The sequence below is a fragment of the Shewanella sp. Isolate13 genome (assembly GCF_022398325.1).
Classification (GTDB): Bacteria; Pseudomonadota; Gammaproteobacteria; order Enterobacterales; family Shewanellaceae; genus Shewanella.
The window spans coordinates 1-115,343 of sequence record NZ_JAKEVD010000006.1; the positions used below are offsets into that span (position 1 = coordinate 1).

A 115,343-nucleotide genomic window follows, 5' to 3' on the forward strand; every position below is an offset into this window, starting at 1 on the left:
CTTTAAGCGCGTTTTTTTATTTACCCAATTTTACTTTTTTTGGTTTTTAGCTAACTTTTCGATATCAACCAAATCTAAAGTGATATACGCCGTTTCATCTAAGAAGGCATCGGCGACTTCAACATCATCAGGGATATCATCCAGAGACTTAACTTTTTCCTGCCCTTCTCTAACGAGTCTATCGTTAGCTCGGGCAAGCTGCTTCGCGTCATTCTCTTCACGTTCTGCTAGGCGCTCGCTCTTCACTAAAGAAACCGTTTTGTCATCATGGTTTTCTTTAAATTCAGCAATATCTTGGAAGATATAGCCAAATTCAACATCAGACTTAATTCGAGCTTTATGCTTACCATCTAAGTTAGCGATCAGCTGCGGATAAATTTCACCGAGCGTACCGTATTGGGCTACAGGAACTTTATCCCAAGGTAGTGCATTTTCCTCTTCCGCTTCGCCATACTCGCCTGGCTCTAACGCACTCGGGAATGGAATATCGGGTGTCACACCTTTAAGCTGGGTACTTCCGCCGTTGATGCGGTAAAATTTTGCAATTGTGTACTGTACGTGGCCAATTGGCTTCTCGTACATATCATAAATACGGCCTAAGCTCTTATGTTGCTGCACCGTACCTTTACCAAAGGTCGACTCACCAACAATCAACGCACGATCATAATCTTGTAATGCCGCGGCAAAAATTTCTGATGCCGATGCACTGTATCTATCAACCATCACTGTCAAAGGACCATCATAGGTCACACGACCATCGTTATCGCGATTTTGTGAAACTCTGCCATTGGCATCGCGAATTTGAACGACTGGGCCTTGCTCGATAAATAAACCAGTCAACAGAGTCGCTTCGGTTAAGGCGCCGCCGCCATTACCACGAAGATCAATGATGACCCCTTCAACTTTGGCTTCTTTTAGCTCAGCTAACTCTTTAGAGACATCTTTCGACAGATCCATATAAAATCCAGGGATCTGAATAACACCGACTTTACGATTCGCATATGGACCGTCTGTCGGTTCAATCACCTTAGACGTTGCAGCGCGATCTTCTAGTCGAATTTTATCGCGAACGATAGTGAGTTCGAAGGTCTTAGCGCTCGTTCCGCCTTTCTTTGGCAAGATCTCTAGTACGACCTTACTGCCCTTCGGTCCTTTAATGAGCTCGACCACATCGTCCAATCGCCAACCGATAACATCGACAATCTCTTCGCCTTCCTGACCAACACCGACAATTCTATCTTCGGGTGATAACTTCTCGCTCGTAGCAGCGGGACCACCAGCAACAAGGCTCTTAATAACGGTATAATCGTCATCCACTTGAAGCACCGCACCAATGCCTTCTAGACTTAAATTCATCTCCATTTGGAAACGTTCGGCATTGCGTGGAGATAGATAACTCGTGTGCGGTTCGACCGTACGAGCAAATGCGTTCATCACACCTTGAAACACATCTTCACTGTGTGTCTGACTCAGGCGTTTGATGGCATTGTTATAGCGCTTTTCAAGCACTTTAACGATCTCGTCCCAGTTTTTTCCGGTAAGAGAAAGGTTTAACGCATCGTATTTAACGCGTTGACGCCAGAGTTCATTTAACTCGGCTTCGTTTTTTGGCCAACTGGCATCTTCTCTGTCGTACTCATATTTATCGCCAGGTACGTCGAATGCCATCTCGTCATCAAGCAGAGACAAAGCGTAGGCAAAGCGTTCGTAACGACGTTTTTGCACCAGTTCATACATCGCATAAGCTTGATTCAAGTCGCCACTTTTCAACATGTCGTCGAATTGAGTCGAGTAAGGCTTAAAGCTATCTATGTCTGACTGCAGTAATACATTCTTACGGTAATCTAACTGTTTTAGATAACGCTCGAATACTTGCTGTGAGAATGCATCATCCATATCAAAGCGATGATAATGAGAACGAGTGAATAGCCCGGTAACACGCTTACTGGCTACCTTATGCTGCGGCTCCTGCTTAAGAGCGGGTAACTCGCTGAATTGAATAGTGGGACTCACCGCCCACGCCGAGAATCCGACAAAAATACCGGCAATGGATACAGCCAGAGAAAGTTTTCGCATCAACAAGTCACTCCTTTATGTGCTTTTAAGCCATTACAGCAGTATGTGTTCAGCTCTAACTTTAATGGTTAAACCAGAGTCTAACTGAACTTGAACATCTTCTTTTTTGATGTCCAAAATCACACCAGCGACTGGTGCCTTACCTAGTTTGACATTCACGCGCTGATTTGGTTTCAATTCAGTTAAAACAGCAGGCGTTAAATTTTCTGCCGCAACGACTTCTTTTACAGGTTTGCTGCTTTGAGCGGCTTTTGGACGCTTAGCAACTGGCTTCTTAACCGGCTTTTTAGCCGCTTTAGGCGCTGGGTTAGCACTCTTTGCCTGAGCCATTCTCTTAGCCTTAGCTTTGTCTTGGCTCTCTTTAAGTGTAGCTGCCGCGTGGTCAATATGCTCTTGCTCAAGCTCACCACAAGCATTGCCATCTAAATCGATACGCTGTGCACCAGGTTTTACGCACTTAAGATAACGCCAGCTGCTGGTGTACCTTCTTAACGCGATTCTAAGCTGAGTTTTACTGACTTTAGAATCATCAGCTAACCTTTCCGCTAAATCTTGAAACAATCCAATTTTTAATGGCTTCGTTTCGCCTTCAGCTATAAAGCATAAAGGAAATGTTTCGTACAAATACGCAAGAATAGCGTTGGTATCGGTCAACTTTTCTGTTGATTCCATCTTTACTTCCACAGTTTAAAAAAGGGACACCGCCGACAAGCTCAAGGGCATGTATCAACTTATGTGTCGTTTATATTCGTTTGATCAAGGCACAAATAACAAATGAAAAATTGTTAACATCTGTTTTCGCCCTTAAAACCAAACCTACCTTAGCAACAACAAATCACAAACTCCATGTATTCAATTCTAGAATACAAATGTGTTCGCTTAATTTCATTACTCAAAGCGCTTATTATAGAGAGGCTTCAAATGATTGCGACCTACAATTAGCGATAATTGGTCGTAGATTAATCAATTAGGCAAATTTCGAGACTTTTAACCAAAGTTTCGATGCCAAGTTGATCAATTTCACTGAATCTTGATAACGAAGGGCTATCAATATCCAGCACCCCAATAACCTTTCCATTTCGACGCAACGGCACGACTAACTCAGAATTGCTGGCGCTATCGCAGGCGATATGCCCAACAAACTGATGAACATCATCGACTCGTTGTGTGCTGTTGGTCACAACCGCCGTACCGCAGACTCCCTTGCCAAGGGGGATGCGCGAACAAGCAACCTTACCTTGAAATGGCCCCAGCACTAACTCATTGTGCTTGAGTAAATAGAAGCCGACCCAATTAAGATCCGTAAGGTTATCATTTAATAGCGCAGAAAAATTAGCTAACGCTGCAATCGTATCGTCTTCGCCAGTCAGTAATGCCTGAACTTGACGATTCAGAGTGTCATAAAAGTCATTCACAATAAATACTTCCTAACAGTTTTATCTACAGCTAAAAATACAATTGCAGCATTCTAACAACAAACCCTAGCCCTTTAACAAGCAGTTTTATTTAGGCTCCTTGTTTTCAGGCTTTTTGACAGCTTTTTTAGGCGCCGCCTTCTTCGTCAGTGAGCCGCCCTTGAGTAATATTTGCAGATCATCCTTGTTCTGAGCGAGGAAAAAGCTCAGCTTCTCCACATCACGTTCATCGAGTTCTAATTCACTCTTACTTAAGAAGGGAATAAGGTTGTCAGCGATATCTAGCATCTTATCGTAGGCATCAGCCTCCTTCTTCGATGTAAAAGTCATCTTTTCAACCCCTTCTCTAACGACAACAAATTGAGTTATAACGGCCATATCCAACCTCACACTGTTTTTATATACAGTGGAGAGTCTCACATATTGAACTTCTTATGCAAGTTTTCTTGATTATCTGATAAACTTATCGGGTTAATGGCTCTGTAATTTCAATCGCATAGGCGCAAAGTACAGCGCGTGCGTATGATTGACGCATGTACTGTACACTTGGATATTAAAACAAATGGGAAAGGAAACTGTAGATAGCAGTATTACTTTGTGCCGTTCCTGTGACTTAGTCATTCGGAAACGAGCACTACCAACTGGCGTACGTGCTGTATGCCCACGATGTCACACCTCGTTATACGATACGCCATACTGCTCAATAAACGGTATGTTAGCCTTATGCTTAACGGCCATTTTCTTTTTTGCCCCAGCCAATTTATTCCCCGTACTAGAGTTAGAGTTCTTAGGAAGTATGAGAACCACGACAGTTATAGAGGGGGCGCTGTCGGTCTACCATCAGGGCTATTGGTTGGTTGGGATTGCCGTTTTAACCTCTGCTGTCATCGCTCCAGGCCTATTACTGCTCTCGATACTGATGCAGATTTTAATCGTCAAATATGGATTAAGCTCCCCTTCTCTGAGGACGGCTTTCAAGCACGCCTTAAAGATACAAGGAGTGCTCACTCAGCTTACCATGTTGGAAATTTTCGTGATTAGCTTCTTAGTGGCGGCTTTTAACTTAGCCGACTTTGCCACAGTTTCTTTTGGGTTCGGCACGTTCTGCTTTACTATGTTATTTGTAATGACACTATTTTTAATGCGGGAGTATGATTTAGAACATATGTGGAGCTATCTCGATGAGTGATAATCACTCGACCATGCTAGGTAAAGATATCGGTCTTACCTCATGCCCAACATGCCATAAAGTGACCTGCGCTAAATCGACCCACTGCAGTCGCTGTGGTGCCGCTCTGACTGTCAGAGACTATTCCAGTGTTCAAAAAAGCTGGGCCCTGCTCATAACGGCGATGATTTTGTTGATCCCTGCCAACGTTTACCCTATCTCTACCTTAACCAATCAGGGGCGGGTGACCCAAGATACTATCTTTTCTGGTATTGCCCACTTAGTCAAAACCGATATGATCCCAATCGCGATCATACTGTTTGTTGCCAGTATCTTAGTGCCCATCCTCAAGATTGTCGGCTTAACAATTTATCTGTGTGCGATCAGTTTTAAATTGCCTATCTCTAAAAAGAAGCTGATGACAGGATTTCACGTCATTGAATGGATAGGCCGCTGGTCGATGTTGGATCTGTTCGTTATCTCTCTTACCGTCGCTGTCGTCAATATGGGGCAGCTATTAGACGCTAAGCCGGCCCCCGCCGCCACAGCGTTCGCCTTAGTAATTTTACTCACGCAGTTAGCTGCAAAAGTCATAGATACCCGTTTACTCTGGGATAGATTGGAAGCAAAAGATGACTCAAGTACAAACGCCTAAAATCGTAAAGAAAAAACTATTTTCACCGATTTGGTTATTACCTATTATCGCCCTCGCATTAGGGGCGTGGCTCGGTGTGAAGAGCATACGCGAATCGGGCGTAGAGGTGACAATTCACTTTCCTAGTGCGACAGGCATGGACATAGGTAAGACTCTGGTCAAATATCAGGGGCTGACTGTCGGTAAAGTCGTCGACATGAGTATCGATGATGACCTGCAAGGGGTAAATGTTGACGTACTCATGGATTATCGCGCCGCCCCATTTGTTAACGAAGGAACAAAGTTCTGGTTGGTAAAACCTAAGGCATCGATTACTGGTGTAGAGGGATTAGATACCCTATTTTCCGGTAATTACATTAGCATTTTACCCGGTGAAGGTGACTCTCGCTCCTTCTTCGAAGCCGAAACCACTGCCCCAGTTATAACCCCAGGTGTTGAAGGCCTAATCGTACACATCACCACTAAAAAATTGGGCTCGCTAGATGTGGGATCACCTGTTTTTTATAGACAGATCCCTGTGGGACAAGTTGTGGGCTATCATCTAGAAAGCGCAGATGAAATTTTAGTTACCGCCTTTATCCAGCATCAATATGCTCAGCTTGTAAAAGTCGACTCCCAGTTTTGGAACGTATCGGGGATCAGCGTCGACGCCTCCCTCTCTGGCGTGAAAGTCAGTAGTGAAAGCCTAGCGTCAATACTTGCCGGGGGAATTAGCTTTAGCTCAAATGATACCGCTAAGTCCGCAGAGAATAAGCATGAATTTACCCTTTATGATAATCAAGAAGACGCATTGGGCGGCGTGCAATTTACTCTTAAGGCAAGCGGTGAAGAATCGGTCGCTCAAAATGCACCTATCGTCTATCGAGGCATAAAAATTGGTCAAATCACCCAAAAGGATCTGAGTGATGACGGCATTACCTTAACTGCAAAAATTGATAACACCTATCAGGAACTCCTGACCGAAACCGCAGATTTTTGGCTAGAGGGTGCTGACATTTCGCTATCTGGGATCAAACATCCTGAGCGTCTAATCACTGGCAGTGTGATCAATTTCGTGCCTGGAACTGGTGCTGCAAAACAAGAATATAACCTATTAACACAGGCGCCTGAGCCTAACAACGTCAGCAAGCTGACGCTAACACTCTATTCAGAGTCAAACCCAGGGGTCGGTGCCGGGGCCGAGATCCGCTATAAACAGATAAAAATAGGCCAAGTGCTTTCTAGTCAACTTAATAACGCGTTAACCCAAGTTGAATACCAAATAGAAATAGCGCCCGACTTCACCGACTTAGTCAGCGCAAATAGCCACTTTATCGCAGAGTCTGCCTTAGCTATTGACGCCAGCCTAGAGGGGATTCAAGTCAAAACCCGCGATTTAAATACCTTAGCCAACGGCGCATTAAACCTAGTGAGAGGCTCAAGCAAAGCTTTAGCGACCAACAAGAGTTCATTACGCGTGTTTGCTAGTAACGATGAGGCCAAGGACTTTTATGCCAGTCAAAACCTCATCAAGAAACGTCTTCTAAGCCAAGACGCAGCAGACTTATCCGCGGGCTCCCCCATCTATTATAAGAAGATGCAAATCGGCCAAGTAACTCGTGTACAATGGCAAGCCTCCGATAACAACTTTGTCATCGATATGACGATTGAGCGGGCCTTTGAAAGCTTACTCAACAGTCAAACCGTATTTTGGCGAAACAACGCTGTATCTATTAATGCAAGCTTATCTGGGGTCGAGGTTGACGTTGCTCCGTTAAAAGGGGCATTAAAAGGTGGCATTAGCCTTGGACTAATCGAAGGCGAACGAGTCGCCGATGGTCGCTACCTATATGACAGCCGATTTTTAGCTCTAAGTCAGGCGCAAGCAATTAGCCTTACCTTCCCCGCTAGTGTAAAACTCGCAGCCAAGGCACCTATTCGTTATCTTGGCCACAAGGTAGGTGAAGTAGACCAAGTCACCTTAAGCCAAGATCTGAAACAGCTAAATGTTACAGCCTACCTGTATGGTCAATATGCTGCCAACTTTAACCAACAGGATGCTTCCTACTCGATCATCGATGCCGATATCTCATTAGCGGGTATTAAGGCACCTGAAACCCTTATCACAGGCCCCTATATCGAAGTGTTCCCGGGACAAAGTGCAGTAAAGTCATCTAGTTTTACTGGCCAGATTGAAAAGCCTTTCCATAATATCGACGACGCCCTAACCTTTAGCCTAAGTAAGGCTAATCTCGGCTCGGTAAAAGCAGGAACCGCTATCTTCTTTAGAGGGGTTAAAATCGGTCAAGTCGATGGTTACCAACTATCTGAGCAAGGAACAGGCGTAATTATGCACGCCCATGTTAAAAATGAGTATCGACACTTAGTCAATCAATCTAGCGTATTTTGGGACCTTTCAGGAGTAAAAGTCGATGTGGGCCTTTTCTCAGGTGCACAGATTGAAACCGGTTCTTTGGAAACCATCTTGGCCGGTGGCATAGGGATGGCCACGAAAGAGAGCACCACTGCAGCTAACGCACTTGCTAAACAACAGACGTTTAAGCTTAACGCCAAAGTTGATCCGAACTGGCTCAGTTGGTCTCCAGTACAGACGGCTAAACCTGAGTAAGTAGAATGAACTAAGCAAGTTCGCACTAAGGGGTCACTTAAAGCGAGTCCGTACGAGTGCTTTGAGTACTCACAAATAAAAACGAGGCTATTGGCCTCGTTTTTATTTGTGCTATCTAAGCCTTTGCTCTAAATGATGCTTAGACATAGAGAAGCTTAGCCATAGAACTGATAGCAAACCATAATTGCCGCGATGATCCCAGCGAGATCGGCAAATAAGCCACAAGCCAGCGCATGCCTTCCATTACGGATCCCGACAGCGCCGAAATATACCGCTAACACATAGAAAGTCGTTTCGGTACTTCCCTGTAGTATCGCCGCCAAACGCCCAGCGAATGAGTCGACGCCATAGTGCTGCATGGTTTCAAGCATCATAGCCCTAGCGCCGGAACCACTGAAAGGTTTCATGATCGCTGTTGGCATGGCATCGACAAAACGCACATCTCCACCTGCAAACGCGACTAAACCGGCTATCAGTTGCAGCAAATAATCTAACGCGCCAGAGGCCCTTAAAAGTGCAATGGCGAGTAACATCGCGAGTAAATAGGGGATAAGCTTAATCGATTGTCCAAAGCCCTCTTTCGCCCCCTCAATAAACTCATCATAGACAGCGACTTTTCGCATCCCCGCAACGAGGACGAAACTAAAGATAAGTAGCAATAAAATGCCATTACCAAGGCCGGTGCTCACCTCACCGATGGCCGCTACTGTCAAGGTACTTAAATAAAATACTAAGCCTATGATAGAAGATAGAATAATGCCCGCATAACCAAGCACAACCATATTGATTAAAGAGAGTCTTTGAACCAAAGCCACAGCAGTTAAGCCAGCAAGGGTTGATGCTGTAGTAGCGAGTAAAATCGGCAAAAAAACATCAGCAGGTGCTGCCGCTCCTTGCTGGGCACGATATAAAAATACGGTCACAGGCACTAAGGTGATCGAAGAAGTATTTAAGACCAAAAACAAGATCTGAGCATTGGTGGCCACACTCTTATTAGGATTTAAGGTTTGCAAGTCCTGCATCGCCTTGAGCCCTAGTGGCGTGGCAGCATTATCTAAACCTAGCATATTCGCTGTAAGATTCATGGTGACGCTACCGAAAGCGGGATGCCCTCTTGGCACCTCTGGCATCAATTTTGACAATAATGGCTCAAACATTTTCGAAAAAACGGCAACGACACCGGCTTTCTCACCCACCCGCATTAAGCCCATCCAAAGCGATAACACGCCGATTAAGCCTAGCGCGATTTCAGCCGCTAATTTAGAGCTCGAGAAAATGGCACTCACGCTTTCAGACAGTATCTGCGTGTGTCCCGTTAGCACTTCAACCAGAATTGCAATGAGTGCGGTAGCGAAAAAGCCAAACCAGATCTTATTTAGCACCCAAGTTCCCTCTTATCATTTAGTTAATCTGTTATAATCCCGCTACTTTACCGCATTATCTTCGACATATGGCTCATTTTAATCAGAATTTTCTCGATAGCATCGAACGTGATCTTCCATCTCACTTATCAATGGAAGACTTTATCGCCTTTAGCAATAAGCCGTTGCGGCTTTCTATCCGAGTCAATACGCTCAAAATCAGTAGCGCTAACTTTATCGACTTGATGACACAAAAAGGCTGGCACTTTGACCCTATTCCTTGGTGCAAAGACGGCTTTTGGGTAACCTTGAGCCAAGACATTCAATTAGGCAATACCATCGAGCACCTGCAAGGTCTATTTTACATTCAAGAAGCCAGCTCCATGTTGCCGCCAACGGCGCTGTTTGATGCCAGCCAAAACCTAGAGCAGCAAGGTGTTTCTTGCGATAGCTTAGTGCTCGACATGGCCTCAGCGCCTGGCTCTAAGACCACTCAGATCGCAGCCCTCATGCAGAATCAAGGCCTACTCGTCGCCAACGAATACTCGGCAAGTCGGGTCAAAGTGTTACATGCTAACGTGGCTCGTATGGGCGTAGCTAATTGTGCCTTAACCCATTTCGACGCACGGGTGTTTGGCGAGTATATGTTCGAGACCTTTGACTCGATTCTACTCGATGCCCCTTGCAGCGGCGAAGGCACCATTCGAAAAGATCCTGACGCACTTAAAAACTGGGATAACAATGACGCAAAAGGGATTGTCGACACCCAAAAAGCACTCATAGAGTCAGCTTTTCTTGCCTTAAAGGTAGGGGGAAGTCTGGTTTACTCCACCTGCGCACTTAGCCGCCAAGAAAACCAAGATGTTTGCCATCACTTAAAAGCCTTATATGGTGAAGCCGTTGAGTTTCTCCCTTTAACGGAGCTATTCCCGCAAGCGGAGAAAGCCTGCACCGAAGAGGGCTTTTTACATGTCTGGCCGCAGATCTATGACAGTGAAGGTTTCTTTGTAGCCAAGATCCGCAAACATGCAGCCGTAGAACGCCAAGTTCCGGAGCCAAAAAAACAGAAGAACTTTCCGTTTACCCCTGCAAAGCCAAAACAAGTTGAAGAGTTAACACAGTACTTTAAAGACAGTTTCTCTATCGATTTACCCGATAGTGCCCAAGTGATGGTGCGAGATCTGGAGTTTTGGCTGTTTCCAAACCCTGTTATGCCATTAATAGGTAAGATGCGTTTTCAGCGAATAGGCATAAAACTCGCCGATGCATTAAAAAAAGGCTACAAAGTCCGCCACGAAGCGATATTAGCGCTATCATCTCCCACCCGTTTTGAGCTCAGTGATGAACAGGCAAAGGACTTCTTGATGGGCCGCGACATCGGCTTGCAAGAAAGAGTTAAACCTCAAGGGGAAGTGATTGTCAGTTACGCTAACAATCCGCTTGGCGTTGCCAAGCATCTAGGCAACAAGTTAAAGAACAACCTTCCTAGGGACTTAGTAAAAGATAAGATTGCGTTGTATCAATAATACACAATTCGTTACATTTGGGTGGGGCTTGTCAAAAAATAACCACCCACAATGCTAAAAGCTGGTCTACACTCTATATCATTAGTCTTTAGCGAAGATGTGATTTAACCTTTTTTTACCAGCAATGGTAAACAACAGTAGCGCACGGCTCCTTGTGAGCCATTCCCCTAGACCCAGAACAATCGGAATAGTTTTGGGTCTTTTTTTGTCTGGAATTTGTGCAACAACTAGAGTTAGCGTCCCGCCAGCCTTGCTGCATCTTTAAATAATCTGAAGAAATTATCTGTTGTGTACTGGGCTAGATCAGGGTACTTCTCCCCTCTTAGCTCTGCCACAAACTCGGCGACATCTCGCACAAATGCGGGTTGATTCTCTTTTCCACGGTGAGGAACTGGGGCTAAATAGGGAGAATCAGTTTCCACCAACAACCTGTCTTTTGGTACCTTTCTGATCACGTTGCGAAGCTCAGCGGCATTTTTAAAGGTCACAATCCCTGAAACTGAAATGTAGAAGCCTAAGTCGATTGCCGCCTTAGCCATCTCCCAATCTTCGGTAAAGCAATGCAGCACGCCGCCGACGGTATCAGCCTTGCCACGCTTTAGAAAGTTAATGGTATCTTCTCGGGCATCGCGAGTATGAATAATGAGTGGTTTATTGACTTTGACAGCGAGATCAATCTGCTGTTCAAAGCAGGTCTGCTGTAGACTTTTAGTTTCATTGGCATAGAAATAATCTAGGCCTGTTTCACCGATGGCGATAACTTTTTCATCACGAGCAAACTGCTCGACCTCTTGAATGTTTAAGCCATCTTGTACATCTAAAGGGTGAACACCGGCTGATAGAAATACTTCATCGAATGCAGCCATTTTCTGCTTCATCTCCACAAAGCCTTGCTGTCTTACGTTGACACAAAGAAAGTAGCCGATATCCCGCGCTTTAGCCGCAGTGATAATCTCTTGAAGTGATGCCTGATCGGGGGCGATTTTTAAACGATCTAAGTGACAATGTGAATCGATAAGCACAATGAAAATCCAACAAACAACAAAAAGGACCGCAAGTCTACCCAGCTACATAGTGCAGGTCAAATCACCCGAGGCAAGTTGTCGTGACAGCAGTTGCTCTATTTGATGCTTATGAAAATCAGGCTCAGTTAGAATTTTCACCCCAATTCCAGCTGGACGCCCGCCGGAGGCGCCTAACGGATTAATCCAAATCACCGAACCTGTAAAGTTATGAGCTTGAATATCACCTGGGAGCTGATAGGAAACCTGTATCTCTTGGCCAAGCGTGAAACTTTCGCTGCAACTGACAAATATACCGATAGGTTTAATAAACGGCATATAGGCGCGGTAGAGTTGCTGTAAAGAATCAAATTTGACAACAAGATTAGTCATAGGTGTTTATTGGCTCATTAGCTGATTATACTCAATGGTTAACCCCTCAAATAACGCTAACGAATTCACGTTTGGCATTACCGATAAGCGGGTTTCTAGCTGCATCACTTTCGCCGCAAAATTAGCGAGATTAGCTCTAATCAGTGGATCACTATCTTGCTTCTTAACTAAAGCCCTGTGTATCACTAGATATAAAACTTTAAGAGCATCAGAAACTTGCTTTTCATTTACATTTATTAAACTAGCACACAGATGCCCTGACGACAAACTTTGTGTCCAGCCCTTTCGGTAGCTAAGCAAGCTTTGATATCGCTCGGTTTCAACCGCAGACAATACCGCCATCGGTCCCCCCACAACAGGTAAACACCAAGATGGATCATCTTCGAAGCGGTACTGCTCTTTTAACCACTGTTTTACCTGCAACTTATTTGGAAGTTCAACACGCAATCTCTGACAACGGCTACTGATGGTGGCTATTAATCGACTCGGGGAATTGGCCTGTAACAGCAAAATAGTGTCCTTGCCCGGCTCCTCGAGTGTCTTAAGTAAGGCGTTAGCCGAAGCCTGATTTAAGCGTTCGCTATTTAAAATAACGGCAACTCGTCTGCCCCCCTGCTGGGCGGTGGTCGTCAGCTTTTGACAAAGCTCTCGAACCTGATCGACTTTAATCTGCGCCCCGTCGGCTTCAAGCCGATAAAGATCGGGATGGTTATTGGCTTCAATCAGTTGGCAAGCCTTGCAAAAGCCACACGCACCGCCGTGACCAAGCTGATTGCAGAGTGACATTTTGGCTAATTCGAGCGCTAATAACTCTCCGCCATAGCCAGCATCCATGCCAATCAGGTAGGCATGACCGACTCTAGCCGTGTTGATCTGCTCAGCAAAATTATCCAGCGAGGGTTGCAGCCAAGGAAGCGTGGTCATATTACCAACTCTGCTCTTGAAGGATTGCGATGATATCTTTATGCACCTGCGCCATCGTTTGGCTCGCATCGACAATCTTTATTGACTCATCGGCATCGGCAAATGACAAGAAGGTTGCTCGTGCACGATTAAAGAAGTCTATTTCCTGCTGCTCAATTCGGTCCAGCTCTCCACGACGAGCGGCACGTTCGAGACCAAGCTTAGGGTCGATATCCAGATATAGGGTTAAATCCGGCTTAAAGCCTTTTAGGGTCGCATCGCTAATTGCCGATACTAGCGGCATCAAGCCTCGCCCACCACCTTGATAGGCAAGCGAAGACAAGTTATGTCTATCACCGAGTACCCACTCACCATTGGCTAAGGCAGGCTTAATCACGTTCGCGACCAGCTGCGCTCTAGCGGCGTAAAACAGCAGGCATTCTGCTTCGTCACACAGTGGGTCTGTGTCGTTGGCTACCTTTACCAGATCTCGCATCTGTTCGGCGAGTGGTGTACCGCCAGGCTCACGGGTGCAGATTGGCGCTTTGCCTGTATGCTTCTCTATAAAGTCTCTAACAAGCGCGATGGCGCTAGATTTCCCAGCTCCCTCTAGCCCTTCGATGACGATAAACTTGGCTGAGTGAGCTGCTTGTGATTGTGTATTCATCGATTTCTCTGATATTTGTTCACTGCACGATTATGCTCGTTCAGCGTTCTTGAAAAAACATGGCTGCCATCATTTCGTGAAACGAAATAAATGTAATCAACATCCGCAGGATGTGCGGCGGCCTGAATAGCCGCTAAACTCGGTGCGGCAATCGGCGTTGGTGGCAAACCATTAATTCTGTAAGTATTAAAGGCCGTGGTTTCGCGCAGATCTTTGCGGGTAATATTGCCTTCATACCTATCCCCCATACCATAGATCACAGTAGGGTCTGTTTGCAGACGCATCCCTTTACGCAAGCGGTTAACAAAGACCGCCGCTATCCATGGGCGCTCGCTGGCTTTGCCCGTCTCTTTCTCGATAATGGACGCTAAGATAAGTAGTTCATAGGCCGACTTTAGTGGCAGATCTTTTTGACGACTCTGCCAAGCCTTATCTAGCTCGGCTTGCATCTTAAGGTAACTCTCGTTGAGCAAGGCTTTTTCGCTGCTGCCTGCACGGTAGTGGTAGGTGTCTGGAAAGAACTTGCCTTCGGGCAGCCCTGAGTCATCGCCATTTTCCCGTAACACTTGGATAAAGACCTGCTCTTGTTGAGTCAGTCTTGGCTGCAAGTCCAGAACCTGACGCCACTCTTTAACCGTTTGTCCCTCTAATAAGGTCACACCGAAAGATTTCTCTCTCCCGCTAATGACTTTATCAAGCAGACTGTTGACGGTGTCCTTTGGTGTGACATCGTATAGTCCTGAGCGAATATTGGCCAACTCAGGTTTTAAACGAACCAACCATTTTAACTTCCAGCCCTCATCGATCAGTTTCTCTGATTCTAAAACAGCAATAAACTGGCTAAAAGTGGTACCACGTTTAATATCGAGCTCCTGTGAAGCCGTTATCTTAATCGGTTGTTCACCATATGCCTGTAGCGTGCTATATCCCCAATATGCGCCAACGGCAGCTAAAGTTAATAGCGTAAAAAGCGTTGCGAAAAGACCTATTATTGCTTTTTTCATAATGTCAGACTGAGATGTTCTCTTATTCTAGAAGTCCAAGATGCTCGGCTAAAGCGCCTATCGGCGATAGCCACAACATCGACGAGCCCAAATAGGCTATTGGTTATAAATACATGCTTAGCGTCAGCTAGCATGCTGTAATGAAAATCGGTGATTTGAACGCTATATCCCATCGCTAGGAGTTGATGGATAACTTGTTCTCGCATCATGCCAGCCACCCCGGCAAAACTGATACGAGGAGTGATTATCGCCTTTTCCACCACAAAAAATATATTGGCCATCGATGACTCAATAACATTGTCATCGGAATCTAGCACCAGCCAATCTTGAACACTCTCAGCTAAGTCCACTGACTTGATCAGTACCTGCTCTAAGCGATTGCAGTGCTTTATGCCAGCAAGCTTAGGCTGCCGGCCTAACCTAACATCAGAAAGCGCTATGCGAATCCCCTGTTGCTGCCACTGTTGATAGTGAGTCGGTATGGCATGAACAGAGACAATCTCAGTAACATTGAGTGGCATAGAGGCTAGAGAACTGGATTCAGCTAGGCCATGGTTACGCTGCGCGCTATCGAGAATGACTGCCGAGTTGTGCCTGACAACGGCGGCACCATAGCCTCGACCGCCTACGCCTCGCGTCAGCAGCAATTTGATACAAGCGTTGGGGTTAGCCTTAGCTAGGGTCTTGAGTTGCAGCGTCAAAGCGCTCGATGGTTGCCATTTGAAACCGAGTCGATAAGCGCCTTGAGTAAGACGCTCAAAATGGGCGTTTATGAATTGAATCTCACCCTGATGTACTCGCATCGTTGCGAATAAGCCATCGCCATAAGCTAATCCCCTATCGAGGGGATTAATATTCTTATCGGGCTGTCCATCGACCCAAACTTGTGTCATTAGCTATCCTGGCTAATTCGGCTAGCAACAGCTTCTTGTTGATCCTTATATTTAGCGCTTTCACGCTTGTTATAAGGTCTGGCAACAGCATGTGCTAAACGCTCGAAGTTAAGTGCGCCAATCGTCATATTAGGTTTCAGTGCCAAGGGTAACTTACCATTGTTATAAAACTCTAATACGATCTTACCCTGCCATCCCGGATCGATGCGGTGAGCAGTCACGTGTACCATCAAGCCCAAACGAGCAAGTGATGAACGACCGTCAAGCCATCCGACGATGTCTGCAGGTAGCGTCACGGTTTCGTGAGTGATAGATAGCGCCAACTCTCCTGGGTGAAGAAAAAATGACTCTCCCTCTTCGATGACGATGGTCTCACTCATCACGCGATCTAAGGCCTCTTGCACTTCGGTGCTCGGGCCGCTCAAATCGATATAAGGGGCGGTGTGATCTTTAAAGACTCGAAATTGATTGCCTAGCTTAACATCGACACTCACACCACTGATCGCCTCAGGTGCGGGACGTGGGTCCATAATGATAGTGCCATTGTCTAAACACGCTTCAATTTCGATATCTGTTAAACGCATGATCGCTAGCGTCCCTTATATTGATAAGTGATCTTATTTTGCTAATAAGTGCTGAATACGCGCCTTTAAGATATCGGTAGCGATACGGTTCTTACCACCACGCGGCACGATAATATCGGCATACTGCTTAGATGGCTCGATGAACTGCAAGAACATCGGACGGACTGTCTCTGTGTACTGTGACATGACCGACTCCATTGTTCTACCTCGTTCAGCAACGTCACGAGAAAGACGACGCATAAAGCAGATATCCAGAGGTGTATCCATAAATACAGACGCATCCATCTCTTTACGCAGAGCCGGATCGGTTAGTAACAAAATACCTTCAAGAATAATGACTTTCTTTGGTGTTAGGGTCACTTTCTCATCGGTACGAGTGTGCTCGTTATAACTATAAACAGGAATATCGACCGCGTTACCCGCTTTAAGCTCACGCAGATGACTGCATAACAACTCATGATCCAAGGCTTTTGGATGGTCGTAATTTGTCAAAATACGCTGGTCCATCGACAGATGACCTTGATCGCGATAATAGGAGTCTTCTGCAATCACGCCAATTTGATCTGTGCCTAGATCGCGGCAAAGTTCTTCATAAATCGTCTTAGCAATAAGACTCTTACCCGATGCTGACGCACCTGCAATACCAATAACAACACAATCTTTAGAGTTCATTAAACTAACCTTTATTCGTCATCAGACATGCTGATTGATACTTTTGGCTGCGCTTGACATAGTGCAAGCTGAGCCCCAACTTTTCTCGCGATTTCTCGATAAATCCCTGCAACTTGGCTAGACTCATCGGCAACGACTGTAGGCGTGCCTTTATCCACATCTTCGCGAATGTTTAACTGCAGAGGCAATTGACCTAAGAGAGGTACATTGTAGCGAGTCGCCATTTTCTGGCCACCCTCTGCACCGAATGGGTGATCTTTATGACCACACTCAGGACATAGGTGGAAACTCATGTTCTCCACGATGCCTAATACTGGAATGTTCACTTTTTGGAACATGCTGACGCCTTTTTTAGCGTCTGCCAGCGCGATATCTTGTGGGGTGGTAACAATTACCGCGCCGCTAACAGGTACTTTTTGTGAAAGCGTCAACTGGATATCACCAGTTCCTGGTGGCATATCGATCACGAGATAATCAAGCTCTGGCCACTCGGTTTCGGTGAGTAGCTGAACTAATGCGCCGGCGGCCATTGGGCCACGCCACACTGCAGCTTGATCGCCATCAAGCATAAAGCCGATAGACTGCGCCGCAATACCATGTGCAGGAGCAAAGGTCATGATCTTGCCGTCTGGTGAGACTGGCTTGAAATCTTCCACACCCAACATCATCGGAATCGATGGACCGTAGATGTCAGCATCCAAAATACCGACACTTGCGCCCTCTGCAGCTAATGCCAACGCGAGGTTAACGGCAGTCGTCGACTTACCCACACCACCCTTGCCAGAGGCAACGGCAATCACTTGTTTGATATTAGGTAGCGGCTCAACGGCACTGATAGCTGAAACGGTATCTGGTTGGAAGTCAATTTCGCATTCAACTTCATCAATTGCATCCAATACAGCTAACGCTTTCGTCACGGCCATCACGATGTCGCGATACTGAGTTTGACATGGGTATGAATAACATAGTCCCAACTGCAGTCGCTTACCTTCAATCGCAAGTTTAGTGACCATACCTGCGCTTAACAGACTCTTATTCAGATACGTGTCTTGAAAGGTATCGAGAATCGCTAATACAGGGCTGAGAAGATCATCATCAAGATGATAATTTGGATGTGTTGAAGACAAAATACGGACCCCCTAAATATAATTTGCGCAATTGTACCAGATATTCTGGCAAACATTAGTCTAGATTTAATCCACTTGTGCGAGCTTTTGATGAAACTATGCATTGGATCGGTTAGTATCTATGCCATTCCAATTAGGTTCCCAGCGATTTTGAGAAAAGATGGCAAATTCACAACGTAAAATCCTAGTCACAAGTGCACTTCCGTATGCTAATGGTCCAATCCATTTGGGTCATATGCTTGAGTATATTCAAACCGATATTTGGTCACGTTTTCAAAAGCTACGTGGACACGAATGTCACTATATCTGCGCTGACGATGCTCATGGCACGCCAATCATGCTTAAAGCACAGCAGTTGGGGATAACTCCTGAAGAGATGATCGCTCAAGTTCAAAAAGAACATGAGAAGGATTTTGCTGACTTCAATATTCAGTTTGATAACTTCCACAGCACTCACAGCGATGAAAACCGTGAGCTAGCGAGCCAGATCTATATCAAGCTGCGCGACGCTGGCTACATCAAAACCAAAACGATTTCTCAGCTATTCGATCCTGAAAAATCGATGTTCCTACCTGACCGTTTTGTTAAAGGTACTTGCCCACGCTGTAAGTCTGAAGACCAATATGGTGATAACTGCGATAACTGCGGTGCAACCTATAGCACGACTGATTTAATCAACCCTAAATCAGCAGTATCTGGTGCGACACCTGTAATGAAAGACACTGAGCATTTCTTCTTCGATCTGCCTGCATTCGAAGGCATGTTAAAAGACTGGATTAACTCAGGATCTTTGCAGCAAGAGATGGCTAACAAGCTAGGGGAATGGTTCGAGCAAGGTTTGCAGCAGTGGGATATTTCTCGTGATGCGCCCTACTTCGGCTTCGAAATTCCTGATGCACCGGGTAAGTTTTTCTACGTTTGGCTAGACGCACCAATCGGTTACATGGGCTCATTTAAGAACCTATGTGACAAGCGTGACGATCTAAACTTCGATGATTACTGGAGCAAAGACTCAACTGCTGAGGTGTACCACTTCATCGGTAAAGATATCGTCTACTTCCACAGCCTATTCTGGCCAGCCATGCTAGACGGTGCAGGCCTGCGTAAACCAACCAGTGTTTATGCGCACGGCTATGTGACAGTAAACGGCGCTAAGATGTCAAAGTCTAAAGGCACCTTCATCAAGGCGCGTACTTACCTAGACAATCTAGATCCTGAGTACCTACGTTACTATTATGCCGCGAAGTTGAGCAACAGAATTGACGATCTAGACTTGAACCTTGAAGATTTCGCCCAGCGCGTAAACTCTGACTTAGTCGGTAAACTGGTTAACCTAGCGTCACGTACCGCAGGCTTTATCTCTAAGCGTTTCGATGGAAAACTTGCAAAAATTGCAGACACTAGCCTGACAGAGAGTTTCTTGGCTAAGCAAGAAAGCATCGCTAACTTCTACGAGACTCGTGAATTCGGCAAAGCAATGCGTGAAGTGATGACACTTGCAGATATCGCTAACGCCTATGTGGCAGACTCTGCTCCTTGGCAGTTAATTAAAGACGATGCGAAGCAAGAAGAAGCGCACCAGGTTTGTAGTAATGCACTTAACCTGTTCCGTATCTTGGTGACTTACCTTAAGCCTGTACTACCTAAGCTTGCGCAAGATGTTGAAGCCTTCCTACAGATGGAACTGAAGTGGGATAACCTAGACATCGATCTTGCTGGTCATGAAATCGCTAAGTTTAAGGCGCTAATGCAACGTGTTGAGATGAAGAGTATCGAAGCGATTATCGAAGCTTCTAAAGAAAACCTTCAAGTTGCTGCAGAGCCAGAGGTGAAGAAGGAAGTGAAATCACCGCTTGAGCAAGATCCAATTAGCGATGAGATCAACTTCGATGATTTCGCCAAGATCGATCTTCGTATCGCACGTATCGCTAAAGCTGAGCACGTCAAAGAAGCCAACAAGCTTTTACGACTTGAGCTAGATTTAGGCGGCGAGACTAAGCAGGTATTTGCAGGTATAAAGTCTGCTTATGCACCTGAAGATCTAGAGGGTAAGCTCACGGTTATGGTAGCAAACCTTGCCCCACGTCAGATGCGCTTTGGTGTGTCTGAAGGCATGGTACTCGCAGCTGGGCCTGGCGGAAAAGATCTGTGGATCATGGAGCCACACGAAGGTGCTCAACCAGGTATGAAAGTTAAATAAACTTCTCACCTTGACTCCTCGTTAAGATACTAAAAAGCCGCTTATTTGATAAGCGGCTTTTTTATTGACTGCTCCGTTATTCCCATTGACTCAAATTAACTTCGGAACATGGGCCCTCCAGCGAGCAATAATCGATGCTAACCAGTTTAATTTGGCTAAACAGGATTTACGATATCGACGAAATGATGCTTAATGCCAAACTTGTCGGCTAAGTGCTCACCTAACGCCTGAATACCATATAGCTCTGTTGCGTGATGGCCCGCTGCATAGTACTGGATCCCCTGCTCTACGGCGCAATGATAAGTACGCTCCGAGACCTCTCCACTGATAAACGCATCGAGTCCCATATTGGCCGCGATATCGATATAATCTTGCGCGCCGCCTGTACACCAAGCAACCGTGCTCACTACGGCATCGCTATCGCCTAAGTGCTGGCATGGACGATTGAGCTTCTCTGAAATCTGCTCGTTAAAGGCTTTAGCCGATAGCGGCGTTGCGAGCCTACCTTGCCACATCAAACCTTGAGCAACATTCTCAATGGGCTCTGGCTCTACAATGCCTAACACCTTTGCCAACTGCGCATTATTACCCAATTCTGGGTGAGCATCTAACGGCAGGTGATAGCCAAACAAGCTAATATCGTTTACCAGCAGGGCTTTAATACGCTTTTGTTTCATACCAATGATAATTTCAGGCTCACTTTTCCAAAAGAAACCATGGTGAACCAAAATCGCATCGGCATTGAGCTCCACAGCCGCATCAATTAATGCCTGACATGCTGTGACCCCAGTAACAATAGTATTAATCTCTGCCTTACCTTCGATCTGCAAACCGTTTGGAGCATAGTCTTTAAAATTAGATACTTGTAAAAAATCGGCCAAGTATTGGCCTAATTCGGTCCGAGTCATAAATCCGCCGAGAGTAGCAAAAAGTCTATTTTAACCTATTGTTAGTATAAATAGACAGTTAACTCATAGATAAGACGCCGAGTGTGTCTGCTTAAAAAGCAAACCGATTTAACTCACTATTTACGCTAAAGTGCTCAAAACGTCATATAAATACAGCCAGTTCCGGCTAAAATTGGACTTTACAGTGCATTAAACGATAAAATCAGTACAAACCTTCAAGTACACACAAAAATAAACAGGTTATTATTATGTCAAAACTGACCAAAGAAGAAGTTATCAGCTCACTTGAGACTGCGCTAACTCAGCGTGATGGCCAAGCTGTTAAAATTGAACAGAAAGGTAGCTGGTACAAAATCGATGGCGGTAAATCTTTACGCTTTAGTGATTTAGAAGCGATGTTAGCTGAAGTCGGTGGCGATAGTGCACCTGTTGAGGCTAAAGCCGAGAAAAAGGCTGTTGCAGCTAAACCTGCGGCTAAGAAAGCCCCAGCGAAAAAAGCAGCTAAGCCTGCAGCCAAGAGTGGTGGTAAAACACCAAAAGAACTCTGGCGTGAAAAGCTAGCTGGTAAGGGTCAACTCCCTCGCGGTTTTTAATCCTGTTCGATTAAAACTGTCACAGCGAAGGCACTTAGTCTAAAACTTGTAGGCTTCGATTTAGCTTAGCTGGAATTAAAAATAAAAAACTCCATCGCTTTTTTAAAGCGATGGAGTTTTTTATTTTGAGCCCTTCTCTTTTTAGGCCTCATTTATCTGCTGCTAAAACACCGAGACAATACTCACGGGTTATACAGTTGTTCTCATTGTCCAGTAAAATGGTCCCCCTTGTGACGCCAAGCCATGAATCTACACGCCGCTACTATAAGATGCTTTTGCTTACAAATTGCTTTTCCAACAGTGCAAGATAACCGAGTATTAGGATTGATTCTTGAGTTTAAAACGCTACTATGATTGCATCTGCCTCTTTAAATATTCAGTACATTTAAAGGGGTCCTTTCATTCGCCAAATGGGGTGTTTAACCTTTTGGTCGGCAATGTAAGCACCACTAAAAGATGACACATTTTTTAACCCAAGTTTTGGTTTTCACAAAGCTGTTGCCTATAAAACTAAGTATTTCAACAGCAGCGTACGCTAAAAGGTTAGATTTTATTCGTAGGATAAGCAGTATTGTATTGAGGTACTTTTGAACGACTCTCCCAATAGTTCGGCCGCTAACAAGCAAGCATTTGGTGTTCACTTGGCTTTATTGATCCCTATGTTATCTGCCATTGTCGCCATTACACCGCTTGCTATTGATATGTACCTGCCAGCAATGGCAACACTTGCCTCAAGCTTTGACACCGATATCACCTTAGTGCAGCAATCACTCAGCCTGTACTTAGGTGGCTATGCATTGGGCATGCTCTGTTTCGGCCCCTTAGCGGATAGATTTGGGCGTAAACGACTAGTAGTGCTCGGTTTAAGCGGGTTTATGCTCAGCAGCCTCGCGCTGGCATTTGTGACCTCTATTGAATCATTTTTAATTATCCGCTTTATACAGGCCTTTATCGGAGCGGCAGCTACGGTGGTGGTCCCAGGTTATATTAAAGAGTTATATGGTAAAAATACCGCTAAAGGCATGTCTTACGTCAGCCTTATTATGATGCTGGCGCCACTGATAGCGCCGAGTATCGGCAGTCTTATTTTAGAACTTGGCGAGTGGCAGCTAATCTTTTTTATGTTGGCATTCTATGCCTTTATTTTGTTAATGCTGGTTAGCCTTAAACTTAAAATGCCTAGCGATACAGACAACAGCAACCGAAGCACTCAATCATTTTTTGGCGCCTACGCGACAGTGTTTACTAAAAAAGGCGTCAAGCTCAATATTGCTAGCGGCGTACTGACCTCATTTGCATTTTTCTGCTACCTTACAGCTTCGCCTTTCGTGTATATGGAAGTATTTGGCCTAGACAAATCACTGTTTGCGGTTCTGTTCAGCACCAATGTCGGCGCGTTAATGTTGGCCAATGTGGTTAACAGTAAGATTGTCGGACGCTACGGTTCTAAACGTATGCTTAAAGTCTCGACGTTTTTCGGCGCTATCGCAGGCATTGCCCTGCTAAGCGTCAACCTGCTTGGCTTAAGCTATCACTTTACCGTTATGATGCTTCTCCCCCTCATGGCTTGTCTCGGTATTATGTCGGTTAATGCCGATGCTATCGTATTGATGAAATTTCAAAAAGAAACAGGTACGGCAACGGCTGTCATCGGCACATTACGCTTTGGCTTTGGTGCATTAGCAGGCCCTTTGCTCGCACTGTTTTATAGCGGAACCGCTGTGCCCTTCTCCGCACTAATGCTAACGGCGGTGCTGTTAGTGGCACTGTGCCAGTTTTTAAGCCGTCATGAGCCAGCGACCTTAACAGAATGAATCAAGCCCTTTAAGACCCAGCGCTTTAACACCCTAGCCTTTAAGACTCAGGCAAGCATAGCGGGAAGTGGCGGTTACTTATCTCCATATGAGCGTAATTGAAAAGAGAGGCTGGCGAAGCTTTAAGTTGCGATTAACAAGAAGGCAATGCTTAACTCTGTAAGCCAGCAATCTCTTATCACCTTCTAAGTGAGAAAATTATTACTCGCCCGTTAATTCTTCACTGTTTTTGCTCACTATTTTGTTATCAATAATGAATTTTCTTCATTCAGAACAGTTTTTCTCTTAAAGCACTTGTAATAACACAAGGGTTTTATATGATGAAAACGCACTCATTTTTGAGTGTTTGTCAAGCAATTCGATTGCGCATTAATCTCTACCTTAGATTATTTGGCATTTCGCGAGCAAAGATTACCGTCTGAGCTTAATTATTAGAGCGATTACCGTCGCTGTATCAAGATACTGCATACCGTAGCGGTAACTTAAGAGGAAATACTATGGAGAAGTTATCAGGCGCCAGCATGGTCGTCCGTTCTCTTATTGACGAAGGTGTTAAACATATTTTTGGTTATCCAGGCGGATCCGTACTGGATATCTATGATGCCCTACACGAAAAATCTAATATCGAGCATATTTTAGTCCGTCACGAGCAAGCCGCCGTTCATATGGCTGATGGCTATGCCCGCGCCACTGGGGAAGTTGGCGTTGTCTTGGTGACCTCAGGTCCCGGTGCTACCAATACGATAACCGGTATTGCTACGGCCTATATGGATTCGATCCCTATGGTGGTGATCTCTGGACAGGTTCCAAGCCACCTAATCGGTAATGATGCGTTTCAAGAGTGTGACATGATCGGTATTTCACGCCCTGTCGTTAAGCACAGCTTCTTAGTGACCGATCCTCGTGACATTCCAGCCATTATCAAAAAAGCCTTCTATATCGCTTCTAGCGGGCGTCCAGGCCCTGTCGTTGTCGACGTGCCTAAAGACTGTATGAACCCACAAGTTTTGCACGATTATCAGTATCCTGAAGATATCAATATGCGTTCATACAACCCAACGACATCTGGCCATAAAGGGCAGATCCGTCGTGGCCTACAAGCACTGTTAAACGCTAAGAAACCGGTACTCTATGTCGGTGGCGGCGCAGTGATATCCGGGTGTGATGCGCAAATTCTTGCCCTGTCTGAAAAACTTGGGATCCCCGTTGTCAGCACCTTGATGGGCTTAGGTGCATTTCCCGGCACCCACAAGAACAGTGTCGGTATGCTAGGCATGCACGGTTGCTACGAAGCCAACATGACGATGCACAATAGCGACCTTATTTTTGGTATCGGTGTGAGATTTGATGATCGTACTACCAATAATGTCGAGAAGTATTGCCCCAATGCCAAGATCTTACATATCGATATCGATCCCTCCTCTATCTCAAAGACGATTAGAGTCGATATACCTATTGTGGGTTCGGCTGAAAAAATCTTAGATGATATGCTTAAGCAGATCGAGGCGAACGATTATGGCATCACAGATCCCGCCGCCAATGATGAGTGGTGGAGCGATATCACCACATGGCGAGCTGTCGATAGCCTAAAGTACTCCACCAATGACAAGAAAATTAAGCCACAACAGGTTATCGAGGCCTTACATAAGCTTACCAATGGTGATGCCTATGTGGCATCCGATGTGGGTCAGCATCAGATGTTTGCGGCGCTCTACTATCCATTCAATAAACCACGTCGCTGGATCAACTCTGGCGGCCTAGGCACCATGGGCTTTGGATTGCCAGCCGCCTTAGGTGTAAAGTTGGCGATGCCTGAAGAAACCGTTATCTGCGTGACGGGTGATGGCTCGATTCAGATGAATATTCAGGAGCTTTCTACTGCACTGCAATACGATATCCCTGTAATTATTATCAACTTGAACAATCACTTCTTGGGCATGGTGAAGCAGTGGCAAGATATGATCTATGCCGGTCGCCACTCACAGTCCTATATGGACTCGGTGCCAGATTTTGCAAAAATTTCTGAGGCTTATGGCCATATAGGCATGACTATTAGTAACCCTGCTGAACTTGAAGCGGGTCTTGAGAAAGCGCTTAGCATCAAAGACAGACTGGTATTTATGGATATCCATGTCGATGAGACAGAGCACGTTCACCCAATGCAGATCCGCGGCGGGGCAATGAATGAAATGTGGCTAAGCAAAACGGAGAAAAGCTAATGCGTCGTATTATATGTGTATTACTTGAAAACCAGCCTGGCGCCCTATCACGAGTTGTTGGATTGTTTTCTCAGCGTGGTTATAACATCGAAACCTTAACCGTTGCGCCAACCGAAGATAGCACCCTGTCGCGCCTTACGGTTACCGTTAATGCCGATGAATATATTTTGGAACAGATTGAGAAGCAATTACATAAGCTTATCGATGTCCTTAAGGTCTCTAATATCACCGAGTCCGCTCACGTAGAGCGAGAACTTGCTCTCATTAAAGTTAAAGCACACGGCGATAACCGTGAAGAGGTGAAGCGGCTAGCGGATATTTTCCGTGGCCAAATTGTCGATGTCACCCAAAGCCTTTATACCGTGCAGCTAATCGGTACCAGCGAAAAACTCGATGCTTGTATAGCAGCACTGGCAGATTTTACCAAGGTGGTCGAGATCTCTCGCTCTGGTGTTGTTGGGTTAGCCCGTGGCGAAAAGGCGATGAAAGCCTAGAGCTCTAACAGCGACATAGCAAAAGGGAGCCAATTGGCTCCCTTTTTAAATTAACTTATTAGCAATAACCTATAGGGTTAGCTGCCTATTACTCGCTATCGAGTAATCTTGAGCTACCAATCTCAATTTTACGCGGTTTCATCGCCTCTGGGATTTCACGCTTAAGATCGATATTCAATAAACCATTCTCTAGGTTTGCACCAATCACTGTAACGTAATCGGCAAGCTGGAATGTACGCTCAAATCCGCGCTCAGCGATACCTTGATACAGGTATTTGCGCTCATCGGTTGCCTCGGCTTTCGTGCCCTTGACTAACAGCTTGTCACCTTCGCTTGTGATCTCAAGTTCCTGCATCGAAAAACCTGCTACAGCCATAGTGATACGGTAGCGGTGTTCATTAATCAGTTCGATATTATAAGGAGGGTAACCAGAATTGCCTTTATTCGACGCGGCATGCTCGGCTAGCTGTGCTAAACGGTCGAATCCAATAGCGCTGCGGTATAGTGGTGTTAGATCATAATTTCTCATGGGTATATCCTTGTCTTAAGCAATATTTTTAAAAGTTAGGTGGCCGACAACTGTCGCACCACAACGAAGCGGTTATTCGCTTCTCACCTATCCTTTGCCCCGAAGGCTCAATATTTAGGTGGATTAATTAGGTCCTCATCGAGCGACCTTACAACTAATATGTGGACGCAAAAAACGTTTTCAAGAGAATTGATAAAAAAATTTATTTTTCTCTCTTTATAAAAACCAAATAACAGATAGAAAAGCGTAACTTTAACACTGAGTGTGGCGTGGTCACGTTTAAATGAGCTTTTAAGCCATTAAACACAGCCTACCCTCACTTTCATTCGTTTTGCATCGTCACCTCAAATGATGATAACCCTCTACTGAAACCAGCTGTTTAGGGCTGAAAACAAAAAATCCAGTACTCGCCTAGGCAAGCACCGGATTTTTAAACGAATTACGTCAGTAAGCTTTGGCTCCTACCTTAAACAAATATCACTGCTTAACTCTGGTGCTAAAGCTTGACTATCAAGCAATGTACTGCTTATTTGGCACAGCTCTTAACTTCAGAACCACCACGGAAGAACTTAGGATGTCCACCGTTAGCAGGCGCGTATTCAGCAACCTTGATATTTGGATTCTTCTCGAAGTATTCACGAAGTACCGATGCATCACTACGTTGCGTATCAATGTAGTTCGCGTGAGCGGTAACAACCGGATAATCATCGCCACCTTTAGCGCTGAAGTTAATCAGTGAGAAGGTGTAATTATCAGCAAGATTGAAATCACGGCCACCTAGAGATGCGATCTGTACGATATCTGCAGAAGTCGCGTCAGGGTTGATCTCTATCGCATCACAGGTAACATTCATTTCCATAGGGTAAAGCTGTGGCATTCCGCCGCCCGTCTTCAACGCTACGTTTGCTAGGTAATCTTGAACTTCCGTACCCGTCATGGTCACAAATGCAACATCATTCGCGAATGGCTGTACTGTGAGTACATCGCGGTATGAAATCGTACCTTCCGCAATCGAATCGCGGATACCACCTGAGTTCATCACACCAAAATCAACCGTTGGTTCAAAATTAGCTGTAACCCAATCGGCATAGGCGCGTGTCAGCAACTGGCCTAAGTTTGTTTGCTCGGCGCGAACAACACCACGATCACCTTCTAGCTTACCGTCAGTGCTTGAAATCGCCACATCGAGTAATTCTTGGCCAAGATCTTGGTAGTGCTGCAATGCATCAAGTACAAGCTGGTCTTGTTCAATTTCTTCTGTAATGAAAACAAGCTCTTCGTTTTCATTCTCTTCTTTCAAGTTAATTGGGATCAGCTTATAACTTGAAAGTGATAGTTGTCCGTCAATGTATTCGAAGTCAGCACGGCCAACATACTTACCCCACTCATGGGCTTGCATGATGAAAGTACCATTCTTTTCATCAGGCTTACATTCATCACCAGGGTTAAAGTCAGCGTAACCATCACCTTCCATACAAACTGGGTTTTGTGAGTGACCACCGATAATGGCTTGTAACTTACCTTTTGCGACAGACTCAGCTAACTTAACATCGCCAGGTGCTTCTGTACCATGTTCGCCATTAGCATAGTGACCCATATGAGTAAGTGCGAACACCATATCAACTGTTTCATTAGTTTCGATTTCAGTTAATACTTTTTGAATTTCTTCTTGAGGATCGGTGAAGTGTAGGCTTGCCACGTTATCTGGGCTAACAACTTTTGGCGTATCAACAGTGGTAAAGCCGATGATAGCAACCTTAAGACCGTTGATTTCAAATACGCGGTAAGGCTCAAAGTAGCGCTCTTGCGTTGGATCGCCATTTAAGTCTTTCTTGTAGATGTTTGCCGCTAACATTGGGAACTGAGCAATATTAGCTTGCATGTCTAGCACTGTTAACGGGTTATCAAACTCGTGGTTACCAACAGCCATCGCGTCATAACCCAGCATACTCATACCGATAAAGTCCGGTACAGCATCCTGCATATCCGACTCTGGTACACCAGTATTGATATCACCACCAGATAGCAGGATAGTGTCACCACCAGCGCGTTCTACTTCATCACGAATATTGTCAATAGCTGTTTTACGTGCAGCCATGCCATATTCACCGTCTTTGTTAGCCCAAAAACGGCCATGGTTATCATTGGTATGAATAACAGTGAAAATGGTACAAGCATCGCCCGCATCGGCACAAGCTTGTGAGATATACTTATTGTCATCATTGTTATCGCTACCACAAGCTGTTAACGCAGATACAACAGCCGTTGCAACTAGTCCTTTTAGTAAAATCTTATTCATTACAATCAACCCCTTGATTATTTTTATATTTTATCGATTTAAAATTATCTCGCACAAAATACGACGATTTTTAATCGCGCACCATCTTAGCAAATCTTGACCATAATTTGTGTCACATTTATTACACATCGTGATCTAAGCGACTCTTTTATAAACAAATTATTAGCGCAACCATTCGCTATATAGAACAAGGAGGGTTAAATAAAAAGGCAAGCCAAAGGATTAATAGGCTTAGAAAAAGCTAAGCGAAGAATAAAACACGAAAATACATAAAGTTAAAGTTATACCTAGAATAAATTAATTATCCCGATTACAGAACAGGCAGCAGCAAAAACACCGCCACCAGTTCTGAGCAAAAAACAAGCAAGCAGGATTTTATTTACCGTATGGCAGCACTGACTGCAGCCAAAGGGAGATATCTTGTAGCTGTTCAGGTAAAACATTGTGCGCCATATTGTAGGTTTTCCATTGTGTATTGAAGCCCGCGTCTTGAAGCAATTCAAAGGCCATCTGACCAGCATCCACAGGAACCACATCATCTTCAACACCGTGGTGTTGCAAGATTGAGGTGTCACGATTCACACTTGAAAGCCCCTTAGGCAAGGAATCACCACTTGGCAGATAACAGGATAACGCCATGATCCCCGCCAGTTTGTGTGGCAATCGAAGGCCTGTGTATAGGCTCATCACTCCACCTTGACTAAAACCTGCTAATACAATGTTTTCTGACGGGATCCCAAGTGCTATTTGTTCTTCAATCAAAGCGATGATCTGTTGCTCACTCTGCTCAACACCTTGCTTATCTGCTCGTTCATGCAGATCCATGCTCTTGATATCGTACCAAGCCCGCATGATATAACCGCCGTTAATGGTCACCGCTTGCTCTGGTGCATGGGGAAAGATAAAACGGATGCTATGCTCACTACCTAGCCCTAATGCCGGTACAACTGGAGCAAAGCCAGCACCGGAGTCTCCTAGGCCATGAAGCCAGATAACGCAGGCCTTAGCGGCGACTGTGGGTTCAATGGTAATACGTTCTAATTGATTGGCAGACATATGGTTCCTTTCTTCTTAGTATGGTCGCAAAAGCAAAATAATAGCTAAGCGATAATGCGTACTGGGTATCGAAGCTGTAAAAGATATATTAGCGAAGGTTACACTCGCTAGTTACGCAATGCCGAGCTCGTCTTTGATCTCTTGTAGTTGCTCATTTGAGTCGAGCTTAATGTTCCAGCGCACCGCGCCAGCATCGGCTACGAGCATCAGCGCATCTTGATGCAATTTTATATCGTCAACCATGGCATAGAGCTGGCAGCCATTGTCCAGTCGCACCTGAACTTCAAATGGCGAGAGAATGAGTTTTCCCGCGGAAAATTGAATAATCATAATGAACCATCTTCTTTAACAATCACAAAAAAGCCCAACACTGTTGGGCCTCAATCCACCGACTTAATCCACTTAGTGTTGGTGTCCGCCTTTACCATGGGCATGACCATGTGCAATCTCTTCGCTGGTCGCATCACGCACGTCCATGACTTCCAAATCGAAAGTTAACTCACGGCCCGCAAGCGGATGATTGATATCAACAGTCGCCATGAACTTACCGACTTTTAAAATAGTCACTTGGCGCTGACCTTGATCTGTGTTGATCAATGCACGCATGCCTGGCTTCCAGACACTTGCACCTTGCAGATGCTTTACAGAAACACGCTGCTCGCAATCTTCGTTACGCTCGCCATAAGTTTCGCTCGCAGGCAGAGTCACCGAAAACTTAGCCCCGACCTCTTTGCCTGTTAGCGCATCTTCAACGCCTGGCATCATGTTGTCATGGCCGTGAAGGTAAGCAATCGGGTCTAAACCTTCGTTGGTTTCTAATACTTCACCCTGCTCATCGCGTAGTGTGTAGTTAAACTGCACAACTGAATCGTCTTTAATACTCATGGTATTCCTTAACACTGTTAGCTCAAATTTAATGGCCGCAGCTTAGCAAAACTGACTAGAAGCCTCTAGTTTTATCTGCTGTTATGCCTTTACCCTAAAGGGCTTTGGAGTCGTTATAGGTTCAATGCCTCGCACCTGGCACAATAGCGATATGTTCAATCTGTTGCAGTACCTCTGTGTTCGCCAACGCAAGCTGGCAAACGCCTGAGGTGATCTGGTGTTTAGTTGAACAGTCAACACTCCACTGGCGCAACAGGTACCCCGCTAAAGCCGCTCTTGAGGTTAATGTTAGCTGCTTATCTTGCATTTGATAGTCCAGCTCAATCGCCTCGGGATGAGTCAATGATGGGTGAGGAACGAGTACTAGCTGTACCTCTTTATGCCACATTAAATCATTCTCGCTATGCTCGTTGTCGTTGATCTCAGCGCAGATAAGCTCAATGGACTTAATACGTGTTGCAACGAAGTCACTAAAGACCCCATTAACCCTGTCATAGGCTCTTACATGCCAGCGTTGGCCATTATTCACCAACGCATGGGGAACGATTTCGCGGATTTTCTCCCCAGAGGAGACCGACACATAGGCCACCTTGACCGCCTCCTTATCTTGGATGGCTCGCATCAGTGCTGCAACGACTGAGGTGTGGGGATGAATGAGTTGCACCGCATCTATGCATACCCTGCTGGGCTGTACGGGATGAGAAAGACCGTCACCGAATCCTTTCGCTAATCCGTGCAGAATGGCTTGCGGCTCATGGTCAAATAGCGGGGTGAACTCACCGAGACGGTGGTAGCTCTTAGTTTGATGCACCAGGCGCATGTTATCTGGCGCTAAAGCGTTGTAGCTTTGAAGATCTCGGGTTGCAGCCGCGAGTCCTGTGGCAAACTTCTTAATCAAGTCTTGACGGGAGACTTGGCCAAAATACTGCAAACTAAAGTCGATAAAAGCTAAACGTTGCCGCTGTGCGTGCGTTAAATCATCCATAATATTCCCCAACAAAATTTTATGGATGCTAATCTAAGCGACAATGAATAAGGGTGCAATCGTTTTGATTACACCCCTAGCATTTTGCAACTCTATTTAACTTTCAATGCGTTAAACGTAGCCTCGTCGGGATAGCCATCGGCAACTAATCCTTGGCTCTTTTGGTAGGCTCTCAGCCCTTTCAATGATTTCGCCCCTAAAATACCATCGGGCTTGCCGACATCATAACCTAGGGTATTTAATTGGCTTTGTAACTCTTTCACACGAGCGCGGCTAAGATTTGGCATCTTAGGCGGCGTCACGTTAAGTGCTACGCCGCCATTAATCCTGTCGGCAAGATGGCCGACAGCAATGGCGTAAAAGGTTGAGCGGTTCCAGCGCATGATCACATCAAAATTGTCATAGCCTAAGAATGCGGGCCCGGTATGCCCCGATGGTAGATACAGTGCAGCCTGCATATCTGGCGTACTTAATGGAGAACCATTAGCCTGAGTGATCCCAAGTTCCGCCCAACGAGCCAGTGGCTGCGCTTCGGCCTTACCTAGGTGAGCATAAGAGAAGTTTGCCGGTAGTGTCACTTCTCGTCCCCAACGCTCGTTGCGCTTCCAGCCAAGGTTTTGTAAAAAGTTCGCCGCAGAGGTTAACGCATCTTCAGTACTGTTCCACAGGTCGGCTTTACCATCTCCATCGCCGTCAATGGCGTATTTTGCATAGGCCGATGGCATAAATTGAGTGTGCCCCATTGCACCAGCCCAAGAGCCGACCATATCGGTTTCGGTAAAGTTATAACGCTCTTTAAGCTTTAATGCCTGCATTAACTCAGTTGTGAAATAGCGACTTCGTCTTGGATCGCAAGCAAGGGTCGCCAAGGAGTCTAACACCGACATCTTGCCCTTGTAGGATCCAAAGTTAGTTTCTAGTCCCCAGAACGCTAACAGGTACTGAGGCGGAACCCCATACTCCTTTGCCAATTTTTGTAATAGCACTTTATGCTCGCGGTAGAGCTTACGCCCCTGCTCCACTCGCCAGTCGGTGACACGTTTGCTGAAGTAATTCTCAAAAGAGCTACTAAATTCCGGTTGCTTTTGATCTAGCTCTATCACTCTTGGCACATATTTCACGTTTGCCAAGGTTTGCTCGATAGTTTGCTGAGATAAACCCTCAGATTTAGCCGTCTGTTGTAGACTGGCCACACAACTAGCCCAATTAGGCTGCTCCACCGCGTAAGCAGCAGAGGTCGAAAGAAGAAGCGCTGTAGCCAGGGGGATTGATTTTAACAATTGAAGACTCCCAAAATGAATGACTGTAACGTATAAAATGACTCTGTTTGATTAAACTTTCCTTAAACACACTTAATCTCACCTAAACCTTGAGTATTGTTTAATCAAACCTTTGTAAAATATCATACTATGTTCGCTGCATAATATAGACTAAATTCACTTAAATTTTACGACCAAATGATGTTTGTGTTGCAAGTGCTCAGTTTGCAAACGAATGTCGCTGGATTATCCTGCTTTTATCCACTATCAACTTAGATATATACCTTAAATAACTTGCTAAAATCCGACGCCAACTGCAGACTATTACTCATTAAAGCTCGTCTTTCGATAGCTAATCGATATCTAACCAAACAAGAGATTAATCATGACTGAAGTGACTCCTGCATTAGAAAGTTTCATCAACAACGTAAAACTATCCCAAGTTGTTTGGGGTCTTCAAGATGAGACAGGTGAAGGCTGGGTTGTCTGCGACTCTTCTGAATATGAAGCCACAGACGTGATGCCTTTATGGTCAGAAGAAGCGCAAGCTAAAAGCCACTGTACCGACGAATGGAAAGACTACAAAGCTGTCGCGATCACTCTTGAAGAGTTTCTAGAGTTCTGGGTTAGCGACCTTAACGATGACGGCGTACTGATTGGCGTAGATTGGATTGCCGATCAAGATTGCCAAGAAGTCGACCCTATCGTTCTAGCCACATCGCTTGTGGACATTGAAAAAGAGTAAACCCTAGTCTTAAAATGATGAAACTGCCAAAGCGCACAATCTAATCCGTTGTGCGCTTTGTTTTTATAAAAAGGAAACGTTTCAGTGCAGGATTTAGCCCCCTTAATCGATATCCCCTTTGACCGCAGGCATAGTTGCTGGTTTTGCGGCGAGCCTAGCAATCAGCAGTGGAGTTATCTAAAAGAAACCTACACTCCTCACCCCTCTTTAACGGTCCCCTGCTGCGGTGAATGCTTAAGACTCGCCAAACAGCATAAGCTGACCTCGATTTGGGACTGTAAAATGGCGGTCAAAGATGAGCTAATGCGGATCTACGAGAAACACCTTGCCATCGGTGTGAATTGGACCAAGCAGGAGCTAGAGGAATCTGAGTTCGAGGACAAGGTCTTCGGTGGCTTTAAGAAAAGCGGCTGGATGATGTATGAGATCGCACGAGATAGAGTTAACTATAGCGGCTGGCCTCTGAGTCTTAACGGTGTTGTCATCGACGATTATGGCTATGACGCCTCATTTAGCTTCGATGGCGTGAGTTATCGTTCGGTCAGCCAGGCTATAGCGTTTTATGGCAAGCAATTTACCCTCGACAAACGCTTTCTAGAAGATGTTATCGCTATTGTGGGTAAAGACAGGTTTGGCTTTGCGGTGCGTATCGCCCAGATCAATATTGCTGCAGTGCCTGAATTAAAAAAGCAGGTATTACGAGAGTTAAGAGAAGAGCACGCAGAATAACTTAGCTCTAAATGAGTTTGCGACTCTTCCTTTGCAGAGCTTAGCTAAACAGCTAAGCTCTCTCTTAATCTGTCCTGCACCACCTCTACCAACAGATCCGGCTGAAACTTAGAGATAAAGCGATCGCAGCCGACTTTTTCGACCATGGCATTATTGAAACTACCACTGAGGGAGGTATTTAAGGTAATAAACAAGTCTGCCATGCGTTTGTCACTGCGTACCTCATGGGTAAGCTTGTAACCGTCCATCTCAGGCATCTCGGCATCGGTGATCAGCATTAAAATATGATCGGTTATCACTTTACCCTCATCGCACCAGCGCTTTAAAAGGTTCAGTGCGACTAAGCCATCTGTCGCCTCAATCACCTCTAAACCTAATTGCTCGAGCGTTTCGCGCACTTGTCGCCGCGCGGTTGCCGAGTCATCGACAATTAATACTCGACGACCATGCATCTGAGGTAAAAGACGCTCATCGAGGACCCCCTCTGACAGCTTAATGTCGTAATGAATGATCTCAGCAAGTACCTTCTCCACATCGATAATAGAAACCAGTTCTTGCTTATCTTGATATTCGATACGTGTTATTGCGGTTAAGTAGTTATCTCGGCCTACCGTTTTCGGTGGCGGCATGATATCGCCCCAGGTCAGGTTAACGATATGCTCAACCTTATCAACCAAGAACCCCTGAACTGAACGGTTATACTCGGTAATGATAAGATTACTTTCAGGCTGAATAACGGACTGTCTAAAACCTATCGCCTTTCTCAGATCGATAACGGGTATAGACATTCCACGCAGGTTTGCGACTCCGATGATACTGTTATGGCTGCCCGGCATAGCACTTAATTTAGGAACTTTAACCACCTCTTTCACTTTAAAAACGTTAATCGCGAAGAGCTGAGTGACACTGATCCGAAACAGCAATAGCTCAAGTCGGTTTTCACCAACGAGCTTAGTACGTTGATCGACACTTGCCAGCATTTGAGTCATTACAGTCCCTTAGTTTTTATCATTTTTATCCGATTATAAAGAATTTCCCTTAGAAATCATTTATCCACGCCACAATTCGGCTATTTTATTAAACCTTGATAACTTGCCAACAATACAAAAATCGGTAGCTGAATCATAAACTGATCATTACTTGTACTACAGACGTATAGCAAAACAGGCCACAACTGCAGTGATTATTATGTTATTACCACTTTTCCCACTTTCAGTATGTATTTTACCTGGCGGATTTACGCAACTGAGGATATTTGAAATTAGATATCAACGCTTAGTAAAAGAGTCATTACACAATGAGCTTGGTTTTGGTGTGTGCATGTTAGATGAAGATAAACAAACGCTGCTGCCAATTGGTACCCGCTGTAAGATTATCGATTTTGAAACCTTAGAAGATGGATTACTGGGGATCACTATTTCTGGAATAGAAAGGTTCAAACTTGAGCACTTTACTAATGAGAAGGATGGCTTAAAAAGGGGGAAAGTCACTATTTTGCCAGGTTGGGATCCTATTCCAATAGCAAACAACCAACAAAAGCTTACGCAGGTATTAAGGGAGTTAATGACTCATTACCCCACTCACTTGACTCGCTATAATATAGAAAACTTCAACGACTTAGCATGGATTTGCCAAAGGTGGTTAGAGATCTTGCCTTTACCCGCTATCGACAAACAACACTGCATCGCAGCCAAAGACCATCGTCTTGCGTTAAGCATGTTAGATGATCTGCTGCAAGAAAGTGATCTAAATTAAATTTGCTTTCGTATCACTCACTATATCTTTAGGGCAGACAACGACAGCCTTTTATCAAAGAGTGGTAAGAATGCAAAATATTCAATCACAATGTCGCCAAAGTGGTTATGATAAAGCTTATATCATAACTAATAAGCACTCTATGGACGACACGAACACAGAAGCGATTATCGACACGCTCACTAAAAGTTTGTCGGAAGTGGCCGACAATCGTGACAGGCAGGCATATGCGCTGCTTTTTAGCTACTTCGCGCCAAAAATCCTTAATTTTGGTAATCAAAAACTCGCCAATCAAGGCTTAGCAACCGATTTAGTGCAAGATACCATGACAACCGTGTGGACCAAAGCCCACCTTTTCAATAGAGATAAAGGTTCAATCACCACTTGGGTGTTTACGATTATGAGAAACCGCTGCTTTGATATGCTTAGAAAGGTGCAGCACAACAAAGAAGACACATTTGCAGATGATATTTGGCCAGTGTTTGAAAACTCAACTGAAGAAGAACACCCAGACCATGTCTTCACCGCAAAGTTACTCAAACATGTTGATGCCCTACCACTTGGCCAAAGACAAGTAGTAAAAGGGATTTATCTTCAGGAATTAAGCCAACAAGAACTCGCCAGCAAATTGGATGTGCCTTTAGGCACAATAAAATCGAGACTTAGACTAGGCCTTGTGAAACTGAGAAGTATTTTGGAGAAAGATTATGATTAAGTATCATCCAAAACAAGAGATGCTATTACTGCACGCTCAGGGGCAATTGCATCTAGGTCTTGCCAATGCAGTATCTGCCCATTGTGAACTTTGTGCGGAATGTAGACACAAGCTAAATGTACTTACCGAACAGGTGGCGCAGGCAAGTCTCGTTGACAATAGGCCATCAGTTGAGGCAACAAACACTGAAATGGACTTTAGCGATATGATGGATCAAATCATGGGGCTACCAGCAACGCCCCAAACTAGCCACTCAACATCTAGAAAAATAGTGCAAGTTAATGGCTATCAATATCAACTGCCTCGCGCTTTAAGCCAACAAGCGAATAAGTCATGGAGCGGGTTTGGAAAAATAAGTCGTATGCGACTAGATGCAGATGATGATACTGCACGTGCAAGCTTGTTACATATCGATGCGAATGGGGAAATCCCCGAACACACCCACACAGGACGTGAAATAACCCTTCTACTATCAGGATCTTTTGAAGATGAGTTTAGCCAATATGTGCCAGGTGATTTTATAGAGCTTGATGCTCAACATAAACACACTCCTAAGACGACTAATGGGTGTCTATGCTATACCGTAGTAGATGCACCACTGCACTTTACTAAGGGCATTAGTAAACTGCTTAACCCTATTGGTGAACTCATTTATTAGCTTAGGATGCAGTGCAAACAAAAAAGGTCGCAATCGCGACCTTTTTTCAATGTGGTAAAACATTAAGCCTGTGTTGCTGCAACAGGCACAACAGGCACAATGCGTGAACCATGCTTACTCACTACATTCATGATCCCGAAATGTAGCTCTTCTGACACCAACTGAAACTCAGCAAAATCAGTGGTTCCAATATAAGCGAACACATTGAGTTGTAATCCATATAGACCAAAGCCTTTAAAAGTCACTCTCAGTGGAGCCTCCTCCACTTTCTCATGTTCTTCTAACAGGCTGCGTATATCATCGATGATATTGTGGATCTGCTCTGTCGTTGTCCGATAATCTAAGCGAATATCCGTTTTCAGACGGATTTTTTCCCTTTCGGAAATGTTTTCAATATCCATCTCCGATAATCGTGCATTGGGTACATTGATCACCGAACGGTCTATGGTTCTAATGCGGGTACAACGAAGTCCAATCTCTTCTACCGTGCCGGTAATATTGCCAAAACGGCCAATATTTCCTACTTTAATTGGTGCCGAAGAATAGAGGGTTATCGTACCAATAAAGTTTTCAATTGACTGCTTTGATGCCAAAGCGATAGCAATACCACCAATACCTAAACCTGCCAATATCGTTGATGCATCAAAGCCCAAATGTTCTAGCCAGATAAGTACCGATAATGCCACCAGCATGACTCGAGTAAAATTAGCTAGAGGCCTCAACAAAGACGCACTCTGACTATTGCCTCGATTTATCCAACGTAAACGCAAACTGTTTTGAATGACGTCAGTCAAAGACCAGATAAACCAGATCACTGCAATTAAGAGTAAGACGCCTGTATTCACCACTTCAATCACGTTAGCAGACAGCGTAGTGTGCGCCATCCAGGCTCTTACCAGCAATAATGCAACCAGTAAACGAAATGGACCTACAACCAGATGAGCGACATCCTCTTTATACTGGTAATCACTGCGCAAAATGACCTTTTTAGCGATCCAAGTGATCGGTATGACCACCAATAAAGCCAGTACTAGATAGCAAACGAGTAGTGCCCACTCCCAAAGGTTTAACTTAAACAGATGCCCCTGGGGAATATGCTGTACAAACCATTCGACCACGGGGCCATAGCCCAACTCGCTATATAGCAGCGGTACTTTTGCAATCGTCGCGTTAGAGACCTTCCAGATTGAGCCTAGCTCTTTGTCAGGAACCTTTTGTAGTAATAGCGTAATTTCACTGCCTTTCACCTCGACTCGGCCGAAGGCGTCCCGGTAATTGGGCAGTTGATCATTACTGCTTCCGCTGGGTGTATCATCGACCTCTTGCAAATTAACCCAGATATTACGCTCGATAATGGCGATTAATTGCTTAGCATATTCAGGGCCTAGATCGGCATCCATGCTTTCGGGCAGGTAACGTAAGTCTAAATATTTGGCAGCCTTGTCATAATTTTGCTCAAATGCGGCTTCAAAAAGGCCAGCTAGCGTGCCTCTTGGCGTGTCTCGAAATAGACTGTCTTTATAGTCATAGGACTCCTGTTTGGCTAACAGAGGTTCAGACGCTTCGGTAGGTTGTTTGGCTTTATTGGCTACCGATACAATTCCAGTTGCATGAGTAAAAAACGAGGTCGAAAATACCATAAACAGGAGTACGGTATAGATAATTCGCAGCGGCATATAGACTCCATTCAAAAATAGGTTCCCTTGCTGTCACGGCAGCACTACCGCTACCTTAACAAACTCCAACTCCTTGTTAACACTTTATTATGGCAATTATTTAGACAAAAATTCCATTTAGCTTATTGACAAGGCATTTTTACTGAATATAATTCGCCCAGTTTTTAAGAAAGTCCCTTTTAGATAGTCAGTTGTAAAATCCACGATTCGTCGTTCGATCCCCACATAAGCGTTATCTCAACAGGTTAAATCATCTTTATTGACAGTCATATCACTGTCATAACTTTATGCTTAACTTCAGCTGCTTGTTTTATGTTTATTTTGAGATCTAGTAAGCATATTTACAGATATTATTGAACATAAGCTGCTTGTATAAGCATAAAAAGATGAGTACTCTCACATAGAACTTAAAATTCATCTTTCGCAAAAATGCTAAGGATATCTTATTGTTAAAAAACACTACCGATAATAGGTAGCAATAAATATAAGGAGTGTGGCCATATGTCATACCTAGTAAATGGACATGAAATTACCGTTAACTTTCCAGTAGACTCAATTTCAGTCAACAAAACATCAATCGCCTTTACCGACAGTCGAGGCAAAAATAGACAGACCTTTTCTAAGCGTACCGAAGCGCTATCATTTATGAAATGGTTATTGTCTGGTAATAAATAAGCTAGCAACAGCTAAAAACTGACTCTTCGATACACCTCCTCTCACCGTATCGAATGTTTGTCTTCATAGGCAAACGAATAGGACTGAAACATCTACTCAGCTATTTAGTCAAATTCATTTGGGTTAGGCCATACCTTAAAAGGTATTAAGCCTAACCAAATGGAAACTTTCATCCTGTTCCTATTTCCCTTGCTAATAGCCATATTTACGTTGGTACCTAGGCAGCATAGTCGCATTACCCAATAAGCCACCTTGATGAATGTAAAGCATTGGCGGTTTCGAATCGCTCTCGAGCAATTTCTCAACACACATCCAACCTAGGGGATCGTACAGCAGTTCGAACTCAATACCTGATGCACAAACCTTATTATACATCTCGTAAAATGGCTTATACAGTTTACCGAAATGGTACTTCTTATCTAACTCGACAATCTGTGGGTGCAAACTCTCATCCGCAACAAGGTAGGTAAACTGCTGCTTTAAATATTCGCGGTCTCCGACACAAGCACAGGTAAATACTTGGATATGAGGCGCATTCATCGCCAGGAACTCACTGAGAAATACCGCAGTCGTTCCCGTACCAGAGGGTAAGAAGACCCGTAACTGGCTTAATTGCTGCGCATTAGCCCACTCTATAACCTCTTGAGCCAGTTTGTGGACACCATACCTTGCATACTCACAGCGCCCCCCCTCGGGTACAAACAACAATTCATCGTTTGCTGGTAGCACTTTTTGCTCGATATATTCGATGCAACTCAACTCTTCTCGGTCGGCAACTTTAGATAGGTCAATCACATTGGCGCCATTAGCGATAGCCTGAGCATAATTGCCAACTGTCGAAGCGAGTACCTGCTTGGCAATATGATCGACATAGAAATCTAACTGTAATCCCTTAAGTTTGGCGAGTGCCGACATGGAATATAGGGAGTTGGCAACGGGTGAGCCATGACCTACCAAAACCTTTTTCCCTACGACATCATTATCGAGAAAGTAAGCAAATTTGCGGGCTTTATTGCCAGAAAAGGCTTCACTGAGCAGATCGTCACGTTTTACATAGATCTGAATACCATTAAAACTCATTGACTCTACAGGGGTATTAACTAACAAAGGCGATTCACTCACATTCCATTATTAATGCTTTAACGAGGGTCACTTCAAACGACAATGCCTGATGATGAACTCGTTAGCCGTTAATTTATCGTTTGATTCTGACTAATGTCGCCATTGTAAACCTTATCTCTTACTGTGCGTAATCATTTAACGCCGTGATAAATGGCGCGATTGAATTGAAAACATCAATTAGTCAATCGCCATTATTCACGGTGTTTAAATCGCTAACTATTAGTCAAACCCGCTATTCCCACCCGACAGCAATCTAAATAACCCTTTAAAATACAATAAAATACATATTTGGCACGAAAATCGCTAAAGTATGATTTGCCCACAAGGGCGAGTGTAAATATAAGGAGCCGTTAATGGCAGTACTTCGTTTAGTGTTTAATATTGCATGGTTTGTTTTAGGTGGATTTGTGATGGGACTCGCATGGTGGCTCGCTGGCCTGCTCTGCTTTATCAGTATTATTGGCATCCCATTCGGTAGAGCCTGTTTTGTGATCGGCGAAATGACATTCTGGCCTTTTGGACAAGACTCCATCAACAGACGCACACTGACAGGTAACGAAGATATTGGTACCGGTGCATTTGGCATGGTGGGGAACATTATCTGGTTCCTATTTTTCGGGATCTGGTTAGCCATAGGTCATATCGTCCATGCGCTGGCTTGTGCCGTCACCATCATAGGGATCCCATTTGCCTTTCAGCACCTAAAGTTAGCCATTTTGAGCTTAACGCCTATCGGTCAAACTGTGGTTGCAAAAGCTTAAGGTTTTGCAAAGAAACTCTCGATTAGCTGCTGACAAAGCTTTTCGGGACAATCTAAGCTCAAGTCATGTCCTGCGCAGTCAAACTCTACAAGCTTGCTCCGATAGTACCGAGCAAGCTTTTGACTGCAGTCCGGATTAACCAACTTATCCTCCAAACCGCTCACTAGCGTTATCGGTACACCAATCACAGTCGGACAATTGAACTGCCAACAGGCCCAAACTTGCCGTAGTGCATTGGTAAAACGCGTATGGATTTTCACTCGGTATTGAGTCCACTTAAGCGCTAGATGGAAGTTATTTCCTTGAGTCACACTCGTTAAGGCAATAATCGTGGCTTCCAGTAGACTGCTCTTCGGGGCTTTAACTCTGCGACGAAATGCGCTAAATACCGCCCCAATTTGAAAACGCTGATACCAAGGTGACAAATTTGCCGCGCTAGTGTTAAGCACAGCCAGACCTTTTATTTTACCGTCACAGGCAGTGCTCTCCGGCTGCGGCTGAAGACTTGCCATCTGCAGCGCTATCATGCCGCCCATTGATAGCCCAACGAGATAACAGTCATCACTGGTCATCCGGCGAAGGCGTAAAAGGAGTTCCTTGGCATATTCATCAATATTCAATGGGCTCTTGCTATGAACAAAGTCACCATTACCTAAAATATCTAGCGAGATAACCTGCCCGCCATTAGGCATTCTCTTTTGCAGCAAATTAGCAAACTCGCTCCAATGTCGTTTATCCCGCATCAAACCGCGAATTAACACCACAGTTGCCACCCATGCTCCTTTCTCTTTGGTCAAAACCGCACTAAGCCCCCCTATTGGGCCATGTTTTGCTTCAAAATCTTCTGTGTATCTATCTTGGTTATTCCCAGATTAAAGCGATCCCGCCATTTGCGTCCATCCGCATTATTTTTAAATGCAATGAACAGCTCTTTGTGGGTCAATAATTTCTTATTAAATTGAAGTTTGTCTCTAATATGTGCCATGTTCGGTTGGGCAAGCAGATACTGCAGCACATGCTCATCGATAATCGCTGCGTCTATCCGACCGGTAGCCACCTTATTCAAATTATGCTGATCCGATGCGACCGCTTCAAAAGGCTGGCTACCTTGAGCAATCATCTTGTCAAGCTCACTGGTATTCACATAATCTTTAACGACCCCTATCGTATAGTGATTAAGATCGCTTTGTTGCATCCAACTAATAGGGTGTGACTTTTGCTCCACTATACCTAGAGCACTTCTCCCCATAGACACTGAGAAAATAAACTTATCGGTCGGATAAGCATATTCGGGGAGGTAACCTGAATATTTAGAGTCATTACGCGATGCCATTCTAACGGCTCGACTCCAAGGGTAGAAATCTACAACGAGTGTATGTCCTACCGCCTCCAAAGCCGCTCTCGCAACTGCAATGCTGGCGCCTTGGTTCTTTAACTGTGCGCCTGAAAAAGGCGGCCAGTGTAGTGACGTCAAATATAAAGTGTCTGCATAAATGGTATTTGAAAAGCCGATAAACCATAGGCACAAACAGATTCTAGCGAGCCTTCTCCAAAAAGCTCGCCAAACGGTTGAAAACTGAATAGACACGTTAAGAGCGGATCTCACGTTCCCCCCTTAAACTCACAGCAACTGCCGATATACTCTCCCTTGCTACGCTGTCAGCGCTTTGCTTTAACTACTCCAATATTTTAGTCAAAACCTTGGATAACACCAGTCGCAGCCCTGCTCTGTTCAGGAGTTCTGGCCGAAACCCACCTAGGTTTCATCTAAGGAGTCTTTGTTACAATTAAGCCAAATCATCACTTTAACTTTGGTTTACACTGATAGTTAGCAATGAAAAACAGATTACTGAAGAAAGGTGACTATATGATGAAAAAAGCAATTATTACGCTAGTTGGCGCAACGCTGACGCTCGCTGGCACGCTATTAATCATTCTGCCAGGGCCGGCTTGGTTGCTGCTGCCCATAGGCCTTGCAGTATTGAGTCTCGAATATCCTTGGGCACGCCACTGGCTGAAGAAAAGCCAAGATCACCTCAGTCAAACAGCACGTTGGATAGATAGAAAAATACTACTTCGAAAGCTGAACAAATAATAATGAGACCGTTTTGGCTTTTCTTAAACGGTTTTTTACCTCAATAAAGCTCTAATGACGATTAGGACTGCCACTCTCGCTTAATACTTGCTCAACCTACCTAACATTAGGTAGCCTGTCTGCGACCTATATCGCAAAATATCAATCCAAATCCACGATAGTCCTAATCGAAACAAAGCGTTATATTCTTTTTCCAAAGCTCACTATTATTGCCTCATAAATTAACCCTACAAACTGCAATGTTTACTTGAGGCCATTATGAATAAGCTTAGTTTACTTTCCATCGCACTACTTTCTACCCTATCTGTCAGCGCAAATGCCGCGAAAGAACCCATTGAAATTATCCCTGCGGCTGTGATCACCAACCCAGAGAAAGTAGAACTTGGTAAAATGCTATTTTTCGAACCAAGATTATCAAAGTCAGGCTTCATTTCATGTAACTCTTGCCACAACTTATCTATCGGTGGCGTCGATGCACTACCGACATCAATCGGTCATAACTGGCAAGAAGGCCCAATAAACTCTCCTACCGTACTTAATGCAGAGTATGGTCTAGCACAGTTTTGGGATGGTCGCGCCAAAGATCTTAAAGAGCAAGCGGGTGGACCGATCGCCAACCCTAAAGAGATGGGCTTTAGCCATGAGCTAGCCGTAGACACTGTACGATCTATGCCTGCTTATCAGGCACGCTTTGAAAAAGTTTATGACTCTAAAGACGTTAGCATCGATATGATCACCGACGCGATTGCAGAGTTTGAAAAAACCTTAGTCACACCAAACGCTCCGTTCGATCTATACCTTCAGGGTGATAAAGATGCAATTTCGGAGCAAGCCAAGGCGGGTTACCAACTATTCAAAGATAAAGGCTGCGTAAGCTGTCACAATGGCCCAGCTGTTGGTGGCACCATGTACATGAAGATGGGCCTTATTAAGCCATTCCACACCAATAACCCAGCAGTGGGTAGAAAAGGCGTTACAGGTAAAGAAGCCGATAAGTTTGTATTCAAGGTTCCAACATTACGTAATATTGAGCTTACCTACCCGTACTTCCATGACGGCAGCGTTTGGGAGCTTGAAGAAGCGGTTAACACCATGGCCGATATTCAGCTTGGGCAGAAACTATCAGATAAAGAGGTGAAAGAGATGGTTGCATTCCTTAATACTTTAACTGGTGAGCAGCCACAAATCGTGTTACCAATCTTGCCACCGTCTAACAAGAACACGCCTCGCCCTGTGCCATTTGAAGGCTAAGCGCGCTTAATCATAAGCAAACCAAAAGAGCCGCATATTGCGGCTCTTTCTATTTTATAGCTATAAGGGCTTGTGCGGAAAATATCTTATTAAACAGCCTTTTGATAATAGAGGCTTTGAAAACGATCCAAGATGGCAATTAACACCCCTTGGCAACGCATATTGCTTAAGATCCCGGGGCTAAACCTATCGATACGTGCCATGGCGGTTAACAGGATTTGGCACTCGTAAAATGACGCATCGGCTATGTATTCGGGTCTATCCACCATATGGCTATTCTGATACCACTCGCTCCAATTAAATGACTCCAGTAAGATACCAGCCTTCTTGAGATCGGCGACAAACTCTTGCAGCCTTTTATCGGAGACATGATGCTCTCCTAGCTTAAGATCGCTTACATACTTACTGTACAGGCTAGTAACGTAACCTTGCAAAATTGAGTTGTTCATCATAAACCTCCACCTAACCTAGGTAGCTATACATCTTTAATTGACGCCGGCGATAATCGGCTACTAACTTAAGTCTGCATATGCTGTACCAAGCTTCATTAAGGCTATTCTAATAAATATAAACTGAACTCAAGCTTAACGTTTAGAGTTGAGTTAAAAATCTTAAATTCAATTGGTTAATTAATTCCTTAGCCAATTAACATTCGACTCCTAGAGAAAAAAGAACCGCTATGCCAGCTCACCTCGAATCTTGTTACACAGCGGCAATACCAAAGGTCTAGTCGCATTTGTATATGCATTCTGCAATTCTAGCGTGGGTAAAATTGGCAGACGTTCGGCGATAAGCGTTGGTTCTAGCCTCGCTCTAAGCATTTTCCGAAGCAAACTCCTCCATAATTAAGCTGGTAAACAAGCGTCCTGCTCGGCCGAGTGGACGCTCCATGGTTGAAACCAGCTGGGGGGTAAAGCTGTAGCGGCTGCCACCGCTAAAATCCACTTCGACAAGCTCGCCACGGCTAAGCTCCTCTTCAATGAGAAAATCCGGCATCCAACCAAAACCTAGCCCCATCATGAGTGCGTCTTTCTTCATCATAAAGCCTGAGAGGTAAAACACCTTATCTCCCCCAAACTGCAACTCATCTCGGTAATGTTTATCGGCCGAAGAATCTTCGATGGTCAACTCCACATGGTGCTGAAGTTCGAATAAGCTCAGGCTTTGCTCTTTCGCTAAAGGGTGCTCAGCACTGACCACCAATACACTGGTGATCTGCGGCAGTGGTTGAGGTCGATAATTAGGGCCAGTGCGGTAATCTTTAACTAACATCAGATCGGCACTGTCTCGCTCGAACCTATCTTGAACGCCCCCCAAGAACTCCATATTAAGTTGAACCTTTGTCGGCAGCTGTAGTTGCGAGAGCCGTTTCAGCGCCCGCATTATCGGATTCATCGGCAGAGCACCATCGATAATGATCTCAAGCTTAGGCTCCCAGCCTTCACTAAATCGACTGGCGAGATGTTCGATATTGGCCAGATACTGCAGCAACTTTTGCCCCTCAGCCAAGATAACTTCTCCCTCGGGAGTCAACTCGGCCCGATATTGGTCGCGACAAAAAAGGTTTACACCAAGATGTTGCTCGAGCTTCTTCACTTGATAACTCACCGCAGATTGGGCCTTATGCAGGCGCTCTGCGGCCTTAGCGAAGCTGCCTTCTTCGACTAATACCTGTAACACTTTAAAAGCGTCGACATCGATGCGCATAAACTTCTCTCCCGTAAACCAAAGCTGACCATCAAAAAATTCGATTGAGTTAGGTTAATTATTATTCTTTTTTTTGCTCATCCAAGCAACTAAATTGAATCTAGATCACATTATTATCTTAATAAGTGCGCTTGAGCGCCGAAGGAAAGCGAATATGCCATCTTATGTGAAGCAGGGAATGGTGCCGCCTAAGCGCCATATCACATTTAAAAAAGACGATGGAGAACTCTATCGTGAAGAGCTGTTCTCTACCCACGGCTTTTCTAATATCTACTCCAATAAGTACCATCACAACATGCCAACTAAGGCATTGGCGGTGAGTCCCTATAGCCTATCCCATGGTGAAGACTGGCAAGACTCTTTAGTACAGAACTATAAGCTTGACACTAAAAAAGCTGACAGCGGTGGTAACTTCTTCAGTGCTCGTAACAAGATATTCTTTAATAATGATGTGGCTATGTATACCGCCAAAGTCAGCGAAGATTGTGACGAGTTTTACCGCAACGCCTATGCCGATGAAGTTATCTTTGTTCACGAAGGTCAAGGTACGCTGTTAAGCGAATATGGCGCACTAACCGTCAACAAATGGGATTATCTCGTGATCCCACGGGGCACCACTTACCAATTAAAGTTTGATAACTACAGCAATGTACGCCTATTTGTCATCGAATCATCGAGCATGGTTGAAGTCCCTAAGCATTTTCGAAATGAATATGGCCAGATGCTCGAATCCGCCCCCTATTGTGAGCGCGACTTGCGCACACCTGAGCTACAAGAGGCCATTGTCGAAAAAGGCGATTTTCCACTGGTGTGTAAATTTGGCGACAAGTACCAATTGACCTCACTTGAGTGGCACCCGTTTGATCTCGTGGGTTGGGACGGTTGCGTTTACCCTTGGGCGTTCAATATCCAAGAATATGCACCTAAGGTTGGCAAGATCCACCTGCCGCCATCTGACCACTTGGTTTTTACCGCTCACAATTTTGTGATCTGTAACTTTGTGCCACGCCCATATGACTTCCATCCAGAATCGATTCCAGCGCCTTATTACCATAGCAATATCGACAGTGATGAAGTGCTTTATTACGTCGATGGCGACTTTATGAGCCGCACAGGCATTGAAGCGGGCTATATGACATTACATCAAAAAGGGGTTCCCCACGGACCACAGCCGGGTAAAACAGAAGCCTCCATCGGTAAAACCGAAACTTACGAATACGCGGTGATGGTCGATACTTTCGCCCCACTGAAGCTAACAGAACATGTAAAGCACTGCATGAGCAACGACTACAACCGCTCTTGGATTGAAAGCTAACCAAGGCGATTTTTCAAGACTTTAAGCTATCAAAAGAAGCCATCAATAGAATGGCTGGTATGTAGCAACAAATTGACAGAGGACACAACAATGGCAAGCGAACAAAACCCACTGGGCCTACTCGGCATCGAATTCACCGAGTTTGCGACACCAGAACAAGACTTCATGCATCAGGTCTTTATCGACTTCGGATTTTCACTACTAAAGAAGTCTAAATCAAAAGAAATTCTGTACTACAAACAGAATGACATTAACTTTTTATTGAATACCGAGCGCAAAGGATTTTCTGCCGAGTTTGCTAAGAGTCACGGCCCGGCGATTTGCTCTATGGGCTGGCGCGTTGAAGATGCGCAGCTTGCTTTCGATGGTGCGGTAGCACGCGGCGCAAAACCCGCCGATGAAGCCGCAAAAGATATGCCTTATCCTGCCATTTACGGCATTGGCGATAGCTTAATTTACTTTATCGATACCTTTGGTGCAGACGATAATATCTATGCAACTGACTTTGAAGACTTAGACGAGCAGATCATCGTTCAAGAGAAAGGTTTTATTGAAGTCGACCACCTTACCAATAATGTCTACAAAGGCACTATGGAGTATTGGTCAAATTTCTATAAAGATATCTTCGGCTTTACAGAAGTGCGCTACTTTGACATCAAAGGTTCGCAAACGGCACTTATCTCTTATGCCCTGCGCTCGCCAGATGGCAGCTTCTGTATTCCAATTAATGAAGGTAAAGGTAACGATAAAAACCAGATTGATGAGTATCTACGTGAATACGATGGTCCGGGCGTACAGCACCTCGCGTTTAGAAGCCGTGACATTGTGGCTTCACTCGATGCGATGGAGGGCACATCGATTCAGACTCTAGATATCATCCCTGAGTATTACGACACCATCTTCGAAAAGCTCCCCCAGGTAACTGAAGACCGCGAGCGCATTAAGCACCACCAAATTCTGGTGGACGGTGACGAGAGTGGTTACCTACTGCAGATCTTTACCAAGAACCTTTTTGGTCCCATCTTTATCGAGATCATCCAACGTAAGAATAACCTAGGCTTCGGTGAAGGTAACTTTAAGGCGCTGTTCGAGTCCATTGAGCGCGATCAGCAGCGCCGCGGTGTACTTTAACTAACAAATGAAGCACCAAAGCGGCTCACTACTATAGATCTCAGTGTACGCACAAAGGCAACCGCTCAAACCATTAAAGCGCTTGAGCTGTTGCTTTTAACCTTGAATGCTTAGAAAACTGGACAGACTCGATGTAGATTGATCTATGCATAAAATTTCTCAACATGCATTGAGTCATTTAAGCGTTAGGTTTTTTTCCTCTAGTAACATCGCTTTTAGCCTATTCAGCCCTTTACCTTTATTTGTTATTTTCCACGCCATAAACAACTCTTGAGGTGCTGGTTTATCTTCTAATTCAATTGCAACTAACTCTCCAGATGCAATATAGCGGTGAGCCATAGATTGTGGTAAGTGACCAATACCTATCCCAGCAAGAATCGCAGCAACCTTTTGCGTAATAGAACTCACATAAAAATGTTGACTACCTTGGAGCAAGTTAGCTGACCATGGAATTTCATGTTTCGCCGTATCATGCACAATAATGTTTCGATATTGACTGAGTTCACTTGCTTGAACCGGCGCTATAGCGTGCAATACCTTGGCTGCAAGCTCATGCGATTTACTAACAACCAATACACTGTTTAACTCCCCAGTCTTTATTGCTCTGATCCCTTTTTGATTAGGTACCGGAGCTGGCGCGCCAATCACTAAATCGACTTTATCTTCAATTAATGCTTCCCAAGTGCCATTCATAACCTCTTCTTGCACATCAACTTCAATGTTTTGATGTTCAGATAAAAATGCTTGTATGACAGTAAATACAGGATTGATATCAATAATGGAGTCGCAAGCGATGCGAATTTTAGGCTCCCAGCCATTGGCGATAGTTTGCGTTTGCTCTGACAAAGTATTGATTGCAGATAAGAGCTTACGGCCTTCCGCTAATAAATGCTTACCTGCTGGTGTAAGCACTGCTCGCCTTCCTTGTCGTACAAACAAAGTTACGCCTAATTGTTCTTCTAGTTTTTGCACTATGTAAGAAAGTGCAGAAGGGACTTTATTTAATTGCTCTGCTGCTGCGGCATAACTGCCGCGATGTTCAATCGCATCTAAGACCAATAATGCTTCAATGCTAAGCGGAGGTGTATTCATTGTTTCACCCTTCATTACTTGTAAGCCAAGTTTTGTACTGACAAAAGTGAGCTACTTATAGCTCACAGCAATTGTTCAGTATTTTTGAACAAATAAAGCAAATATTAGGGGTTATTCAACAATTATTCAATTTATACAATAGTGACATATTAACAAACAGCCATTATCAATGGCTCAAGAAAACGATATTTAAAATAGGATTAAGGTGGAAACCATGAACATTAAAAGCATTGCTCGCAACATCACTAAAACTGAACAATCAGTATCAGCACTACCACTACGTTTAATTGCTGGAATCATTTTTATGGCTCACGGCGCACAAAAACTATTTGCTTGGTTTGGTGGTTATGGCTTAGAGGGAACGGGACAATGGATGGAGTCTATTGGACTAACGCCCGGTTACTTAATGGCATTAATGGCCGGCAGCGTTGAGTTTTTCGGCGGTATATTATTAATAGCCGGGTTGCTCACCAGACCAACCAGCTTTGTTTTAGCCATCACTATGATCGTCGCTATTGTTAGTGCCCATATTGATAACGGCTTATTCATGGCAAACAATGGTTACGAGTTCGCGCTGACATTGTTAGCTATATCAATTTCATTAGTGTTTAGTGGCGCAGGTAAGTTGTCTGTAGATAACACTGTCGCGCAGCGTTTGGCTTAATCAAGTGTAAAAGCAGAAACCAACTTATAACTCGAGGCTCCTACCATGACATCAGTAAAGAACAGCTGGAACAACAGTATCAAAAATGGCGAGTATCAGCGTAAAGAGTCACAATTTAGGCATTGGATAACCCCAGATGGCAGTGCCGGCATTAGCGGACATGGAGGATTTAAAGCTGAAGCTGACCGTTATCATTTATACGTATCACTTGCCTGCCCATGGGCGCATCGCACCTTAGTTTTCCGCCAGCTAAAAGGCTTAGAGGATTTAATTACCGTAAGTGTTGTGCATCCAGATATGCATGATAAAGGCTGGAGCTTTAAGCATGATGAAGCATCTGCATTGCTTTATGGCACAACGGGTGATGAGTTATACGGGGATCGCTATATTGCTGACAAGTATCTCTCTCAAGACCTCAATTACAGCGGCGTGAATAGCGTACCTATTTTATGGGACAAAAAAAACAACGTCATCGTTAACAATGAATCATCAGAAATCATTCGCATGTTCAATAGTGCTTTTAATGACATTACCGGCAATACACTTGATTTTTATCCAGAGCATTTACGGGAAAAAATTGATATTGAGAACGAGCGGGTTTACCACAACATTAATAATGGCGTGTACAAAACAGGTTTTGCGACGACACAAGAAGCCTACGATAAAAATGTTAGCGCCCTATTTTCGGCACTTGAACAGCTAGAGAGCAAGCTATCGACACAGCGATATTTAACAGGGGATGAGCTGACAGAAGCAGACTGGCGCTTGTGGGTTACCTTGGTACGTTTTGATTCGGTTTATCACACGCACTTTAAGTGTAACCTAAAGCTAATCGAGCAATACAACAATCTTTATCGCTTTATGTTAGAGCTATACCAAATACCTAATATTGCTAAAACAGTTAATCAAGCACATATAAAACGTCATTACTATGCCAGCCATTTAGCGATAAACCCCTATGGTATTGTCCCAATAACCCATAGACAAGATTGGACTGTTCCTCATGCTAGAGATGAGCAATTTAGCTAAAACATACGATCCAACGCAGATATATCAGCCAATATAATATTTGATGCTCGTATCGCTCATTGATAACAAGAGCTACCGCTCTGTTTATCAATGAGATTTATATTTAAAGCGCAAGGAAATCTTATGATCAAACATTATCCCTATAACGGTTTAGGCCATGCTAACCACGGCTGGCTCAAAACTAAGCATCACTTTAGCTTTGCTCATTACTATAATCCTGCCCGTATGGGCTTTGGTAAACTACGTGTCGTCAATGATGACTGGGTTGAAGCTGGCATGGGCTTTCCATCTCACCCACACCGGAATATGGAGATTATCAGCTTTATTCGCTCAGGTGCGATTACCCATCAAGACAGTAGCGGAAACAAAGGCATCACGGCAGCGGGTGAAGTACAAGTAATGAGTGCAGGCTCAGGCATTGTGCACTCGGAATATAATCGCACCAAGGACCCATTAACCCTTTATCAAATTTGGATTGAGACCAATAAGCAAAACGTTGAGCCTCGCTGGGAAAGTCAAAAATTCCCTACGCAGCAGCAAGAGTCACTAACGTTATTGGTATCAGGATATAATGAGGATAAAAGCAAGGGAGAGACTGAGCCGCTTTTTATCAACCAAGAAGCACGGATCTACGGTGGTAGATTAGCCCAAGGGACAATGATAGAGCATCACATTCACCATCAGGCATACATTTTAGCCTCTAGTGGTATGTTCGACATTCTAGTACCCTCAGCTGGCAACATGGACAAAACATCCATGAATAAAGGTGATGGCGCAGAGGTCACTCAGTCAAAGTCCGTTTTTTTAAACGCGGTAACCGATTGTGAAATCATTATTATTGATACCATCGATTAGCCAAGTGATTACAAGGACACATAATCCCCCCTTGAGCGTTTCAAGCTATTAACCAAGCACCAGCATAGAAGACGGTCCTATCATCAGCTCAATTTCACCTTGGGAATTAGCCTTCTAAAGTGATAGCAGCTCACGCTCATTCGTGGTGATATTCTGCGCTTTGAAAAAAGCTCGCTAGAGTGATATTGACTGCGTTAACCAAAGCTTTGCTCCCAGCGTGCTTGATATTACTAAAAACCTGCCTCTCGGCTGATTTTTCTGATCTCAGCTCTACCCTAAGTTAGGTTTATTCTCTACACTGTGCCCCTTTTCTATCCATGCTCGATTAATCTCGATTTAAACTAAATAATGCCAGACTTAACTTTATTAGCGGTGTTTTTACCGACCTTCTTCTTTGTTTCTATTACCCCAGGTATGTGCATGACGCTCGCTATGACGCTGGGCATGAGTATTGGCTTTCGCCGCACCCTATGGATGATGGTTGGTGAGCTGGTTGGTGTTGCGTTAGTTGCCGTTGCTGCGGTGATGGGCGTTGCTAGCATCATGCTTAACTACCCTGAACTTTTTGCCATATTGAAATGGGTAGGCGGACTGTACCTGTGTTATATCGGCGTCAATATGTGGCGTTCAAGAGGCAAGATGGCCATCATTGAAGGTCAGCAAACGCCTAGCGTCAGTAATGTAGAATTGATCTCACAGGGCTTTTTCACCGCTATCGCCAACCCAAAAGGCTGGGCGTTTATGGTGTCACTACTGCCGCCTTTTATCAGTGTCGAGCGAGATGTTGCTCCGCAGCTTATCGCGCTGGTCAGCATCATTCTATTCACAGAACTCATCAGCATGATGGCCTATGCCGCTGGTGGTAAGAGCCTGAGAATATTCCTAAGCCGTGGCGACAACATCAAATGGATGAATCGCATCGCGGGTAGCTTAATGATTGGTGTCGGTGTTTGGCTTGCCCTAGGCTAAGGCTAAGGCTAAGCCTCATACAAAATTAACGCATTAGTTAGATTGAATAAAATAACACAGCTAAAGAGCTGAAACTAAAGGGTAAACTTTATGAAGTCGTTAACAATCCTGTTTTTACTATTGAGCACGTTAGGTTTGTCAGCTTGTACCTCGGTCAAGCTTTCTAATCTCACTCAGGAAGCCATTCCGACAGATAGCAGTCTGTCAGCAGAAAAAGCAATCATTAACGGCTGTAAAGCCAAAGGTTGGACCCCAATCAAAGTAGACAATAACACCATTGATGCCTATATAACGGTAAGGTCCCATAAAGCACATGTGCGTATTAGCTATGACGAACATTTTTATAATATCAACTATGTTGATAGCACTAACCTAGATTATAACGATGGTGACATCCACCGAAACTATAATAAGTGGGTACACAAGTTAGCTGCTTCAATTCAGCATCAGTTCAACCGATAGCGCGAATTAACTCGCTGCTTGACCCACCAAAATGCCAAGCACAATGCTTGGCATTTTTGCGTTTATAGGCATGTTGAATCCACAGGATTTTGATGCTGGCCAGCGCCCTCCCCCATATTCTTCACACATTCATTCACCAGTAAAGCAACTAACAACCACCTATCTAGACACGTGTCTTGCATTGCACTAGTAAACACCTGTATACTCACCCAAACATTACTCGTCAACTGCGTGTCAGGAACATGTCTATATTATCTACTGTACATTTAATGAAAACAGTCACTCAATTAGCTGTGATTATCGGTTTACTTGTATCAACGAGCCCCTACGCCATGACGATTGAAGGTAAAAAAGTATCGGTCAGTGCCAATCGCTCATCTGTCTATGTTGCAGCCTATATGGCCCCAGTTCTTTGCCCTAAAGGTGGAGTGAATCTCACAGCCATTGGTGAGTATGCCGTCGATATAGTGTCACTATACTGCCTTGATGATTCACAAGTGGATACGCTGATTAAAGGGTTACAACAAGCGAGATCTGAATCTGCAAAACTAAAGGCCTTATCTAAGCAATAGTAGAACCTTAGCTAGACCTCAGCTAAACCATAAAAAAATGGCTAGGCAAGCCATTGTTATAACGCGTTAAAACCCAAAGCGGTTACTCCGGCACTGATATGCCTGATAACCACAGGTATAAGCATCAAGGCCTACATATGAATAGCATTATTACCCTAAAAGTAAATCTAGCAAGTGCATTAAACAAGCAGCGTTTAGCCGAGGAGCGGCAACAAACTTTGAACTGGTTTGAGCGTCTATTAGACCACTCGCTAAATAATGCTAACGCACAAGTCGCTACTGCTAGATCAGCTCTGGCTGCAGCAACACATCAAGACAAAGCTGAGGATGCAAGCCTGTACGACACACTTTGCACGGGTAATTATGCCGATACCAGCTTCATCAAGGCGACAGCTGCAGTTATTGTTCGAGCCATTGTCAGATAATGATTAAATCTTCATTAATGAGCACTAAATGAACAAAGTGATTTTGTAGCATGACTGTTTAAAAACATCGCCCCACGACCCACTCTACTTCAAGGATTAACAATGAACTACCTAGTTAACAATAAAGGCAATCGTGACCATATTGCCATTTATGGTGAGGGGGCAATCTTTGACCTTGAGCCACATCAGCATGGCTACGTAGCCTTAGAGCAAGCAAAAATAGGCGACTCGGTATTTGTTATCAATAAAAAACGAATAGTTGAATTTAAATATGAAATAACCGCCATAAAAACAAGCACCAAGGGCATCGTTCTATTTGGCAATCAGGTCGCTAACCCTAATGTTTTTTATCCATTACTCATTGAAGATAAAAATATTCAGTCACCCAAGATCAAAAATCACATGATGCTACGTGGTTTTAACGCCGTAGCCTTCAGCTAACCTATTTGTAACCGATTAAAGGACGAATGCATGATGTATCAGACATATGTAATCACCTCAATGACCACAGGTACTGCACTAGTCAACTGTAATATAGAGCATGAAGGGATGAGCAATAAGCAATATCTAGCCGAAGTGATGAGCTGGAAGCGAGCTGCAGAGTTTAAGCGAGAGCGAGATAAGCTATTGAGCTCTATTGATTGTATCTGCTCAGTCCACCCAATTGAGGATGCAGCAGGCTTTAATACCTTAATTAATACCTTGAAAGAAATTGGTTTCACTATGATAGGCAAACCAAGATTCAAGAAGGGATAGACAAGTCATAAGCAAAAAAGAAAAGTTATTGTCATATATTGTTTATAAAACCGAGCCTATTTAGGCTCGGTTTTATAAGGCAGCTTAGCTTTCAATTGTTGCATATAAATCTTAATATTTTGTGCCTCTTGTTGGGTGAAGCTCTCTATCGCTGACCTAAATTCACCATGAACAACCTCATGATTGGAATAGGTTTCTATCGGCTCAAAGCCTCTTGCCACCTTATGCTCTCCTTGTGCCCCCGCATCAAACACCTGTAATTTATTTGCAATGCAGTATTCAATACCTTGGTAATAGCAGGCTTCGAAGTGTAAAGCATCCATTTCTATCAATGAGCCCCAATAGCGACCATACAGATGAGTTGCAGATTTAAAATACAATGCTGATGCGATTATCTGCCTTTGAGGCTCTCTCACTAGTAGTAGCACAATTTGTTCGCTCAATGTGCTTCCAATAGCCTCAAAGAATCCCAAGTTAAGATAACCATAATGCCCTGATCGTTTCGCGTAGGTGCTTTGGTAGCATGCATAAAAGTGTTGCCACAACTCTGCTGTCACGGCATCGCCTTCAACAAACTCAAAGGTTAAGCCCACCCTACTGACTTTCTGCCTTTCCTTTTTAATATCTTTACGCTTTCTGGAAGTAAGAGAATCAAGAAAGTGATTAAAATCAGCATAATTACGGTTAAACCAATGAAACTGAGTACTTAAACGTTGAAGGTTTTGTTGCTTAGATAACTGAGTAAATTGAGATCTCGGTAAAAACAGACAGTGCCAACTGGAAAAACCATAATCAACTAGGCAGCGAGTCAGAGCCTGATTAACCACCTGCCACAACGCTTGTTGCTGCAAAGAAGTGTGTTCAAATATGCTCCCAAGACGCATGCCTGTAACTGGAGTAAACGGAATAGCAGCAAGCAGTTTAGGGTAATAAGGTATTTGATGGCGCTCATAGGCATCAGCCCATGCCCAATCAAAAATATATTCGCCGTAGGAGTGCGCTTTAATATAAAGCGGCATCACCGCAATAACGCCATCAATTTCATCACCATTAACCTTGCGTACCAGCATATGCATTGGTGTCCATCCTGTCTTTGTACAGACACAACCGCAGGACTCAAGTGCCGCCAAATATTCATATCGATTAAATGGATTACTATCACGCATTAACCTATTCCAGTTCTCTTTAGAAAACTGACTAATGGCGGCGATAAACTCCACTTGATAGAGACTTTCGTCGACAACAATGCAAAAACGAGCGTCATGTTCATTGCCCAAGGCGCACTCCATCGTTAAGTTAATCTTTGTGGTTGATTGGCTTAGTCATTCACAGCTAAGCCGCACTAGCGCCTCAACTTGCATTTGCAGCGAATAAACGTCACATTGCACACAGCTAAACAGTCACAATACTATAACCATTTAGCCTCATGCTATAACAGTCAAACTAAAACAATAATCATGAAGGATGTAAAATGCGCGCTTTTAAGTCACCCTTGTCTAATTCTAGGTCTAGGTCTCGTTCGCTTAAGCCTTGTTCGTTTAAAGCATTGGCCTTCGCCATTTCAATGGCTATTCCCCTAACGCTTACGGCCATAACTCCGCTTACCGCAACCGCTAAAGAAACCTCTATTTATAGCCATATTGCCACCGCTCAGCCTATCTGGGCCAAACACGGCATGGTGTCGAGTCAAGAAGCCCTTGCCACGCAAGCGGGGGTTGAGATCTTAAAACAGGGGGGGAATGCCGTCGATGCGGCGGTAGCCGTTGGCTTTAGTTTAGCGGTAACCCTGCCAAGAGCAGGCAATATCGGCGGTGGCGGCTTTATGCTGGTTCACTTAAGCGAGCCTAACAAAACCATCGCCATCGATTACCGCGAAATGGCGCCCGCTAAGGCCCACCGCGATATTTTTCTCGATGAGGATGGTAACCCCGTTAACAAACTCAGCCGTGAGCACGGTTTAGCCGTTGGCGTTCCCGGCACAGTGATGGGCATGGAGCTGGCACTCGAAAAGTACGGCACCATGAGCATGAAACAAGTGACCGATGCTGCGATTAAAATGGCTAAAGATGGCATTATCGTTACTCCCGATCTACAGGCCTCATTATCGGGACTTAAGAGACGCATCGCACAGTGGCCCAGTTCTGCCGAAATTTTTTACAAAGCCGATGGCAGTAATTATCAAAGCGGTGAGTTATTAAAACAGCCCGAACTCGCCCACTCCTTGTCACTCATTGCCAAGCACGGCAGCAAAGGCTTCTACCAAGGCGAAACCGCAGACAAGCTAGTTACAGCCATTCAAGAGGCTGGTGGCATCATGACCTTAGCCGATCTTAAAAACTATAAAGTGGTTGAGCGCGAGCCTGTGGTCGGTAAATATAGAGGCTATCAAGTGGTATCTATGCCACCTCCCTCTTCTGGTGGCATCCATATTATCGAGATGCTCAATATGTTAGAGGGCTATCCGATTAAGGAATTAGGTCACAACACCGCCGCCACATTGCACTTAATGACCGAATCCATGAAACGCGCCTATGCCGACCGTAGCGAATACTTAGGCGATCCCGACTTTTATGATGTGCCAGTCAACGCACTGCTCAGTAAAGATTACGCTAAACAGCTTGCCAAACAGATCTCCCCCGACAAGGCGACACCTAGCAGCGAAATAAAACCCGGCGAACTTGCCCCCTATGAGAGCAATCAAACCACCCACTACTCTGTGGTTGATAAGTGGGGTAACGCCGTCTCTAACACCTATACCCTCAACTTCAGTTATGGCTCTGGTCTCGTCGCAAAAGGCACGGGGATTTTGCTCAATAATGAAATGGATGACTTTTCAGCCAAGCCTGGCACCCCGAACGGTTATGGTTTAGTGGGCGGCGAAGCCAACGCCGTTGAGGGCAATAAGCGCCCATTGAGCTCAATGAGCCCAACCATAGTGATGAAAGACGGCCAGCCCTATATTGTCACGGGTAGCCCTGGCGGGTCGCGCATTATCACTACGACCATGCAGATCATCATGAACGTCATCGATCACGACTTGAATATTGCCGAGGCGACCTATGCCCCTCGTGTTCACCATCAATGGCTACCGGACGTGCTGCGCGTTGAGCACTCTCTTAACCGTGATACCCAAAGCTTACTAAGAGCTAAAGGTCACGAAGTGAAAGTCAACAATGCCATAGGGTCTACCCAGTCGATTATGTTGACAGAGCAAGGCATATTTGGCGCCAGTGATCCCCGCCGCGCAGGTAGCGAGACCGCAGGTTACTAATAGTGAATTCTATATTGAGCAGTTTGTTTAATGAAGCTTTGCAATTAAGCCACTAAAACATCAGAGCGACACTCGGCCCTTACTAATATGGCTATAGTAAGGGCTTTTTTATGGGTTGTGCAAAAGCTAGACAAACACGTAAACATTAAGCAAAACATCTGCGTAGCAGCCCAAAGCGATTACTCAGTCACAGTTTTCGATTCTATAACTCACTAGGATGCTAAACAAAGCTAAAACAGCCATTTAAATAGTCACTCATTTTGCGGAGCCAAACAATGAGCCCTACTCAAGCAAACCAACAATCCCATAAAGTTACCCCAATTATCCTCGACTGCGATCCAGGCCATGACGATGCCATTTCCCTAATTTTGGCCATGAGCAGCAGCGCATTAATGCCGCTAGCCGTCACCACCAGTGCGGGCAACCAAACCCCAGATAAAACCTTAAATAACGCGCTACGTATTCTAACGCTACTTGAGCGTCACGATGTCCCTGTTGCAGCGGGAGCACCTAAGCCTTTAGCCCGTGAGCTGATCATTGCCGATAACGTTCATGGTGAGAGTGGCCTAGATGGCCCAAAACTGCCCGACCCGGCTTTTGAGCCACTATCAATTTCAGGCATCGAATTGATGGCACAAAAGGTTCGTGAAAGCGATGAAGCGGTTACACTAGTGCCTTCAGGGCCGCTGACTAATATCGCTCTCTTTTTAGCTACTTACCCAGAGCTGCATAGCAAGATTGAGCGTATCGTACTGATGGGCGGCGCAGCCGAAGCCGGTAACTGGACGCCAGCGGCTGAATTTAATATCTTCGTCGATCCTGAAGCGGCAGATATGGTGTTTAAATCGGGCATACCTATTACCATGTGCGGCCTAGATATCACTCACCAAGCACAGATCATGGATGAAGATATTGAGCGCATTCGTACCATTAACAACCCAGTCGCCAAGTGCGTCGCCGAACTTCTGGATTTCTTTATGATCTACCACAGAGATCCAAAGTGGGGATTAGAAGGTGCGCCGCTGCACGACCCTTGCACCATCGCATGGTTACTCAAGCCTGAGCTATTTACCGCTTATGACTGCTGGGTCGGTGTTGAAACCAAAGGTGAATATACTCAAGGCATGACGGTGGTTGATCGTTATCAGTTAACCAACAATCCACATAACACCCAAGTATTGTGCAAACTTGATAGACAAGGTTTTGTCGACTTAATCGTTGAGTGTTTAGAAGCTTACAATTAATAGTTTAGCCTTCGAATGAAGGCTAGTTACATTTTTTGGGCTATCACTATCTGATAGGGAGTTATGAGTTGCGGCTTCATAGTTATCAATCGCCTGCAGCGGGCGTATGTGCAGACACTTCCGTGACACGCAGCGAGTCCATCCTTGGAAGCTCGGCCATGACGTCCTTGTCATGGACAGTCACGGCCGTATCTACACTTGATAATTGGAGTAATCATTAGGTTGTAGAGTTTGAGTTTCTAACTAGGAAATGCCCCAAAGTTGGTTAGCCTTGGAATGAAGGCTGATTACATTGTTATCTGTGCTGTTGCTACAGGGAAGTGTGTTCTGCATTGTAGCTTCATGGTTATCAATCGCCTCCAGCGGCCTTATGTACAGACACTGCTGCAAGACGCTGTAAATATGTCCCTATACGCTCTACGGTTTCATCCCTGAAACCGAAGCCCGCAGCCGTATCTACACGGGATAATTGGTGTACTCACTCGGCTGAGAGGTTTAGTTTCTAACTTGAAAATGCCCCAAAGTGAGTTAGCCATCGAATGAAGGCTGATTACATTTTTTGTATTTGCTGCTACGGGGAAGAGTGTTCAACATTTTCGTTTCATGGCTATTAATCGCTTCCAGCGGGGTATGTGCAGACACTGCTGCGAGACGCTGCAAGTACAATCCCTGTAAGCTCTGCGATGACATCCATGTCATCGAAGCCCGCAGCCGTATCAGCACTAGGTTAGACAAGCACGATTCTGATGCTTAGGAGTAATAACTATACCGCTATGCTGCTTATCTCTGTTGCTCTTCTTCGTGATCTTCGTGCCCTCTGTGGTGAATAGCTTTTGCCCCAAAGCTTGCCAGATGTATGTAATCAACAATTACATAATCTAATCACAATCTAGGTACGAACTTGCCCTGGTGAAACTCCAGTCCATGAACTGTACGCCCGAATAAACGAGTTTGGCTCTTGATAACCCAACAAGAAAGATACCTCAATGAGTGGTAGCTCGGTTTCATTTAAGTAATGTTCGGCTAATTGCAACCGTACTTGCTTTAAGACAGCTTGATAACTAACCCCTTCACTAGTTAGTTTTCTTTGTAAAGTGCGCTTACTTATTGCCATGTGAGACGCAACAAATTCAATAGAGCTCTCACCTTGAGGAAGCAAATCAAACAAAATTTTTGATACCGAATCAGAAGTCGTACCATGATGGGGCACTACCTCCAACCTCTGCTTTAACTCACCATCAAAAACAGACAGCATCATCTGATTATCAGTCAGGAATGGCATTCGAGCGTCCACAGCACGAAACGCAATGCTTGTTTTGAAACCTTGGTGAATGGAACAACCAAAGTAAGCTTGATAGGCATTCAGGTTATTCGGCAGTTCTGGAAGTATAATTTCCACGGGTTGTACGTTTGACCGAGTAGCAAGCCGTGTCAATTGAGTGAAAAAGACTAGCTCCATAAGGTTAAGCATGCTCGGCAGTTCACCGTCATAGCCGTAACAACCGATATCAATACGAGTATGTTGCTCAGTTTGTTCGATAGTGAGTAACATTGGCCCGATTAGAGGTTTATATTCCTGGAGCCGTTTTACTGCCGCGTTAAGGTTCGCGCTGCATATTGCAGCGAATATTGGAGCATCAAATGACTCAAAACTCATAACTTGCGCAAACTTTAGCGCGATATCAATGCCTTTCACCTGAGCGGCAGCTTCTATACCATGCCATAGTTGGAAGTATTGATACGGGGTTAGTTGCACCTTATTTTGTTCAAACAACCTTGGTGGCAGTTCGGCAAAACCTAATATGTGTTGAAGCTCTATTCCCAAGTCTTTAAATAGCACTTTCCAGTTTGGAGGTATAACAAACTTACTCGCTCTTTTCATCGCAACACTTTAACCTATTGACACTACAGATTCCGACTATATCAAATTAGCCCGTTACTTTATTTGGTGCTCTTTTCCATTGCTTGGCGTGAGATTTTTAACACGAGCTTGCGCGGTAAAAACGGGATAATCCAGTTAAGCATAAACTTCAACGAAGGCTCATTAAATGCCACTAGCTCACCTTTTTCCATACCGTTATAGCCACACTCAGCAACGGAGCTTGGTGTTTTTGCATTTTTCCACGCATCAACGCCTTCTAAATTTCCCGCTTCTACAAACCCAGTTGCCACAGTACCCGGGCATAGTGCTGTCACGGTTACACCATTATCTTTAACTTCTTCTGCGACCGCCTGACTGAAAGAGGTGACATATGATTTTGTTGCGTAATACACCGCCTGCAAAGGACCTGGCATAAATGAAGCGGTTGATGACACATTAAGGATTTTTCCTTGCTTACGCTCAACCATGCCCTTTAGATAAAGGTGCGTCAGATTAGTCAATGTAACCATGTTCACTTGCATCATCGCTTGTTCATGGACCAGAGAACGTTCATGGAATTTGCCGTGGCCACCAAAACCTGCGTTGTTAATTAGCGTATCGACTTGTAGAGAACGGGCTTCGGTTTGTTCAAATAGCTCTTGAGCTGAGCTAGGTTGAGATAGATCTAAAGCAATGACTGTGACTTGAATACCATACTGATTTTCTAGTTCTGTTTTAAGGTTATTGAGTTTGGACTCAGAGCGAGCCACAAGTATCAAGTTACCACCTTTGCTTGCGTGAATTTTTGCCAGTTCAAGACCGATACCGCTTGATGCGCCTGTGATTAGTGCCGTGTTTGTCATGCTGAATGCCTCTATTAGTGTGCTTATTATTTGCTAAGCGTCGTACTGATGGAGACATTATAGACTCTCAAATTGCGCTACTAGGCATCCAATGACGACAGCATTCAATCAGATCGTGCCAATTATTCGTTCAGTATTGAAGCGAAGCCTTCATCTTTTGTTTGTCTATCTCATTTTCTATTGGGAATGTAGAGGGGATGTGAATTTGGCTACATTCATGTCTGCTGAGTATATGGTGGCAATACCTGAGGTAATCCGAAGAGGCAGAGTATGTTTTTGTTCGTGACTCACTTTTGTCCAAAAATGAGTTTTAAATACGATAGTGGCTTTAGCTATAACTAAAAGCTATCAGCTCATTACAAACTCACAGAAAACACCCATTCCCCATCGAAGTTACCGAAATACGGAAATGGAAATGCCGTGGAACCATCATGGATGATGGTTCAGGCTCGGGGGGACATGGATATCCCATCTGAGCCGTTAGGCGATTTTTATTGGAGTAAGAGGCCCGAATCTAATGCATGTAACTTCGTCGGGGCGTCATGGTGGATGCAAGGAGGATAAGGACGAGCAGTCCTCCTTGCCCGAGTGTGAGCTGGAAGCTCACGACCTTTATCAAACGCAGTTTGATTGATTTCGATGTAAGGGCTAGTCGAGCTGCAAGCTCCAACAAACTTTTGTCCAAAAGCAATCCCCCTCTTCCTCGTGAGCCCATTGACTCCTAATGCTTAAGCTATAAATGGAGGTACTAGGTAAAATCCTTATCTACAGCAGAATCCTTATCAACATATAATTCAATATAACAAGGTGATTCAAGTCACACTCTTTACTCCCCGCTAATGAGAAAATAGCCGCCTTTCATAGCCTAACCCATTCCAGCTAAACTCATATGCAATCCACAACGTCTGTTAACGCGACATCGTCATTTAAGGGCAATGCACTCGCGGCCTTCTCGTTCCTATTATGGGGCCTGATGCCGCTCTATTATCACTTTCTTCCTAATGCGAATATTAATGAACTACTGGCATTTAGGATCTTGTTCTCCGTCCCCTTTATGGTACTCGTATTTCTGCTAATGGGTCGTAGCTTGCCCACTATTTCACAGCTTAAAGCCGACAAAAGGTCGGTACTACTCTGTGGACTGGCATCCCTTATCATGTGCGTGTCGTGGTATAGCTTTACCTGGGCGATTACCCATGGGCAAGTACTTGCAGCCAGCTTAGGTTTTTTCATTAACCCTCTGTTTGCCATCGGTTTAGGTGTCCTGTTTCTTGGGGACAAACTAACTGCAGCACAAAAAATGGCTGTGGTATTGGGTACTTGTGGCATAGGTTACATGGTCTACAGCTACGGCGAACTGCCTTGGCTTGCACTCAGCATGGGCAGCTTTTTTGCACTTTACGGCCTTTGTAAGAAGTTTATCCGCTTCGATTCACTCACCTCTGTGACCGTTGAAGCCCTCATACTTATGCCATTTGCCGCTATCTATTTATTATGGTTGTGGAGTTCAGACCAAAGTGTGGCGATATCTTCCGCCTTATCGGGAGAGGTTTCAGTTTTGCTACTCTATATCGGCTCGGCGCCTGTGACCTTAATGCCTTTGGTTTTCTTTGCCCTTGCTATCCGGGCGACAAGCTTGTCTATGATAGGACTGATGCAATATATCGAGCCTAGCCTACAATTCTTGCTGGCTGTAGTTTTATTTAATGAGCATTTTGATCAAGTTAAAGCAGTGAGTTTCGCCTTAATCTGGACTGGACTCTTGTTATGTTCTTTAGAAGCACTGCCAGCGCTAAAACATATGAGACATATGAGACATAAGTTTCGAGCAACTCGACACCCGCATTAATAAACCATGCTAAGCAGAACCGTAGCCACTGCGCTACGGTTCATCTCATCTTGCGGTTTAAGAAGGGGCTAGATTCTAGGGCGCTTCACTTCGAGGACGGACTTCGTCCTGCCAGGAAAATCAAAAGCATGACGGCTAAAGCCTGACCTACAACAAACACCGCTTTTCCGTAAGCGCAGCGTTCCGTGAGTGACGCAGTCACGTTCCCTAGGCCACTGGCCGTTCGGCTCTTACCGTCTTAGCTTGTACCATCTCAGCTTGTACCATCTCAGCTTATACCGTCCCAGCTTGTACCGTCTTCGCTCTTCCTAGAACCTAGAACCTGCTTTTCCTAGCACCTTCTTTAAAACCTGCTTTTCCTTGGCCGTTAATTTCAAAATACCAAAAAAAACGCAGCTTAGATAAACTGCGTTTTCATTTCGATACCGCTAAAAGCGAGTGCAAAAACTATATTTTACGCTGAACGCTCTGTTCCCAGAACTGTCTCGACAAGTTATGAGTCTTAGTGGATAAACGTGAAACTTGGCCACCTCGCTCTGCGGCATCCTGTGTCTGCTGAAGGCTTTCGAGTGCTAACTCATTGATCACTTGAATTGAGTGGCTAATATCATTGGCAACCGCCGTTTGCTGTGTCATGGCACTGGCATTTTCATCACTCATAACATTCATCTTAATAATAGAGTCTCGTAGGGCCTCGAACGAGTCATCAACCTTCTTAGCCAGCTCCACCGATTGCTCAGCTCGGTATTGGCCTGCCTCCATGGTCTTAGCCGCTTTTTCCGTGCTTTGACGAAACTTTGTAACTATGGCTTCGATATGAGAGGTTGACTCGCTGGTGCGGCTGGAAAGCTGGCGCACTTCATCGGCGACAACGGCAAAACCACGACCGGACTCACCCGCCCTCGCCGCCTCAATCGCCGCATTTAGTGCCAACAGATTAGTCTGCTCCGCAATACTCCGGATCACATCCAGTACATTATTAATATCGTGACTATCTTGCTCGATAGATGCGACCACCGAGGAGAAGTTACCCACCTCATCTTTGAGTTGATTAATTGATCCAATTACCTGCTCTAATAGTTCATGGCCCTTTTCAGCAGAAACATTGCTTGCGGCCATCTCGGTTGCAGCGCTGTGAATGTTATTACTCACCTCCGCAAAGCTGGCACTCATCTCCTCCATCGCCGTTGCAGCTTGGCTAGTTTGCATGCTCTGGCTATCGGCGCGCTGACGGGTACTATTAATTGTGTCGTTTAAGCTGCCGCTAAGGGATTCGATTGACGCCGCAGAATCAGCCATCCTCCCGACTACGCCACCGGTTTCGGTCAGCAGAAACTGTAATGCAAAGCCAACCGCGCCTAACTCATCCTGACGACCCGTAAACACCCCTGTTGCAAGCGGATCATCTATGGTATTTCTTGCCTGAGCGACTAAGCTATTGAACGGTTTTAAAATAGAATTGAGACCAAGCGCCCCCACTATCGTGAGCACGACGGCAGCGGCAATCGGTGAGTAACTGGCAAGCATCACCGCCATAAGCACAGATACGATTAGCCAAGCATATAACTTAGCGCTAAAACCTAAGATAGGCTTACGTAATTCCTTAGGCTGCTTTCCTGCTTTTACCTTTTGATAAATTGATTGGGCGCGTTCAATTTGCTCTGGTGTTGCCTTACGGCGTACCGATTGATATTCATGGACTTTGCCATTTTCATAGACTGGGGCTACATAGGCATTAACCCAATAATGGTCGCCGTTTTTACTGCGATTCTTAACGATCCCCACCCAAGGCTTACCTGTTTTAATACGCGCCCAAAGAGATTCGAAAGCCGCCTCAGGCATATCTGGGTGACGAACTAAGTTGTGGGGCTGACTATGTAACTCATCAAAACAGTAGCCACTCACATTTATGAAACCTTCGTTTGCATACTTAATATTACCGTCAAGATCCGTTGTGGACAGTAATATACAGTTATCGGTCAATGTCTTTTCTTTTTGTGTGACCGGTTGGTTGTTTCGCATGACTAACAGCCCTTTAACTTGAAATAAACACCGAGCATTCTGACAAATTCATAAAAAGAAAGGATTGATTACTATCACGAAATGACTCTAATAATTGAAAAACATAAATTTTTGCACATTTTTCACGGTTGGAAATCAAGCACACTTGCTACCTACTTGTTACAGTGAAATCATAAGCGCAATACTAACTCATCAATACAAAGGGCTATTAGCCACAAACAGCGATGAGGGATCTCGGCCATAGTTAACGAAAGCAGCCTCACATACGCTGAATTGGCAGCTAAATGAGCAAAAATTAGCTAATCGCACGCTTTGTTACAAATGATGCAATCTCGCGCTGGATTTAACACTTTAAACCGTGATATTTAAAGAGGTTAACGATAACTTAATTAATGAGAATTAAAACAAGCAAACTCGGGGATATAAATATGAAGGGATTAACCCTCAAACCAATCGTTTCTGCCGTTGCCTTAGCACTGGCTCTTAGTGCATGTAGCGCTACCGATAGCAAGATTAACACGGCTGCTGAAACACAAGTCGCACCCAACGTCGTTGCCCAACAGATCATTGAAAACAATGCCAGCAACCCGTTCTTCAAACCATACGATACCTACTTGGGTATTCCTGATTTTGCCAAAATCAAGCCAGAGCACTACCTACCCGCATTCAAGGCCGGCATTGCACAGCACAAAGCCGAGATTCAAGCAATTATCGATAACCCAGCTGCGCCAACTTTCGCTAACACTATCGAAGCAATGGAGTTCTCCGGTGACCTAACCACCAAAGTGGCGAGTGTGTTTTACAATTTAACTGGCGCAGATACCAACGAAGAATTACAAGCCATCTCAAAAGAAGTGTCACCAATGCTCTCGTCAGCTAGCGATGATATTCTGCTAAACGATGCCCTATTCCAAAAAGTTAAAGCGGTTTATGATCAGCGCGATACTCTCGCTTTAAATGTTGCTCAGGCAAAACTACTTGAAGATACCTATAAATCATTTACCCGTGGCGGCGCTAACCTAACTGATGCCGACAAGACCAAGCTACGTGCGCTGAACGAGCAGATCGGCAAGTTGAGCTTAGAGTTTGGTGACAACCTACTGGCCGAAACCAATGCATTTGAATTGGTTATCGACAACAAGGCCGACTTAGCAGGCCTACCAGAAGGTGTCATCGCGACTGCCGCGCAGACAGCAACTAAGCGTGGTCACGAGGGTAAATGGGTATTCACCACGTCTCGTCCATCAATCACACCATTTTTAACTTATGCAGACAATCGCGATCTTCGTGAAGTGCTGTACAAAGGTTACGTAGAACGTGGTAATAACGATAATGCCAACGACAACAAGAAGATCTTGGCTAAGATGGCAGCACTACGTGCAGAACGTGCGCAGCTAATGGGTTATAAGACCCACGCGCATTTTGTACTCGAAGAGCGCACCGCTAAGACCCCTGAAAACGTGTATGAACTGCTAAACAAGGTATGGCCGGCGGCGCTTGCTCAAGCGGAAGCTGAAGTGGCAGACATGCAAGCACTTATCGATTCTGAGGGCGGCGACTTCAAACTTGCGGGTTGGGACTGGTGGTACTACTCAGATAAGATCCGTGTGGCAAAATACAGCTTCAACGAGCAGCAAACTCGTCCTTATTTCTCATTAGAAAATACCCTCAAAGGCGTATTCTATACGGCTAACCGCCTATTTGGCATCACGGTTAAAGAGCGTACCGATCTACCTAAGTACAATGATGAGGTGCGTACATGGGAAGTGTATGACAAAGATGGCGAGCTCATGGCTATCTTTATGGGTGACTACTTTGTTCGCGACAGCAAACGTGGTGGAGCATGGATGAACTCTTACCGTCAGCAGTACAACATGGATGGCGTAGACTCTAAGCCAATCATAGTTAACGTGCTTAACTACCCTCGCCCTGCTGGCGATGAGCCGGCACTACTGACCTTCGATGAAGCGAGCACCCTGTTCCATGAATTCGGTCATGCGCTACACGGCATGCTATCTGATGTCGAGTATCGCTCTCAAGCGGGTACCTCTGTACCACGTGACTATGTTGAGTTCCCCTCTCAGGTGATGGAAAACTGGATGACACAGCCAGAAGTGTTAGCGCAATTTGCTAAACACTACAAAACAGGTGAAGTGATCCCACAAGAGTTAGTTAAGAAAATTCAAGCGGCAAGCAAGTTCAACCAAGGCTTCGCTACCGTTGAATATATGGCTGCAACTAAACTGGATTTAGATTGGCACACAGTCACTGACTTTATGCCAAAAGATGCGGCTAAGTTTGAAGCCGAATCACTCAACAAGATGGGCCTCATTGCTGAGATCGCGCCGCGTTATCGCAGTACCTACTTCTCGCACATCTTCGCAGGTGGATACTCAGCCGGTTACTACAGCTACATCTGGTCTGATATTCTAGGAGCCGATGCTTTTGAAGCCTTTAAGGAAAATGGCATCTTCGACAAAGCTACCGCTGATGCCTTTAGAGATAACATCCTATCTCAGGGTGGCAGCGAAGATCCTATGCAACTATACAAGCAGTTCCGTGGTAAAGAAGCTGGGATAGATCCACTGCTTCGCAGTCGCGGTTTATTGGCTAAATAATCGCTAGCGATTGACCTTAAAAAGACACGCAAAATGCGTGTCTTTTTTTGTGCCATAAAAACGTCGTTCGTCAGAATTATTACTAGCAAAAAACGCCAGCAAGACACAGTAAATCAGAGAGTTAAACTACTTTCAAAGCAAATATTTAGTGGATTTATGTGTCACAAATTGATACAGGGAAAACCCACCATAAGTCACAAACGTCTCATCAATAGTCTCTATAATCGGCAACGCTAATAGTGAGTTATACCAAAAATAAATCTATTAGCAGTTTAAGAAGGGGCAACGCTTCTTGGGGTCTAAACAATTATAAGAGTATGGATATGTTAAATAAAAAACTATTAGCCGTTGTTATTGCTTCATCACTCGGTCTTACTGCCTGTGATTGGATTGATATCGATAACGATGATGACAATAAAAATGTGCTAGTTAACTTACGTATTTTAGAAACCACCGATCTTCATACCAACATCATGGACTTTAACTACTATAGTGGTAAAGAAGATCCAACCATCGGCCTTGCCCGTACGGCCAGCCTTATTGCAGAGGCTCGCAGTGAAAGAGCCAACACGGTATTAGTCGATAACGGCGATCTGCTGCAAGGTAGTCCGATGGGCGATTACATCGCAAGTGAAGGCTTAAGTGATACTCACCCGGCCTACAAGGCGATGAATACCCTTGACTATGATGTCGGTAACATAGGTAACCATGAGTTCAACTATGGGCTAGAGTTTCTAGAGAAAGCCATTGATGGTGCAGACTTTCCTTACATCAATGCCAACGTTATCTGTGCTAAGAAAGATGGCTGCTGGAATGGGGTTGAATTTGCCGATAACATGTTCGCCCCGTACTTAATCACAGATAAAGTCGTCATAGATACCAATGGCGACAAACACACCATCAAGATTGGTTATATCGGCTTCGTGCCTCCGCAAATCCTGCAGTGGGATAAGGCCCACTTAGACGGTGAGGTTGAAGTCCTAGGTATCACTCAAGCCGCTAAGAAGTTTGTTCCACAGATGAAAGCGCAAGGTGCCGATGTGATTGTCGCAATTCCGCATTCAGGTATTGGCTCAAGCGAGAACCCTGGCGATGCATGGGCTGAAAACGCCACTTATGCATTGACTCATGTCGAAGGGATCGACGCTATCATGTTCGGTCACAGCCACTCGGTGTTCCCTGACGCACGCTATGCAGATCTGCCCAATACCGATATCGAAAAAGGCTTACTCAATGGTGTTCCCGCCGTTATGCCTGGCCGCTGGGGCGACAACCTAGGTATTGTAGATCTAAAACTGCGTAAAGAAGATGATAAATGGGTGGTTTACCATGATGAGTCACAAACCGAGGCTCGTCCCGTTTATGACAATGCCAACAAAGTTGAGCTGGTCGATGGTGAGCAATCAATTCGAGATGCGGTCGAAATTGAACACCAAGGCACTATCGAGTTTGTCAGCCAGCCTATCGGTGTTGCTGCGGCAGATATGTACAGCTTTCTGACACTAGTGCAAGACGACCCAACGGTACAGATTGTCTCTAATGCGCAAATAGCCAAAGTTGAGCAACAGATCCAAAATGGCTCTGACGAAGCGCTTAAGAAACTACCAGTACTTTCAGCATCGGCGCCATTTAAAGCCGGTGGGCGTTACGCCGAGGGTGATGCGAGCCAGTTTGTGATGGTGGAAAAAGGCGAGCTAACTTACAGCAACGCGGCCGATCTCTATCTGTATCCAAACACTATGGTTGCCGTTAAGGCGACAGGCGCTGAGCTTAAAGATTGGTTAGAGTGCAGTGCAAACCAATTTAACCAAATCGATCCAACCATTACCACGCCTCAGAACCTGATTAATCGTGCAGGCCATCCAACCTATAACTTCGATGTTATCGATGGTTTGACCTACAAGATTGATGTGACCCAAGAGTCTAAATTTGATCGCGACTGTAAAGTGGTTAATGAAGGTGCTAACCGTATTGTTGACTTAAGCTTTAAAGACAGTGATGGCACCGTTATTACTGGTGATGAGTTAGCCAACAAAGAGTTTATCGTTGCATCTAACAATTACCGCGCCTTTGGTGGCGCATTTGCTGGTACGGGCCCAGATCATGTTGTACTCGAGCTACCAGATGAGAACCGTGAAGCACTTTCACAGTACATCACTGCTGAGTCTAAGCCAAATGACGCTGGCGGCTACGACGGCGCAGTTGACCCAACGGCTGATTATAACTGGGACTTCAAGACTATCGAAACTAATGTGAAACTCGATGTGCGTTTCGAAACCCAAGACAGTGAGCTTGCAGCACAATTTATCGAGGAAAACCAACAGCGTAAGATGGTTAAGATTGAAAATGCGGATGCCGTAGCAGGCTTTGCTATTTATAGCATAGACCTTGTCAACGAGCCTGCTGCTAAGTAATAGCAAGTAAACTCAAAACTGAAACTAAAAAGGCTCCCTTCCGGAGCCTTTTTTATTCGCTTGATGCCTAACTAACAGGGAGCAGCCATTGATACAACCAACGCGCACCATAGAAACCGACGGCGAGCCCCGCGACCATGCCAACAACTAGGGTAAAAAACTTTAATCTCTTGCGATTAAGCTCAGATATCATAGCTTGAAAATCCGGCTCGCTATGTGGTTGCTGGGAGGTTAACTTATCGGGTTCCATTTTTGTATTGACTCCTTGTCGATTACTTAGCGTAAGTTTAAACCATCTCAACCAAAGACTAGCTATAGATTTTGGTATTAGAATGTTTCAACGCTAACGCAAACCCACAGTAACTATCCATAGCTGCTGACAACTAAGCTTGATTGATAAGAATTAACTTTTCGATAAATGCCTTAAGTGCTGCACCGCTATCGAAGCTAAAAGCCAATCCATAATGGATACCATTCACACTCTTTTGCACGCGCTTAGGAAATCGCGTCATCTCGGAGTAATGGCAATACTGAGCTTTGGCATTTACGCCATCAATCGCTTCGAGATCGGCTTTAAACACCTCATAGGCGGGACGGATCACCAACTGGGCCTGCTTACCATCGACGTATAGATAAAATGGCTCCTTTAGCTTAGGTAGCATATATTCGGTGACTTTCTTTATTGAAAAGTTGGTTCTGCACTCAAGTTCATTGAGTAGCGATACGATCTCATTATGCTCAATAGCCAAAATTATGCCTGTTAACCGCAAAATTGAACTTAGATACTAACCGCTTTTATCAAGGGTGCCTAAGACTAATTCTTTTGCGTTCAATTTCATATACAACGTCCAGTATTTCCCCGATTAGCCATTGTCAGTTGAATTCACGCACTAGACAGGGTAAAACAAATAGCCTGACATCAAACAAAAGACGCTATCGTGGATCCACTTCCCTATTCTCAATCCTGTGAAAATAATAAATCAGCCATTGCCTCGGTGTTAGCCCACAGCTTTTGCGGCGCGAAACATGTATTAGAGATCGGAAGCGGCACCGGCCAACATGCAATCTATTTTGCCAAGCTGCTCCCCCATGCAATCTGGCAGACCAGCGATCAAACCTGTTACCACCAAGGGATAAATGCCAGGTTAGCTCAATATCCTAGTGATAATTTACGCAGCCCCATTGAGCTGGATGTGACTCAGCCTTGGCCAGTAGACCAACTTGAGCCTATCGACGCCATCTTTAGCGCCAACACATTGCACATCATGTCTAAAGCCATGGTCGAAGCGTTTTTTGAAGGAATAGGAAGGCATTTGGTGCCCAATGGTCAGTTTTGCGTTTACGGTCCGTTTAATTATCACGGCGAATATACCAGTGACAGTAACCGTCAGTTTGATAACTGGCTGCTGCAGCAAGACCCGCAAAGTGCGATTAGAGATATTAAGTGGATAATGCAGCTCGCAGCGGCGCAAGGCTTAGAGCTCGTTGCCGATCACTCCATGCCAGCCAATAACCGCTTGCTGCATTTTAATAAGAGGTAAACTCAAGCCTCAGCTTAAACCTTACCTTAAACCTTAGCTTAGGCCGACATCTGTGTGGTAAGCAGCGTTCGAAGCTCACACAGAGAGCTCACTTGATAGTGTGGGTCGATATCCTGCGGTTTTTCTGCGCCATGGCTGTTAAGCCAGCAGGTGTGAATACCGGCGTTTAGTCCGCCCAAAATATCTGAATGAGGGTTATCCCCCACCATAAGCACCGACTCTTTCTCTGGGTGGCCCATCATCTCAAACGCGTGATTAAAGATCCCAATATCGGGCTTTGCCACCCCAACCTCTTCAGAGATCACTAACGGCGAGAAGCGGTTGGCTAAGCCCACCTTTTCTAAACGAACCGTTTGTAACTGGGTAAAACCGTTGGTGATGATCCCCATGTTGACTCGCCCAGTAAGGCTATCGATCAACTCCTGTGCGCCAGGAAGCAACTGACAGATCTCGGCCATCGCGTTAAGAAAGTCGCTATTTAGTCTCTGGGTTGAAACTGCTAGTTTCTCGGCCCATGATTCGAAACGAATATTTTGCAACTCACTGGCTGTCAGCTTTCCATCTTGATAATCGACCCAAAGTGGTTGATTAACCTTTTGGTAATGGAGAAAGTCTTGATGGGTAAAGTCCACATCAAAACGGGAAAACATCAGCTGTAAGCCTTGAAAAGCGTCGAAGTGAAACAAGGTCTCATCAGCGTCAAAAAGTACCCATTTATACTGCATATCAATCCTAATTAAATGAATACAGCCATTGCTGCTACAGAAAAGTGCCGCAAGGTTATCTCAGTTAGGCGCTTTTTGTCCAAGTGCTAAGAGCCATTTCCAAGAAAAATAACGGTTAATTCAATCTACATCTGATTTAGCCCAAAAAATTAACCCCTCTATGACAACAAAATAACTCATAGAGGGGGCTAATTTTAGAGCGGGCTCTATATCTTACAAACAGACAAGCTTAGAAGGCCTTGTCGTCAAAGGCGACGATATCTTCACTGGCAGCCTGAACTTGTTTACGCAGACTACGGGTCTGCACCGCCCAATAGCGCATATAAAACTGCGCTGTACTGAGCTTATTTTGATAAAACTCCGCTTCATCTGTGCCATCACTCAGTACCGCCAAGGATTTTTCGGCGATGCGAGCCCAGATCCATGCCAACGCCGTAATGCCGAATATCTGCATATACGCCATAGACGCCGCGCCAATAATGTCGGGATTCTTAGCTGAATTTTCAGCGATGTAGCCAGTGGCTTTCTCAAGATCCCCCGCAGCATCCATCAGTCCGGCGATATAAGGTTTCATCGCCTCATTGCCCATATTGCGCTCAATAAGCTGCTTTACCTGCCCCGACCACGCCTGCAGCGTCTGTGCTTTATCGGAAAGTATTTTGCGGCCAACTAAATCTAGCGCCTGCACGCCATTGGTGCCTTCATAGATCATCGCAATACGACTATCACGCACAAACTGCTCCATGCCCCATTCGTGAATATAGCCATGACCACCAAATACTTGCTGAGCATCGACACAGGCCTTAAAGCCTTGGTCGGTAACAAAGCCTTTCACTATCGGTGTAAACAAAGCTGCTAGTTTCGACGCTGCTTTTGCTAAATCGGGATCGCTGTGCCTTTCGGCTTCATCTATCCACAGTGCCTGCTGGCCCATTAATGCTCGCGTGCCCTCGTTAAAGGCCTTTTGCGACAATAACATGCGGCGCACATCGCCATGCACTAGAATTGAGTCTGCGGCTTGTTCAGCCTGTTTAGCACCACTTAACGCGCGGCCTTGAATACGATCTTTTGCGTAAGCTAAGGCATTTTGATAGGCAATTTCAGAGACTCCTAGCCCTTGAACGCCAACGCCAAGCCTTGCCTGATTCATCATGGTGAACATGGCGCGCAATCCCTGATGAGGCTCCCCCACCAACTCGCCTAGGGCACCATCAAAATTCATCACACAAGTCGAGTTACCGTGGATCCCCATCTTGTGCTCTAGGCTCGCTGCAGTCAGCGCGTTCGCCTCACCAAGCGTACCGTCATCATTAACTAACACTTTAGGCACTGCAAACAGCGAGATCCCCTTTACCCCATCTGGTGCATCGGGAAGCCTCGCCAATACTAGGTGAACAATATTGTCAGTTAAGTCATGATCGCCAGAGGAGATAAAGATCTTCTCGCCAGTGATAGCAAACGAGTCCTTACCTGCAGGCACGGCTTTGGTGCGCAGCAGTGCCAGATCGGTTCCAGCATGGGATTCTGTTAAATTCATGGTGCCGGTCCATTCACCACTGACCAACTTCTCTAGATACTTTGCCTTTAATTTATCACTACCATGGGTATGAATGGCGGCATAAGCGCCGTGGGTTAACCCCGGATACATGGCAAAAGCCATATTAGTCGCAGTTTTCATCTCAGTGGCAAAAACACCGACCACTTCAGGTAAGCCCTGCCCGCCAAACTCGGGATCACAAGTTAGGGTAGCCCAACCGTTATCAACATACTGCTGATAGGCATCGATAAAGCCCTTAGGCGTGATCACTTTTCCCTCTTGTAAGCGACAGCCCTCTACATCACCACTACCGTTAAGTGGCAGCATAATATCTGTGGTGAAGTCTGCTACTCCCTGCAGTACCGCATCAATCAACTCAGGATCAAATTCATCGAATCCTGCTAAGTTATCTTTTTGATAAATATCTAGTAGCTCACCTAAAACAAACTGATAATCACGGATCGGTGCTTGGTAGATTGGCATAGTGTCGTCCCTTCAACTGCTTATTAATCGTTATAAGTTATGGTGGTCAGTGCTCTGACCACCATAACTAAGTTTGAGTAAAAACTCAGCAATATTTTCACTTTGTTTGCGCAAGAGAACAGCATTACCTTAAATAGAGTCAAAAGAAGGCTTATCTCCTTCTTAAAAACGGGTTAAGCTAATTCAAATAATCGTGATAACGCTATGAAAGGACAACTCCAATGGGTTCCGTCACCACTAACAAACATGCTAACGGTCTAGAGTATGTCGAAGTGAACACCGACTTGTGTAAAGCGAGGATCTTTATGCAGGGTGCCCAAATCGACTACTTTGAGCCGGTGGGTAAAAAGCCCCTACTATGGGTCTCCAGTGCAGATGATTACCAGCCTGGTAATGGTATTCGTGGCGGCATACCTGTTTGCTGGCCTTGGTTTGGCATGAATGACAATCCTGACTTTCCACAACACGGCTTTGCCCGTACCCGAATTTGGTCTCTGGAATCGGTAAAAATGCGCGATCAGCAGGTGGATCTTAAGTTCACCCTAAAGCTGACCGAAGAAGATAGGCTCTACTGGCCCCATGACACCGAAGTGGAGTTACTATTTAGCTTGAGTGACACCCTGTCTGTTAGCCTTAAAAATACCAATAATGGCGATTATGATGTCAGCCTAACACAGGCTCTGCATAGCTATTTCCCCATCAATGATATTCATCAACTGAAGGCAACAGGTTTTAGCGGCGCCAAATATATCGAGTTTGCTAAAGGCCCTTTCCCACAGGACGGAGATAGCGTCGACTTTACCCGTGAAACAGATCGCGTCTATACCGATTTGGGGGAATGCCAGGAGCTTCATACTCCCGATGGCGTGATTGAAGTGCGCCGTGAAAACAGTCAAAGCGCGGTACTTTGGAACCCTTGGATTGATAAATCGATGCGTTTATCGCGTTTCAATAGCGATGACTATCTCACCATGGTCTGTTTAGAGGCGGCGAATGTTCTAGAGGATAAACTGACTTTAGCGCCTAACGAAAGCCATACGTTAACCACCCATATTCGCTGGAAGGATTAACTTTGCAGCTACTGAGCCTAACTTTAAGGCTCAGCATCTAACAGATAAATTCTGCTGCAGTGAAAATCTAATAAGATCGTCGCTGCAGTCGAATTCAACCGGCGCTAACTTCAAGCTCTACTCTCAAGAAGCTCAAGTTTCAACACTCAAAGTAATGGCCGCAATTGCATGGCTAATCGCAGTTTTCACATCTCGCGTCGACACCAATATCAAGTTTGTCACCGACTTGATGTACCCCGTATTGAAACACCTCTTCCTGCTCGTGATGGTTACAGTTATGATTTCTCACAGCGGTAATAGAGAAGACAAAGATAATAAAAAACAACAAATTCCCAAAGAGTAGATAAGGAAGATGCCCCGACGTCCTCACACCGATAGCAATACAGCCAAACACATTAATCGCCAATAGCAGGAACATAGTATTTACCACCATGCCACCACTTTCGATAATATGGAAATAGTGGAAAATAACCATGAGTACTAATGAGCAAGTGCAAAGCGCGGGAATAAAAATCAACAGCCAACCCAAGTTTTTCAATGTAAACCTCTTATTGTTAAACGTACTTACTCCTATCTGCAATGCTCCTTCCTTAAGCGAAAGCACAAATCCATTAGCTACAGAAGCGAGCCTAAATCCAGTTCTAGCAACAGTGTTGAGCAGCGACATAACAATTGGTTCAATTTGTATCAAAACAAAAAGCCATTGGCACAAGGATATTTGAGGTCAGTCACAACTCTTTGGTTTTAATTCACTAAGGCAAATATAGAGTCGGTGAGCCAATGAGCCCCCAGATAAAGTCAACTCGGTGTAACCTCGACTCCGTTGTTATTATTGTTCAGCTATTCAGCCCTTTAAATAAGATGTTAGAATCTGCCGACTATACTAAAAGCCAGCAGCCAAACCGCTCCTTTTAGCCAACGACAGATGGGAACTTGCAAGTGCAACAGTCGGTACGGAAAAACAGCAGACGCAAAGCCATACGCTTTACTTGTCTCTCACTGCTGCTCTTAATGGCACTTGTGATCCTCGCAGGTGGTCTCGCCCTGTGGAATTACCAAAAGATCACGCTAGCACTAGCCAATCAATTTCTCACCCCATACAAGACTGAAGTCCATCAACTTAGTTTTCGCCCATCAAGCCTAACAAAGTGGCATATATCGGCAGCCGAGTTAACCGTAGATAACAGTGATATAAAGATAAGCAATGCTGATATTGTATTGGCGCAAGATGCAACGCCATGGGCTTTTAAGATTAATGACTTACTAGGTATTCGGGTTGCAAATATCGATGTTAACCTTGCACCAAGCGCATTGACTCTGTCGAGCCAAAACAGCAACGAAAGCGGCCCCACCATTGGGCTCAACTTTGATGCTTTCCCCGATATAGACCTAAAGCAGATACAGATAAGAATAAAAGGCGCCGACCCTCTTGCCCCTGAAATTAAGCTAAACAACCTAAGTTTGAATAAACTTGGGGAGCTTACAAGCGAGATAAAGCTTAATGAGCTAACGCTTGTTGCGTTATCGGCTAAGCTTCAGTCTAAACAGTGGCAAGCAAATACCTATGTAGATTTAAGCTTACTGCAATCGTTTAGTCGTCAATTAGCCGCTGCTGAGCAATCATTGCGAACTAAACAGCAACAGGCAGCTTCCCCAGCGCTGCAAGAGCAGAGTCTTTTAGCTCCACTATATCAATTAACTCAAGCAATAGATGATAAGCATATTCAGCTTGATGCCAAACTCAGCTCTGCATTAAGCCTGAACCTAAAAAATGCCCAGCTAAGCTCCAAACACAGCTTACAAGATACCAAGCTCACTTTTAACGATTTTGCCAAGCAAACACTACAACCATTTAGCCTTGTTGCTGGCACAAGCCAAACACAAGGGCCGGAAGCAAGCCTAAACAACAGGGCCAAAAGCCTCGGCCGATTAGACTTTGAAATTAACGGTCCAATTATTGATCCTAAATTAATCCTTAAGCCGTTCGAGCTCAGCTTTGCTCTTGAAAATAACTTAGCCACCGACAACCTCTTGAATGCCAGTGCCGATGAAAAAAGTAATGCACAATTACAACGATTACTTCAGCAACTTCAGGATCAGTCGTTCGAACAAGCCTTGTTTAACTTGTATCAACAATTACGTCTCGAAGCTAAACAAGCCAAGGTAACTGAGCGCTCCCCCAATCTGCTCATAAGTCTCAATAAAGGCTTAAACTATCAGATTACACAGCAAAAATTACATGTGCCAAGGCTATCACTGCAGATAGAAGACAGTAAGCTTGATGCCAAACTTATCTTTGACGACTTCAATTACCACGCGCCACATAATGAGGGGGCAGCTAGCGATACAGGAAATTACCAGTTCAGTGCTAACTGGGTCATTGAGGCAAAACACAACCAAGCTCTTACCCTCAACAGCTTGTGGCCGAAACTGGCCGCGCTTCCCTACCTAATTGAGTTCGACAGTGCCGCAGTCACCCTAAACGGTCAGCTCAGTGCCAGCCACAACCCACTACAAACAAACTTTGCGGTTGTCATTGCCAGTGGAGCCAATCAAGTCAGCAAAGGCATAAAGCTAGAGAGCACAGTAAAATCAGAGCCGCAAGCGCTACCCAGAGATAAGCCATCGACAACCCAAGCCGCTTCAGCGAGAAATCAAACTCAGATAAGCACGGCTCAAATTAAAAGCACAAAGTTAACCCTAACTTCGCCTGCCGAATACCGTTACCAGCAGAAGCACTTTCAGCCAAACAATGGCAAACCAAATAAAGACCAGAGCCAAACTCGGCTCATCATTCCATCACTGCATTATGAGATCGGCGCTTTAGAAGGTCATTTTCCCCTCAACAATGCCCTTGAAGAGAAGTACAAGCTTAAGCTCGAACAGATGCATTTGGCGCTACATCATGCAGTTTCGCTACAGTTTAGCTCTGGTGCAAATACTACTAATACAAAAGTTACTGAAGACAATACAGACAGTAGCGCTTCAGCCAAGGCAACTGATGACTCAGATTTAGACTTAGACTTAGACTCATCATTTGCATCCAAACTACTGCAACACACGCTCGAGAATCAGGTCGACATATCGGTGACACAGCTTAGCCTCGACAAGTCTGGCTATAATCGAGCCGCTCATTCAAACAGTCATCAAGACAGTCTGAGCGCAAGTAAGCACAAAAGGCGCCACATTAAGCAGAAGCTGGCTCACTTCGACACTATAGAGCTGAGTCAACAGCTGAACCTCAACCGCGAAGGGCTGCACAGTGATGAAAGCTGGAAAATTAACAATCTATATCTCACCAGCCAACATCAATTTACGCCCAAGCCAAAAGACTTGAGCCAATTTAAGTTAATCGGAGACTGGCAGTTTAAGAGTGAGTTTGCACCTATTCTGGCGTTTCTAAGTCAGACAGACAGCTTACCTGAGTCACTCGATATTGAAGGCAATACAGAGCTTGCCATGCACTACCAGCTCAAGAAAAGTCAAGGGTTGGCTTTCGACATGACCCTCGATCCACAGGTTAGCGATATCCAAGGTAGCCTCAACAACCTCCCCTTCGGTGGCGGTAATATGGATACCCAATGCCAGTTTAACTGGCTACAAGATAGCAGCAATAGACGCGAGAGCGCTTTTAACTGCGATAATATAAAGCTATCCCTGCAAGCCTTTAATCCCGGCGTACTGATCACCGATATCGATGCAGAAGCCGCAGTTTCATTTGCCGCAGGCTCTCAAGTAAGGACGCAAGATAGTAAAGAGCAAGGCTTAAACAATATTGCCGATAATGCAGCAGAGCCCAGCAAAGAGAACCTCGCCTTAGCCCTGCAACTACTCGGTGTTAAGCAGGCATCTGTAGGATTGACAGCAAGAGGCGATCTGCTAGGTGGGCAGCTGTTGATCCCGCAGTTTCAACTGAACCTGACTAAACCATCATCAGCCTACTTTGTACTGCAACATATTGACCTAGAACAACTGCTAGCTATCCAACCCCAAGTGGGGATCTACGCCGATGGTATTTTCGATGGCGTCCTGCCCGTGAGTATCGAGCAAGGCAAAGCCAGCGTGAGCGGAGGGAGATTGGCCGCCCGCGCCCCCGGAGGCTTAATTGCCATCAGCAATAATCCTGCGGTAGATCAGATGCGACAAAGCCAGCCCTATCTTGAGTTCGCCTTCTCAGCCCTCGAGCACCTCAATTATTCAGAACTTTCCAGCAGCTTCGATATGGATGCCCAAGGCGATGCCAAGCTCAAGGTGAATGTAAAAGGTCGTAGCAGAGGTATTGAACGACCTATTCACTTCAACTACTCTCAAGAGGAGAACATGTTACAGTTACTCAGAAGTTTACAGATTGGTGATAATTTACAGGATCAGATCGAGCGCGCCGTTAAGTAATCAGCAGTCTCATCAAATAGTTATTAAGAGTTGGCGTATTGTATTCACCACAACAGTAACTAATAATTCAGTTCAGCCTAACCCGATAAGGAAAAGGATAAACCAATGAAAACATTGCACAATCCAAAAGTACTACTCAGTGTAATGCTTGCGTGTTATGCGTTAGTCGGTTGCAGTCCGACCGTTAAGATTGAGCCACCGGATAAACCGATTGTGATTAACCTCAATGTGAAGATTGAGCACGAGATCAAGATCAAAGTCGATAAAGAGTTAGATCAACTCTTAGCCGATGATGAACTATTTTAAGCAAAGGAATTAAAGGAGAACATGATGAAATCAAAATTACTTGTCCTACTTGCTGGCCTAGTACTTAGCTTTAATGCCTTTGCTATTTCCCTGCAAGATGCCAAAGCCCAAGGACTGGTTGGTGAACAGCTTAACGGTTATCTAGGAGTGGTTATAAGCTCCAGCGACGCCAAATCAGTGGTCAGCTCGGTTAATGCTAAGCGTAAGGCCCACTATGAAAAAATCGCTAAAAAGAACAACATATCAGTGAGTGATGTCGCCAAACTCGCCGCGGAGAAAGCGATTGAGGCGACCAAGAAAGGCCACTACATTCAGAATAAGTCAGGGAAGTGGGTTAAGAAGTAGCTCCAAGCTGCAGTTATCTCGCAATGTTTAGTGGCTGCTATTTTAGCGGCCATTAAACAATTTACGTGGTAAGTTACTCATTTGAAGTTCATAAGCAGATAGGAGTTTAGTCGATGAGTAGCCCACTCGGTGGTTTCTATATCTCCTCGCTTAACCGAGGCAAGCAAGCTAAGTTTGATCTGTCGCGTCGGGTACGAGTCCGACTCGATATCAGCCTAGCGTTTATTGAAAAAACCAATGATAGTCATCTACTGGTTTCTGAGAGCCGCAGCTTTTATGTAGGCGAAACACAAACATTCACAGCTAACAGCTGTAATATCGTTCTTGATAGTGGCTTTATCGGCTCAGAGGGAGCAACACCTTGCCATTCCAGTCTGCTAAGTCTTAAGTGCCGGGTTAACGCCGAGCTAAACGGCAACGCGTTTAATGGTCTACAAGAGATTAACCTTTGCCCCAATGAGCCTGTCACATCTTTAATTAACGGCAATGAGCGACTAAGGCTTACCCTGCTTGGCAAGCCTGTTTAACGAATACAGCCTATTTAACTTATCTGACTAAAAAGTGCAGGTCACAACGGATTAAAGTCTTTATCTAGCAAGGACTCTAACAACAAAGCCCCCTGCCCATCGACCCTAAACTGGCCATATTTCGCCCCTTCATATCGCTTTGCCTGACCCTCTTCGAAAAAGTAAGCGTTGCTGGCAAATTTAATCTGATTGTGGCGCACACGATATTGAATATTCACAATTTCATCCGTTGCACTTATGCCGCTTAGGTTCTGCCCAGTTTCTGTTAACGTAACGCTGGCAGACTCCTGATCAACCGAAACCAATGAGGCAACTCGATTGTTATCGAGCCGCACCTGCACTAGCCCCTGTCCAGTCTCCACCTCAAGCAAAGTGCTCAATGGGGCTGCTATGGCATAGTTTAGCGTCATATAATCCCCCTGCATCAGTGAGCGGGGATCGACCGGAGCGAGGGCTAAACGTACCACCTGCCCGTGAGCTAATTGCTGCTCTTTTTGGTAAATGTCCCAATTCACTATGCCCAATACGCTAACAAGCGTTAACAGCAGCACAGAAATAGAAGCGGGTAACTTAAGCCTCATCTGGATGCACTCCATGCTTATCTTCTTTAGGTACTAATTTAACGAGCAGCAGTCTGACCAAAATCAATAACGAGCCCAGCGCGACTAACCAGATCGATTTTTCAAGCAGCGGCAGCTGTAAACTGTAATAATACCAAGTAATAAAGCTGAATATTCCAACCAGCCCGAGTAAGAAAATAGCCCTTTCTCTCACATAAAAGCCCATAATCATAACCAGTACCGCCGAAGATAACCCCGTCATAACAATAGATAATCCCGCCAACAACAGCATAGCAACGACGCTTAGCAGCCCCGGCTTACTGCTAAAGCTTAATGACAGCGAGCGGAAAATTCTTACAACGAGTACAAGCAAGGTAACTAACGTTATAGCGACCGACAGCCCATTACTCCATTGCGCTAATACTGGAAATTTATCATGGTCTAACAGTAGCGTTTGATTGCCTAACAGAGGTAACTGAATAAGTATGACCCACAAACCGAGCATATGGCCAAGGGCATTCATGCGTGCAAAGTGCTTAGCCGTTTTAGCATGATTCAACCAGACAGCGACAAACAGTAACAAGATAAGCACAGGGAGTAACTCAAGCAGTTCTAATTCATATCCAATCCCCACCAGGCAGGCGATAACGCTAAAACTCATGACACATTGATGACTATAGTGTTCAATCGACAGCCAGTGCAGCAGCAAAATACAAGCTAAAGTAAAATACCAAGCTAGCCCTATTTCCCCACCTAAGCTTGGGCTAAACCAATCGGTCATACCATAGGCCAATGACAGTAGGCCACTCAGGCTTAAAGCAAATGCCATCTGGTTGAGAAATAACGACTTGGTAGCACTCACCCTATAAAGATACACCGCTAAGCCTGCATAAGTAATTCCGACTAATGTGGCGAACCCCGTGTCTAAACCATCGAAGAATAATCCAAAGAAGGTTATGCTAAAGGCAAGGATAAACAGTGATGCAACCCAGGCTGCGAATGTTTGCAGCAGTTGAACATACCAAGGAGTCGTTTGAAGGGGCTTTGGCATTTCATTCTGACAGGTCAATCCCTCGGCGGCTAATCTAGACCACAACTTTGCTGGAGCCCCCTTATTATCTTCGAATACGCTATGCATGGTGCCGCCCCTCCTCTTGAAAAGAGCGATGGCGGGTTCTAAGCCAGATGGTGAGCCAAGTCGTTAAGCCAATGATGGTCAAGCCCACCACTAAAAATAACCCCACCGGCTCACTGGTTTCAAACATTAATCGTATCAATAGGCTATTCATAACCGCGACCAGACTAAAGCCGCCTATAGCCAGCACAAATATCTGCTTCAATACAAAATTGTAAAGCCAATATCCTGCAGCGAGCAGCCCAAAGTATACCGCTAACCAAACGCGGCTCTGCTCATCAAAAATAGCTTCAACTGCAAGCAAGCTCATACATAGCACAGCGATAGCTATGGTGATCTGCTGTAATATAGGGGCCTCAAAGCGCTTAATAAGCGACGTGTGTCCTTCCAATAGCCCGAGTTTGCCACCGAGTAACATAACGCCTAGATGCAGTAAAAGATTTAGTATCAATAGTGGTGCCAAAACGAGATCGAATAAGAAAAGTCGAGCAAACAAGCCCGGAAACGTTTGATAAAAAAGCACGACGGATAGATTGAGCAGTAAACCTTGTAACAGCCATAGCAGCTCGGAGCCTGCCAGCCAAGCAATAGGCAAAGTAAGTAGCGCCCATAGTGCAAATAATTGCCAAGGGTCGGCACCAGTTTGATAAGTCTGCCCCACCAGCGCCAGCAAACTACCTATGATTATCGATACGGCGAATAACGCCGCATTAGCCGAGGTATAACCAAACCCAAGTCTATCGCCATTTTTCACTGCGCGATAACGCAAAATGAGATAAAGAGCCACGACTATAACTAGGCAAGACTCTACCAAGGCAAAGCGCTCAAACCTACCCATACTTTGCCAGTTAGCAGCAATAAAAAACACAAGACCCGAGCCGATAAGGAGCGCAGCTCCCCAAGTGAGCAGCAGCTCGATTAAAGCCCGCCACTGCAATTGGCTTGGCAAATTTTCGCCATCACAAGCAAGCGACAACGCTTGCAAAAGCGACTCTTTAGCTATTGCCTGCTGCTTAAACCAGCCCCAAACCACCGACTTTACACTGTTCAACCGAGTTATCCCTCTCTCATTTTCCTAAAATGGCTAGCCTAATATTAATCTTCAAGATCTGGTTTCTCAATCACATAAGCAGCCGCGCCGACTAGAATCACAAAAAGGTGCACAAAGGCACCTTTTCGCTATAAGAATTGTCGCCTTAGTTTACTTCTCAGGACTGTCGACAGGCTCATCATTCGATGCTTGAGGTAACGCTGCAGGACTCTCTTCGCTATTGAGCCAAGTCAAAAATAGCTCATACCAAATAGCCAAAATAACCGCACCTAAAAACAGCCCGATGATCCCCGCCGTTATCATGCCACCAATCGCCCCGATAAGGATCACCGGCATTGGAACATCGACGCCTCGTCCCATTAACATAGGTTTTAACAAGCTATCGGAAAGCCCTGCGATGATCACCCATACCGTAAATATGGTCGCCGGGGTGGAATCATGGGTTGAAAAAACATAAAAAATAAGCGGCAGCACGACAATAAGTGGCGGCAGCTGTGCGATACCAAAAATAAACACTATGACGGTAAACAAACCTGCCGCAGGAATGCTAAAGGCAAACAACGCCGAGCCGATCAATAGCGACTGGATAAATGCCACCCCAACCACACCCAGCAATACGCTGCGAATTGTGGCTGCAGTTAAACTAGTCCACTCTTCACCATGGGGACCAACAACACGCATCGCAACTGTACTCACTGCGGTCGAACACTTTTCCGCATGAGCCATAAAACCACCGGCAATTGCCAGTGAGATAATAAACATCACTAAGCTACCTAAACTGCTGCCCAACATACCCGCGGCGGCTGACACCCCGGTTTTGATTTGCGGCAAGAAGTGCAACAAGGCTTTTTCTAAGTTAGTGGCGAACAGTGCCCACACTTCAAATAACTTATCGCCAATCAAAGGAATATCGGCAACTTTTTGTGTGGGGCCTGGGATGTCGACATTCCCAGACTGTAGCATCTCAACCGTACGTGACACGCCATCGAAGAGTGAGCTTGATACCATCCAGAACGGCGCGATGAGCAGTATGATCCCCGCCAAGGCCAGAATAGTGGCAGCAATGCCCCTTCGGCCCTTCAAGGCACGTTCAAGTTTTGTTGTCATCGGCATCAGGGCAACCGCAATTATCGCTCCCCATAGCACAGGAATAACAAACGGCTTGATGATATCGAAGGTCCAAACAACCAGTATAAACAACAAGCCTATTCGAATCGCCGACTCCACCATGTTCGCGACGAACAATTTACTTTGATTATGTTGCATAGGGTTTTCCATATTAACGTTCCTGTTGTGGATCTTTTTGAGCCAGCCCAGCGCTCACTAGACTTGCAACGACAATCGCCATGTAAAATACACCTGCAATTGCCTCCATATATACTGCAACCTGAGCAAACGGCGTATTAGGACTAATATCGCCATAACCTAATGTGGTCAGGGTAACAAAGCTAAAATAGGCCATCTGAGAAAAATTTTGTCCCCAAGCACTTTGATCTATCCCGGAAAATGCATTAGGCGATAATGCCAATATTAGGAGGTAAACCAATGCCCACATCAGGCCTAAGAGTAGAAAAAGTGCGATGGAACCCACGACTTGGTTACCGTTTACAGAGCCTGCAAACAGTACTTGCCTTGCAATAGAGCTAAAGGTGCCCCAGAAAAAGGCGAACATTAACCCAAGCATAAATAGATCAAGGTGAGGGATAGTGATAAAGCGTTTGCTGATAGCCGTCACCAGCCAGATAACTATGAGCACTTGCATAAAACGCTTCCAGCTCTTATCGACCCCTAGACTCACCACACAAACCAAAAAGGTAATGGCAATAACACCTTCGAGTAAGGATTCCAGCATGCCCCCCATCAGAGATTTAGCCAAAGATGCACTCAACAGCAACACCACAAGCGCAGCCGTCATGTAATAGAAGTTATTCTGTTTATTGATTCTTCGTTGGGTCAAGCTATCGCTTCCTTTCTGTTACTGTCTATTCTGTAAAAAAATAGCCAATCCATTTGTGAATGCTTCTAATACAATAGCTTAGTTTGCCGCCAAATACCGAATATTTTTAACATGTGCACTACCGATTCATTCGCCCATATGAGCCTAACTCACCCTGCCTTCACTTAAGCGATGATGGAATTCAAGCAATAAAAAGCCCGCGATAAACATCGCGGGCTCTTTGAAAGCTGACATGTTTAATCCCGCTGCAGAGCGATAATTGGGTCAAGCTTGGCTGCCTTATTCGCAGGATAGAGTCCAAAACCAACACCAATTGTCATACAGACCCCAAGTGCTAACAGAATCGAAAAGGGAGACCAAGCCACAGGCCAACCCGCGGCCGAGGAGATAATCAATGCGAGCAATAGCCCAACACCGATACCAATAATGCCGCCCGTACCCGATATGGCAATACTCTCGATGAGAAACTGACGTGCAATATCTTTACGCTTAGCCCCTAACGCACGTAGTAGACCTATCTCCCCGGTACGCTCTAAAATGGTTGCGAGCATAATATTCATGATGCCGATCCCGCCAACCAGCAGGGATATGCCTGCAACACAGGCCATCACGATATTAAAGATTTGCTGAGTTTTCTGGTGTTGGGCAAGCAAGTCCGCTGGAACCACTACATCGAAATCTTTTTCGCCCCCATGACGCCGATTAAGCAAATGTTGTAAGCTTTTTGCTGCCAAGGAAGGCTCAATACCATCGGCGAGCGCTAACTTAAATGAATCGAGTTCATTCTCTAGGGTATTAAAGTGCATCTTTTTGAGCGCAGTGGTTAGCGGAATAAACACTTGATTGCGCTCACCGCCTAACTTCACCCCTTGAATACTCGCCTTGCTGCTCTCTTTCTCCGACAGCACCCCCACAACGCTGAACCATTGATGGTTCACCTTTATTAGGCTGCCAATCGCACTACCTTGGGGAAATAGGCTTCTCGCCGCCTCGGGACCAAGTACTGCAACCTGCTGGTAATAAGCTTCATCCTTTTCGTTAAGGGTGCGCCCCTCCCCTAATGGCAAAGCACTGAGCTCAAAATAACTAGGAGTGACACCTAAAACCTGTGCGTCACTGCGACCTTTAAGACTAAATAGGCTGAATACTTTAACCTTCTTCTCGGCGCTCCAATTCTGAACGAATGGTAAGGTATCGCGGGCACTATCTATGTCTCTAAGACTGAGGCCTATACTGTGTTCTCGAACCGACTTTAGCGCCTCACCCTCGGCGCTACGAGCATTAACCACCAAGTTTTTAACGCCCATCGATTCGATCATCTTTAAGGCTTCGCGCTCGGCGCCTTCCCCCACGCTGAGCATGGCGATGACAGCGCCAACGCCGAAGATCATCCCCAGCAACGTCAAGGACGTCCGTAGTTTATGATGACGCATCTCATCAAAAGCCTGCTTTATGCCTTCCCAGTACACAGCTAAGGGTAAGCCCGCTTTCTTCATCGACTTATTATTAAATCTTTGTTCTATCTTCACTGGCACTCTATTGACGGTCATACTCGATTCCTTTTCGGCGGAGTGGTCAGCGCGATAACATCGCCTTGCTCTAATCCTTCGGTGACAACTGTCCTATTTAAACTGCGATTGCCTAATTTAACCGTTCGCTTTGCAAAGCCTGCCGATGTCTTTATGTAAACCCAGTATTCACCCGATTTTTGAAACAGTGCTTGATTCGGTACGGTAACCACATCGTTCAGATCCAGCGCGTGTACCATGGCATTAACTTGTCGTCCTGGCTGCATGATTTCCGTCAACGTCTTATCCAACGTCACTGTGATCTGAAAATAGTTAACCGGGCTATCTTGCTCTTTGGCTTTTGCCAAAGCATCGAGTTGGGTCAAGGTGCCAGTAATCGGCAATTCAGGATAAGCATCTAGGTGCAAGGTGACAGGTTTGCCTACCGCTAAACCTAAGGCCTCTGACTCCAAGACATATAACTTAGCCTGCATCTTTGAGGTATCGGGTAGCAGACCGATAGTCATCCCCGACCACATCATATCTCCTGCGACAGGTAAGGCGCCGTTCCAGCCAGCTTGCGCCACAAATAGACCATCATGGGGCGCCACAATTTCCATCTGCTTTAAGTTACTGGAGTAGCGGCTCATCTTAGCCTTATGCCCCTTCTGCTTAAGCTTGATTAGCTCTTGCTCCGCCTGCGCTTGTGATCCATGTTGACCTAATCCCCAGTCGTAAAACTGCATTTTAGCTTCTAGGTAATCTTGGTTGCGCATCTGGTCGATAATATCGATTTTTGTATAAACACGTTCATCGTCACTGAAGAAACGTTCGGCTAAATCTTGTTCCTGAGCGGTCACCTTAGTGTCGGTGTTCAAACTCTTATCTATGGTCTTGTCTTTTTGTGTCTGGATTTGACTGTCTAGACCTAAACGGTCGTAATCAAGCTGCTCCATCTCTAACTTGAAGCTCTCTCGAGTCGAGTCCATTTTAGCCACGACATCACCCGCTTTAACTTCACTAAAGTTATCGATAATCCAAGCGAGAGACTGCGGACCACGAAGTCCTGTAGGAACGTTGACTGTCGTCGAGTTGCTTGCCTCTAACTCGCCAGATGCAGGAATATCGACTTTAAAGTCGGAACGATTCACTTCGACAGTTAATACTCCTGCATTATCTGCTCCGCCGCAGCCACTCAGTCCAATCGCTGACACCACAAATACACTGGCTAAAATTTGTCTGCAGGCTTTAACAGGCTTTAGCACCCCCCTTTTGCTCTCTTGTCCTATCATGGCAGTAATACCTCTTCACCCTCTTTTAACCCTGAGGTAATTGTTACCCGCTCCTTACCCATAGCACCTAGCGCAACATATTGTTTTGTACTTCTAAATAACCCAGGCTTCAATACATATGCCTGACCTCGGTCGTAATGAACCGCATCGAGAGACAGTAATAAATCTGGGCTGTTATTGGTTATATCGATGCTGATCTTCGCCGTCATCCCGGGGCGCATAAGCTCGGTATCCGGCTGTGCTATGCTGGCTACGGCATCGAAGATCACCAACGGCACATCTTGATTTTTCACTCTAAATACAGCGCCAAGCTCAATGATCTCGCCGTTAAAACTCTTTTCAGGGTTAGCATCGAGGCGGATCTTCAACTTTTGACCCACTTTAACTCGTCCCGCTTCCACCTCTGGAATGGTCATATTCACCTGCATATGTTGCAGATCCGGAATACTAAGTACCGAATCACCAACGAAGATATTTTGCCCCTCGGCGACCTTATTACCCTGCTGATCGTTGCCATAGACCACCATACCATCACGCGGCGCAATGAGTGTCATCGACTGTATGCCCTTCTCTAGCGTCGACACTTCGGCGGCAAACTTTTGTTGATCGCCAGCCAACATTTTCATTCGCTGCTCGGCGCCTTTGATCTCAAGCTCAATCTTTTGATTGATCAGAGTGACACGATCTTTGGCAATAACGGCATCTCTTAAGTATTTCTGCTTGTCGATGACGGAGACGGTTTCATCAGAGATATCCACTTTCATCTGACTCTTCTCTTGATTCATCTTAGCTTCGGCAAGTTCAAGTTTTAGCTCCTCAAGCTTCTTGGCATTTCTAAGCTTTGAGGTCTCGATATCTTGAATTGTCGTCTCTAATTCTGCAGCCTTAACCGATAGTCTTTGGCTCAGGTTGGAGGTGTCTAATTGAGCAACCCTATCGCCCTTTTTCACCTCACTGCCTTCTGGCGCTAACATTTTCACCTGGTATTGCCATACTCTGCGCAGAGCCGGTGGTTTAAGACTCACAGTATTTGCCGAAACCAGCTCACCTGTCACCTCTATCTGCTGCTCTAACACTCCGGTTTCGGCCTTGGTGATCGCTGAGTCTTGGCAAGCGGTTAGAAATGTGCCAAGCACCAATACACTGATTAGATTAAACTTCATGATGGTGTCACTCCAGCTTCGACTAACACGCTCATTCCAGGAATAATTTCCACACGCTCATCTGGACTGAACTTAATCGACACTCTAAACCAGTTACTGTTGCCCCATGCCGTCTGCTTTTTGGCCTGACGGCTAACCTCGGCCACATTACCACTAAGCACCACTTGAGACTGAGAATCGAGCCTTAAGCGCACCGGCTCGCCTAGCTTAATCCGGTCAACATCGACCTCATTCACCCAAGCGATAATTTCAAGATCGTTTAACGCCGGAATCGTGACCACTTGACGGCCGATTCTGGCGTTGTCACCGACGGCATATTTTTTATCTGTCCATGGATCTCTTGAATAGAGCACAGGCCCTGCAATTTCGGCGCGGATCTCAAGTTGCTCAAGCCCTAACAGCGCCTGTGAAAGCTCCAGTTCGGCGCGTTTTTTATCGATAGCAAGCTGTGAAAGGGACGCTTTACGCTTATCTTGGATCTCGCTTAAGGCTTGGCGCTTCTTGGCAAGTTCCGACTCCGCCTTGAGTTGATTAAACTGATTATCGGCATAGTCTTTTGCAGCGATAAAGTCTGCAGGGATAGCGGCATCAAGCTCGGCTTTTTCAAGTTCGAGTTTAGCCTGTTTGAGTTCAAACTGAGCCTGTAATAACTGTGCATTTAGCTCAATAGACTGGCTTTGCTCCTGAGCTTTGACCCTTAATAAACTGCCTTCCAACTGCTCGATACGATTGTCGATTTCGCTTTTATCGAAGATCACTACCACTTGGCCCGGCTCCGCCAAGCTGCCTTCAGGCATCATCCACTGAATTTGATAAAGCCAGGTATCGCCAGCTTTCGGTACAATAAACGCCTGCGAAACAACCGAGGCAACCTGTCCTGTAAGCAATAAGGGCATCGACTCACTGCTATTGATTGACGCTGTCTCACCTTCCAAAACTGCTGCGATGGGCTGCTCAGAGCTTGCAACAGCCTTAGTACTTAGAGCAGAACTCATCAAAAATGTGACTGATAAGCCCAGCGCTAAGTTAACTAGTGCTAAGTTAAATCGCTTGCAACGGCTCCCAGCCATGACCTTTGGCTTCTTGTTGACATTAAGCGGCATTTTCACCTCTTTCCTCTATCTCAACGATATCGCCATCTCGCATGCGGATAATGCGCTGAGCATAAGCGGCGACCTCCTCTTCATGAGTCACTAAGATGATGGTCTGGCCGGCTTTATGCAGCTCGGTAAACAGCGCCATAATCTCAACCGAAGTTTTACTATCGAGCGCGCCAGTTGGCTCATCGGCCAACAAAATCGCCGGCTTATTCACTAAAGAGCGAGCAATGGCGACACGCTGTCTTTGACCACCGGATAACTGGTTAGGCCGATGATCATGACGGGCTCCGAGTCCAACACGTTTTAGCAGCTCGAGGGCATAGCCCTTATCTTGTTCGGCTTCGGCTGAAAACCTTAAGGGAAGCAACACGTTTTGCAGCGCAGATAAACGCGGTAACAGATGAAAGCTTTGGAACACAAAGCCTATCTCCTTGTTGCGCACAGCAGACAAGGCATCATCATCTAATTCGGCGACCTGTTGATCATTTAAGCTATAACAGCCCGAAGTAGGCTTATCGAGACAACCTATGATGTTCATTAAGGTCGACTTGCCTGAGCCTGATGGCCCCATAATGGCGACGAACTCATTTCTCGCAATAGAGAAACTCACCCCATTGAGCGCTTTCACGCAGCTGTCGCCCATTGGGTACTGTTTGGTTAATTCATGAACTTTAATCATAAAGTGCTCATATGGCTGGATTAACAATCATCATAGATAAGCCCTATCATACAGATAAGCGCTAGTTAGCTAATTGGTTAATCTGCAAAAATTTGTAAATTATCGTCATTTTATCTATCGGACAACGATAGTGACTCAATGTTCGAAAGGAAAGGCTAAAATCGATAAGAGAAGAGCTTTAAGGCGCATTAACATTACAGCAGGGCATGGTATTATCCTTGTTTTAGCGATCCCAATCCTTATGGGATCATCGGCTTAAGCTACATAGACGCATGTCAAAACACAAGTCATGTCATACTGAAATGGCGCGACTTGAAGGATATTCACCTAGACAGTTCATCTAACCGACTTTAGTTGCAAAGGGCTCCGGCTAAGGTAAAACCTGCAAGCAGCACAAAAAACATCCATTGAAATAGTCGCTTAAGCGGCGCCTCAAGATCACTCATAAAACCGATATAGATTTGCCAAATGGCAAACAAGACGAAATTAAGCGCAATAAACAGCAATACCCCAAAACTTTGCATCGGTGAGATAGCCTCAAAACCGCAGCTTAATAGCACCAAGCTAGACAGAACTAAAAAAACTGACACATAGTGAAAGAGACAATGCATCACCGCCTTAGCCCCTGCATCAAAATCTGCATCTAGCACAGGCTTTAAATAGTGAGTACGGCCATAAGTAAAGTGGCCAACTGCGGTTATGACGGCAATGATGCCCGCAGTCAGTAGGTAAAAATTCATCAGCTACTCCAAAACAGATTAACGTACGACAAGACGCTAAGACTTGGAAAACAACTTACTCAAGCCATTAGCTATCAGTAGTAGACAGGAAATTCGTAAAAATTCTTACAACAAAACTCACGTTAAAAACCAAAAGAGCAACCTAATGAATATGATTGCTCTATTGTGATTGCTCAATTATTAGAGGTAGTTGAGTATCAAGGCTTAAGCCTTACATAGTCACCATGCTCCAGTAATCGAGACGCTTTTCTGGCTCAGCCAGTATGCTTTTACACGTCTCTTTATACTTCCCCATCAGAGAACCTAAGCTTTTTTCGTTTGGCATCGCCGCTCTATGCTTCTGTGCAGCGGCCGTGATAGCCGCAGAGACCTGCTCTTCTGTATGAAACTGTTTCGCAAGCTGTTCGGCTTGCTCACCTGATAGCTTTAACCGCTCTACCACAGCCGCCATTTGGGGCGCATCCATCGCAGAAATGGCGTCGGTTGCGATATGGTAATAGGCTGCGCAATCGGCAAGCTCGCTAACAAAGGCGTCTTCCGCCTCCCCAGCCAGGCTATTAAAAGACAGTGCACTGGCACCGAGTACAATGATGGTGAGTGGGATCTTTGCAAACATCGAAGGTTATCCTTTTCTTTTTAGTTGCGAATAGTTAACACTTAACCTTTATTTCTACTTTAGCTTTTAGTGAATATCAAGCCCATGACGAAATAACTCATTCTCTTTTTTAAAAGACGACAACTCAGAATGCGCAAATTAGTGCTATTTTGATAATGAGCCTCACTGCTAGAGCTGCAGTCGAGGCTCTTGGAGAGCGGGGGATGAGTCACTGACTTCTATTGGGAGTGTTAACCCAATAAAAAATATCCGCTATGACTCCTCATAATTCAATAGCTTATCCTTCAAGCCTTGCTTTACTTCTGGCCATTCCTTATCGATGATTGAGTAGATAACAGTGTCTCTGACCGTGTCATTCTTCAAAATTTGATGATTGCGCAAAATGCCATCTTGGTTTGCACCTAGGCGACAAATCGCTTGCCGAGCCACCTGATTGTGAACATGGGTTCTAAACTCTACGGCCATTACATCTAGCGTTTCGAAGGCATAACTAAGAAGTAGTAATTTTGCCTCAGTGTTAACAGCCGAGCGTTGAGCACTCTTTGAATACCAAGTGTAACCAATTTCTAATCGACGATGTTGCTGCTGCCAGTTACAGATCCGGGTGCAACCAACAATCTCACCTGAATAGCGATCACGCACCGCAAAGGCGAGCGCTTCTCCTCTAGACTCAGCCTCTAATGCCGTTTCGATATAGGCTTTCATTTCGTCTGGGTGAGGAACGGATGTGTACCAAAGCTCCCATAAGTTACCGTCTGCAACGGCAATGCTTAACGCCGCTTGATGTTCCAGTGTCAGAGGCTCTAGAACGATATGCTCACCCTCTAGACTGGTTTCTTTTTGTTCAACGTTCACATAACCTCCTGTCTTTTTATTATTCTAAGCTAACATGCTCGATGACGAATTTTAACGAACTATCGATGAAATCGATTCAACTGCCTGTTTATAACTGCCTGTGTTTAACAGTCTGTGCCAATTAACTAAGTTCTGATAGCTAAGTTATGAACTTAACTTTTACGATAACACCTAACTTTACAGCTTAACGCCCTGCTACAGATATCGAGCAAAACTCTTACCGTCTTTCAACGCTTTGGTAGACGCTTTAATCGCAGGTGTTCCTAAGTAAAGAAAGCCGACTATTTGATCACAATTTTCTAGACCGAGTAACCGATGAACATTGGCATCAAAGGCCAGTTCGCCAGTACGCCATATACCGCCCAAGCCTTGTGCAAAAGCGGCTTGCTGCATCGCGAAAAGTGCACAGCCTGCAGCGAGTGACTGCTCGATTTCAGGAACCTTTGGGTGGGGTCTATGCTTAGCGACCACAGTGATCACCATAGGCGCCCTAAGAGGCATATTCTTTGCCTTAGCAATAAACTCCTCGTCGGCTCCCTTAGCTTGCAAGGCTTTAGCAAAAATATCGCCAAGGCGATCTAACCCATCCTCTTGGGCAATAATAAACTCCCAAGGAGTAAGGCCAGCATGATCCGGCGCACGAGTCGCTGCATCGAGAATATGCTGCAACTGTTGCTCATCAGGCGCAGGGGCAACTAGCCTTGGGGTGGATTGGCGAGTTAGTAATAATTCTAATGCGTCCAACGGATTATCCTTAATAAACGTTTTAGGAGAAAAGAATGACTTGAGTCTCAAGTCGTAATCGAGAATATCAAGTGGGTAAAAATAATCCACTCATATTAATGAAATTTAACCCGCAGACACAAGCACGATACAAGATTAACCCGCGCTTTAACAAGAGAGCAAAGCAGAACATCAGGCAGTAAAAATCCCCCTGGCTAAGTGGGATCTGAATTCATTGCCGTAAACAGTGGCAGTGAAGTTTAAGCGATACCATTACGTTTAGCGATATAGTAGTCAAGGCTTGTGTAACGCCCTCCCCCCATAAATAACAGAGCCAACAGCATAAATAGATAAGTCATCGCAAACTCAATACCATTATTCAAGATCACAAAATTCCCCGAACTTGTCAGCCATTCGTAATTACCATTTTCTTGTAAGATCGCTTTAGCCCGCTGTAATTTTTCCGCCGAGGCTAGAACATTCTCATTCGCTAACCAAGAACTCGAGTCGGCGATCGCCAACCAACCATTTTCAATATGTACACTAAAGGCTGCAACGAACATGGTAAAAGCCAGTGGGATTGAGACAAACCGAGTGGCCAAGCCCACCACCAGCAAGGCACCGCCAAAAAACTCCGTGCCCGCGGCCAATGCCACCATCACCTCGGGAAAAGGTAAACCTAGCCCCCAATCAGGGTTACCAAACCAGGCTGCGGTGTCACTAAAATTTGAAAGCTTATTATACCCCGCTTGCATCAACACCGGCGCTAAATACAAGCGTAACGCCAATGGTGCTATTCCCTCACCATGCTTCAATAGGCTAAGAAACTTTTTGTATAGATCCACAATTTGCATTTGATTTCCTCTTCAAAATAATCACTTAAGGGTCCAGGCTAAAGCGGCATTGTGACAATTAAAGTGCCCTGACTATACAGACCCTATTAGTTACGACTATCTTTCATAGCGATACCTCTGACGGCAAAAGGACTGAACTCCCCAACAGGGTTCCTCGCGCTCTGTATACGACTCCCACTCAACTCACTCAGATCGGTAATTAGGCTGGCAAGCTTCTTTTGAAAACGCCGTTTTTGTTGACTGCTCGCCAGTAGGTTAAGCGTGATAAGTAACTGACCAAAATCCTGGGTATTTGCATCGAGTGCCGTTTTATAGGCTGCTGATTTGAGCCTATCGGGCTGACTCATTAGGATGGTAAGGCTATGGGATAGCGCCAGTTGATTTTGTCGATTCTTCAATGCCTGCTCAAAAAGCCGGATCCACTCATGACGATATTCAAGCCACATATCTAATGTCGTGGCTCTACTCAAGTTATATTGATGGATCGCCTGTTTTTGCTCTTGAGTCAACTTGCCTATCCAGCGCTTAACGCGTTTTTCGATACGCTCGTCAGCCATCTCGACTAAGGCTTGGTGATCTTTACCTAGGTATTTTTGATTAAGCCTCTTTTCATCGACTCTTAGCTGAGCAATAACTTGTTGAACCTGCTTGTCGGAAAACGAGCTCATGAGCGCGACAAGTGAAGGGGTAACAAACTCTAAAGTTCTAGCCCAGTGGGACTTAGCTTGTTCAACGTGTTGCGCCCAAAGCTGTGGCGTTAATGTTTGCTTTTCAAATGCGAGGGCAAGTTGTAATAACTGCTTTTCATAACGGGGAAGCTCTTCTGTACGGTGCCAGGTTAAGAACTGATCCAAATCGTGCTGAAACTGCTTCTGCTGCTGATTGTTTAATGTGACATACTCTTCCAGCTTCCACTCAATAAGCCAGTCCAGAAAGTAGTACCCCATCTTTGTTGAGCAGCCCAGAAGCGTCACGAGAAGTAGAGCATATAAGCTTATTGTTCTCATCTCTCCCCCCTTTGATCCAAACAATGCTATTTATCTAGCATAGAACATGGTCACCGATTGGGGATCGCACTGTGCCGATAACAGTTCTGCAAGCGACCATAAAGAGGTGTCAAACGTTCGGAACCGATTTGCGACTTAAAACTAAAGCCTGCAGCCAATTAGAATCTGTTGACGATTAGATTTCGATATTGCTTGGCATAGCCTAAGTACTCTTGGCTTTGACATAGGCCATCTTCTTTAAGCTTGCCATCACTCATCATACAGTCAAACGCCATCTGCAATGCCCAGCACAAGGCAAAAACCCAATACAGATCCACCGCTGCTGGCACAGCCTTATCCGCGTGTAGATTAAGATTTGGATGATCTTTCAAATAATTTGCAATCAGCCAGCGTCGTTGCTCGGACGACAGAGAGTGACTGGCGATAATCGAGGCCAAATCGCATAGTGGATGCGAGCTACAGGTATATTCAAAATCGATACACTTGAGCCGACCACCAACCACCAAAATATTGTACGGATTCAGATCTCTATGACTAAACTGCAGGTTAACGAGGCAAGCGGATAACTGAGCCAGCATGTCATCAACGAGATGAGTTTGCGCCAATAGCTGGTCGTATAAGTTTATCCATCCCTCAGCTGTCTGGCATTTTGTTTTCTCTGCGCTTAACTGCTGTCGCATCTTTGCTAGACGAAGCTGATACACCTGCCACTGCTCATCAACGCCCATCACATTTTGCGGCGAAGGCAACTGCTTTAAGCCATTTAATAACTTGAGTAACAACTCCTCAGCTCCGGGCCATTTCACCTGCAGCCTTGTTATGGGATGTGAACCATTTGCCGATATGAGTTCGCTCCAGCAGTTAGTCTGGTTTTGCTCAAAAAACTCGCTTAAGTAGAACTGCTTATCCGGACTGATATAGACCAGTTCAGGCGCTAAATTGACGTGACTTGCCAGTTGCCAATTTAGCACCTCATGGTCTCGATTACAGATCTGTGAGCTCGCCCAGCTGTTAATTCTCAGAACCCATTCTGAGCCGCTCGGCCTTGTCGGGTGCAGCCCACGAACATAGTAGTTTTGATTGCTTAGCCCTTGAGTCAAAGCCGCGATCATGCTGACTTGTGAAAGACCTGCCTGTTCAAGGTAAGGCAATAGTGTCTTTGTTAACGGTAGCGCCATTTACGCAGCACCAGACGATAGCGTAACATCACTGGAGCCTTGCTGAACTTTCATCTGGTTACGCCACATAACATAACCAAACACCACCATGCCAATGTACAGCACAAAAAGCATCGCGGTTAACATCAAGCCTTTACTGACATAGAGGTAAATTGAGACGGCATCAATCACAAACCAGTAAATCCAGTTCTCTAGCACCTTCTTAGCGACTAAATAAGTGGTCATCACCGCAAAACAGGTTGTCGCAGCATCCAAATAGGGAAACGCTGCCTGTGTTTGAGTCGCCATAAAATGGCCGACCGCGATGGCCAGCAGGGTCGTCATACCAATTAATTTAAGGTGGGTCGATAAACGCCAGGAAACAATGTTGACGCCCTCATGCTCCCTGCCGCCTCGCGTCCACATCCAGTAGCCATAAACTGCCATTGCCATATAGTAGACGTTAAGAACAGATTCCATCAGCAGTGACACTTTCCAGAACAATACGGTATAGATAGCTGTACTAATAAAGGCCGCCGCCCAGCACCAAATGTTACCTTTCATCGCCAGTATTAAATAAGCCACAGCCAATAATACCGCTACGGCTTCCCAAGCTGTTAGCGCTTGTGCTTCGCCAAAAGCCGCTGTAAAAGTATCGACTAAAGTTAGCCAAAATTCAGACATAATCAGTGTCCTCGACTCAGCGCAATGAAGGCCTTATCAAAATTGTTGTCATCTACCGTTCAAATCAAAAAGGCCACAGAAAAAAATAAAGCCTGCGGCCAATAATCAAAATTTTGTTATTCGCTGTGACTTAAATTTAGCTCACCACCAATAAACTTACACACGAAAACGGCCTTGCCCCACTTCTCATGTGCCGCTTGCATCTCGATGGCTAGCATCGACATCACCTCGCTGTACTCTCCACAAACTTGTGTTGCCATGGCATTGGTGACACGCTGGATATTGTCATAAGAATCAACTCGCGCGATAAACCACTTAATTGGATCTAAATAGTTATCTTGCAGTGGGTAGCAACTGATCTCTGCTGTTAATTTCATAGTATTGACCTCAGCCGCACTAAATGCGGCTCAATAGTGTTGTTTGAAAGAAAGGATGATTATAAAAATTTGATGTTAAGCGTCACACCGATCTGGCGCGGATCACCGTAACGGATATATTGTTTATCTGCCCAGTCTAAATCTGGTTCATTACCGAAGTAGAACCCCCGAACGCCGTATTTTTCATCAAATAGGTTACGCCCCCAAAGATAAGCAGACCAGATCTCAGCCTCATAACCCACTTTGGCATTAAAGATTTGATAGGCGTCAGATTTAGATTCATTGCTGTCTGAATAATAGAAATCACTCTTACCGCTGGCATTAACGTTAGCGAACCAACCACTATCACTGCGGTAGGTCGCCCCGAGACTGAAGGTAAAGTTTGGCGAATGAGCAAGCTCTCGGCCAGAAAGGTCCACCACAGTACCGTACTTACCTTCGTACTGATAATCGCCATAGGCGGTTTCGAGCCAGCCAACGCTGCCATAGATGTTCAGGTTATCGGTGGCGTACCAGTTACCGTCTAATTCGGCGCCATAGTTATGGGAGCTTCCAGCGTTTTCTGTAAATAGAATGAAATTGCCCTCTTCACCCGGTACCGTCGATTGTTGCGAAGCCGCCACTTGCTGATCTTGTCTATCCATATAGAACACGGCTAAGTTAGTGTTAGCCTGACCGTCAAGCCAACTCGACTTCAAGCCCATCTCATAGTTATAGAGGATTTCAGTGTCGTACTCTTTCTTGTCGGCTAACTCGTCGGGCAGTGACATATTAAAGCCACCCGCTTTATAGCCACGCGCCACACGCAGGTAAGCCTCATGGCTTTCAGCCAACGCCTTACTCAAAGCGATATGGCCGCCCCACATGGTTTCACTTGGAGCAAAGCTGTCACCGGCGGAGTCACTATAGTCACTGTCACGGCGCTCGACGCGTAAACCGACAGAAAGCGCGTAGCTTGCGCCTAAGTCTGAGTCCAATTGACCAAACAGCGCATAGTTCTGTGCCTCATACTCGGCAGATAACTGATTATAAGTATCAACTGTATCGTTATCTTCCTGCAGATCCATGGCATACACGCCAATCAGCCAGTCGGTACTGTCAGCCCAAATACGCCCCGACTCCGTTGACGATAATCTAAACTCTTGCGTGACTGTCTTTCTCTCGCCTTTTTTATCCCAGTTATACTCATATTCACAGGGACTACCGTCGCAATCTCGACTGGCCCAATAATCGGGGTTAGCCCAGTCACCATCGTAGTTATGGCGAGTATCCGATTGCGCGAAGGAGGTCAATGAGGTTAACTCAAAATTCTGTGCCCCTGTGTAGGTGAATTTAAGTGACGAGCCTGTCGTACGCTGCTTATCGACACCAGGAGCATCGGTTAGGGTATCAAAGCCATTGTTGTCCAGTGTCCAAGCATCATAGCCATTGTCATAATTGGCATGAAGCAAGGTTAAATCTATCTCTAAATCTTGAGTTGCATACCAACGTAATTTCGCGCGGCCAGTAAACTCATCGCGATTATTGGTATCACTGCGACCTAGATACAGGTTATCGCGATAGCCATCCTGCTGGTGCTTCTGTAACGAGACGCGATAAAGCAGATTGCCAGAGTCGGTAACAGGACCAGAGCTGAAACCACTAAAGGTTTGCAAATTATCATCGCCTAAAGAAACCTCTGCTCCATGTTCAAATACATCCGTTGGGTCATTACTCTTAAGGTAGATAAGTCCGGCTAAGGCATTAGCACCGTAGCGCGTTCCCTGAGGTCCTCTTAGCACTTCAACTTGTTGCAAGTCATACATACTTGAGACCATGCCTAAGCCTGAAAGATCGATATCATCGACCACAAACCCCACCGAAGAGTTAGGCGCACCTTGGTACTCTTCCTGCTCACCGACACCGCGGATCTGAAAGTATTTAGGCCTTGAGCTACCGCCAGACCAGTTAAAATTGGCAATACTATTGAGAATATCTTCGAAGTGCTGAGCCCCTTCATCTTCAATCTGCTGTTGATCGATAACGGTGACACTCGAAGGCATTTTTTCGAGTGGACTACCACGAAAATCACTGGTGACCACCATGACTTCAATATCATCATTTGTCGCAGGCAGATCTGCGTTGGCTAAAGTAGCTGTGGAGGAGATAGCGGCAATAACCCCAAGGGCTACTGGTGAGTACGATTTTAAATTTAACATAGGACCTCAAAATTAAAAATTTGAGATCCGGCAACATAAAGAAGCGCTTGGAAAATGAATTGTGGCCCATTCCTACGCCGGTATTAGCCGGATCAGGTTCAAAGGGTTCGTTTTTCAACATCTCAGTCAAAGCCAACCAATCCAACTTTCGTTTAATTGACTCTAACACCCCTTGGCGCCGGCGATTATACATGAAATTTACAACTCCATGACAGACTTCTTTAAAAACAGCGATTTTATGCATAAAAAAACGCCAGCTTGCTGACGTTTTTTTAACAGGTTTTGCTAAAGTGAGTGGTTCAATAGCGTTAGCCAAGGCTAATTAGAAAAAGCTTTCCGAACATAGAGCTCAAATCGAGTCGCTGTCGCGTTAGGCGCGACGGCACTGACCTGCATCTGCTGCTTGCCATGCAACTTTAGCGACTTCCAGCTCACCCCTTCGTCATCAATAGTCATACCATTTAGATCAAACCAAGTGAATTTATACTGCAGTCGTAAGTCTGTTGATACTTGGCTGGCAATGGTCCCTGTCCCACGCAAAAAACCACCTTCGGGGCGCGCCATGATATTGGTCACTTGCACTTCTTTACCAAAGCTGGTGTTATCGACCCGCACCGCCCCATTTGATCCCGCCATCACACCAGCGGTATGCGGAGCGCACGCCGTCACCATCGCCGCGGTAAACAGTCCCAATAAAACCTTTTTCATTTGTGCCCCCTGTTTTAAGCTAAAGCCCTATCCCGTTATACAGTTAATCGTTTAATCGATCAAAAAGTGTGCCCTAGCTGTCGCAATAAGATGTTTACGATTGGTTTGCCAGCAATTGATACTCACGTTCGCAACTCGGCGCCCCTGACGGGTAATTTTGCACTCAGCAAAACTGTCTTTATGGTATCCGGCTCTTAAGTAATCGATAGAAAAATCGACCACCTTAGGTACCTTGGTGGTTTGCATAAACACCATCAACTGCACAATTGCCGACATCTCCATAAAACCCGCTATTACGCCGCCATGTAGTGCCGGCAAGATAGGGTTGCCTATATTGTCCTCTTTGGCTGGCAGCTTAAATACCAGCTCATCACCAAAACGCTCGACGGCCATGCCAATAAACTTGGCATAGGGAACGTGCTCAAGCAGATGACCAAAGTCATTGAGCTCTTTTGCTTTTTTAATGATGCTTTTAACGTCTAACTTGCCACTCTCATCTTGGCCGTAGCTGTCTTGGGCTGAGTCAACAAGCTCACCGGTTTCATTAAGCATACTCATCGCTTTCTCCCATTAGTGCCTGTCTAAACTCGTCCCCCACCATCTCTGGACTAATTCGCATAAATGAGCCAACCGCATGAGCGATGGGATCATCGATTGAATCTTGGTAAGCAATAGCACGGGTAAAAGCCACGCTCGAGGAGAGCTTATAGCATTCGGCAAAACCATATACTGACTTATGGGGCTCTGCCGGCTTCATATAATCGACACGTAGATCCAGCGTGGGCGAGATCTCAAGTAAGCGGAACTTATCGAAGATTGAACATACAACAGCGCAACCACTGGCGGTATCCATTAAAGTGGTAATTACCCCACCATGGATCACGCCTGTATCAGGGTATCCTACAAGTTGTTCGTCATAGGGCAGTTCAATTAACACCCGCTTACCACTCGCTTCTAGCACCTTCAATTTAAGCTTACGACATTGCGTCAACTGGTCGACAAAGCGACTCGCCATGCCGGTTAATGAATAATGCTCGCTACTGGCACTCATTCACTCAGGCTCAACATTGGGCCTAATGGCTTTCCACCCAATAAATGCATATGGATATGGAAAACTTCTTGTCCACCGTGTTCATTACAGTTCATGATTAGACGGTAACCATCCTCTGCAATTCCAGCTTCTTGAGCGAGTTTTGCCGCTACAGACATCATACGCCCCAACGCTTTCTCATCGGATGCCTTAATATCGTTTGCGGTAGGGATGTGATGATTAGGAATAATTAAAATGTGTGTTGGCGCTTTAGGTGTGATGTCTCTAAATGCGGTAACGAGATCGTCTTGATACAAGATATCTGCAGGAATTTCACGTCGGATAATTTTACTAAATATGGTTTCTTCGGCCATTTTTCTGCCCTCAAAAAGGAAATTACTAGCCATAGTATACTCGAAAATGTTGTCAAGGCGACGTAGATTACCGATGTAAATCATCAAATTGAACCGCAAGCTACAGCATACAAAATAAACAGATGTATATACAATATGGTTGACTTTGTCCTGCTTACGACTTCTAATGATGAAAATATTTGCAGGAATTTGACAATGCTAACGGAAAAAGAAACCGCACTACTCGATGCGGCCACCGAATTGGTGCAAGAAAAAGGCATGATTGCACTAAACATGTCTGATGTTCATAAGCGAGCAGGTTATTCTCGTGCCGCTCAGTACCAATCATTTAGTGATAAGAACGCCCTTCTTGCGGCTCTGTGTATGCGAGAGTTAGTAAACAACACTAAGGCTATCGAAGAGCAGCGCTTCGATGATTTTACTGGTGACTTTTCAGTCGTACTCAGACCTGTTGTATACCGTTACTTAAAGCTTTCTGACAGGTTAATGATCGATTCAGCCTTCGGTCTCATGTTAACCCAAGTTCGCTCCTTACCCGATGAAGAACGCTTTCACTTCTTAAAGAGCGGATTCGAGTTCCTAAATAAAGAACGTGAAATGAATAAATAGATTCTAAAATAGTCGGCCTATGCCGACTATTTTTTTAGCTGATTAAACTCAACCCAACCTCTTCATTCCAGAGGTACCACTGAAATTATCAGTTAATACCTGCCCCTTCACTTGCAAAAATATCTTATAGCAATCTGAACAAACGTAACGACCAAATAAGGTATTTTTCGTTTCAAACTGATTGCAAAAAGTACATAAACCAAAACTAGCGACTTTCTTTTGAACATGTCTTATCTGTGATACTGGAGCGGCAGGTTTTATCCGAATATCTTCAGACAGAAGCAACATGCTCCGACTTAGTCCTATCGCCAGCAATTTAAATAGATAAATAGTGAGCGCAATGATTAAACTTGAGATCATGCTCATGATACTTAGTTCTGAAGCATCACTCTTGATGGTAAACACGATTGCCGGCAAACAAATAAATGCAGCTAAGCAGGTTAACCCCCGATCAATTAACGGGAGTTGCCGCTCGAATTTTAACTCGCGAGCCATCTTTAACTAAGCTCTTTGATCAGATAGACCACGCCATCTTTCTCATAAACATTTGTAACCTCACTTCCCTCCCCTAACACAACCACCTTATTGCCCGTGTCTGTAACGGCATTACCTGCAGCGTCTAATACAATTGCCACCCCCATAGCCGTTAAAAGAGGAGAATGGTACGCATGATAATGTCGGTGGTTTTTGGGGACGACTATAACCTTAGAACGCCCATAATGTTTACCAACTTTCTGACATTTGATCCCACCAGCTCGCTCACATCCTACAGTTGCAGCCTGAGTTGAAAACACACTCATAGCAAAAAAAACTGCAGCACAAGTCATCAATTTCATCGACCGCTCTCTTATTAAATAACCAAAATCTGAGCGAATCATAACCCAACAGCTATACATGTGTACACACATAACAACATAAAGCTGACAGGAGGCACAAAAAAAGCCCCAATAATGGGGCCTTAGATCATATCAAATATGTTTTCTAGGGATGCCCTAGCCTTATTTAAGGCTACTTTTACACACTCAAGCGAATCAAATATTACTTAAAAATAGGGTTATCAAGCCCCGTTTGGCTATCGTCTAAGCTCCACCCACACAACCAATCCCCAAAGCAATCAGATGCTAGGAGTTTACTGCGTCACTTCATGTAGATTTGTTTGCGCCCAAGCGATAGCCTGGCCACGGCTGGAGACGCCTATCTTTCGAAATGCTCGATAGAGGTGAGTCTTAATGGTACTTTCACTGACAAATAATCTATTGGCAATATCGATATTGGTGCTACCGCTACGCAGCACCTGTAACACTTCTCGTTCTCTAATTGTCAGTGTTTCAACATTGTCTGATACAGGATCTTTACTAGCGCTGGACTCGATAAAGCTCTGAGGTATAACGACCTTACCCTTTAGGATCTCCGTCATGCCCTCCCCGATACTTTCTAGGGATGCATCTGAGTAAAAAACACCTGCGGTAACTGAAGCATTAACCAGAAACTTTGCATCGATCTGCTTAGGAAAGTGAATAAACACAACCCGTGTAACATTACTCGCTTTATCTATCCGTTTTTGGATCTGATAGGCGGTTTGAACATCGACAGTCGCAAGATCGATCAAGATAATCGTAATACGAGTCTCTAATAGTTCGCTGTTAAAATGCTCGGGAGCAACCCTATGTAATTTAACCAAAAACTCTTGTGGCCATCTTGTATTGAGAAGATCCGCAAATAGATGCGAACGAGTTATCACCACCCAATGTGTCACTTTAAACATAAACTCACTCCATGTTTATTCTTTATCATCATCCGTGTAGGCAACATTGTAATACACTTACGCCACAAATAAACACCAAACAACTCACGTAAGCGCTACAACACATAGTTAGGTTTACGTGCGCCATGGCCCAATGTTACCGATGCTAACAGCCGCTGACCATATTGAACAACCGTTCCATATTGAGCAGGAAGAAAAAGAAGCACCGCTAGTCACATTGTCTGAGCCCATATAACTTCAGTTCGAAAAGAGTTGCTCTTCCCATGACATACTGCCGTCAACGATTGGCTTTACTGCAATAACGCGGTCATTATGTCGTTAAACTCTCTCTGCATCGTCAATCCTGAGTATTAAAAATCACCCAACAAAATGACTAGCTTACGGTCAAAAACTAGACTTTATTACGTAATTGAAGCCTATCGAACCAGAGCAGAGAAACTAACATTAACGACTTATAAAAAAGTGAAGCCCAAGAATTTACCGTTATCCTGTTCAGAATAAAGCTAAGCTAAATCGAGTGATTTAAAGGGAAATATAAAAGGATGACGATTTCGGTGGCAAAACAACTACGACTAAAGGGTAGCGACTTTAGTATTCCTTCCACAAAATACACTATGGGAGCTATAGGTAGTCCTCTAAAACTAAGTGACAGTAACATCCCTCCCGCAGCTAATTTCAGTCCATAAAAAAAGCCAGCTCGATGCTGGCTCTTGTTAGCAAATTGAGTTAACTCAAATTACTTAAGTGCAGACTCTGCAGTACGGCCATCATCATGACAGCTATCACAAGTTGGCTTGTCACCCACGTTCATTTCGTGTGGCGCGTGACAATCGGCACACATTAGCATGCCATCATGCGGTTGGTGAACAGCGTCCATTTCCGCTAGCGTACCGTGACAAGACTGACACTGTTCAAATTCATATTCGCCATCAGCAGATGGAGAACCATCGGCGTGACACGCTTCACAACCATCCATCTCAGCATGCATTTCAGCTAGCTCTTGACCTTCAGCGAAAGCTGATGGAGATAAAGCCAGTGCTGCGAATGCCGCACCGAAGACTAGACTTAGTAGTTTATTGCTCACAATTGTATCCTCATTTGATGTCCGCATAGTGAAAACTTAATAGTCAGGTCGTTTTCATCTTGCGCACAATATTTTTTTAGTACGATTTAGATTAATTTAGCTAAGCATTATCTAATTCGCAACTAATTTAGCTGAAAGATCATATCATTGTGATAATCCCCAAAACGTGCGCTCAGTCAAACTACTCCAGTGAATATGACAATTGTACGTGTTTATCGCCTTGATTTTGAGCAATAAAAAAGCGGTTCGGAGAATTTAACTCCGAACCGCTTATTTTTTAGAAATGGGTAATTTAGCGTGCTCTTAACGCCGCAATACGCTTTTCTAGTGGCGGGTGACTCATTAGTAATTCCGCCATTGATTTCTTACCGTTAATGCCGAATGCCGACATTGAGGCTGGCATTGCCCCCGTTTCAGGGCCTTGACGTAGTCTATCCAATGCCGCAATCATCTTCTCTTTACCAGCTAGACGTGCAGCGCCTTCATCGGCTCTGTATTCACGAATACGTGAGAAGTAAGCAACGATCATCGACGCAAGGATACCAAACAGCATATCTAATACGAACACTACCGCCATATAAGCGAACATGCCAAGACCTTCGCCCTCTTCGTCATTACTTGAAACAAAGTTATCAATGATGCCTGCAACCACGCGGGCCGCGAAGATAACAAATGTGTTCACGACACCTTGAATAAGGGTCAAGGTCACCATGTCACCATTAGCAACGTGACTAACTTCGTGTGCAAGAACCGCTTCGATCTCATCTTGACTCATGCCATACAGAAGGCCACTGCTCACAGCAACTAACGAGTTGTCTTTACTTGGACCGGTAGCAAAAGCATTTAGCTCAGGCGACTGGTAGATAGCAACTTCTGGCATCTTAATACCGGCTTGCTCTGCTTGACGAGCAACGGTCTCAACTAACCAGCGCTCAGTGTTATCACGTGGTGTAGTAATAACCTCACAGCCCATGGTCTTTTTAGCCATCCACTTTGAGATTGCCAAGCTGATAAATGCACCACCAAAACCAAATATCGCGGCGAATACTAATAAGCCGCCCATGGTAGAGGTGTTAACACCTAGAATAGACATCACAATGGATGCCACTAATAAGATCGCCATGTTAGTGGCAATCAGTAAAAATATACGCTTCATTTAAGCTCCTGTAGGATACAAAATACCTGATATACACTCTTGAAGACATAATATGTCCAAAAAACAAGAATTCAAGGGGAGAGATAGAAAAATTATCTATCATTGCTTCAATAATAGCCGCTTCAGCTCCACTTACTATCAAGTAGGATGAGTCTAGGTTTATTTCATTAAAACAAGATTAATTTAATCCGCCAAAGATTAGAATTATATTGAACTGGGATTAATCTTTTTTAACAAAAAGATAAGCCTAATTTTTTGAATTGGCAATTCGCAAGATTAGGCTGGTATTTGAGGTGAAATCGTCTCGATTACACCGACTGTAGTGGCGTTAAATCAAGGTGGCTTGCTGCAGCCTCAGCGGTAGCATCAACAAGGTGAGGAACATAACCTAGGAACGGCGCCGCGAGCTGCGACTTTAGCGTCTCAAGGTTTTGCTCAGGGTACGCCATATCCGAGTCAATTTGGTTTGCTACCCAGCCAACAAGATTCAAGCCGTCAGCCTTAATTGCTTCAGCCGTCAATAATGCGTGATTCAAGCAACCTAACTTCATGCCCACCACCAAGATGACTGGTAACTGCATTGATTGGACAACTTCTGAAAGGTAATGCCCTTCCCCTAACGGCAAACGCCAGCCGCCCGCGCCTTCAATTAGACAAAAATCGGCACCAACAAATTCAGACATCTTTAGCAATGCTTCGATTCGCTTAGGCTCTAACTTTACCCCTTTCTCCGCTGCGGCAAGATGCGGCGCAATGGCAGGCTCAAAGGCAAACGGGTTGATGTCGTCATAAGGAAGCTTAATGCTCGATGCGGCCATAAGTGCTAGCGCATCGCTGTTTCTAAGTCCCATTTCAGTTTGCTCGCAGCCAGAGGCTATCGGCTTAAAGCCTACAGTCTCGCCCTTAGCGGCCGTTAGCAATGCAGAAGAGATCAAGGTTTTACCACAGTCGGTATCGGTACCAGTTACAAAAAATGTCATGTCCACTCCAAATTGTCTCAGCTGCGTTTAGCGCTTTTTCCGCGCCTTAATAAAGCTAATGTTATATGTTAAAGGTAGGCCCTCTGGGGCTCTGCTCAACTCTGCCTTAAGCTGTAATGCTTGCCAATCCTTACGTCCTCTCAATGTGACTTGAGGCTGATTAACTCCCTGTTGTTGCTTAACAATTGACGCCCCCACTCCCTTTATTGACTGCAATAACCCTCTTAAATCCGTGAAGTAAACAGTGACCGCTTTGGTTTCAAACGACTCAAGCTGCCAATCTTCATCGTCAAAACAAGCCACTAACTCCTGCTCATCGATAAACGAATTCACTTTAAAACCAAGCTCAGATAACTGCATAAGGCTATCTTTGGCAACAATACTCATATTCAACTCACCACCTTCGGTGAGTACTCTATTGGCTTCAGACACAGCTTTAGGGAGGTTTTGGCACCACTGCAGGGCGACATTCGAGTAGATGCTGTCTATAGTGCCGTCAGCAATAGGTAAGTTTTGCGCATCACCACAGATAGGTGTGTAATGAGGAAAACGGCCTTTAAGCGTTTTAAGCATGCCGTCGGCAATATCAAGGCAAAAGACTTGGTTTACACGCTCAAAATGGGAAAAACACGTGCCTGGCCCTGCGCCGATATCGAGCAAGCGACCACCGGGGGTCATCTGTGCCAACAAACGGCTAGCCGTCTGCTGCTGTAGCACATCATAGCTGTGGTAATGCGCCGCTGCGGCAGAGAAGCGTTCTGCAACCTCTTGGCTAAGCTTATCTGATCCTGTATTCACTGCATTGGATCCTAAACAATCAATTACTTTGATAATTTCAATTAAAAAAATGAGTTAAGAATGAATCCCTACGCTCATTAATCGTCACTCAATATGCTTGCTAGCACATCCACTAACGCTAGGATATCTTTCTGACAGTGGTTAGCATTCAGTGTCAGCCTTAGCCTCGCGGCATCCTTAGGTACGGTTGGCGGCCTAATGGCGCCCAACCAAAAGCCATGCTCTTTCAATCGTTTGGCAACGGCCATCGTCTTAGCCGAATCGCCAAGTATAATAGGCTGTATCGCAGTCTGTGAGTCGGTCAGCTTAATATCATTTTCTGCACAGGCTTCCCTAAAACAGCTGATATTGTTACTCAGTTTTTCCCGCAACTCTGGCTGTTCTTTTATCACTTTTATCGCCGTATAAGCTGCTGCCGCGCTCGCAGGAGACAAGGCTGTAGAATAGATATATTGGCGAGCGTTGGCGACTAAGAAATCGATCAGTTCTTGGCTGCCTAAAACTGCCGCTCCCTGCCCCCCCATAGCTTTACCAAAAGTAACCAACTGCGCATCAATTTTGCTCCCATCAGATAGGCGTGACGCACCGAGTCCATTTTCACCTAGTACACCAAAACCATGAGCATCATCGACGATGAGCCAGCACTGATGTTGTTTACAAAGTGCTGACAACTCGGCTAATGGTGCTAAATCACCGTCCATACTAAACACACTTTCGGTAATTAAAGCGCTAGGCTTGAAGCGTTCTAAATGGCTCTTAGCACTTTCTAAGTCATTATGACTAAAGCGCTTAAGCTTGGCACCACTGTCTTGAATACCATCTATGATAGAGGCGTGGATCAACTTATCCGCCAATACTAAGTCCGTTTCATTAAACAGAGTTTTCATCAATGCGGTATTAGCACTAAAGCCGGAGCAAAACAGCAGTGCCGCCTCATGACCTGTCGCATCACACAGAGCCTGCTCTAGTTGCAGGTGTGCTTGGCTGTAACCAACCACTAAAGGTGACGCTGTACTGCCTACGCCATAGTCTTTCGCCCCTTGATAGAGCGCCTCTATAAGGACCGGAGATGTTGACAGGCCTAAATAGTCATTGCTACTGAAATTAACATATGGCAGAGCATCAACTTCGAAGTAGTTAGATTGGTTCGAGTCCAAAACAAGGTTGACTCGTCTCCTAAGCAGCCCCTGCTCATCTAATAATTGATTTTTTGTGATCACCCGAGTGTTCAATGACTCTTCTACAGGCGAACTAATGGAACTTTCTGACATTAAGCTAGCTCAATTTAAAAACGTAAATAACCAACAAACCCACTTAAATAAAAGATTAAGTGGGTTTGTATTAACTCCATGTATTTAGTACTAAGCAGCCACTATCAACATAAAGCATGAAACGGCACTCATAAAAATACGCCCCTTGTGACAGACAAGCGCAGACCTAATTACAGTGCCCCAGCGTCATAAAATGCTGCCGACTTTTTATCTTGCTGCGCCGCGGCCTTGGCAAGTATGGCTTCATCTTGCTCTTTAGTCGTTGCGATGCCTTGCTCTGGATGTAGACCAAGTTTTTTAAACAGACTCATGTCATCATTCTCTTCAGGGTTTGGTGTCGTAAGCAGCTTACAACCGTAGAAAATAGAGTTCGCTCCAGCAAAGAAACACATCGCCTGTAGCTCCTCACTCATATTTTCACGGCCTGCCGATAGACGAACCCGTGATTTAGGCATGGTAATTCGCGCGACCGCAATTGTACGTACAAACTCTAATGGATCGAGATCGTCTAGCTTTTCAAATGGCGTCCCTTCGACCTTGACCAACATATTGATCGGTACTGAGTCGGGATGTTTATCCAAGTTAGCCAGTTGCTGAATAAGCCCAGCGCGATCTGTAGCCTTTTCCCCCATACCCACAATACCGCCCGAACACACTTTCATGCCTGAAGCGCGTACATTTGACAGGGTATCGAGGCGGTTTTGATAGGTACGTGTAGTGATCACATCACCATAATATTCAGGCGAGGTGTCTAAATTATGATTGTAATAATCGAGTCCCGCCGCAGCCAACTCGTTAGCTTGTTCGGCAGACAGCATACCCAGCGTCATGCAGGTCTCCATACCCAGTGCTTTAACCTCTTCAACCATCGTCTTGAGGTACGGCATATCACGCTCTTTAGGATTACGCCACGCAGCGCCCATGCAAAAACGTGAAGCGCCAGCGGCTTTTGCACTACGTGCTTCGGTCAAGACGGTTTCCATTGCGAGTAGGCGCTCTTTTTCAAGTCCTGTGTCATAGCGAGCACTTTGAGGACAATATTTACAATCTTCTGGGCAAGCACCAGTTTTTATCGACAACAAACGACTGATCTGAACTTCATTTGGATCAAACTCTTGGCGATGAATACTCTGCGCCTGAAAAAGAAGATCATTCATAGGTAAGGCGAATAAGGCTTCAATCTCTTCACGCTTCCAGTTATTTCTTAGTTGTACTTCAGACATGCTGTTCCCTTTTTACTCTCACATTCAGCGTTAAATACAGCGTTATTATGACGCGATGACAATTCATATCAGCAATATGGCACTTTTACACGCTAGCAGCCCTATTACCTTCACTGACAAATTGACATTAAAAACATAGGATTAACGGAATTTAATTCATTTTTTTAGTAAATTTTTATCTTGCTTAGGATACCCGCAAGCCGTAACCTGTCAATGTCGCACCAATCAAAAGGTTTACTAACGGTTAAATTATGAGCAAAGATATCCAATTTACTACAACGAGTATCGATCTTCAATTTGACAAGGAACACTTGTGGCACCCATATACCTCTATGGCTAATGCTTTACCCGCCTTTGGTGTTGTCGCTGCAGAAGGTGTTGAACTGCAGCTAGAGAACGGTAGAAAACTGATCGATGGTACGAGTTCGTGGTGGGCCTGTGTCCATGGTTATAGTCACCCAAAAATAGTTTCAGCCATGCAGCAACAAGCTGCGACGCTTAGCCATGTGATGTTTGGAGGCATCACACACAGACCAGCTGTAGAGCTAGCTAGGTTACTCGTTAATATGACCAGCGCTAACTTAACAAAAGTGTTTCTCGCCGACTCCGGCTCCATTGCAGTTGAAGTTGCTATGAAGATGGCACTCCAGTACTGGCAAGGCAGATCTAAACTAAATAAACAGAAGATCCTAACCGTTAAGAACGGCTACCATGGCGATACCTTTGCCGCCATGAGTGTATGCGATCCCGAAGGCGGCATGCACACCATGTTTGGCGAGTTAGTCACTAAACAACTGTTTGCCCCGGCCCCGCAATCTCGCTTCGGTGGCGAGTTTAACCCTGAAGAGCTTAACGACATCGCCAACCTGTTTGAAGATAATCATCAGCAGATAGCTGCATTACTAGTGGAACCAATAATGCAAGGCGCGGGTGGCATGCGTTTTTATCATCCTGATTACCTTAGAGCACTGAGAAAGCTGTGCGACAAATATGATGTACTGCTTATCCTTGATGAAATTGCCACTGGTTTTGGCAGAACCGGTAAATTGTTTGCCTATGAACACAGTGACATTGAGGCGGATATATTATGTTTAGGTAAGGCATTAACTGGCGGCTACATTTCACTAGCGGCGACTATGTGTAGCGATGAGGTTGCTCAAGGTGTGAG

General features: G+C 45.0%; 115 protein-coding genes and 1 riboswitch (1 of these 116 running past the window's edge). Of the genes, 43 read left to right on the forward strand and 72 right to left on the reverse strand.

Going from position 1 to position 115,343, the window contains the following annotated elements; genetic code table 11:
- Nucleotides 1-30: 30 nt before the first annotated feature.
- The 4 genes from prc to L1D44_RS05565 all read right to left on the reverse strand — a co-directional run bounded on the left by prc (nt 31) and on the right by L1D44_RS05565 (nt 3,869).
- Entirely contained in the window at nt 31-2,076 is a 2,046-nt protein-coding gene (gene prc, locus L1D44_RS05550) for a carboxy terminal-processing peptidase (RefSeq protein ID WP_239889168.1), read from the reverse strand.
- 33 nt (nt 2,077-2,109) lie between these two features.
- A complete protein-coding gene (gene proQ / locus L1D44_RS05555) occupies nt 2,110-2,748 on the reverse strand; it encodes an RNA chaperone ProQ (RefSeq protein WP_239889169.1) in 639 nt (212 codons plus the stop codon).
- A gap of 287 nt (nt 2,749-3,035) precedes the next feature.
- Nucleotides 3,036-3,494 carry a GAF domain-containing protein gene (locus tag L1D44_RS05560; RefSeq protein ID WP_239889352.1) on the reverse strand — a complete coding sequence of 153 codons (459 nt, stop codon included), beginning with the start codon at nt 3,492-3,494 and terminating at the stop codon, nt 3,036-3,038.
- An 84-nt stretch (nt 3,495-3,578) separates the two neighbouring features.
- Nucleotides 3,579-3,869 carry a YebG family protein gene (locus tag L1D44_RS05565; protein WP_239889170.1) on the reverse strand — a complete coding sequence of 97 codons (291 nt, stop codon included), beginning with the start codon at nt 3,867-3,869 and terminating at the stop codon, nt 3,579-3,581.
- A 184-nt stretch (nt 3,870-4,053) separates the two neighbouring features.
- Here L1D44_RS05565 and L1D44_RS05570 point away from each other — a divergent pair, with 184 nt between their 5' ends.
- Genes L1D44_RS05570 through L1D44_RS05580 form a run of 3 tightly spaced genes read left to right on the forward strand, consistent with a single transcriptional unit; the run spans nt 4,054 to nt 7,922 of the window.
- Nucleotides 4,054-4,680 carry a paraquat-inducible protein A gene (locus tag L1D44_RS05570; protein WP_239889171.1) on the forward strand — a complete coding sequence of 209 codons (627 nt, stop codon included), beginning with the start codon at nt 4,054-4,056 and terminating at the stop codon, nt 4,678-4,680.
- On the forward strand, nt 4,673-5,314 hold the full coding sequence (locus L1D44_RS05575) for a paraquat-inducible protein A (RefSeq protein WP_239889172.1): 642 nt from the start codon (nt 4,673-4,675) through the stop codon (nt 5,312-5,314). Before L1D44_RS05570 ends, L1D44_RS05575 begins: the two co-directional genes overlap by 8 nt.
- On the forward strand, nt 5,292-7,922 hold the full coding sequence (locus L1D44_RS05580; protein WP_239889173.1) for an MlaD family protein: 2,631 nt from the start codon (nt 5,292-5,294) through the stop codon (nt 7,920-7,922). Before L1D44_RS05575 ends, L1D44_RS05580 begins: the two co-directional genes overlap by 23 nt.
- Before the next feature lie 155 nt (nt 7,923-8,077).
- Here L1D44_RS05580 and L1D44_RS05585 read toward each other — a convergent pair whose 3' ends face one another.
- Nucleotides 8,078-9,304 carry a nucleoside recognition domain-containing protein gene (locus L1D44_RS05585; protein WP_239889174.1) on the reverse strand — a complete coding sequence of 409 codons (1,227 nt, stop codon included), beginning with the start codon at nt 9,302-9,304 and terminating at the stop codon, nt 8,078-8,080.
- A 68-nt stretch (nt 9,305-9,372) separates the two neighbouring features.
- On the opposite strand from L1D44_RS05585, the gene rsmF reads away from it, so the two are divergent.
- A complete protein-coding gene (rsmF, locus tag L1D44_RS05590) occupies nt 9,373-10,809 on the forward strand; it encodes a 16S rRNA (cytosine(1407)-C(5))-methyltransferase RsmF (protein ID WP_239889175.1) in 1,437 nt (478 codons plus the stop codon).
- 233 nt (nt 10,810-11,042) lie between these two features.
- Here the strand turns inward: rsmF and L1D44_RS05595 are convergent, their stop codons facing one another.
- Genes L1D44_RS05595 through apbC form a run of 9 tightly spaced genes read right to left on the reverse strand, consistent with a single transcriptional unit; the run spans nt 11,043 to nt 18,053 of the window.
- Nucleotides 11,043-11,831, reverse strand: a complete 789-nt coding sequence (locus tag L1D44_RS05595; protein ID WP_239889176.1) for a YchF/TatD family DNA exonuclease — start codon at nt 11,829-11,831, stop codon at nt 11,043-11,045.
- Nucleotides 11,832-11,876: 45 nt separating this feature from the next.
- Nucleotides 11,877-12,203 carry a PilZ domain-containing protein gene (locus tag L1D44_RS05600; protein ID WP_239889177.1) on the reverse strand — a complete coding sequence of 109 codons (327 nt, stop codon included), beginning with the start codon at nt 12,201-12,203 and terminating at the stop codon, nt 11,877-11,879.
- Nucleotides 12,204-12,209: 6 nt separating this feature from the next.
- Nucleotides 12,210-13,127 (reverse strand): DNA polymerase III subunit delta', encoded by a 918-nt coding sequence (holB, locus tag L1D44_RS05605; RefSeq protein ID WP_239889178.1) that lies wholly within the window; start codon nt 13,125-13,127, stop codon nt 12,210-12,212.
- Nucleotide 13,128: 1 nt separating this feature from the next.
- Nucleotides 13,129-13,773 (reverse strand): dTMP kinase, encoded by a 645-nt coding sequence (gene tmk, locus L1D44_RS05610; RefSeq protein ID WP_239889179.1) that lies wholly within the window; start codon nt 13,771-13,773, stop codon nt 13,129-13,131.
- Nucleotides 13,770-14,777 (reverse strand): endolytic transglycosylase MltG, encoded by a 1,008-nt coding sequence (mltG, locus tag L1D44_RS05615; RefSeq protein WP_239889180.1) that lies wholly within the window; start codon nt 14,775-14,777, stop codon nt 13,770-13,772. The genes tmk and mltG overlap by 4 nt, the downstream gene beginning before the upstream one ends.
- Complete coding sequence (gene pabC, locus L1D44_RS05620; protein ID WP_239889181.1) at nt 14,774-15,670, reverse strand: aminodeoxychorismate lyase; 897 nt, start codon at nt 15,668-15,670, stop codon at nt 14,774-14,776. Before pabC ends, mltG begins: the two co-directional genes overlap by 4 nt.
- Entirely contained in the window at nt 15,670-16,254 is a 585-nt protein-coding gene (gene dcd / locus L1D44_RS05625; RefSeq protein ID WP_239889182.1) for a dCTP deaminase, read from the reverse strand. Before dcd ends, pabC begins: the two co-directional genes overlap by 1 nt.
- A gap of 33 nt (nt 16,255-16,287) precedes the next feature.
- Entirely contained in the window at nt 16,288-16,926 is a 639-nt protein-coding gene (gene udk / locus L1D44_RS05630; protein ID WP_220768711.1) for a uridine kinase, read from the reverse strand.
- An 11-nt stretch (nt 16,927-16,937) separates the two neighbouring features.
- Entirely contained in the window at nt 16,938-18,053 is a 1,116-nt protein-coding gene (gene apbC, locus L1D44_RS05635) for an iron-sulfur cluster carrier protein ApbC (protein WP_220768712.1), read from the reverse strand.
- Nucleotides 18,054-18,213: 160 nt separating this feature from the next.
- On the opposite strand from apbC, the gene metG reads away from it, so the two are divergent.
- On the forward strand, nt 18,214-20,253 hold the full coding sequence (gene metG / locus L1D44_RS05640) for a methionine--tRNA ligase (protein WP_239889183.1): 2,040 nt from the start codon (nt 18,214-18,216) through the stop codon (nt 20,251-20,253).
- Between the two features lie 155 nt (nt 20,254-20,408).
- On the opposite strand, the gene L1D44_RS05645 is transcribed toward metG, so the two are convergent.
- On the reverse strand, nt 20,409-21,161 hold the full coding sequence (locus L1D44_RS05645) for a Nif3-like dinuclear metal center hexameric protein (RefSeq protein ID WP_239889185.1): 753 nt from the start codon (nt 21,159-21,161) through the stop codon (nt 20,409-20,411).
- Nucleotides 21,162-21,409: 248 nt separating this feature from the next.
- Between L1D44_RS05645 and L1D44_RS05650 the strand changes: the two genes are divergently transcribed.
- The 4 genes from L1D44_RS05650 (at nt 21,410) to ilvN (ending at nt 26,281) form a co-directional block, all read left to right on the forward strand.
- A complete protein-coding gene (locus tag L1D44_RS05650) occupies nt 21,410-21,754 on the forward strand; it encodes a hypothetical protein (RefSeq protein WP_220768715.1) in 345 nt (114 codons plus the stop codon).
- A gap of 659 nt (nt 21,755-22,413) precedes the next feature.
- A complete protein-coding gene (locus L1D44_RS05655; protein ID WP_239889353.1) occupies nt 22,414-23,568 on the forward strand; it encodes a multidrug effflux MFS transporter in 1,155 nt (384 codons plus the stop codon).
- Nucleotides 23,569-24,065: 497 nt separating this feature from the next.
- Nucleotides 24,066-25,787, forward strand: coding sequence for an acetolactate synthase 3 large subunit (locus L1D44_RS05660; protein ID WP_239889187.1), 1,722 nt, complete (start codon nt 24,066-24,068; stop codon nt 25,785-25,787).
- The gene (ilvN, locus tag L1D44_RS05665; protein WP_239889191.1) at nt 25,787-26,281 is read left to right on the forward strand and encodes an acetolactate synthase small subunit; all 495 of its coding nucleotides are present in this window, start codon (nt 25,787-25,789) and stop codon (nt 26,279-26,281) included. Before L1D44_RS05660 ends, ilvN begins: the two co-directional genes overlap by 1 nt.
- Nucleotides 26,282-26,369: 88 nt before the next feature.
- On the opposite strand, the gene L1D44_RS05670 is transcribed toward ilvN, so the two are convergent.
- From L1D44_RS05670 to L1D44_RS05700, 7 genes are all read right to left on the reverse strand, one after another.
- Nucleotides 26,370-26,810, reverse strand: coding sequence for an Hsp20 family protein (locus L1D44_RS05670; protein WP_239889195.1), 441 nt, complete (start codon nt 26,808-26,810; stop codon nt 26,370-26,372).
- A gap of 526 nt (nt 26,811-27,336) precedes the next feature.
- On the reverse strand, nt 27,337-29,109 hold the full coding sequence (gene ushA / locus L1D44_RS05675) for a bifunctional UDP-sugar hydrolase/5'-nucleotidase UshA (RefSeq protein ID WP_239889198.1): 1,773 nt from the start codon (nt 29,107-29,109) through the stop codon (nt 27,337-27,339).
- Between the two features lie 375 nt (nt 29,110-29,484).
- Nucleotides 29,485-30,165 carry an alpha/beta hydrolase gene (locus tag L1D44_RS05680; RefSeq protein WP_239889199.1) on the reverse strand — a complete coding sequence of 227 codons (681 nt, stop codon included), beginning with the start codon at nt 30,163-30,165 and terminating at the stop codon, nt 29,485-29,487.
- 111 nt (nt 30,166-30,276) lie between these two features.
- Nucleotides 30,277-30,495: a DUF3389 family protein gene (locus L1D44_RS05685; protein ID WP_239889201.1), complete on the reverse strand. Its 219-nt coding sequence runs from the start codon at nt 30,493-30,495 to the stop codon at nt 30,277-30,279.
- A 72-nt stretch (nt 30,496-30,567) separates the two neighbouring features.
- On the reverse strand, nt 30,568-31,050 hold the full coding sequence (locus tag L1D44_RS05690) for a peptidylprolyl isomerase (RefSeq protein ID WP_220768723.1): 483 nt from the start codon (nt 31,048-31,050) through the stop codon (nt 30,568-30,570).
- A gap of 121 nt (nt 31,051-31,171) precedes the next feature.
- On the reverse strand, nt 31,172-32,035 hold the full coding sequence (locus L1D44_RS05695; RefSeq protein WP_239889206.1) for a WYL domain-containing protein: 864 nt from the start codon (nt 32,033-32,035) through the stop codon (nt 31,172-31,174).
- Nucleotides 32,036-32,127: 92 nt separating this feature from the next.
- Entirely contained in the window at nt 32,128-33,255 is a 1,128-nt protein-coding gene (locus tag L1D44_RS05700) for a lytic murein transglycosylase (protein WP_239889354.1), read from the reverse strand.
- Nucleotides 33,256-33,679: 424 nt separating this feature from the next.
- Between L1D44_RS05700 and L1D44_RS05705 the strand changes: the two genes are divergently transcribed.
- Nucleotides 33,680-34,039, forward strand: coding sequence for a DUF2750 domain-containing protein (locus L1D44_RS05705; RefSeq protein WP_239889207.1), 360 nt, complete (start codon nt 33,680-33,682; stop codon nt 34,037-34,039).
- 84 nt (nt 34,040-34,123) lie between these two features.
- The gene (locus L1D44_RS05710; protein WP_239889209.1) at nt 34,124-34,768 is read left to right on the forward strand and encodes a hypothetical protein; all 645 of its coding nucleotides are present in this window, start codon (nt 34,124-34,126) and stop codon (nt 34,766-34,768) included.
- Between the two features lie 44 nt (nt 34,769-34,812).
- Here L1D44_RS05710 and L1D44_RS05715 read toward each other — a convergent pair whose 3' ends face one another.
- Nucleotides 34,813-35,757 carry a chemotaxis protein CheV gene (locus L1D44_RS05715; protein ID WP_239889210.1) on the reverse strand — a complete coding sequence of 315 codons (945 nt, stop codon included), beginning with the start codon at nt 35,755-35,757 and terminating at the stop codon, nt 34,813-34,815.
- 199 nt (nt 35,758-35,956) lie between these two features.
- Between L1D44_RS05715 and L1D44_RS05720 the strand changes: the two genes are divergently transcribed.
- From L1D44_RS05720 to L1D44_RS05730, 3 genes are all read left to right on the forward strand, one after another.
- Nucleotides 35,957-36,523: an LON peptidase substrate-binding domain-containing protein gene (locus L1D44_RS05720; protein WP_239889214.1), complete on the forward strand. Its 567-nt coding sequence runs from the start codon at nt 35,957-35,959 to the stop codon at nt 36,521-36,523.
- A gap of 70 nt (nt 36,524-36,593) precedes the next feature.
- Nucleotides 36,594-37,238: a sigma-70 family RNA polymerase sigma factor gene (locus L1D44_RS05725; protein WP_239889219.1), complete on the forward strand. Its 645-nt coding sequence runs from the start codon at nt 36,594-36,596 to the stop codon at nt 37,236-37,238.
- Complete coding sequence (locus L1D44_RS05730; protein WP_239889223.1) at nt 37,231-37,896, forward strand: ChrR family anti-sigma-E factor; 666 nt, start codon at nt 37,231-37,233, stop codon at nt 37,894-37,896. Before L1D44_RS05725 ends, L1D44_RS05730 begins: the two co-directional genes overlap by 8 nt.
- 62 nt (nt 37,897-37,958) lie before the next feature.
- On the opposite strand, the gene L1D44_RS05735 is transcribed toward L1D44_RS05730, so the two are convergent.
- The gene (locus tag L1D44_RS05735; RefSeq protein WP_239889225.1) at nt 37,959-39,572 is read right to left on the reverse strand and encodes a mechanosensitive ion channel family protein; all 1,614 of its coding nucleotides are present in this window, start codon (nt 39,570-39,572) and stop codon (nt 37,959-37,961) included.
- A 501-nt stretch (nt 39,573-40,073) separates the two neighbouring features.
- On the opposite strand from L1D44_RS05735, the gene L1D44_RS05740 reads away from it, so the two are divergent.
- Nucleotides 40,074-40,247, forward strand: a complete 174-nt coding sequence (locus tag L1D44_RS05740; RefSeq protein ID WP_202721980.1) for a hypothetical protein — start codon at nt 40,074-40,076, stop codon at nt 40,245-40,247.
- A gap of 192 nt (nt 40,248-40,439) precedes the next feature.
- Here the strand turns inward: L1D44_RS05740 and L1D44_RS05745 are convergent, their stop codons facing one another.
- Nucleotides 40,440-41,354 (reverse strand): pyridoxal-phosphate dependent enzyme, encoded by a 915-nt coding sequence (locus L1D44_RS05745; RefSeq protein ID WP_239889226.1) that lies wholly within the window; start codon nt 41,352-41,354, stop codon nt 40,440-40,442.
- A gap of 368 nt (nt 41,355-41,722) precedes the next feature.
- On the opposite strand from L1D44_RS05745, the gene L1D44_RS05750 reads away from it, so the two are divergent.
- Nucleotides 41,723-42,130, forward strand: a complete 408-nt coding sequence (locus L1D44_RS05750; protein ID WP_220768732.1) for a YccF domain-containing protein — start codon at nt 41,723-41,725, stop codon at nt 42,128-42,130.
- Here the strand turns inward: L1D44_RS05750 and L1D44_RS05755 are convergent.
- On the reverse strand, nt 42,127-42,903 hold the full coding sequence (locus tag L1D44_RS05755) for an alpha/beta hydrolase (RefSeq protein ID WP_239889227.1): 777 nt from the start codon (nt 42,901-42,903) through the stop codon (nt 42,127-42,129). The two genes, L1D44_RS05750 and L1D44_RS05755, sit on opposite strands and share 4 nt — an antisense overlap.
- Nucleotides 42,904-42,944: 41 nt before the next feature.
- On the reverse strand, nt 42,945-43,664 hold the full coding sequence (locus L1D44_RS05760) for an ABC transporter substrate-binding protein (RefSeq protein WP_239889355.1): 720 nt from the start codon (nt 43,662-43,664) through the stop codon (nt 42,945-42,947).
- Nucleotides 43,665-43,997: 333 nt separating this feature from the next.
- Here L1D44_RS05760 and L1D44_RS05765 point away from each other — a divergent pair, with 333 nt between their 5' ends.
- Both L1D44_RS05765 and L1D44_RS05770 read left to right on the forward strand, forming a co-directional pair.
- Entirely contained in the window at nt 43,998-44,225 is a 228-nt protein-coding gene (locus tag L1D44_RS05765) for a PGPGW domain-containing protein (protein ID WP_239889229.1), read from the forward strand.
- A 258-nt stretch (nt 44,226-44,483) separates the two neighbouring features.
- Nucleotides 44,484-45,476, forward strand: coding sequence for a cytochrome-c peroxidase (locus tag L1D44_RS05770; RefSeq protein WP_239889230.1), 993 nt, complete (start codon nt 44,484-44,486; stop codon nt 45,474-45,476).
- An 89-nt stretch (nt 45,477-45,565) separates the two neighbouring features.
- Here L1D44_RS05770 and L1D44_RS05775 read toward each other — a convergent pair whose 3' ends face one another.
- Nucleotides 45,566-45,925 (reverse strand): DUF6508 domain-containing protein, encoded by a 360-nt coding sequence (locus tag L1D44_RS05775; protein WP_239889356.1) that lies wholly within the window; start codon nt 45,923-45,925, stop codon nt 45,566-45,568.
- Nucleotides 45,926-46,289: 364 nt separating this feature from the next.
- Nucleotides 46,290-47,183, reverse strand: coding sequence for a LysR family transcriptional regulator (locus tag L1D44_RS05780; protein ID WP_239889232.1), 894 nt, complete (start codon nt 47,181-47,183; stop codon nt 46,290-46,292).
- A 154-nt stretch (nt 47,184-47,337) separates the two neighbouring features.
- Between L1D44_RS05780 and L1D44_RS05785 the strand changes: the two genes are divergently transcribed.
- Complete coding sequence (locus tag L1D44_RS05785) at nt 47,338-48,498, forward strand: homogentisate 1,2-dioxygenase (RefSeq protein WP_239889234.1); 1,161 nt, start codon at nt 47,338-47,340, stop codon at nt 48,496-48,498.
- Between the two features lie 90 nt (nt 48,499-48,588).
- The gene (gene hppD, locus L1D44_RS05790; protein WP_239889235.1) at nt 48,589-49,629 is read left to right on the forward strand and encodes a 4-hydroxyphenylpyruvate dioxygenase; all 1,041 of its coding nucleotides are present in this window, start codon (nt 48,589-48,591) and stop codon (nt 49,627-49,629) included.
- A gap of 174 nt (nt 49,630-49,803) precedes the next feature.
- On the opposite strand, the gene L1D44_RS05795 is transcribed toward hppD, so the two are convergent.
- Entirely contained in the window at nt 49,804-50,721 is a 918-nt protein-coding gene (locus L1D44_RS05795; protein WP_239889236.1) for a LysR substrate-binding domain-containing protein, read from the reverse strand.
- 214 nt (nt 50,722-50,935) lie between these two features.
- Between L1D44_RS05795 and L1D44_RS05800 the strand changes: the two genes are divergently transcribed.
- The 9 genes from L1D44_RS05800 to L1D44_RS05840 all read left to right on the forward strand — a co-directional run bounded on the left by L1D44_RS05800 (nt 50,936) and on the right by L1D44_RS05840 (nt 56,453).
- On the forward strand, nt 50,936-51,385 hold the full coding sequence (locus L1D44_RS05800) for a DoxX family protein (protein ID WP_239889238.1): 450 nt from the start codon (nt 50,936-50,938) through the stop codon (nt 51,383-51,385).
- A 45-nt stretch (nt 51,386-51,430) separates the two neighbouring features.
- Nucleotides 51,431-52,414 (forward strand): glutathione S-transferase family protein, encoded by a 984-nt coding sequence (locus L1D44_RS05805; protein ID WP_239889242.1) that lies wholly within the window; start codon nt 51,431-51,433, stop codon nt 52,412-52,414.
- Between the two features lie 123 nt (nt 52,415-52,537).
- Nucleotides 52,538-53,269 (forward strand): pirin-like bicupin family protein, encoded by a 732-nt coding sequence (locus L1D44_RS05810; protein WP_239889244.1) that lies wholly within the window; start codon nt 52,538-52,540, stop codon nt 53,267-53,269.
- A gap of 348 nt (nt 53,270-53,617) precedes the next feature.
- Nucleotides 53,618-54,238: a LysE family translocator gene (locus L1D44_RS05815; RefSeq protein WP_239889246.1), complete on the forward strand. Its 621-nt coding sequence runs from the start codon at nt 53,618-53,620 to the stop codon at nt 54,236-54,238.
- 90 nt (nt 54,239-54,328) lie between these two features.
- Complete coding sequence (locus L1D44_RS05820; RefSeq protein ID WP_239889247.1) at nt 54,329-54,700, forward strand: hypothetical protein; 372 nt, start codon at nt 54,329-54,331, stop codon at nt 54,698-54,700.
- Nucleotides 54,701-54,969: 269 nt separating this feature from the next.
- On the forward strand, nt 54,970-55,272 hold the full coding sequence (locus L1D44_RS05825; RefSeq protein ID WP_239889248.1) for a hypothetical protein: 303 nt from the start codon (nt 54,970-54,972) through the stop codon (nt 55,270-55,272).
- Nucleotides 55,273-55,409: 137 nt separating this feature from the next.
- Nucleotides 55,410-55,697, forward strand: a complete 288-nt coding sequence (locus L1D44_RS05830) for a hypothetical protein (RefSeq protein ID WP_239889250.1) — start codon at nt 55,410-55,412, stop codon at nt 55,695-55,697.
- 102 nt (nt 55,698-55,799) lie between these two features.
- Nucleotides 55,800-56,138 carry a hypothetical protein gene (locus L1D44_RS05835; protein ID WP_239889251.1) on the forward strand — a complete coding sequence of 113 codons (339 nt, stop codon included), beginning with the start codon at nt 55,800-55,802 and terminating at the stop codon, nt 56,136-56,138.
- A gap of 30 nt (nt 56,139-56,168) precedes the next feature.
- Nucleotides 56,169-56,453: a hypothetical protein gene (locus tag L1D44_RS05840; protein WP_239889253.1), complete on the forward strand. Its 285-nt coding sequence runs from the start codon at nt 56,169-56,171 to the stop codon at nt 56,451-56,453.
- A gap of 56 nt (nt 56,454-56,509) precedes the next feature.
- On the opposite strand, the gene L1D44_RS05845 is transcribed toward L1D44_RS05840, so the two are convergent.
- A complete protein-coding gene (locus L1D44_RS05845; protein ID WP_239889254.1) occupies nt 56,510-57,730 on the reverse strand; it encodes a GNAT family N-acetyltransferase in 1,221 nt (406 codons plus the stop codon).
- A 287-nt stretch (nt 57,731-58,017) separates the two neighbouring features.
- Between L1D44_RS05845 and ggt the strand changes: the two genes are divergently transcribed.
- Together ggt and rihA are read left to right on the forward strand one after the other, a co-directional pair.
- Nucleotides 58,018-59,724 (forward strand): gamma-glutamyltransferase, encoded by a 1,707-nt coding sequence (gene ggt / locus L1D44_RS05850; RefSeq protein WP_239889256.1) that lies wholly within the window; start codon nt 58,018-58,020, stop codon nt 59,722-59,724.
- 275 nt (nt 59,725-59,999) lie between these two features.
- Nucleotides 60,000-60,968: a pyrimidine-specific ribonucleoside hydrolase RihA gene (gene rihA / locus L1D44_RS05855; RefSeq protein ID WP_239889258.1), complete on the forward strand. Its 969-nt coding sequence runs from the start codon at nt 60,000-60,002 to the stop codon at nt 60,966-60,968.
- Nucleotides 60,969-61,857: 889 nt separating this feature from the next.
- Here rihA and L1D44_RS05860 read toward each other — a convergent pair.
- Nucleotides 61,858-62,850: an AraC family transcriptional regulator gene (locus tag L1D44_RS05860; RefSeq protein ID WP_239889260.1), complete on the reverse strand. Its 993-nt coding sequence runs from the start codon at nt 62,848-62,850 to the stop codon at nt 61,858-61,860.
- 59 nt (nt 62,851-62,909) lie between these two features.
- Nucleotides 62,910-63,692 (reverse strand): SDR family oxidoreductase, encoded by a 783-nt coding sequence (locus tag L1D44_RS05865; RefSeq protein WP_239889261.1) that lies wholly within the window; start codon nt 63,690-63,692, stop codon nt 62,910-62,912.
- A 420-nt stretch (nt 63,693-64,112) separates the two neighbouring features.
- Here L1D44_RS05865 and L1D44_RS05870 point away from each other — a divergent pair, with 420 nt between their 5' ends.
- Together L1D44_RS05870 and rarD are read left to right on the forward strand one after the other, a co-directional pair.
- Complete coding sequence (locus tag L1D44_RS05870) at nt 64,113-64,256, forward strand: hypothetical protein (protein ID WP_239889263.1); 144 nt, start codon at nt 64,113-64,115, stop codon at nt 64,254-64,256.
- Nucleotides 64,257-64,581: 325 nt separating this feature from the next.
- Nucleotides 64,582-65,541 (forward strand): EamA family transporter RarD, encoded by a 960-nt coding sequence (rarD, locus tag L1D44_RS05875; protein ID WP_239889270.1) that lies wholly within the window; start codon nt 64,582-64,584, stop codon nt 65,539-65,541.
- Nucleotides 65,542-65,988: 447 nt separating this feature from the next.
- Here the strand turns inward: rarD and L1D44_RS05880 are convergent, their stop codons facing one another.
- A complete protein-coding gene (locus L1D44_RS05880) occupies nt 65,989-67,563 on the reverse strand; it encodes a PAS domain-containing methyl-accepting chemotaxis protein (RefSeq protein WP_239889272.1) in 1,575 nt (524 codons plus the stop codon).
- A 428-nt stretch (nt 67,564-67,991) separates the two neighbouring features.
- On the opposite strand from L1D44_RS05880, the gene L1D44_RS05885 reads away from it, so the two are divergent.
- Both L1D44_RS05885 and L1D44_RS05890 read left to right on the forward strand, forming a co-directional pair.
- A complete protein-coding gene (locus L1D44_RS05885) occupies nt 67,992-70,181 on the forward strand; it encodes a M3 family metallopeptidase (protein ID WP_239889275.1) in 2,190 nt (729 codons plus the stop codon).
- Between the two features lie 323 nt (nt 70,182-70,504).
- A complete protein-coding gene (locus tag L1D44_RS05890; protein ID WP_239889276.1) occupies nt 70,505-72,595 on the forward strand; it encodes a bifunctional 2',3'-cyclic-nucleotide 2'-phosphodiesterase/3'-nucleotidase in 2,091 nt (696 codons plus the stop codon).
- Between the two features lie 67 nt (nt 72,596-72,662).
- Here L1D44_RS05890 and L1D44_RS05895 read toward each other — a convergent pair whose 3' ends face one another.
- On the reverse strand, nt 72,663-72,845 hold the full coding sequence (locus L1D44_RS05895; protein WP_239889279.1) for a hypothetical protein: 183 nt from the start codon (nt 72,843-72,845) through the stop codon (nt 72,663-72,665).
- Nucleotides 72,846-72,978: 133 nt separating this feature from the next.
- Nucleotides 72,979-73,344 carry a hypothetical protein gene (locus tag L1D44_RS05900; RefSeq protein WP_239889280.1) on the reverse strand — a complete coding sequence of 122 codons (366 nt, stop codon included), beginning with the start codon at nt 73,342-73,344 and terminating at the stop codon, nt 72,979-72,981.
- Between the two features lie 189 nt (nt 73,345-73,533).
- On the opposite strand from L1D44_RS05900, the gene L1D44_RS05905 reads away from it, so the two are divergent.
- On the forward strand, nt 73,534-74,136 hold the full coding sequence (locus L1D44_RS05905) for a DUF938 domain-containing protein (protein WP_239889282.1): 603 nt from the start codon (nt 73,534-73,536) through the stop codon (nt 74,134-74,136).
- A gap of 38 nt (nt 74,137-74,174) precedes the next feature.
- Here L1D44_RS05905 and yjjG read toward each other — a convergent pair whose 3' ends face one another.
- Nucleotides 74,175-74,861 carry a pyrimidine 5'-nucleotidase gene (gene yjjG / locus L1D44_RS05910; protein WP_239889284.1) on the reverse strand — a complete coding sequence of 229 codons (687 nt, stop codon included), beginning with the start codon at nt 74,859-74,861 and terminating at the stop codon, nt 74,175-74,177.
- 229 nt (nt 74,862-75,090) lie between these two features.
- Nucleotides 75,091-76,881, reverse strand: coding sequence for an acyl-CoA dehydrogenase C-terminal domain-containing protein (locus tag L1D44_RS05915; protein ID WP_239889286.1), 1,791 nt, complete (start codon nt 76,879-76,881; stop codon nt 75,091-75,093).
- A gap of 221 nt (nt 76,882-77,102) precedes the next feature.
- On the opposite strand from L1D44_RS05915, the gene L1D44_RS05920 reads away from it, so the two are divergent.
- Nucleotides 77,103-77,951 (forward strand): D-hexose-6-phosphate mutarotase, encoded by an 849-nt coding sequence (locus L1D44_RS05920; protein WP_239889290.1) that lies wholly within the window; start codon nt 77,103-77,105, stop codon nt 77,949-77,951.
- Nucleotides 77,952-78,123: 172 nt separating this feature from the next.
- Here the strand turns inward: L1D44_RS05920 and L1D44_RS05925 are convergent, their stop codons facing one another.
- Entirely contained in the window at nt 78,124-78,489 is a 366-nt protein-coding gene (locus tag L1D44_RS05925) for a hypothetical protein (protein ID WP_239889291.1), read from the reverse strand.
- A gap of 401 nt (nt 78,490-78,890) precedes the next feature.
- Here L1D44_RS05925 and L1D44_RS05930 point away from each other — a divergent pair, with 401 nt between their 5' ends.
- The 4 genes from L1D44_RS05930 (at nt 78,891) to L1D44_RS05945 (ending at nt 83,521) form a co-directional block, all read left to right on the forward strand.
- Nucleotides 78,891-82,343 carry a YdbH domain-containing protein gene (locus L1D44_RS05930; protein WP_239889292.1) on the forward strand — a complete coding sequence of 1,151 codons (3,453 nt, stop codon included), beginning with the start codon at nt 78,891-78,893 and terminating at the stop codon, nt 82,341-82,343.
- A 105-nt stretch (nt 82,344-82,448) separates the two neighbouring features.
- On the forward strand, nt 82,449-82,649 hold the full coding sequence (locus L1D44_RS05935) for a YnbE family lipoprotein (RefSeq protein WP_220767666.1): 201 nt from the start codon (nt 82,449-82,451) through the stop codon (nt 82,647-82,649).
- Nucleotides 82,650-82,673: 24 nt separating this feature from the next.
- Nucleotides 82,674-82,994 carry a YdbL family protein gene (locus L1D44_RS05940; RefSeq protein ID WP_239889357.1) on the forward strand — a complete coding sequence of 107 codons (321 nt, stop codon included), beginning with the start codon at nt 82,674-82,676 and terminating at the stop codon, nt 82,992-82,994.
- Between the two features lie 113 nt (nt 82,995-83,107).
- The gene (locus tag L1D44_RS05945; protein WP_239889293.1) at nt 83,108-83,521 is read left to right on the forward strand and encodes a hypothetical protein; all 414 of its coding nucleotides are present in this window, start codon (nt 83,108-83,110) and stop codon (nt 83,519-83,521) included.
- A gap of 41 nt (nt 83,522-83,562) precedes the next feature.
- On the opposite strand, the gene L1D44_RS05950 is transcribed toward L1D44_RS05945, so the two are convergent.
- From L1D44_RS05950 to hinT, 24 genes are all read right to left on the reverse strand, one after another.
- Nucleotides 83,563-84,102 carry a GDYXXLXY domain-containing protein gene (locus tag L1D44_RS05950; RefSeq protein ID WP_239889294.1) on the reverse strand — a complete coding sequence of 180 codons (540 nt, stop codon included), beginning with the start codon at nt 84,100-84,102 and terminating at the stop codon, nt 83,563-83,565.
- Nucleotides 84,092-85,219 carry a DUF4401 domain-containing protein gene (locus L1D44_RS05955; RefSeq protein WP_239889295.1) on the reverse strand — a complete coding sequence of 376 codons (1,128 nt, stop codon included), beginning with the start codon at nt 85,217-85,219 and terminating at the stop codon, nt 84,092-84,094. Before L1D44_RS05955 ends, L1D44_RS05950 begins: the two co-directional genes overlap by 11 nt.
- Entirely contained in the window at nt 85,212-86,267 is a 1,056-nt protein-coding gene (locus L1D44_RS05960) for a DUF2157 domain-containing protein (protein ID WP_239889296.1), read from the reverse strand. Before L1D44_RS05960 ends, L1D44_RS05955 begins: the two co-directional genes overlap by 8 nt.
- Nucleotides 86,268-86,417: 150 nt before the next feature.
- The gene (locus tag L1D44_RS05965) at nt 86,418-87,533 is read right to left on the reverse strand and encodes an AI-2E family transporter (protein WP_239889297.1); all 1,116 of its coding nucleotides are present in this window, start codon (nt 87,531-87,533) and stop codon (nt 86,418-86,420) included.
- Between the two features lie 13 nt (nt 87,534-87,546).
- Nucleotides 87,547-88,224: a potassium channel family protein gene (locus tag L1D44_RS05970; RefSeq protein ID WP_239889298.1), complete on the reverse strand. Its 678-nt coding sequence runs from the start codon at nt 88,222-88,224 to the stop codon at nt 87,547-87,549.
- Nucleotides 88,225-88,460: 236 nt separating this feature from the next.
- Nucleotides 88,461-89,720, reverse strand: a complete 1,260-nt coding sequence (locus L1D44_RS05975; protein ID WP_239889358.1) for an ABC transporter permease — start codon at nt 89,718-89,720, stop codon at nt 88,461-88,463.
- Between the two features lie 50 nt (nt 89,721-89,770).
- On the reverse strand, nt 89,771-91,024 hold the full coding sequence (locus L1D44_RS05980; protein WP_239889299.1) for an HlyD family efflux transporter periplasmic adaptor subunit: 1,254 nt from the start codon (nt 91,022-91,024) through the stop codon (nt 89,771-89,773).
- Nucleotides 91,021-92,187 carry an efflux RND transporter periplasmic adaptor subunit gene (locus L1D44_RS05985; RefSeq protein ID WP_239889300.1) on the reverse strand — a complete coding sequence of 389 codons (1,167 nt, stop codon included), beginning with the start codon at nt 92,185-92,187 and terminating at the stop codon, nt 91,021-91,023. The genes L1D44_RS05980 and L1D44_RS05985 overlap by 4 nt, the downstream gene beginning before the upstream one ends.
- The gene (locus L1D44_RS05990; protein WP_239889301.1) at nt 92,184-93,290 is read right to left on the reverse strand and encodes an HlyD family efflux transporter periplasmic adaptor subunit; all 1,107 of its coding nucleotides are present in this window, start codon (nt 93,288-93,290) and stop codon (nt 92,184-92,186) included. The genes L1D44_RS05985 and L1D44_RS05990 overlap by 4 nt, the downstream gene beginning before the upstream one ends.
- Nucleotides 93,280-93,966: an ABC transporter ATP-binding protein gene (locus tag L1D44_RS05995; protein ID WP_239889302.1), complete on the reverse strand. Its 687-nt coding sequence runs from the start codon at nt 93,964-93,966 to the stop codon at nt 93,280-93,282. Before L1D44_RS05995 ends, L1D44_RS05990 begins: the two co-directional genes overlap by 11 nt.
- Before the next feature lie 350 nt (nt 93,967-94,316).
- Nucleotides 94,317-94,706: a hypothetical protein gene (locus L1D44_RS06000; protein ID WP_239889303.1), complete on the reverse strand. Its 390-nt coding sequence runs from the start codon at nt 94,704-94,706 to the stop codon at nt 94,317-94,319.
- A 211-nt stretch (nt 94,707-94,917) separates the two neighbouring features.
- Nucleotides 94,918-95,322, reverse strand: a complete 405-nt coding sequence (locus L1D44_RS06005) for a hypothetical protein (protein ID WP_239889304.1) — start codon at nt 95,320-95,322, stop codon at nt 94,918-94,920.
- Nucleotides 95,323-95,574: 252 nt separating this feature from the next.
- The gene (locus L1D44_RS06010) at nt 95,575-96,177 is read right to left on the reverse strand and encodes a GNAT family protein (RefSeq protein ID WP_239889305.1); all 603 of its coding nucleotides are present in this window, start codon (nt 96,175-96,177) and stop codon (nt 95,575-95,577) included.
- A gap of 195 nt (nt 96,178-96,372) precedes the next feature.
- Nucleotides 96,373-96,921 (reverse strand): NAD(P)H nitroreductase, encoded by a 549-nt coding sequence (locus tag L1D44_RS06015; RefSeq protein ID WP_239889306.1) that lies wholly within the window; start codon nt 96,919-96,921, stop codon nt 96,373-96,375.
- Between the two features lie 239 nt (nt 96,922-97,160).
- Entirely contained in the window at nt 97,161-97,754 is a 594-nt protein-coding gene (locus tag L1D44_RS06020; protein ID WP_239889307.1) for a DoxX family protein, read from the reverse strand.
- Nucleotides 97,755-97,840: 86 nt separating this feature from the next.
- Entirely contained in the window at nt 97,841-98,761 is a 921-nt protein-coding gene (locus L1D44_RS06025; RefSeq protein WP_239889308.1) for a DUF6279 family lipoprotein, read from the reverse strand.
- A 158-nt stretch (nt 98,762-98,919) separates the two neighbouring features.
- The gene (locus L1D44_RS06030) at nt 98,920-99,939 is read right to left on the reverse strand and encodes a phosphotransferase (RefSeq protein WP_239889309.1); all 1,020 of its coding nucleotides are present in this window, start codon (nt 99,937-99,939) and stop codon (nt 98,920-98,922) included.
- The gene (gene pnuC / locus L1D44_RS06035; RefSeq protein WP_239889310.1) at nt 99,940-100,602 is read right to left on the reverse strand and encodes a nicotinamide riboside transporter PnuC; all 663 of its coding nucleotides are present in this window, start codon (nt 100,600-100,602) and stop codon (nt 99,940-99,942) included. It abuts the gene before it with no gap.
- Nucleotides 100,603-100,718: 116 nt separating this feature from the next.
- Nucleotides 100,719-100,979 carry a YkoF family thiamine/hydroxymethylpyrimidine-binding protein gene (locus tag L1D44_RS06040; RefSeq protein WP_220767649.1) on the reverse strand — a complete coding sequence of 87 codons (261 nt, stop codon included), beginning with the start codon at nt 100,977-100,979 and terminating at the stop codon, nt 100,719-100,721.
- A 59-nt stretch (nt 100,980-101,038) separates the two neighbouring features.
- Nucleotides 101,039-103,177 carry a TonB-dependent receptor gene (locus tag L1D44_RS06045; RefSeq protein ID WP_239889311.1) on the reverse strand — a complete coding sequence of 713 codons (2,139 nt, stop codon included), beginning with the start codon at nt 103,175-103,177 and terminating at the stop codon, nt 101,039-101,041.
- A 52-nt stretch (nt 103,178-103,229) separates the two neighbouring features.
- Nucleotides 103,230-103,360: riboswitch (TPP riboswitch) on the reverse strand.
- A 135-nt stretch (nt 103,361-103,495) separates the two neighbouring features.
- A complete protein-coding gene (locus L1D44_RS06050; protein ID WP_239889312.1) occupies nt 103,496-103,885 on the reverse strand; it encodes a YcfL family protein in 390 nt (129 codons plus the stop codon).
- A 51-nt stretch (nt 103,886-103,936) separates the two neighbouring features.
- The gene (locus L1D44_RS06055) at nt 103,937-104,443 is read right to left on the reverse strand and encodes a PaaI family thioesterase (protein WP_239889313.1); all 507 of its coding nucleotides are present in this window, start codon (nt 104,441-104,443) and stop codon (nt 103,937-103,939) included.
- Nucleotides 104,430-104,936, reverse strand: coding sequence for a PaaI family thioesterase (locus tag L1D44_RS06060; RefSeq protein ID WP_239889314.1), 507 nt, complete (start codon nt 104,934-104,936; stop codon nt 104,430-104,432). Before L1D44_RS06060 ends, L1D44_RS06055 begins: the two co-directional genes overlap by 14 nt.
- Nucleotides 104,933-105,289 carry a purine nucleoside phosphoramidase gene (hinT, locus tag L1D44_RS06065; RefSeq protein WP_220767678.1) on the reverse strand — a complete coding sequence of 119 codons (357 nt, stop codon included), beginning with the start codon at nt 105,287-105,289 and terminating at the stop codon, nt 104,933-104,935. The genes L1D44_RS06060 and hinT overlap by 4 nt, the downstream gene beginning before the upstream one ends.
- Nucleotides 105,290-105,484: 195 nt before the next feature.
- On the opposite strand from hinT, the gene L1D44_RS06070 reads away from it, so the two are divergent.
- The gene (locus L1D44_RS06070; protein WP_220767645.1) at nt 105,485-105,898 is read left to right on the forward strand and encodes a TetR/AcrR family transcriptional regulator; all 414 of its coding nucleotides are present in this window, start codon (nt 105,485-105,487) and stop codon (nt 105,896-105,898) included.
- A gap of 48 nt (nt 105,899-105,946) precedes the next feature.
- Here the strand turns inward: L1D44_RS06070 and L1D44_RS06075 are convergent, their stop codons facing one another.
- The 9 genes from L1D44_RS06075 to bioB all read right to left on the reverse strand — a co-directional run bounded on the left by L1D44_RS06075 (nt 105,947) and on the right by bioB (nt 114,175).
- Entirely contained in the window at nt 105,947-106,393 is a 447-nt protein-coding gene (locus tag L1D44_RS06075) for a hypothetical protein (protein ID WP_239889315.1), read from the reverse strand.
- Nucleotides 106,394-106,395: 2 nt separating this feature from the next.
- Nucleotides 106,396-106,734, reverse strand: coding sequence for a hypothetical protein (locus L1D44_RS06080; protein WP_239889316.1), 339 nt, complete (start codon nt 106,732-106,734; stop codon nt 106,396-106,398).
- Between the two features lie 293 nt (nt 106,735-107,027).
- Entirely contained in the window at nt 107,028-107,663 is a 636-nt protein-coding gene (locus L1D44_RS06085; RefSeq protein ID WP_239889317.1) for a LuxR C-terminal-related transcriptional regulator, read from the reverse strand.
- A 736-nt stretch (nt 107,664-108,399) separates the two neighbouring features.
- On the reverse strand, nt 108,400-108,747 hold the full coding sequence (locus L1D44_RS06090) for a cytochrome c3 family protein (RefSeq protein ID WP_239889318.1): 348 nt from the start codon (nt 108,745-108,747) through the stop codon (nt 108,400-108,402).
- Nucleotides 108,748-109,039: 292 nt separating this feature from the next.
- Nucleotides 109,040-109,903, reverse strand: a complete 864-nt coding sequence (htpX, locus tag L1D44_RS06095; protein WP_220767640.1) for a protease HtpX — start codon at nt 109,901-109,903, stop codon at nt 109,040-109,042.
- 308 nt (nt 109,904-110,211) lie between these two features.
- Nucleotides 110,212-110,883 (reverse strand): dethiobiotin synthase, encoded by a 672-nt coding sequence (bioD, locus tag L1D44_RS06100; protein WP_239889319.1) that lies wholly within the window; start codon nt 110,881-110,883, stop codon nt 110,212-110,214.
- A gap of 27 nt (nt 110,884-110,910) precedes the next feature.
- A complete protein-coding gene (locus L1D44_RS06105; protein WP_239889320.1) occupies nt 110,911-111,681 on the reverse strand; it encodes a methyltransferase domain-containing protein in 771 nt (256 codons plus the stop codon).
- A gap of 77 nt (nt 111,682-111,758) precedes the next feature.
- On the reverse strand, nt 111,759-112,952 hold the full coding sequence (bioF, locus tag L1D44_RS06110; RefSeq protein WP_239889321.1) for an 8-amino-7-oxononanoate synthase: 1,194 nt from the start codon (nt 112,950-112,952) through the stop codon (nt 111,759-111,761).
- Nucleotides 112,953-113,122: 170 nt separating this feature from the next.
- Nucleotides 113,123-114,175, reverse strand: a complete 1,053-nt coding sequence (gene bioB / locus L1D44_RS06115; protein ID WP_239889322.1) for a biotin synthase BioB — start codon at nt 114,173-114,175, stop codon at nt 113,123-113,125.
- A 251-nt stretch (nt 114,176-114,426) separates the two neighbouring features.
- Here bioB and bioA point away from each other — a divergent pair, with 251 nt between their 5' ends.
- Nucleotides 114,427-115,343, forward strand: partial view of an adenosylmethionine--8-amino-7-oxononanoate transaminase gene (gene bioA / locus L1D44_RS06120; protein WP_239889323.1) — the 5' portion only. It continues 424 nt past the right edge of the window; the window shows 917 of its 1,341 coding nt (coding positions 1-917); it begins with the start codon at nt 114,427-114,429; its stop codon lies off the right edge, out of view.

What these genes read in the sequence shown, in the direction of transcription:
- prc (WP_239889168.1), bottom strand. Translation starts at nt 2,076, where the DNA reads ATGCGAAAACTTTCTCTGGCTGTATCCATTGCCGGTATTTTTGTCGGA.
- proQ (WP_239889169.1), bottom strand. Translation starts at nt 2,748, where the DNA reads ATGGAATCAACAGAAAAGTTGACCGATACCAACGCTATTCTTGCGTAT.
- L1D44_RS05565 (WP_239889170.1), bottom strand. Translation starts at nt 3,869, where the DNA reads ATGGCCGTTATAACTCAATTTGTTGTCGTTAGAGAAGGGGTTGAAAAG.
- L1D44_RS05570 (WP_239889171.1), top strand. Translation starts at nt 4,054, where the DNA reads ATGGGAAAGGAAACTGTAGATAGCAGTATTACTTTGTGCCGTTCCTGT.
- L1D44_RS05575 (WP_239889172.1), top strand. Translation starts at nt 4,673, where the DNA reads ATGAGTGATAATCACTCGACCATGCTAGGTAAAGATATCGGTCTTACC.
- L1D44_RS05580 (WP_239889173.1), top strand. Translation starts at nt 5,292, where the DNA reads ATGACTCAAGTACAAACGCCTAAAATCGTAAAGAAAAAACTATTTTCA.
- rsmF (WP_239889175.1), top strand. Translation starts at nt 9,373, where the DNA reads ATGGCTCATTTTAATCAGAATTTTCTCGATAGCATCGAACGTGATCTT.
- L1D44_RS05600 (WP_239889177.1), bottom strand. Translation starts at nt 12,203, where the DNA reads ATGACTAATCTTGTTGTCAAATTTGATTCTTTACAGCAACTCTACCGC.
- holB (WP_239889178.1), bottom strand. Translation starts at nt 13,127, where the DNA reads ATGACCACGCTTCCTTGGCTGCAACCCTCGCTGGATAATTTTGCTGAG.
- tmk (WP_239889179.1), bottom strand. Translation starts at nt 13,773, where the DNA reads ATGAATACACAATCACAAGCAGCTCACTCAGCCAAGTTTATCGTCATC.
- mltG (WP_239889180.1), bottom strand. Translation starts at nt 14,777, where the DNA reads ATGAAAAAAGCAATAATAGGTCTTTTCGCAACGCTTTTTACGCTATTA.
- pabC (WP_239889181.1), bottom strand. Translation starts at nt 15,670, where the DNA reads ATGACACAAGTTTGGGTCGATGGACAGCCCGATAAGAATATTAATCCC.
- dcd (WP_239889182.1), bottom strand. Translation starts at nt 16,254, where the DNA reads ATGCGTTTAACAGATATCGAAATTGAAGCGTGTTTAGACAATGGCACT.
- udk (WP_220768711.1), bottom strand. Translation starts at nt 16,926, where the DNA reads ATGAACTCTAAAGATTGTGTTGTTATTGGTATTGCAGGTGCGTCAGCA.
- metG (WP_239889183.1), top strand. Translation starts at nt 18,214, where the DNA reads ATGGCAAATTCACAACGTAAAATCCTAGTCACAAGTGCACTTCCGTAT.
- L1D44_RS05645 (WP_239889185.1), bottom strand. Translation starts at nt 21,161, where the DNA reads ATGACTCGGACCGAATTAGGCCAATACTTGGCCGATTTTTTACAAGTA.
- L1D44_RS05650 (WP_220768715.1), top strand. Translation starts at nt 21,410, where the DNA reads ATGTCAAAACTGACCAAAGAAGAAGTTATCAGCTCACTTGAGACTGCG.
- L1D44_RS05655 (WP_239889353.1), top strand. Translation starts at nt 22,414, where the DNA reads ATGTTATCTGCCATTGTCGCCATTACACCGCTTGCTATTGATATGTAC.
- L1D44_RS05660 (WP_239889187.1), top strand. Translation starts at nt 24,066, where the DNA reads ATGGAGAAGTTATCAGGCGCCAGCATGGTCGTCCGTTCTCTTATTGAC.
- ilvN (WP_239889191.1), top strand. Translation starts at nt 25,787, where the DNA reads ATGCGTCGTATTATATGTGTATTACTTGAAAACCAGCCTGGCGCCCTA.
- L1D44_RS05670 (WP_239889195.1), bottom strand. Translation starts at nt 26,810, where the DNA reads ATGAGAAATTATGATCTAACACCACTATACCGCAGCGCTATTGGATTC.
- ushA (WP_239889198.1), bottom strand. Translation starts at nt 29,109, where the DNA reads ATGAATAAGATTTTACTAAAAGGACTAGTTGCAACGGCTGTTGTATCT.
- L1D44_RS05680 (WP_239889199.1), bottom strand. Translation starts at nt 30,165, where the DNA reads ATGTCTGCCAATCAATTAGAACGTATTACCATTGAACCCACAGTCGCC.
- L1D44_RS05685 (WP_239889201.1), bottom strand. Translation starts at nt 30,495, where the DNA reads ATGATTATTCAATTTTCCGCGGGAAAACTCATTCTCTCGCCATTTGAA.
- L1D44_RS05690 (WP_220768723.1), bottom strand. Translation starts at nt 31,050, where the DNA reads ATGAGTATTAAAGACGATTCAGTTGTGCAGTTTAACTACACACTACGC.
- L1D44_RS05695 (WP_239889206.1), bottom strand. Translation starts at nt 32,035, where the DNA reads ATGGATGATTTAACGCACGCACAGCGGCAACGTTTAGCTTTTATCGAC.
- L1D44_RS05705 (WP_239889207.1), top strand. Translation starts at nt 33,680, where the DNA reads ATGACTGAAGTGACTCCTGCATTAGAAAGTTTCATCAACAACGTAAAA.
- L1D44_RS05715 (WP_239889210.1), bottom strand. Translation starts at nt 35,757, where the DNA reads ATGACTCAAATGCTGGCAAGTGTCGATCAACGTACTAAGCTCGTTGGT.
- L1D44_RS05720 (WP_239889214.1), top strand. Translation starts at nt 35,957, where the DNA reads ATGTTATTACCACTTTTCCCACTTTCAGTATGTATTTTACCTGGCGGA.
- L1D44_RS05725 (WP_239889219.1), top strand. Translation starts at nt 36,594, where the DNA reads ATGCAAAATATTCAATCACAATGTCGCCAAAGTGGTTATGATAAAGCT.
- L1D44_RS05730 (WP_239889223.1), top strand. Translation starts at nt 37,231, where the DNA reads ATGATTAAGTATCATCCAAAACAAGAGATGCTATTACTGCACGCTCAG.
- L1D44_RS05735 (WP_239889225.1), bottom strand. Translation starts at nt 39,572, where the DNA reads ATGCCGCTGCGAATTATCTATACCGTACTCCTGTTTATGGTATTTTCG.
- L1D44_RS05740 (WP_202721980.1), top strand. Translation starts at nt 40,074, where the DNA reads ATGTCATACCTAGTAAATGGACATGAAATTACCGTTAACTTTCCAGTA.
- L1D44_RS05750 (WP_220768732.1), top strand. Translation starts at nt 41,723, where the DNA reads ATGGCAGTACTTCGTTTAGTGTTTAATATTGCATGGTTTGTTTTAGGT.
- L1D44_RS05765 (WP_239889229.1), top strand. Translation starts at nt 43,998, where the DNA reads ATGATGAAAAAAGCAATTATTACGCTAGTTGGCGCAACGCTGACGCTC.
- L1D44_RS05770 (WP_239889230.1), top strand. Translation starts at nt 44,484, where the DNA reads ATGAATAAGCTTAGTTTACTTTCCATCGCACTACTTTCTACCCTATCT.
- L1D44_RS05775 (WP_239889356.1), bottom strand. Translation starts at nt 45,925, where the DNA reads ATGAACAACTCAATTTTGCAAGGTTACGTTACTAGCCTGTACAGTAAG.
- L1D44_RS05780 (WP_239889232.1), bottom strand. Translation starts at nt 47,183, where the DNA reads ATGCGCATCGATGTCGACGCTTTTAAAGTGTTACAGGTATTAGTCGAA.
- L1D44_RS05785 (WP_239889234.1), top strand. Translation starts at nt 47,338, where the DNA reads ATGCCATCTTATGTGAAGCAGGGAATGGTGCCGCCTAAGCGCCATATC.
- hppD (WP_239889235.1), top strand. Translation starts at nt 48,589, where the DNA reads ATGGCAAGCGAACAAAACCCACTGGGCCTACTCGGCATCGAATTCACC.
- L1D44_RS05795 (WP_239889236.1), bottom strand. Translation starts at nt 50,721, where the DNA reads ATGAATACACCTCCGCTTAGCATTGAAGCATTATTGGTCTTAGATGCG.
- L1D44_RS05800 (WP_239889238.1), top strand. Translation starts at nt 50,936, where the DNA reads ATGAACATTAAAAGCATTGCTCGCAACATCACTAAAACTGAACAATCA.
- L1D44_RS05805 (WP_239889242.1), top strand. Translation starts at nt 51,431, where the DNA reads ATGACATCAGTAAAGAACAGCTGGAACAACAGTATCAAAAATGGCGAG.
- L1D44_RS05810 (WP_239889244.1), top strand. Translation starts at nt 52,538, where the DNA reads ATGATCAAACATTATCCCTATAACGGTTTAGGCCATGCTAACCACGGC.
- L1D44_RS05815 (WP_239889246.1), top strand. Translation starts at nt 53,618, where the DNA reads ATGCCAGACTTAACTTTATTAGCGGTGTTTTTACCGACCTTCTTCTTT.
- L1D44_RS05820 (WP_239889247.1), top strand. Translation starts at nt 54,329, where the DNA reads ATGAAGTCGTTAACAATCCTGTTTTTACTATTGAGCACGTTAGGTTTG.
- L1D44_RS05825 (WP_239889248.1), top strand. Translation starts at nt 54,970, where the DNA reads ATGAAAACAGTCACTCAATTAGCTGTGATTATCGGTTTACTTGTATCA.
- L1D44_RS05830 (WP_239889250.1), top strand. Translation starts at nt 55,410, where the DNA reads ATGAATAGCATTATTACCCTAAAAGTAAATCTAGCAAGTGCATTAAAC.
- L1D44_RS05835 (WP_239889251.1), top strand. Translation starts at nt 55,800, where the DNA reads ATGAACTACCTAGTTAACAATAAAGGCAATCGTGACCATATTGCCATT.
- L1D44_RS05840 (WP_239889253.1), top strand. Translation starts at nt 56,169, where the DNA reads ATGATGTATCAGACATATGTAATCACCTCAATGACCACAGGTACTGCA.
- ggt (WP_239889256.1), top strand. Translation starts at nt 58,018, where the DNA reads ATGGCTATTCCCCTAACGCTTACGGCCATAACTCCGCTTACCGCAACC.
- rihA (WP_239889258.1), top strand. Translation starts at nt 60,000, where the DNA reads ATGAGCCCTACTCAAGCAAACCAACAATCCCATAAAGTTACCCCAATT.
- L1D44_RS05860 (WP_239889260.1), bottom strand. Translation starts at nt 62,850, where the DNA reads ATGAAAAGAGCGAGTAAGTTTGTTATACCTCCAAACTGGAAAGTGCTA.
- L1D44_RS05865 (WP_239889261.1), bottom strand. Translation starts at nt 63,692, where the DNA reads ATGACAAACACGGCACTAATCACAGGCGCATCAAGCGGTATCGGTCTT.
- rarD (WP_239889270.1), top strand. Translation starts at nt 64,582, where the DNA reads ATGCAATCCACAACGTCTGTTAACGCGACATCGTCATTTAAGGGCAAT.
- L1D44_RS05880 (WP_239889272.1), bottom strand. Translation starts at nt 67,563, where the DNA reads ATGCGAAACAACCAACCGGTCACACAAAAAGAAAAGACATTGACCGAT.
- L1D44_RS05885 (WP_239889275.1), top strand. Translation starts at nt 67,992, where the DNA reads ATGAAGGGATTAACCCTCAAACCAATCGTTTCTGCCGTTGCCTTAGCA.
- L1D44_RS05890 (WP_239889276.1), top strand. Translation starts at nt 70,505, where the DNA reads ATGTTAAATAAAAAACTATTAGCCGTTGTTATTGCTTCATCACTCGGT.
- L1D44_RS05895 (WP_239889279.1), bottom strand. Translation starts at nt 72,845, where the DNA reads ATGGAACCCGATAAGTTAACCTCCCAGCAACCACATAGCGAGCCGGAT.
- yjjG (WP_239889284.1), bottom strand. Translation starts at nt 74,861, where the DNA reads ATGCAGTATAAATGGGTACTTTTTGACGCTGATGAGACCTTGTTTCAC.
- L1D44_RS05915 (WP_239889286.1), bottom strand. Translation starts at nt 76,881, where the DNA reads ATGCCAATCTACCAAGCACCGATCCGTGATTATCAGTTTGTTTTAGGT.
- L1D44_RS05920 (WP_239889290.1), top strand. Translation starts at nt 77,103, where the DNA reads ATGGGTTCCGTCACCACTAACAAACATGCTAACGGTCTAGAGTATGTC.
- L1D44_RS05935 (WP_220767666.1), top strand. Translation starts at nt 82,449, where the DNA reads ATGAAAACATTGCACAATCCAAAAGTACTACTCAGTGTAATGCTTGCG.
- L1D44_RS05940 (WP_239889357.1), top strand. Translation starts at nt 82,674, where the DNA reads ATGAAATCAAAATTACTTGTCCTACTTGCTGGCCTAGTACTTAGCTTT.
- L1D44_RS05945 (WP_239889293.1), top strand. Translation starts at nt 83,108, where the DNA reads ATGAGTAGCCCACTCGGTGGTTTCTATATCTCCTCGCTTAACCGAGGC.
- L1D44_RS05950 (WP_239889294.1), bottom strand. Translation starts at nt 84,102, where the DNA reads ATGAGGCTTAAGTTACCCGCTTCTATTTCTGTGCTGCTGTTAACGCTT.
- L1D44_RS05955 (WP_239889295.1), bottom strand. Translation starts at nt 85,219, where the DNA reads ATGCATAGCGTATTCGAAGATAATAAGGGGGCTCCAGCAAAGTTGTGG.
- L1D44_RS05965 (WP_239889297.1), bottom strand. Translation starts at nt 87,533, where the DNA reads ATGCAACATAATCAAAGTAAATTGTTCGTCGCGAACATGGTGGAGTCG.
- L1D44_RS05975 (WP_239889358.1), bottom strand. Translation starts at nt 89,720, where the DNA reads ATGAAGAAAGCGGGCTTACCCTTAGCTGTGTACTGGGAAGGCATAAAG.
- L1D44_RS05980 (WP_239889299.1), bottom strand. Translation starts at nt 91,024, where the DNA reads ATGATAGGACAAGAGAGCAAAAGGGGGGTGCTAAAGCCTGTTAAAGCC.
- L1D44_RS05985 (WP_239889300.1), bottom strand. Translation starts at nt 92,187, where the DNA reads ATGAAGTTTAATCTAATCAGTGTATTGGTGCTTGGCACATTTCTAACC.
- L1D44_RS05990 (WP_239889301.1), bottom strand. Translation starts at nt 93,290, where the DNA reads ATGCCGCTTAATGTCAACAAGAAGCCAAAGGTCATGGCTGGGAGCCGT.
- L1D44_RS05995 (WP_239889302.1), bottom strand. Translation starts at nt 93,966, where the DNA reads ATGATTAAAGTTCATGAATTAACCAAACAGTACCCAATGGGCGACAGC.
- L1D44_RS06000 (WP_239889303.1), bottom strand. Translation starts at nt 94,706, where the DNA reads ATGAATTTTTACCTACTGACTGCGGGCATCATTGCCGTCATAACCGCA.
- L1D44_RS06005 (WP_239889304.1), bottom strand. Translation starts at nt 95,322, where the DNA reads ATGTTTGCAAAGATCCCACTCACCATCATTGTACTCGGTGCCAGTGCA.
- L1D44_RS06020 (WP_239889307.1), bottom strand. Translation starts at nt 97,754, where the DNA reads ATGCAAATTGTGGATCTATACAAAAAGTTTCTTAGCCTATTGAAGCAT.
- L1D44_RS06025 (WP_239889308.1), bottom strand. Translation starts at nt 98,761, where the DNA reads ATGAGAACAATAAGCTTATATGCTCTACTTCTCGTGACGCTTCTGGGC.
- L1D44_RS06030 (WP_239889309.1), bottom strand. Translation starts at nt 99,939, where the DNA reads ATGGCGCTACCGTTAACAAAGACACTATTGCCTTACCTTGAACAGGCA.
- pnuC (WP_239889310.1), bottom strand. Translation starts at nt 100,602, where the DNA reads ATGTCTGAATTTTGGCTAACTTTAGTCGATACTTTTACAGCGGCTTTT.
- L1D44_RS06040 (WP_220767649.1), bottom strand. Translation starts at nt 100,979, where the DNA reads ATGAAATTAACAGCAGAGATCAGTTGCTACCCACTGCAAGATAACTAT.
- L1D44_RS06045 (WP_239889311.1), bottom strand. Translation starts at nt 103,177, where the DNA reads ATGTTAAATTTAAAATCGTACTCACCAGTAGCCCTTGGGGTTATTGCC.
- L1D44_RS06050 (WP_239889312.1), bottom strand. Translation starts at nt 103,885, where the DNA reads ATGAAAAAGGTTTTATTGGGACTGTTTACCGCGGCGATGGTGACGGCG.
- L1D44_RS06055 (WP_239889313.1), bottom strand. Translation starts at nt 104,443, where the DNA reads ATGAGTATGCTTAATGAAACCGGTGAGCTTGTTGACTCAGCCCAAGAC.
- L1D44_RS06060 (WP_239889314.1), bottom strand. Translation starts at nt 104,936, where the DNA reads ATGAGTGCCAGTAGCGAGCATTATTCATTAACCGGCATGGCGAGTCGC.
- hinT (WP_220767678.1), bottom strand. Translation starts at nt 105,289, where the DNA reads ATGGCCGAAGAAACCATATTTAGTAAAATTATCCGACGTGAAATTCCT.
- L1D44_RS06070 (WP_220767645.1), top strand. Translation starts at nt 105,485, where the DNA reads ATGCTAACGGAAAAAGAAACCGCACTACTCGATGCGGCCACCGAATTG.
- L1D44_RS06075 (WP_239889315.1), bottom strand. Translation starts at nt 106,393, where the DNA reads ATGGCTCGCGAGTTAAAATTCGAGCGGCAACTCCCGTTAATTGATCGG.
- L1D44_RS06080 (WP_239889316.1), bottom strand. Translation starts at nt 106,734, where the DNA reads ATGAAATTGATGACTTGTGCTGCAGTTTTTTTTGCTATGAGTGTGTTT.
- L1D44_RS06085 (WP_239889317.1), bottom strand. Translation starts at nt 107,663, where the DNA reads ATGTTTAAAGTGACACATTGGGTGGTGATAACTCGTTCGCATCTATTT.
- htpX (WP_220767640.1), bottom strand. Translation starts at nt 109,903, where the DNA reads ATGAAGCGTATATTTTTACTGATTGCCACTAACATGGCGATCTTATTA.
- bioD (WP_239889319.1), bottom strand. Translation starts at nt 110,883, where the DNA reads ATGACATTTTTTGTAACTGGTACCGATACCGACTGTGGTAAAACCTTG.
- bioF (WP_239889321.1), bottom strand. Translation starts at nt 112,952, where the DNA reads ATGTCAGAAAGTTCCATTAGTTCGCCTGTAGAAGAGTCATTGAACACT.
- bioB (WP_239889322.1), bottom strand. Translation starts at nt 114,175, where the DNA reads ATGTCTGAAGTACAACTAAGAAATAACTGGAAGCGTGAAGAGATTGAA.